At 71.6% G+C, this 115343-nt stretch carries 97 protein-coding genes and 1 riboswitch (2 of these 98 running past the window's edge); of the genes, 57 read left to right on the top strand and 40 right to left on the bottom strand.

Annotated elements, in window-relative coordinates:
• The 3 genes in view from O7631_RS15500 to O7631_RS15490 are tightly spaced (at most 60 nt apart) and all read right to left on the bottom strand, a layout consistent with a single transcriptional unit that may run on beyond the window.
• Positions 1-353, bottom strand: partial view of an iron ABC transporter permease gene (locus O7631_RS15500; RefSeq protein WP_278144862.1) — the 5' portion only. It extends 757 nt beyond the left edge of the window; 353 of the gene's 1110 nt are visible here — the first part of the coding sequence; it begins with the start codon at positions 351-353; its stop codon lies beyond the left edge, outside the window.
• Complete coding sequence (locus O7631_RS15495; RefSeq protein ID WP_278144861.1) at positions 350-1390, bottom strand: iron ABC transporter permease; 1041 nt, start codon at positions 1388-1390, stop codon at positions 350-352. The genes O7631_RS15500 and O7631_RS15495 overlap by 4 nt, the downstream gene beginning before the upstream one ends.
• 60 nt (positions 1391-1450) lie before the next feature.
• Positions 1451-3448: a multicopper oxidase domain-containing protein gene (locus O7631_RS15490; RefSeq protein ID WP_278144860.1), complete on the bottom strand. Its 1998-nt coding sequence runs from the start codon at positions 3446-3448 to the stop codon at positions 1451-1453.
• Between the two features lie 116 nt (positions 3449-3564).
• Between O7631_RS15490 and O7631_RS15485 the strand changes: the two genes are divergently transcribed.
• Positions 3565-3924, top strand: coding sequence for a YciI family protein (locus tag O7631_RS15485; RefSeq protein WP_278144859.1), 360 nt, complete (start codon positions 3565-3567; stop codon positions 3922-3924).
• Positions 3925-3936: 12 nt separating this feature from the next.
• Here O7631_RS15485 and O7631_RS15480 read toward each other — a convergent pair whose 3' ends face one another.
• Positions 3937-4329 (bottom strand): cytidine deaminase, encoded by a 393-nt coding sequence (locus O7631_RS15480; RefSeq protein WP_278144858.1) that lies wholly within the window; start codon positions 4327-4329, stop codon positions 3937-3939.
• 143 nt (positions 4330-4472) lie between these two features.
• On the opposite strand from O7631_RS15480, the gene hrpA reads away from it, so the two are divergent.
• Positions 4473-8543, top strand: coding sequence for an ATP-dependent RNA helicase HrpA (gene hrpA, locus O7631_RS15475; protein ID WP_278144857.1), 4071 nt, complete (start codon positions 4473-4475; stop codon positions 8541-8543).
• A gap of 37 nt (positions 8544-8580) precedes the next feature.
• On the opposite strand, the gene O7631_RS15470 is transcribed toward hrpA, so the two are convergent.
• Positions 8581-9513, bottom strand: a complete 933-nt coding sequence (locus O7631_RS15470; RefSeq protein WP_278144856.1) for a LysR family transcriptional regulator — start codon at positions 9511-9513, stop codon at positions 8581-8583.
• Between the two features lie 83 nt (positions 9514-9596).
• Between O7631_RS15470 and O7631_RS15465 the strand changes: the two genes are divergently transcribed.
• From O7631_RS15465 to O7631_RS15435, 7 genes are all read left to right on the top strand, one after another.
• Entirely contained in the window at positions 9597-10280 is a 684-nt protein-coding gene (locus O7631_RS15465; RefSeq protein ID WP_145784178.1) for a succinate dehydrogenase cytochrome b subunit, read from the top strand.
• A gap of 1 nt (position 10281) precedes the next feature.
• The gene (locus O7631_RS15460; protein ID WP_278144855.1) at positions 10282-12219 is read left to right on the top strand and encodes a fumarate reductase/succinate dehydrogenase flavoprotein subunit; all 1938 of its coding nucleotides are present in this window, start codon (positions 10282-10284) and stop codon (positions 12217-12219) included.
• Positions 12216-12983, top strand: a complete 768-nt coding sequence (locus O7631_RS15455; RefSeq protein WP_145784182.1) for a succinate dehydrogenase/fumarate reductase iron-sulfur subunit — start codon at positions 12216-12218, stop codon at positions 12981-12983. The genes O7631_RS15460 and O7631_RS15455 overlap by 4 nt, the downstream gene beginning before the upstream one ends.
• A 395-nt stretch (positions 12984-13378) precedes the next feature.
• On the top strand, positions 13379-14563 hold the full coding sequence (locus O7631_RS15450) for a zinc-dependent alcohol dehydrogenase (protein ID WP_278144854.1): 1185 nt from the start codon (positions 13379-13381) through the stop codon (positions 14561-14563).
• A 75-nt stretch (positions 14564-14638) separates the two neighbouring features.
• Entirely contained in the window at positions 14639-15568 is a 930-nt protein-coding gene (locus tag O7631_RS15445; protein ID WP_278144853.1) for an SDR family NAD(P)-dependent oxidoreductase, read from the top strand.
• Between the two features lie 113 nt (positions 15569-15681).
• Entirely contained in the window at positions 15682-16686 is a 1005-nt protein-coding gene (locus tag O7631_RS15440) for a serine hydrolase (protein ID WP_278144852.1), read from the top strand.
• A gap of 113 nt (positions 16687-16799) precedes the next feature.
• Positions 16800-17942, top strand: a complete 1143-nt coding sequence (locus tag O7631_RS15435; protein ID WP_278144851.1) for an MBL fold metallo-hydrolase — start codon at positions 16800-16802, stop codon at positions 17940-17942.
• 80 nt (positions 17943-18022) lie between these two features.
• Here O7631_RS15435 and dgt read toward each other — a convergent pair whose 3' ends face one another.
• Positions 18023-19534 carry a dGTP triphosphohydrolase gene (gene dgt, locus O7631_RS15430; RefSeq protein WP_278144850.1) on the bottom strand — a complete coding sequence of 504 codons (1512 nt, stop codon included), beginning with the start codon at positions 19532-19534 and terminating at the stop codon, positions 18023-18025.
• Between the two features lie 148 nt (positions 19535-19682).
• On the opposite strand from dgt, the gene O7631_RS15425 reads away from it, so the two are divergent.
• From O7631_RS15425 to O7631_RS15365, 13 genes are all read left to right on the top strand, one after another.
• The gene (locus O7631_RS15425; RefSeq protein WP_278144849.1) at positions 19683-22136 is read left to right on the top strand and encodes a Tex family protein; all 2454 of its coding nucleotides are present in this window, start codon (positions 19683-19685) and stop codon (positions 22134-22136) included.
• Positions 22137-22393: 257 nt separating this feature from the next.
• The gene (locus tag O7631_RS15420) at positions 22394-23275 is read left to right on the top strand and encodes an aminoglycoside phosphotransferase family protein (RefSeq protein WP_278147944.1); all 882 of its coding nucleotides are present in this window, start codon (positions 22394-22396) and stop codon (positions 23273-23275) included.
• Between the two features lie 23 nt (positions 23276-23298).
• A complete protein-coding gene (locus O7631_RS15415) occupies positions 23299-23733 on the top strand; it encodes a hypothetical protein (protein ID WP_278144848.1) in 435 nt (144 codons plus the stop codon).
• Positions 23734-24097: 364 nt separating this feature from the next.
• A complete protein-coding gene (locus tag O7631_RS15410) occupies positions 24098-24787 on the top strand; it encodes a sugar transferase (protein WP_278144847.1) in 690 nt (229 codons plus the stop codon).
• Positions 24784-25932 carry an aminotransferase class I/II-fold pyridoxal phosphate-dependent enzyme gene (locus O7631_RS15405; protein ID WP_278144846.1) on the top strand — a complete coding sequence of 383 codons (1149 nt, stop codon included), beginning with the start codon at positions 24784-24786 and terminating at the stop codon, positions 25930-25932. The genes O7631_RS15410 and O7631_RS15405 overlap by 4 nt, the downstream gene beginning before the upstream one ends.
• Positions 25929-26573, top strand: coding sequence for an acetyltransferase (locus tag O7631_RS15400; protein WP_278144845.1), 645 nt, complete (start codon positions 25929-25931; stop codon positions 26571-26573). Before O7631_RS15405 ends, O7631_RS15400 begins: the two co-directional genes overlap by 4 nt.
• A 71-nt stretch (positions 26574-26644) precedes the next feature.
• Complete coding sequence (locus O7631_RS15395; RefSeq protein WP_278144844.1) at positions 26645-27868, top strand: glycosyltransferase; 1224 nt, start codon at positions 26645-26647, stop codon at positions 27866-27868.
• Positions 27869-28059: 191 nt separating this feature from the next.
• Positions 28060-30735 (top strand): O-antigen ligase family protein, encoded by a 2676-nt coding sequence (locus O7631_RS15390; protein ID WP_278144843.1) that lies wholly within the window; start codon positions 28060-28062, stop codon positions 30733-30735.
• Between the two features lie 17 nt (positions 30736-30752).
• Positions 30753-32018 (top strand): glycosyltransferase family 4 protein, encoded by a 1266-nt coding sequence (locus O7631_RS15385; protein WP_278144842.1) that lies wholly within the window; start codon positions 30753-30755, stop codon positions 32016-32018.
• Entirely contained in the window at positions 32015-33280 is a 1266-nt protein-coding gene (locus O7631_RS15380; RefSeq protein WP_278144841.1) for a glycosyltransferase family 4 protein, read from the top strand. The genes O7631_RS15385 and O7631_RS15380 overlap by 4 nt, the downstream gene beginning before the upstream one ends.
• Positions 33281-33369: 89 nt before the next feature.
• Positions 33370-35250: a nucleoside-diphosphate sugar epimerase/dehydratase gene (locus O7631_RS15375; RefSeq protein WP_278144840.1), complete on the top strand. Its 1881-nt coding sequence runs from the start codon at positions 33370-33372 to the stop codon at positions 35248-35250.
• 188 nt (positions 35251-35438) lie between these two features.
• The gene (locus tag O7631_RS15370; RefSeq protein WP_278144839.1) at positions 35439-38543 is read left to right on the top strand and encodes a M14 family metallopeptidase; all 3105 of its coding nucleotides are present in this window, start codon (positions 35439-35441) and stop codon (positions 38541-38543) included.
• A gap of 157 nt (positions 38544-38700) precedes the next feature.
• Positions 38701-39633, top strand: a complete 933-nt coding sequence (locus O7631_RS15365) for an NAD(+)/NADH kinase (protein ID WP_278144838.1) — start codon at positions 38701-38703, stop codon at positions 39631-39633.
• Between the two features lie 126 nt (positions 39634-39759).
• Here O7631_RS15365 and pgm read toward each other — a convergent pair whose 3' ends face one another.
• The gene (gene pgm, locus O7631_RS15360; protein ID WP_278144837.1) at positions 39760-41403 is read right to left on the bottom strand and encodes a phosphoglucomutase (alpha-D-glucose-1,6-bisphosphate-dependent); all 1644 of its coding nucleotides are present in this window, start codon (positions 41401-41403) and stop codon (positions 39760-39762) included.
• A 31-nt stretch (positions 41404-41434) separates the two neighbouring features.
• Positions 41435-42667 carry a glucose-1-phosphate adenylyltransferase gene (gene glgC / locus O7631_RS15355; protein ID WP_088990519.1) on the bottom strand — a complete coding sequence of 411 codons (1233 nt, stop codon included), beginning with the start codon at positions 42665-42667 and terminating at the stop codon, positions 41435-41437.
• A 72-nt stretch (positions 42668-42739) separates the two neighbouring features.
• Between glgC and glgA the strand changes: the two genes are divergently transcribed.
• Positions 42740-43948 (top strand): glycogen synthase, encoded by a 1209-nt coding sequence (gene glgA / locus O7631_RS15350; RefSeq protein ID WP_278144836.1) that lies wholly within the window; start codon positions 42740-42742, stop codon positions 43946-43948.
• A 211-nt stretch (positions 43949-44159) separates the two neighbouring features.
• Positions 44160-44444: an antibiotic biosynthesis monooxygenase family protein gene (locus O7631_RS15345; protein WP_278144835.1), complete on the top strand. Its 285-nt coding sequence runs from the start codon at positions 44160-44162 to the stop codon at positions 44442-44444.
• A gap of 42 nt (positions 44445-44486) precedes the next feature.
• Here the strand turns inward: O7631_RS15345 and O7631_RS15340 are convergent, their stop codons facing one another.
• Positions 44487-45452, bottom strand: a complete 966-nt coding sequence (locus tag O7631_RS15340) for an inositol-3-phosphate synthase (protein ID WP_278144834.1) — start codon at positions 45450-45452, stop codon at positions 44487-44489.
• 377 nt (positions 45453-45829) lie between these two features.
• Between O7631_RS15340 and O7631_RS15335 the strand changes: the two genes are divergently transcribed.
• Entirely contained in the window at positions 45830-46924 is a 1095-nt protein-coding gene (locus tag O7631_RS15335) for a DUF222 domain-containing protein (RefSeq protein WP_347403509.1), read from the top strand.
• 42 nt (positions 46925-46966) lie between these two features.
• Here the strand turns inward: O7631_RS15335 and O7631_RS15330 are convergent, their stop codons facing one another.
• Entirely contained in the window at positions 46967-47800 is an 834-nt protein-coding gene (locus tag O7631_RS15330; RefSeq protein WP_278144833.1) for an NmrA family NAD(P)-binding protein, read from the bottom strand.
• Positions 47797-48213 carry a nuclear transport factor 2 family protein gene (locus tag O7631_RS15325; protein ID WP_278144832.1) on the bottom strand — a complete coding sequence of 139 codons (417 nt, stop codon included), beginning with the start codon at positions 48211-48213 and terminating at the stop codon, positions 47797-47799. Before O7631_RS15325 ends, O7631_RS15330 begins: the two co-directional genes overlap by 4 nt.
• A gap of 99 nt (positions 48214-48312) precedes the next feature.
• Here O7631_RS15325 and O7631_RS15320 point away from each other — a divergent pair, with 99 nt between their 5' ends.
• On the top strand, positions 48313-48867 hold the full coding sequence (locus O7631_RS15320) for a TetR/AcrR family transcriptional regulator (protein WP_278144831.1): 555 nt from the start codon (positions 48313-48315) through the stop codon (positions 48865-48867).
• Positions 48868-49075: 208 nt separating this feature from the next.
• On the opposite strand, the gene O7631_RS15315 is transcribed toward O7631_RS15320, so the two are convergent.
• Both O7631_RS15315 and O7631_RS15310 read right to left on the bottom strand, forming a co-directional pair.
• Positions 49076-49531, bottom strand: coding sequence for a type II toxin-antitoxin system VapC family toxin (locus O7631_RS15315; protein WP_278144830.1), 456 nt, complete (start codon positions 49529-49531; stop codon positions 49076-49078).
• Positions 49521-49778 (bottom strand): AbrB/MazE/SpoVT family DNA-binding domain-containing protein, encoded by a 258-nt coding sequence (locus tag O7631_RS15310; RefSeq protein ID WP_278144829.1) that lies wholly within the window; start codon positions 49776-49778, stop codon positions 49521-49523. Before O7631_RS15310 ends, O7631_RS15315 begins: the two co-directional genes overlap by 11 nt.
• Positions 49779-50029: 251 nt before the next feature.
• Here O7631_RS15310 and O7631_RS15305 point away from each other — a divergent pair, with 251 nt between their 5' ends.
• Both O7631_RS15305 and glgB read left to right on the top strand, forming a co-directional pair.
• Positions 50030-52228: an alpha-1,4-glucan--maltose-1-phosphate maltosyltransferase gene (locus tag O7631_RS15305; RefSeq protein ID WP_278144828.1), complete on the top strand. Its 2199-nt coding sequence runs from the start codon at positions 50030-50032 to the stop codon at positions 52226-52228.
• A complete protein-coding gene (gene glgB, locus O7631_RS15300; protein WP_278144827.1) occupies positions 52216-54318 on the top strand; it encodes a 1,4-alpha-glucan branching protein GlgB in 2103 nt (700 codons plus the stop codon). Before O7631_RS15305 ends, glgB begins: the two co-directional genes overlap by 13 nt.
• A gap of 124 nt (positions 54319-54442) precedes the next feature.
• Here the strand turns inward: glgB and O7631_RS15295 are convergent, their stop codons facing one another.
• Positions 54443-55483, bottom strand: coding sequence for a phosphatase domain-containing protein (locus tag O7631_RS15295; RefSeq protein WP_278144826.1), 1041 nt, complete (start codon positions 55481-55483; stop codon positions 54443-54445).
• A 124-nt stretch (positions 55484-55607) separates the two neighbouring features.
• Here O7631_RS15295 and O7631_RS15290 point away from each other — a divergent pair, with 124 nt between their 5' ends.
• From O7631_RS15290 to O7631_RS15275, 4 genes are all read left to right on the top strand, one after another.
• On the top strand, positions 55608-57326 hold the full coding sequence (locus tag O7631_RS15290) for a hypothetical protein (RefSeq protein WP_278144825.1): 1719 nt from the start codon (positions 55608-55610) through the stop codon (positions 57324-57326).
• Positions 57327-57379: 53 nt separating this feature from the next.
• Positions 57380-58177, top strand: coding sequence for a peroxide stress protein YaaA (gene yaaA / locus O7631_RS15285; RefSeq protein WP_278144824.1), 798 nt, complete (start codon positions 57380-57382; stop codon positions 58175-58177).
• 163 nt (positions 58178-58340) lie between these two features.
• Positions 58341-59018: a hypothetical protein gene (locus O7631_RS15280; protein ID WP_278147943.1), complete on the top strand. Its 678-nt coding sequence runs from the start codon at positions 58341-58343 to the stop codon at positions 59016-59018.
• Between the two features lie 74 nt (positions 59019-59092).
• A complete protein-coding gene (locus O7631_RS15275; protein ID WP_278147942.1) occupies positions 59093-60043 on the top strand; it encodes a TAXI family TRAP transporter solute-binding subunit in 951 nt (316 codons plus the stop codon).
• A gap of 10 nt (positions 60044-60053) precedes the next feature.
• Here the strand turns inward: O7631_RS15275 and O7631_RS15270 are convergent, their stop codons facing one another.
• The 3 genes from O7631_RS15270 to O7631_RS15260 form a co-directional block, all read right to left on the bottom strand.
• On the bottom strand, positions 60054-61490 hold the full coding sequence (locus tag O7631_RS15270; protein ID WP_278144823.1) for a HAMP domain-containing sensor histidine kinase: 1437 nt from the start codon (positions 61488-61490) through the stop codon (positions 60054-60056).
• Positions 61491-61499: 9 nt separating this feature from the next.
• On the bottom strand, positions 61500-62156 hold the full coding sequence (locus O7631_RS15265) for a response regulator transcription factor (protein ID WP_088990531.1): 657 nt from the start codon (positions 62154-62156) through the stop codon (positions 61500-61502).
• A gap of 74 nt (positions 62157-62230) precedes the next feature.
• The gene (locus O7631_RS15260) at positions 62231-62542 is read right to left on the bottom strand and encodes a hypothetical protein (RefSeq protein WP_278144822.1); all 312 of its coding nucleotides are present in this window, start codon (positions 62540-62542) and stop codon (positions 62231-62233) included.
• Between the two features lie 112 nt (positions 62543-62654).
• Here O7631_RS15260 and O7631_RS15255 point away from each other — a divergent pair, with 112 nt between their 5' ends.
• Positions 62655-62993 carry a DUF952 domain-containing protein gene (locus O7631_RS15255; protein ID WP_278144821.1) on the top strand — a complete coding sequence of 113 codons (339 nt, stop codon included), beginning with the start codon at positions 62655-62657 and terminating at the stop codon, positions 62991-62993.
• 59 nt (positions 62994-63052) lie between these two features.
• On the opposite strand, the gene O7631_RS15250 is transcribed toward O7631_RS15255, so the two are convergent.
• From O7631_RS15250 to O7631_RS15240, 3 genes are all read right to left on the bottom strand, one after another.
• On the bottom strand, positions 63053-64816 hold the full coding sequence (locus O7631_RS15250; protein ID WP_269680095.1) for a CDP-glycerol glycerophosphotransferase family protein: 1764 nt from the start codon (positions 64814-64816) through the stop codon (positions 63053-63055).
• A gap of 228 nt (positions 64817-65044) precedes the next feature.
• Positions 65045-67156 carry a DUF6077 domain-containing protein gene (locus O7631_RS15245; RefSeq protein WP_278144820.1) on the bottom strand — a complete coding sequence of 704 codons (2112 nt, stop codon included), beginning with the start codon at positions 67154-67156 and terminating at the stop codon, positions 65045-65047.
• 124 nt (positions 67157-67280) lie between these two features.
• Complete coding sequence (locus tag O7631_RS15240) at positions 67281-67919, bottom strand: TetR/AcrR family transcriptional regulator (RefSeq protein ID WP_278144819.1); 639 nt, start codon at positions 67917-67919, stop codon at positions 67281-67283.
• A 178-nt stretch (positions 67920-68097) separates the two neighbouring features.
• On the opposite strand from O7631_RS15240, the gene O7631_RS15235 reads away from it, so the two are divergent.
• The 4 genes from O7631_RS15235 to O7631_RS15220 all read left to right on the top strand — a co-directional run bounded on the left by O7631_RS15235 (position 68098) and on the right by O7631_RS15220 (position 73170).
• On the top strand, positions 68098-68991 hold the full coding sequence (locus tag O7631_RS15235; protein WP_278144818.1) for an ABC transporter permease: 894 nt from the start codon (positions 68098-68100) through the stop codon (positions 68989-68991).
• A 28-nt stretch (positions 68992-69019) separates the two neighbouring features.
• Positions 69020-69796, top strand: a complete 777-nt coding sequence (locus O7631_RS15230) for an ABC transporter ATP-binding protein (protein WP_088991800.1) — start codon at positions 69020-69022, stop codon at positions 69794-69796.
• A 134-nt stretch (positions 69797-69930) separates the two neighbouring features.
• Positions 69931-71448, top strand: a complete 1518-nt coding sequence (locus tag O7631_RS15225) for a bifunctional cytidylyltransferase/SDR family oxidoreductase (RefSeq protein ID WP_278144817.1) — start codon at positions 69931-69933, stop codon at positions 71446-71448.
• 33 nt (positions 71449-71481) lie between these two features.
• Positions 71482-73170, top strand: a complete 1689-nt coding sequence (locus tag O7631_RS15220; protein ID WP_278144816.1) for a CDP-glycerol glycerophosphotransferase family protein — start codon at positions 71482-71484, stop codon at positions 73168-73170.
• 33 nt (positions 73171-73203) lie between these two features.
• Here the strand turns inward: O7631_RS15220 and O7631_RS15215 are convergent, their stop codons facing one another.
• The 6 genes from O7631_RS15215 to O7631_RS15190 all read right to left on the bottom strand — a co-directional run bounded on the left by O7631_RS15215 (position 73204) and on the right by O7631_RS15190 (position 79552).
• The gene (locus O7631_RS15215; protein WP_278144815.1) at positions 73204-74460 is read right to left on the bottom strand and encodes a hypothetical protein; all 1257 of its coding nucleotides are present in this window, start codon (positions 74458-74460) and stop codon (positions 73204-73206) included.
• 108 nt (positions 74461-74568) lie between these two features.
• Entirely contained in the window at positions 74569-75315 is a 747-nt protein-coding gene (locus O7631_RS15210) for an alpha/beta hydrolase (protein ID WP_278144814.1), read from the bottom strand.
• Between the two features lie 134 nt (positions 75316-75449).
• Positions 75450-76298, bottom strand: a complete 849-nt coding sequence (locus tag O7631_RS15205; RefSeq protein WP_278144813.1) for a C39 family peptidase — start codon at positions 76296-76298, stop codon at positions 75450-75452.
• A 233-nt stretch (positions 76299-76531) separates the two neighbouring features.
• Positions 76532-76673, bottom strand: a riboswitch (cyclic di-AMP (ydaO/yuaA leader).
• Between the two features lie 285 nt (positions 76674-76958).
• The gene (locus tag O7631_RS15200; protein ID WP_278144812.1) at positions 76959-77729 is read right to left on the bottom strand and encodes a hypothetical protein; all 771 of its coding nucleotides are present in this window, start codon (positions 77727-77729) and stop codon (positions 76959-76961) included.
• Positions 77730-77860: 131 nt separating this feature from the next.
• Positions 77861-78247: a hypothetical protein gene (locus tag O7631_RS15195; RefSeq protein ID WP_278144811.1), complete on the bottom strand. Its 387-nt coding sequence runs from the start codon at positions 78245-78247 to the stop codon at positions 77861-77863.
• Between the two features lie 93 nt (positions 78248-78340).
• Positions 78341-79552: an acyltransferase gene (locus O7631_RS15190; RefSeq protein ID WP_278144810.1), complete on the bottom strand. Its 1212-nt coding sequence runs from the start codon at positions 79550-79552 to the stop codon at positions 78341-78343.
• Between the two features lie 309 nt (positions 79553-79861).
• Here O7631_RS15190 and O7631_RS15185 point away from each other — a divergent pair, with 309 nt between their 5' ends.
• Positions 79862-81037: a glycosyltransferase gene (locus O7631_RS15185; RefSeq protein WP_278144809.1), complete on the top strand. Its 1176-nt coding sequence runs from the start codon at positions 79862-79864 to the stop codon at positions 81035-81037.
• A 133-nt stretch (positions 81038-81170) separates the two neighbouring features.
• Positions 81171-82223, top strand: coding sequence for a pseudaminic acid synthase (pseI, locus tag O7631_RS15180; RefSeq protein ID WP_278144808.1), 1053 nt, complete (start codon positions 81171-81173; stop codon positions 82221-82223).
• A gap of 471 nt (positions 82224-82694) precedes the next feature.
• Here the strand turns inward: pseI and O7631_RS15175 are convergent, their stop codons facing one another.
• From O7631_RS15175 to O7631_RS15160, 4 genes are read right to left on the bottom strand one after another with little or no spacing between them, the layout of a single operon-like run.
• Positions 82695-83171 (bottom strand): hypothetical protein, encoded by a 477-nt coding sequence (locus O7631_RS15175; protein WP_278144807.1) that lies wholly within the window; start codon positions 83169-83171, stop codon positions 82695-82697.
• On the bottom strand, positions 83155-83901 hold the full coding sequence (locus O7631_RS15170) for an SDR family NAD(P)-dependent oxidoreductase (RefSeq protein ID WP_278144806.1): 747 nt from the start codon (positions 83899-83901) through the stop codon (positions 83155-83157). The genes O7631_RS15175 and O7631_RS15170 overlap by 17 nt, the downstream gene beginning before the upstream one ends.
• Complete coding sequence (locus O7631_RS15165) at positions 83894-85159, bottom strand: AMP-binding protein (RefSeq protein WP_278144805.1); 1266 nt, start codon at positions 85157-85159, stop codon at positions 83894-83896. The genes O7631_RS15170 and O7631_RS15165 overlap by 8 nt, the downstream gene beginning before the upstream one ends.
• Positions 85156-85407 (bottom strand): acyl carrier protein, encoded by a 252-nt coding sequence (locus O7631_RS15160; protein WP_278144804.1) that lies wholly within the window; start codon positions 85405-85407, stop codon positions 85156-85158. The genes O7631_RS15165 and O7631_RS15160 overlap by 4 nt, the downstream gene beginning before the upstream one ends.
• A gap of 100 nt (positions 85408-85507) precedes the next feature.
• Between O7631_RS15160 and O7631_RS15155 the strand changes: the two genes are divergently transcribed.
• On the top strand, positions 85508-86017 hold the full coding sequence (locus tag O7631_RS15155) for a GNAT family N-acetyltransferase (protein ID WP_278144803.1): 510 nt from the start codon (positions 85508-85510) through the stop codon (positions 86015-86017).
• Positions 86018-86120: 103 nt separating this feature from the next.
• Here the strand turns inward: O7631_RS15155 and O7631_RS15150 are convergent, their stop codons facing one another.
• On the bottom strand, positions 86121-87857 hold the full coding sequence (locus O7631_RS15150) for a hypothetical protein (RefSeq protein ID WP_278144802.1): 1737 nt from the start codon (positions 87855-87857) through the stop codon (positions 86121-86123).
• Positions 87858-88221: 364 nt separating this feature from the next.
• On the opposite strand from O7631_RS15150, the gene pseB reads away from it, so the two are divergent.
• The 7 genes from pseB (at position 88222) to O7631_RS15115 (ending at position 95659) form a co-directional block, all read left to right on the top strand.
• Positions 88222-89205: a UDP-N-acetylglucosamine 4,6-dehydratase (inverting) gene (gene pseB, locus O7631_RS15145; RefSeq protein ID WP_145784310.1), complete on the top strand. Its 984-nt coding sequence runs from the start codon at positions 88222-88224 to the stop codon at positions 89203-89205.
• Positions 89202-90359: an aminotransferase class I/II-fold pyridoxal phosphate-dependent enzyme gene (locus tag O7631_RS15140; protein ID WP_278144801.1), complete on the top strand. Its 1158-nt coding sequence runs from the start codon at positions 89202-89204 to the stop codon at positions 90357-90359. The genes pseB and O7631_RS15140 overlap by 4 nt, the downstream gene beginning before the upstream one ends.
• 10 nt (positions 90360-90369) lie before the next feature.
• Positions 90370-91218 carry a hypothetical protein gene (locus tag O7631_RS15135; protein WP_278144800.1) on the top strand — a complete coding sequence of 283 codons (849 nt, stop codon included), beginning with the start codon at positions 90370-90372 and terminating at the stop codon, positions 91216-91218.
• On the top strand, positions 91208-93031 hold the full coding sequence (locus tag O7631_RS15130) for a class I SAM-dependent methyltransferase (protein ID WP_278144799.1): 1824 nt from the start codon (positions 91208-91210) through the stop codon (positions 93029-93031). The genes O7631_RS15135 and O7631_RS15130 overlap by 11 nt, the downstream gene beginning before the upstream one ends.
• A complete protein-coding gene (locus tag O7631_RS15125) occupies positions 93028-93792 on the top strand; it encodes a glycosyltransferase family protein (protein ID WP_278144798.1) in 765 nt (254 codons plus the stop codon). Before O7631_RS15130 ends, O7631_RS15125 begins: the two co-directional genes overlap by 4 nt.
• Positions 93789-94850 carry a spore coat protein gene (locus tag O7631_RS15120; protein WP_278147941.1) on the top strand — a complete coding sequence of 354 codons (1062 nt, stop codon included), beginning with the start codon at positions 93789-93791 and terminating at the stop codon, positions 94848-94850. Before O7631_RS15125 ends, O7631_RS15120 begins: the two co-directional genes overlap by 4 nt.
• Before the next feature lie 173 nt (positions 94851-95023).
• On the top strand, positions 95024-95659 hold the full coding sequence (locus tag O7631_RS15115; protein WP_278144797.1) for an alpha-ketoglutarate-dependent dioxygenase AlkB: 636 nt from the start codon (positions 95024-95026) through the stop codon (positions 95657-95659).
• A 25-nt stretch (positions 95660-95684) separates the two neighbouring features.
• Here O7631_RS15115 and O7631_RS15110 read toward each other — a convergent pair whose 3' ends face one another.
• From O7631_RS15110 to O7631_RS15100, 3 genes are all read right to left on the bottom strand, one after another.
• Complete coding sequence (locus tag O7631_RS15110; protein WP_278144796.1) at positions 95685-96203, bottom strand: TrmH family RNA methyltransferase; 519 nt, start codon at positions 96201-96203, stop codon at positions 95685-95687.
• A 266-nt stretch (positions 96204-96469) separates the two neighbouring features.
• A complete protein-coding gene (locus O7631_RS15105) occupies positions 96470-98953 on the bottom strand; it encodes a DNA topoisomerase IV subunit A (protein WP_278144795.1) in 2484 nt (827 codons plus the stop codon).
• 32 nt (positions 98954-98985) lie between these two features.
• Positions 98986-101043, bottom strand: a complete 2058-nt coding sequence (locus tag O7631_RS15100; protein ID WP_278144794.1) for a DNA topoisomerase IV subunit B — start codon at positions 101041-101043, stop codon at positions 98986-98988.
• Positions 101044-101295: 252 nt separating this feature from the next.
• Here O7631_RS15100 and O7631_RS15095 point away from each other — a divergent pair, with 252 nt between their 5' ends.
• The 3 genes from O7631_RS15095 to O7631_RS15085 all read left to right on the top strand — a co-directional run bounded on the left by O7631_RS15095 (position 101296) and on the right by O7631_RS15085 (position 104408).
• Complete coding sequence (locus tag O7631_RS15095) at positions 101296-102024, top strand: hypothetical protein (RefSeq protein WP_278144793.1); 729 nt, start codon at positions 101296-101298, stop codon at positions 102022-102024.
• A 160-nt stretch (positions 102025-102184) separates the two neighbouring features.
• On the top strand, positions 102185-103441 hold the full coding sequence (locus O7631_RS15090) for a hypothetical protein (protein WP_278144792.1): 1257 nt from the start codon (positions 102185-102187) through the stop codon (positions 103439-103441).
• Positions 103442-103544: 103 nt separating this feature from the next.
• On the top strand, positions 103545-104408 hold the full coding sequence (locus O7631_RS15085) for an alpha/beta fold hydrolase (RefSeq protein ID WP_278144791.1): 864 nt from the start codon (positions 103545-103547) through the stop codon (positions 104406-104408).
• Between the two features lie 42 nt (positions 104409-104450).
• Here O7631_RS15085 and O7631_RS15080 read toward each other — a convergent pair whose 3' ends face one another.
• The gene (locus O7631_RS15080) at positions 104451-104621 is read right to left on the bottom strand and encodes a hypothetical protein (RefSeq protein WP_167524891.1); all 171 of its coding nucleotides are present in this window, start codon (positions 104619-104621) and stop codon (positions 104451-104453) included.
• 196 nt (positions 104622-104817) lie between these two features.
• On the opposite strand from O7631_RS15080, the gene O7631_RS15075 reads away from it, so the two are divergent.
• Positions 104818-105447: a hypothetical protein gene (locus O7631_RS15075; protein WP_036412220.1), complete on the top strand. Its 630-nt coding sequence runs from the start codon at positions 104818-104820 to the stop codon at positions 105445-105447.
• A gap of 73 nt (positions 105448-105520) precedes the next feature.
• Positions 105521-106015, top strand: coding sequence for a hypothetical protein (locus O7631_RS15070; RefSeq protein WP_278144790.1), 495 nt, complete (start codon positions 105521-105523; stop codon positions 106013-106015).
• A gap of 18 nt (positions 106016-106033) precedes the next feature.
• Here the strand turns inward: O7631_RS15070 and O7631_RS15065 are convergent, their stop codons facing one another.
• Complete coding sequence (locus O7631_RS15065; protein ID WP_278144789.1) at positions 106034-106945, bottom strand: DUF72 domain-containing protein; 912 nt, start codon at positions 106943-106945, stop codon at positions 106034-106036.
• Between the two features lie 125 nt (positions 106946-107070).
• Here O7631_RS15065 and O7631_RS15060 point away from each other — a divergent pair, with 125 nt between their 5' ends.
• Positions 107071-107574, top strand: a complete 504-nt coding sequence (locus tag O7631_RS15060; protein ID WP_278144788.1) for a DinB family protein — start codon at positions 107071-107073, stop codon at positions 107572-107574.
• Between the two features lie 19 nt (positions 107575-107593).
• Here O7631_RS15060 and O7631_RS15055 read toward each other — a convergent pair whose 3' ends face one another.
• Both O7631_RS15055 and O7631_RS15050 read right to left on the bottom strand, forming a co-directional pair.
• The gene (locus O7631_RS15055) at positions 107594-109657 is read right to left on the bottom strand and encodes a glycogen debranching N-terminal domain-containing protein (protein WP_278144787.1); all 2064 of its coding nucleotides are present in this window, start codon (positions 109655-109657) and stop codon (positions 107594-107596) included.
• Entirely contained in the window at positions 109654-110061 is a 408-nt protein-coding gene (locus tag O7631_RS15050; protein ID WP_278144786.1) for an SCP2 sterol-binding domain-containing protein, read from the bottom strand. Before O7631_RS15050 ends, O7631_RS15055 begins: the two co-directional genes overlap by 4 nt.
• A 145-nt stretch (positions 110062-110206) precedes the next feature.
• On the opposite strand from O7631_RS15050, the gene O7631_RS15045 reads away from it, so the two are divergent.
• Positions 110207-111253 (top strand): NAD(P)-dependent alcohol dehydrogenase, encoded by a 1047-nt coding sequence (locus O7631_RS15045; protein ID WP_278144785.1) that lies wholly within the window; start codon positions 110207-110209, stop codon positions 111251-111253.
• A gap of 15 nt (positions 111254-111268) precedes the next feature.
• Here the strand turns inward: O7631_RS15045 and O7631_RS15040 are convergent, their stop codons facing one another.
• Positions 111269-111778, bottom strand: coding sequence for a DUF664 domain-containing protein (locus tag O7631_RS15040; RefSeq protein WP_278144784.1), 510 nt, complete (start codon positions 111776-111778; stop codon positions 111269-111271).
• 78 nt (positions 111779-111856) lie between these two features.
• Here O7631_RS15040 and O7631_RS15035 point away from each other — a divergent pair, with 78 nt between their 5' ends.
• Both O7631_RS15035 and O7631_RS15030 read left to right on the top strand, forming a co-directional pair.
• Entirely contained in the window at positions 111857-112372 is a 516-nt protein-coding gene (locus O7631_RS15035; protein ID WP_278144783.1) for a 2'-5' RNA ligase family protein, read from the top strand.
• A 178-nt stretch (positions 112373-112550) separates the two neighbouring features.
• Positions 112551-112742: a hypothetical protein gene (locus tag O7631_RS15030; protein ID WP_145784350.1), complete on the top strand. Its 192-nt coding sequence runs from the start codon at positions 112551-112553 to the stop codon at positions 112740-112742.
• 15 nt (positions 112743-112757) lie between these two features.
• Here the strand turns inward: O7631_RS15030 and corA are convergent, their stop codons facing one another.
• Positions 112758-113888, bottom strand: a complete 1131-nt coding sequence (gene corA / locus O7631_RS15025) for a magnesium/cobalt transporter CorA (RefSeq protein ID WP_278144782.1) — start codon at positions 113886-113888, stop codon at positions 112758-112760.
• A gap of 189 nt (positions 113889-114077) precedes the next feature.
• On the opposite strand from corA, the gene O7631_RS15020 reads away from it, so the two are divergent.
• A protein-coding gene (locus O7631_RS15020) for an amino acid transporter (RefSeq protein ID WP_278144781.1) crosses the window boundary here: on the top strand, positions 114078-115343 show its 5' portion. Its footprint extends 675 nt past the window's final position; only the first 1266 of its 1941 coding nucleotides appear in the window; the start codon lies at positions 114078-114080; its stop codon lies off the right edge, out of view.

Genomic DNA, 115343 nt, shown 5'->3' with positions numbered 1-115343 from the left:
AGCGTGCCGGCCACGCCGAAGGCCGCGCCGGCCGCCGCCGCCAGCGCGACCCGGGGCAGTCGAAGATCAAAGACCACGAGGTCGTACGGCGTGCCGGCCCCGGAGAGGGCACGCAGCACGTCGGCCGGTGCGACGTACGGGGTGCCGAGCGAGAGGCTGAGCACGACGGCCAGCAGGAGGAGCACGGTCAGCACGGCGGCCACCAGCACCGCCCGGCGGCGGATCAGCAGACTGACCGGACCGATCCGCAGCAGCGACCGCCCGGCCAGCCGGGTCTGCCCGACGGCGGGGCCACTCGAAGCGGAGGGGTGCGGCGGACCGACGGTGGCGGACGGGCGCTGGGTGGCGGTCATGCGGTCACCACCCGGGCGCGGCGGACCAGCACGGCCAGCAGCGGCGCGCCGATCAGGGCGGTGACGATGCCGGCCGGTATCTCGCCGGGTGGGGCCACGACCCGGCCGATGATGTCGGCGCCGAGCAGCAGCGCGGGCCCGAGCAAGGCGGAGACGGCGAGGGTCCAGCGGTGGTCGGCGCCGACCAGGGCGCGGGCGAGGTGCGGCACGGCCAACCCGACGAAGGCGACCGGGCCGGCGGCGGCGACCGCGGCCCCGGTCAGCAGCACGGCGGCGATGCCACCGCCGAGGCGGACCAGGCCGATCCGGTGGCCGAGACCTCGCGCGACGTCGTCGCCGAGGGCCAGGGCGTCCAGACCTCGGGCCACCAGGGCGGCCAGCACCAGCCCGGCGAGGACGAAGGGCAGCACCTGGGCGCTGACCGACAGGTCCCGGCCGGAGAGCCCGCCGACCACCCAGAACCGGTACTCCTCGAAGGTGCGGGCGTCGATGCTGAGCAGCGCGTACACCCCGGAGGCGAGACTGGCGTCGAGCGCCGCGCCGACGAGCGCGAGGGTGACCGGGCTGGCGCCCTCGCGGGCCCGCGTGGCGATGGCGAAGACCAGCAGCCCGGCGACGAGTGCCCCGACGATGCCGAACCAGACGTACCCGGCGAGCGTGCCGATGCCGAAGACGGAGATGGCGAGAACCACGCCGAACGAGGCGCCAGCGCTGATGCCGAGGATGCGGGGCTCGGCGAGGGGGTTGCGGGTGAGCGCCTGGAACAGCACGCCGGCGACGGCGAGCGCGAGCCCCACGGCGAGGCCGAGGGCGGTACGCGGCATTCGCAGCTCACGGACGATGGTGCTGGCATCTCCGCCGTCCGGCGCGACGAGGGCGTGCCAGACCTGGTCGATGCCGAGCTGCCGACTGCCGAACGCGAAACTGGCCAGCACGGTGAGCAACAGGACCAGCGCGGCCCCGGCGGTGACGGCCACCCGACGCCCGGTACGAGTGCTGGCCCGACTCCGGGTCGGCCGGCTGGCGAGGGCGGTCACGAATCTCCTGCACGATCGGGCTTAGGTTCGCCTAACCTTAGCCGACCTGGGGAAAGGGACCTAACCGGTAGGCGTCGATGCCGACCCGGGCTGGTCCGGCGCGCTCGCCGCCCCACCGTCACCCGTCGTCGAACCGCCGTCACCGACCGCCGTCGCACCGCCGTCACCGGCCTCCGCGGCACCGCGCGGCAGCACGTTCAGCGGTCGCATCATCTCGTTGTCCTCGTGCTCGAGGAGGTGACAGTGCCAGGCGTACCGGCCGGGCCGGTCGAAGCGCGCCTTGATCCGGGTCACCTCCCACGGGTACGCGAGCACCGTGTCCATCCACCCCCGGTCCCCCGGGTCGGGTCGTACGCTGCCCGAATGCCCACGGCCGAGCAGCTCGAACTGGACCTGGTGCAGGTGGACCGGGTGCACGTGCCGGGTGAAGTTGCGCACCTCCCAGACCTCGGTGTCGCCGAGGGTGGGCTGCTCGGTCGGCGGATCGCTCCAGCGCAGCGGTAGGCCCCGGCCGCGTTCGTCGAGGACGCCGAGCAGCATGATCGTCGACTCGCCGGACCTCCGCTCGTTGAGCGACAGCCGGCGTACGCGCTGGGCGGGGCCGAGCCTCGGGTGCGACGGCAGTCGCAGCTGCTCCGGCGGCACGCTCGGGTCCCCGCCGGTCGCGTCGGTGACCACGAAACGCAACACCTGACCTGTGGTTCGCGGGTCGGCCGGGGCGAAGTCCACCCCGGGTCGGCCGCCGCCGTACATCCCTTCGGGGCCCTCGTTGACGAGGTACAGCTCGGTCCCGGCCGGCACGTCGGTGAAGTCGACGATCGCGTCGATCCGCTGGGCGGGGCCGAGCGGCACGCGTTCGTGCGGCACCGGCTCCGGGAGGAGGCCGCCGTCGCTGCCGATCTGCCAGACCGGCAGCACCGGGCGGGCCGGTCGCGCGGTGGCGTTCGCGGTCACGCTGAGCAGCAGGAAACGGCTGTTGCAGCCGTTGAGCAACCGGAACCGGTACCGCCGCCGCTGCACGGTGAGCGTGGGCCAGGTGCGGCCGTTGACCACCATGGTGGAGCCGGAGAACCCGGGCACCCAGACCGGCCCGTCGGGGTGCGACGAGTAGCCCTCGGGGTAGAAGAGGTCACCGTCGGCGGTGAAGCTGCGGTCCTGGATCATCAGCGGAATGTCGTGGTACGCGGTCGTCGGCGGGTCGTCGCGGTCGGGCGCCGGGCCGGGCAGCACCCCGTCGGGCAGGTCGTCCCCGCCGAGCAGGTAGAACCCGGCCGGCCCGGCGTAGACGTTCTCCCGGGTGAGCCCCAGCGTGTGGTCGTGGTACCAGAGGGTGCAGGGCCGCTGGTCGTTGTCGTACTCGAAGGTCGCCGAGCCCGCGGCCCAGCGCAGGTCGTACCGCTCGGCGAACCGGGACCGGAACTCGGCGTACGCGCCGCCGGTCAGGGCGAAGTCGGCGGGTATGTCGCGGGCCGCCGGCAGGTACCACGCCTCGGAGTGCCCGTCGCTCTCCTGCGCGCTGTGCGCGCCGTGCAGGTGCACCACCTGCGGCACCGGCCCCCGGTACCCCAGCCGACTGCCGTCCGGGCGTCCGTGGCCGTCCCGGTGGTCGATCCCGCCGGCGGGGTTGGCCCAGTGCAGTGTGGGGTCCACCGGCAGCAGGTGTGGCAGGTGGTCGCCCCGGTCGTCGACGAGTTGGTTGACCCAGGTCACCCGGACGGGTCGACCCACCCGCGCCATGATCGTGGGCGCCGGGCAACCGAAGCTGCCGGCGTGCGCGGTGGAGCCGTAACCCCACACTGTGGTACGCGGCCAGGGGCGGGGCAGGATCTGCTGGCGGAACTGTCGTACCGCGATCACGTACTCGTCCCGCTCGGGCCCGGTCGCCACCGCCGGCATGGCCGGTGGGATCCGCAGTGGCGCGACGTACTTCGGGATGTCGCCGGCGTCCAGAGGCGGTATCGCCGCCAGCGCCCGCCCCGATGCCGCCCAGCCCGCCGGAATCAGAGCCGCCGCACCGCCGGCGGCGCCCGCCGCGAGCACCTGTCGCCTGCTGACCATGCCGCGTCCTCCAACGTCCTCTCCCCAGAAAGAGAATGGGTTTCGCAGACCGCCACAGGACGGACAGATAGCGGTTGACACCCAGAAGAGGGACATTCACGTCATAGGGTGGGAGCATGCGATTCGACCAGCACACGGTCGTGCTCCTGGTCCGACCGTCGGATCCGCCGGAGCTGCCGCAGGACGCGATCGATCGGATTAACGACGCACACCTCGCCCACCAGACAGGGCTCGTGGAGCAGGGGTTGGTGCTCGCCGCCGGCCCGTTCCTGCACGGCGACGACGAGCACCTCCGTGGTTTCGTCGTGCTGTCCATCGCGCCGGACGAGGCCCGCGCCCTCTACGCCAACGACCCGGCCGTACGCGCCGGTCTCCTGCTCGCGCAGGTCACCACGTGGCTGCTTCCGGAGGGCAACCTGCGGTTCGAGGGCGTGCCGGTGCCCCGGTCGATGTTGGAGGCGGCCTCCGGCGACTGACGCCGGAAGCGGTCAGTCGGCCGTGCCGTCGCCGGCCGCTGTCACCAGGTCCGCCAGCGGGACCACCCGCGGGTCGTCCACCGGACCGATGATCACCCGCAGTGCCGGGACGTAGTCCCGCAGCACCCGCACACACCTGTCACACGGCGTGGTCACCTCGCGGCCCCGGTCGGCCACCGTGACGATCGTCTCCAGTTCGGTGACGCCCTGCGTGGCGGCCGTGCCGATGACCACCAGCTCGGCGCAGACGTCTCCGGTCGCGTGCTGGACGTTCACCCCGGTGAAGACCCGTCCGTCGGCGTTCCGGGCGGCCGAGGCGACGGTGTGGTGCTGGCTGCGGCACCGCAGCTTGGCGACCGCCGTGGCGGCCTGCACCAACGCACGGTCGGTGTCCCGGATGTCCATTCGGCTCCCCCAGCGCTCGACGTCGGCCGCCAACTCTAGGGCCCGCTCCCGGTTGTCCCGGGACCGGAGGTGACCGTCGGAGAGCCGGCAGCGCGGTAACCCAGGGGCGGTGCGCCGCCGGGCTGCCTATCCTTGGGCACGACATGCAGAATCCAACCGCCTCCGTCGCGACCGACCCGGTCCGCGAGCTGCACCGCCGCCTCACCCCTCTGATGTTCCGCGACCAGCGCCGGCTCCAGCGGCGCCTCGACGGTGCCCGCAAGCTGCGCGACCCGCAGCGCCGGGAAGCGGCCCTCGCTGAGATCACCGCCGAGGTCGCTCGGGCCGAGCAGCGGCTCGCCACCCGGCGAGCGGCGGTGCCCGTGATCACGTACCCCGCGGGGTTGCCGGTCAGTGAGCGCAAGGACGACATCGCCGCAGCGATCCGCGATCACCAGGTGGTGATCGTGGCCGGCGAGACCGGCTCCGGAAAGACCACCCAGCTCCCGAAGATCTGTCTGGAGCTGGGGCGCGGGGTGCACGGCCTGATCGGGCACACCCAGCCCCGGCGGTTGGCCGCCCGGACGGTGGCCGACCGGATCGCCGACGAGCTGGGCACCGAGCTGGGTGACGTGGTCGGCTACAAGGTGCGCTTCACCGACCAGGTCAGCGAACGCAGCCTGGTGAAGCTGATGACCGACGGCATCCTGCTGGCCGAGTTGCAGACCGACCGGATGCTGCGCCAGTACGACACGTTGATCATCGACGAGGCGCACGAGCGCAGCCTCAACATCGACTTCATCCTCGGGTACCTGCGGGAGCTGCTGCCCCGCCGACCCGACCTCAAGGTGATCATCACCTCGGCGACCATCGAGACCGACCGGTTCGCCAGGCACTTCGTCGGACCGCCCACCGCCGACGAGCCCGACGGCGTACCGGCGCCGGTGGTCGAGGTCTCCGGGCGCACCTACCCGGTGGAGGTTCGCTACCGCCCGCTGCTGGAGATCGCCGAGGGCGAGGAGGACGGCGACGGCGACGAGGAGAACGTCCGGGACCAGATCCAGGCGATCGGCGACGCCGTCGAGGAACTGGCCTCCGAGGGGCCCGGCGACATCCTGGTCTTTCTCAGCGGTGAACGCGAGATCCGGGACACCGCCGACGCGCTGGGCAAGTTGGTGCAGAAGAAGCGGTCGCTGCTCGGCACCGAGATCCTGCCGCTGTACGCCCGGCTGTCCTCCGCCGAACAGCACCGCGTCTTCGCCGCGCACAGCTCACGCCGGGTGGTGCTCGCCACCAACGTCGCGGAGACCTCGCTGACGGTTCCCGGCATCAAGTACGTGGTGGACCCGGGCACCGCCCGGATCTCCCGCTACTCCAGCCGGCTGAAGGTGCAGCGGCTGCCCATCGAGCCGGTCTCGCAGGCGTCGGCCAACCAGCGCAAGGGGCGCTGCGGCCGTACGTCGGACGGCATCTGCATCCGCCTCTACGACGAGCAGGACTTCCTGTCCCGCCCCGAGTTCACCGACCCGGAGATCCTGCGGACCAACCTGGCGTCGGTCATCCTCCAGATGACCGCGATCGGGCTGGGCGACCTCGCCGCCTTCCCGTTCATCGACCCGCCGGACAAACGCAACATCACCGACGGTGTCAACCTGCTGCACGAACTCGGCGCGTTGGACCCGACCGAGGCCGACCCGGCGAAGCGGCTCACCGCGCTGGGCCGACGCCTCGCCCAACTCCCGGTCGACCCCCGTCTGGCCCGGATGGTGGTCGAGGGCGAACGCAACGGCTGCGCCACCGAGGTGCTGGTGATCGCCGCCGCGCTGTCCATCCAGGACCCGCGCGAACGGCCGGCGGAGAAGCAGGCCCAGGCCGACCAGGCGCACGCCCGGTTCGCCGACAAGGAGTCCGACTTCGTCGCCTATCTCAACCTGTGGCGCTACCTGCGGGAGCAGCAGCGCGAGCTGTCCTCCAGCGCGTTCCGCCGGATGTGCAAGGCCGAGTACCTGAACTACCTGCGGATCCGCGAGTGGCAGGACATCGTCAGCCAACTGCGGCAGGTGCTGCGTACCCCGGCCGAGAACGACCGGCGCGGTGGGCGGCAGGCACGCGACACCGCAGACGGCGCGGACGCCGGCCGGGGTGCGGGCCGCCGGGGCGGCGCGGACCTGCCGGAGGAGATCGACACCCCGAAGGTGCACCAGTCCCTGCTGCCCGGCCTGCTGTCGCACATCGGCCTCAAGGACGCCCAGAAGCACGAGTACCTGGGCGCGCGGGGCGCGAAGTTCGGGATCTTCCCCGGGTCGGCGTTGTTCAAGAAGCCGCCGCGCTGGGTGATGGCCGCCGAGCTGGTGGAGACCTCCCGGCTGTGGGGGCGCATCGCCGGTCGGGTCGAGCCGGAGTGGGTCGAGCCCCTCGCCCAGCACCTGGTCAAGCGCAGCTACAGCGAGCCGCACTGGGAGAAGAAGCAGGCCGCGGTGATGGCCTACGAGAAGGTCACCCTGTACGGCGTTCCGCTGGTCAGTTCACGGAAGGTCAACTTCGGGCGGATCGACCCGACGTTGAGCCGGGAGCTGTTCATCAGGCACGCCCTCGTCGAGGGCGACTGGCAGACCCACCACCAGTTCTGGGCGGACAACAAGCGGCTGCTCGCCGAGATCGAGGAACTGGAGAGCCGGGCGCGACGCCGCGACATCCTGGTCGACGACGAGACCATCTTCGGCTTCTACGACCAGCGGATCCCGGCCGACGTGTCCTCCGGCCGGCACTTCGACAGCTGGTGGAAGAAGACCCGCCGTGAGCAGCCCGACCTGCTCACCTTCACCCGCGACCTGCTGGTCAACGACGGTCGCCCGGGGGTGGACGAGGACGACTACCCGGACGAGTGGCAGACGCAGGGGGTGAGCCTGCCGCTGACGTACCGCTTCGAGCCGGGCACACCGGACGACGGCGTCACCGTCGACATCCCCCTGCCGCTGCTCAACCAGGTGCCGGCGGAGAGCTTCGACTGGCAGGTGCCGGGGCTGCGCGAGGAGACGGTGATCGCGCTGATCCGAACGCTACCCAAGGCGATCCGCCGCAACTTCGTCCCGGTGCCGGACTACGCCCGCGCCGCCCTCGCCGCGATCACCCCGGGCGAGGAGCCGCTGCTGGACGCCCTCACCCGGCAACTGCGCCGGATGACAGGCGTCACCGTCCCCCGCGACGCCTGGGAGCCGGGCAAGCTCCCCGCGCACCTGCGGGTCACCTTCCGGGTCCTCGGTGACGACGAGAAACCCGTCGCCGAGGGCAAGGACCTGCCGGCCCTGCAACGTCAACTCCGCCAGGAGGTACGCCAGGTGGTGGCGGCCGCCGCGCCGGAGGTGGCCCGTACCGGGCTGCGCGAGTGGAGCATCGGCACCCTGCCACGGACCATCGAGCAGGTCCGTGCCGGCTACGCGGTGACCGCGTACCCGGCGCTCGTCGACGAGGGCGCGACGGTCGGGGTGAAGGTGTTCGACTCCCCCGCCGAGGCGGAGGCGGCGCACTGGGCGGGCACCCGTCGGCTGCTGCGGCTCACCGTGCCGTCCCCGGCGCGGTTCCTTCAGGGCCGGCTGGACAACGCGGCGAAGCTGGCGCTGAGCCGTAACCCGCACGGCGGCGTGCAGGAGCTGATCGAGGACGCGGCCGGGGCGGCCATCGACCGGCTCATCGGCGCGGCGGGCGGCCCGGCGTGGGACGCCGACGGGTTCGCCGCGCTGCGCGAGAAGGTCCGCGCCGACCTGGTCGACACGGTGGTCGAGGTGATGGACCGGGTCCGCAAGGTCCTCGCCGCCGCCTACGCCGTCGAGCAGCGCCTCGGCGCCACCCGCAACCTCGCCGTGGTGGCCGCGCTGGCCGACATCCGCAGCCAGCTCGCCGGGCTCGTGCACGCCGGTTTCATCACCGAGACCGGGTACGCGCGGCTGCCCGACCTGCTGCGCTACCTCAGCGCCATCGAGCGCCGGATGGAGCGGCTGGGCGGCAACCCGCAGCGCGACCGCCAGCAGCAGGAGCGCATCGCGACGGTGCAGAAGGAGTACGCGGACCTGCTCGCCAACCTGCCGCCGGCCCGCCGACAGGAGACCGCCGTCCGGCAGATCCGCTGGATGATCGAGGAGTTGCGGGTGAACGTGTTCGCCCAGGCGCTGGGCACCCCGTACCCCGTCTCGGAGCAGCGGATCTACCGCGCGATGGACGACGCGGAGGGTCGCTGACGAGGCCGGGCCCGCGGCGGCCGGCGGGCCGGTCTCGTCAGGTCAGCGGCTCGACGCCGGGCGGCAGCTCGCCCCGGTCGATCGCGGACTGGATGTAGTCGAGCAGGATCCGCCGGAGTTCCCGGCCCGCGTGGGTGGGCACGACGTCGCGGCGGCGGGCCACCGCGATGGTCCGCCGCACCCCGGGCGGGGCGAGGGGCGTGATCCGCACGCCCGGTCGGCGGGCCAGCACGATGCCCGGCACCAGCGCGATGCCGAGTCCCGCCTCGACGAAGCTGAGCACGGCGTCCATCTCGCCGCCGTCCACAGCGAAACTCGGTTCGAACCCCGCCTCGCGACACGCCTGGATGGTGGCGTCGCGCAGGTCGTAGCCCTCCCGGAACATGACCATCGGCAGGTCGCGCAGGTCGGTGATGCGCAGCTCGCCGGTCGCCGAGGCGGTCGGCACCTCGTCGACCGAGGCCACCACCAGGCTCTCCCGCAGTATCGGGTCGACCCGCAGCCCGGGGTCGGCGCCCTGCGCCGGCATGATGATCAACGCCAGGTCGAGATCGCCGCGGAGCAGGTCGCGCACCAGGTCCTGGGAACCGCCCTCCTCAACCCGCAGGTCGACGGTGGGGTGCGCGTCGCGGAACCGGCGTAGCACCGGCGGGGCGAGCGAGGTGGCCAGACTCGGGGTGGCCCCGAGCCGGACGCGACCGCGACGTAACCCGACCAACTCCTGGACCTCGCGGGTCGCGGTCTCCACGTCGGCGAGGATCCGGGTCGCCAACGGCAACAGCACCTCACCCGCCGCGGTGAGCGCGATGTTGCCCCTTACCCGCTCGAACAGCGGTGCCCCGAGGTCGGCCTCCAGAGCGTGAATTTGCTTACTGAGAGAAGGCTGAGTGATGCCCACGATGTCGGCGGCTTGGGTGAAATGTCGTACTTCGGCCACCGCGACGAAGTACCGAAGCTGATGGAGCTGCATCTACATAGCTTACGGCTATCAACACTACGACTTTGATGCATTGGACGACTGATCAAAGTGCTCCTAGCGTCGGTCTCGTGGTAATGACGAAAACTCGGTCGCCCATCCGCTCCAACGTCGGCCTCAAGGCCGTCATGGCGGTGACGGGCATCCTGCTGGCGCTGTTCCTCATCGCCCACATGCTCGGGAACCTCAAGGTGTTCACGGGGGAGACCTCGTTCGACCACTACGCCCACTGGCTGCGCGACATCGGCAAGCCACTGCTGCCCGGCGTCTGGTTCCTGTGGATCCTGCGCACCGTGCTGGTCGTGGCGGTCGTCGCCCACATCGTCGCCGCCACCGTGCTGGCCCGGCGCGCCCGCGCCGCCCGCCCGGTCAAGTACGCCCACCGCAAGAAGGTCAACGGCAGCTACGCGGCCCGCACGATGCGCTGGGGCGGCGTGATCATCCTGCTGTTCGTGATCTACCACCTGCTGGACCTGACCACCGGCACGCTCAACCCGGTCGGAAACGAGAGCAAGCCGTACGGCAACGTCGTCGCCGACTTCGCGCCGGAACGCTGGTACGTCACGCTCTTCTACACGCTCGCCATCGTCACGGTGGGCTTCCACCTGCGCCACGGCGCGTTCAGCGCGTTCCGCAGCCTCGGCCAGCAGACCCCGCGCGGCGAGCGTCGGGCCCGCGTCGCGGCTCTGGTCTTCGCGGTGCTGCTCTGCGCCGGATACCTGGTGGTCCCGTTCGCCGTACTCACCGGATTGGTGTCCTGACATGGAACTCTTCACCGAGGGCGACCCGATCGCCGACACCAAGGCACCCGCCGGCCCGGTCGAGAAGCGCTGGGAGACCCGGCGCTTCGAGGCCAAGCTGGTCAACCCGGCCAACCGCCGCAAGATGACGGTCATCGTGGTCGGCACCGGCCTCGCCGGCGGCTCGGCCGCGGCGACCCTCGCCGAGCAGGGCTACCACGTCAAGTCCTACTGCTACCAGGACAGCCCGCGCCGGGCGCACTCCATCGCGGCCCAGGGCGGCATCAACGCGGCGAAGAACTACCGCAACGACGGCGACTCCGTGCACCGGCTGTTCTACGACACCGTCAAGGGCGGCGACTTCCGCTCCCGCGAGTCGAACGTGCACCGCCTCGCCGAGGTCTCGGTCAACATCATCGACCAGTGCGTCGCCCAGGGTGTGCCGTTCGCCCGCGAGTACGGCGGCCTGCTGGACACCCGGTCCTTCGGCGGCGCCCAGGTGCAGCGCACCTTCTACGCCCGGGGTCAGACGGGCCAGCAGCTGCTGCTCGGCGCGTACCAGGCCCTCGAACGGCAGATCGGCCTCGGCAACGTGGAGATGAACACCCGGCACGAGATGCTGGAGCTGGTCATCGTCGACGGCAAGGCCCGCGGCATCGTCGTGCGGGACATGGTCACCGGCGAGATCAGCACCGAGATGGCCGACGCCGTCGTGCTCGCCTCCGGCGGCTACGGCAACGTCTTCTACCTCTCCACCAACGCCAAGGGCTGCAACGTCACCGCCACCTGGCGGGCACACCGCAAGGGCGCGTACTTCGCCAACCCCTGCTACACGCAGATCCACCCGACCTGCATCCCGGTCTCCGGCGACCACCAGTCGAAGCTGACCCTGATGAGCGAGTCGCTGCGCAACGACGGCCGGGTCTGGGTGCCGAAGGCCAAGGGCGACGACCGCAACCCTCGCGAGATCCCCGAGGACGAGCGGGACTACTACCTGGAGCGGATCTACCCCTCCTTCGGCAACCTGGTCCCCCGCGACATCGCCTCCCGCGCCGCCAAGAACGTGTGCGACGAGGGCCGGGGCGTCGGCCCGACAAAGCTCGGCGTCTACCTCGACTTCGCCGACGCGATCAACCGGCTCGGCCGCAAGGCCATCGAGGCCAAGTACGGCAACCTCTTCGAGATGTACGAGCGGATCACCGGCGAGGACCCGTACGAGGTGCCGATGCGCATCTACCCCGCCGTGCACTACACGATGGGCGGCCTCTGGGTCGACTACGACCTCCAGTCGAACATCCCCGGCCTGTTCGTGATCGGTGAGGCGAACTTCTCCGACCACGGCGCGAACCGCCTCGGCGCCTCGGCGCTGATGCAGGGCCTCGCCGACGGCTACTTCGTCCTGCCCACCACCATCGCCAACTACCTGGCCTCCGGCGGGCTGGACAAGGTCGACGCCAGCCACCCGGCCGCGATCGAGGCGCGCACCGACGTCGAGGACCGCATCCGGCGACTGCTCGCTGTCAACGGGGACCGGACCGTGGACTCGTTCCACCGCGAACTGGGCCAGATCATGTGGGAACACTGCGGCATGGAGCGCTCCGAGGCCGGGCTGCGCAAGGCGATCGGCGAGATCCGCGACCTGCGCGAGGCGTTCTGGCAGCGGGTCAAGGTGTCCGGCACCGGCGAGGAACTCAACCAGTCGCTGGAGAAGGCCGGCCGCGTCGCCGACTTCTTCGAACTGGCCGAGCTGATGTGCATCGACGCCCTGCACCGCGAGGAGTCCTGCGGCGGCCACTTCCGGGCCGAGCACCAGACCCCCGACGGTGAGGCGCAGCGCGACGACGACCGGTTCGCGTACGTGGCGGCCTGGGAGTTCACCGCCGACGGCGAACCCTCGGTGCTGCACAAGGAAGACCTGACCTTCGAATACGTCCACCCCACGCAGCGGAGCTACAAGTGAACCTGACCCTGCGCATCTGGCGCCAGAAGGGCCCTGAGGACAAGGGTCGGATGGTGACCTACCCGGTCGACGACGTGTCCCCGGACATGTCGTTCCTGGAGATGCTCGACGTGCTCAACGAGCGGCTGATCCTCGCCGGCGAGGACCCGGTGGCGTTCGACCACGACTGCCGCGAGGGCATCTGCGGCATGTGCGGCCTGATGATCAACGGTGACGCGCACGGGCCGCAGCGCGGCACCACGGCGTGCCAGCTGCACATGCGGCAGTTCAAGGACGGCGAGACGATCGACATCGAGCCGTGGCGGGCCAGCGCCTTCCCGGTCGTCAAGGACCTGGTCGTCAACCGCAGCGCCTTCGACAAGATCATCGCGGCGGGCGGTTACGTCACCGCGCCCACCGGCAGCGCGCCCGAGGCCCACTCCACCCCGGTGGCCAAGGCCAACGCCGACGCCGCCTTCGAGTCGGCCGCCTGCATCGGCTGCGGCGCCTGCGTCGCGGCCTGCCCGAACGGCTCCGGCATGCTCTTCACCGCCGCCAAGCTCACCCAGCTCTCGCTGCTGCCGCAGGGCCAGCCGGAGCGCTACACCCGGGTGATCGGCATGGTCGACGCGCACGACGAGGCCGGCTTCGGCGGCTGCACCAACGCGGGAGAGTGCACCCCGGCCTGCCCGAAGGGCATCCCGCTCAACACCATCGGCCGGCTCAACCGCGACTACCTCACGGCCACCGCCAAGGGCGGAGCCGACAACACCCCCGGCTCCTGAGCCGCACGTCCCGCCAGACCGCCGTACCCCGAGCCCGGGGTGCGGCGGTCTGCTGTTCGGCCCTCCCGGGGGTGCGGTGGTGGGGCTGGGGCGACCGTCCCCGGCTCCGGGCGGTCAGGCTTGATCCCTCCGCCGGGGACGGTCGCCCCAGCCCCTGACCTCGGTCACGGCTCGCCCGCAGGTTTGGGTCCCCTCGGGGTACGCCGCATCTTCCGATCCGCGCCGCGCTTCATGGTCCACTCGGATTTCAGGAAGTCGGCCTGTCAATGCGCTCGGACAGCGCGACTTCAAGGAACGCGAGTCGATCACGACGATGCCGTCCCTCGCAGTCCGGTTCAAGCGCTCGACGCCGGGTAGCAGTCCTTTGAGACGGCGTTGAAGAGGGGACGAGGGACATGAAGGCACTGACCTGGCAGGGCAAGCGGGACGTACGGGTCGAGGAGGTGCCGGACCCTCGGATCGAGGCACCGACCGACGCGATCGTGAAGATCACCTCGACCGCGATCTGCGGCTCCGACCTGCACCTGTACGAGGTTCTCGGGCCGTACCTGAAGCCTGGTGACGTGCTGGGCCACGAGCCGATGGGCATCGTCGAGGAGGTCGGGTCGGAGGTGACCGGGCTCAAGCCGGGCGACCGGGTGGTGGTGCCGTTCAACATCGCCTGCGGCAGTTGCTGGATGTGTTCGCGTCAGCTCTACGCCCAGTGCGAGACCACCCAGGTGACCAGCGAGGGCAAGGGCGCGTCCCTGTTCGGCTACACGTCGCTCTACGGTTCGGTGCCGGGCGGGCAGGCCGAGTACCTGCGTGTCCCGCAGGCCCACTTCGGGCCGATCAAGATCCCGGAGACCGGCGCCGACGAGCGCTACCTCTACCTGTCCGACATCCTGCCGACCGCCTGGCAGGCGGTGAAGTACGCGGACACCCCACCCGGCGGCACCCTGGCCGTCTTCGGTCTGGGCCCGGTGGGGCAGTTCTGCGCACGGATCGGTCGCCATCTGGGTGCCGGTCGGGTGATCGGGTTGGACCTGGTGCCGGAGCGGTTGGAGTTGGCCCGCCGGCACGGCATCGAGGTGCTGGACGTGCGCGAATTGTCCGACGTGCCGGGCGCGCTGATCGACCTGGTGGACGGGCGGGGCCCGGACGCGGTGATCGACGCGGTCGGGATGGAGGCGCACGGTTCGCCGGGCGGCAAGCTGGCCCACGCGGCAGTCGGTCTGCTGCCGGACAAGCTGGCCGCGACGCTCACCGACAAGGCCGGTATGGACCGGTTGTCCGTCCTGCACGCGGCGGTCAAGGGGGTTCGCCGCGGTGGCACCGTGTCGGTCTCCGGCGTGTACGGCGGCGAGGCGGACCCGATGCCGCTGATGGAGATGTTCGACCGGGGCATCCAACTGCGGATGGGGCAGTGCCACGTGCGCCGGTGGACCGACGAGATCCTGCCGCTGCTCTCCGGCGACGACGACCCACTGGGCGTCGAGGACCTGCGTACCCACCGGCTGCCGCTGACCGAGGCCCCGCAGGCGTACGAGATGTTCCAGAAGAAGGAGGACGGCTGCATCAAGGTCGTGCTGGCACCGTGAGTGCGAGGAGTGAGCCGGGTTTGCGAGCCCCGCAGTCACGAACGCGGCTGGCACCGTGAGTGCGAGGAGTGAGCCGTGAGCCGGGTCGTGGCGGTCGTCGGCGCGACCAGCGGGATCGGTCGGGCGACGGCCCGGGCGTTCGCCGAGCGCGGCGACCGTCTCGTCCTGGCCGCCCGCGCCGCGACGACCCTGGGCGAGGTACGCGCTGAGTGCGCCGACGTGGATGTGCTGACCGTGCCGACCGACGTCACCGAGCCGGGCGCGTTGGACGCGCTCCTGGACGCGGCACTGGAACGGTTCGGTCGCGTCGACGTGTGGGTGCACACGGCCGCGGTGATGGCGTACGGGCGTTTCGACGAGCTGCCCGGGCGGGTGTTCGACCAGGTGGTCCGGACCGACCTGCTCGGCACCGCCGAGTCGGTGCGGGTGGCGCTGCGGCACTTCCGGGCGGTCGGGGCCGGCACCGTCGTCGTCACCGGTTCGGTGCTCGGGCACATCACCGCCCCGTACATGAGCGCGTACGTGGCGAGCAAGTGGGGGTTGCAGGGTCTGCTCCGGACGGTGCAGCAGGAGTTGCGGGACAGCCCGCGGATCCGGTTGTCAGTGGTCAACCCGGGCAGCGTGGACACTCCCGTGTATCAGCAGGCGGCCAACTACCTGGGTCGGATCGGGCGACCTCCACCACCGGTGGCGAGCCCGCAGCGGGTGGCCCGGGCCATCGTGCACTGTGTGGACCGCCCCCGCCGAGAGGTCTCCGTGGGCCGCCTCAACGTGCTGTTGCGAGCCGGTTTCACCGTACTGCCGGGGGTCTACGACGTTCTGGTCGGGCCGTTGATGCGGGCGGCGGGCCTGAGTGGACGGCCGGTCGCCGCGCACGACGGCTCGGTCTTCACGCCGAACCCGGCCGGCGAGGCGGTCCGCGGCGGTCATCTGCCTGACCTGCGGCAGCTCGCCCGACACGTGCCCGGTCCGGTCGGCGCCGTGCTGCGCCGACGGTTCGGCTGACCTGTTCGAGACTGTTCGGGACTGCGTTCGGGGGCATCGTGCATCGATCAACTCGCCTAGGGTGGTGGGCCAGCAAGCGCTCCGGCGCACCACGATCGGGGAGACGATTCACCATGCGACTGAACCGCAGAGCGGCACTCGGACTGGGCACTGTGGCCACCGCCGGAACAGTGTTGGGCGCCGCCGGCACGGCCAGCGCCGCCGAGAGCACCGAGGCCTCCCCGACCACTCCCGCCCGTGCCGCCCGCCGGGTGGCCGCCGTCTTCGCCAAGCACAGCGTCGAGGCCGGCGGCAACTGGCAGGCGTACGTCAGCGTGGCCGACCCGGCCGGTTCGCCGGTGGTAGCGGTCGAGGCCGACGCGGACCGGCGGATCGAGGCGTACAGCGTCAACAAGATCGCCGTCGCCACGGCGGTGTTGGACAAGGTCGACCGGGGGCTGCTCACCCTGGACCAGCAGGTCGAGGTGTCCGCGGCGATCGTCGTGCCGGGCGGTGACGGCATCTTCAGCCTGGACGGCGCGTACCCCAGCCTGGTCACCATCGGGCACGTGCTGGCGAACCTGCTGACCGTCTCGGACGACACGGCGGTACGGCTGTGCGGTCTGGTCGCCCCGGCCGCCGAGATCAACTCCATCCTGGTCGCCAAGGGCTTCCCGAACACCCAGGTCCAGCCGGTCGCCAACCCGAACCGGTTCTTCCTCGGCACCAGCACCCCCCGGGAGACGCACGATCTGCTGCGCGCCCTGGTCGCCGGCACGCTGCTCTCCCCCGCCTCCACCACGTACCTGTTGGGGCTGCTGCGGTCCCCGGTGGCGTTCACCGACGGCATCCGGCGCACCATGTCGTCGGACGACCGGGCGCGGATCGCCACCAAGGCCGGCTGGTTCGCCGACGCGCGGCACGAGGCCGGGGTGATCTTCGACCGTTCCGGGGCGGCGGTGCTCACGTACGCGCTCTTCGCCGACGGGCAGGCCAACCCGGAGGACTTCGGCGCCACCCACCCGGCCGTGCAGGCCCGGGCCGTCATGGGCCCGAAGTTCCTGGCCGCCGTGGACCGGCTCGCGGGCGTCGGCAGGACGTTCCGGATCACCGCCCCGCGCCCCAGCAACGGCGGCTGACCGCGATTCCGGGTCGGTCGCCGCGGGCGGTGACCGACCCGGCCTGGCGACCGCCGAGGCACGGGCCGGTCCGGGTGACTACCGTGTAGGGCGGACACGTCGGAGGGACGGCAATGGCACGAGCGCAGAGCACTGACGTCGAACGGTCACTCGGCCGGCGGATGCGGGGCGTGGCCGGGCTGGCCGCGCTCGCCGGCCTGGCCTGGGTCGCCCGGGACGTGCCGGCGGCCCTCGGCGGCCGGCTCAGCGGGGCCCGCGCCGAACGGGCGGCCCGCTCGCCCCAGTTCCGCGACGGCACCTTCCACAACCTGGCCGGCACCCGCACGATGGTCGCCGAGCCGGGCCGCAACCTGGTCCGCGAGCTGATCTTCGGTAAGCAGAAGCGGCACCCGACCACACCGGTGCCGCTGCTGCGGCCCGGCACGACGGACGCCGCCGACACCGCCGACGAACTGAACATCGTCTGGTACGGGCACGCCTCGACGCTGATCGAGATCGAGGGCCGGCGGGTGCTGCTCGACCCGGTGTGGAGCGACAGGTGCTCCCCCTCCGGGCTGGTGGGTCCTCGCCGGTTGCACGAGCCACCGGTGGGCATCGACGAGCTGCCGCCGCTGGACGCCATCCTGATCTCGCACGACCACTACGACCACCTCGACATGGCCACCGTGCGGGCGCTGCTCGCCGGGCAGTCCGCGCCGTTCCTGGTCCCGCTCGGGGTGGGTGCGCACCTGGACCGCTGGGGCGTACCGGCCGAGCGGATCATCGAGCTGGACTGGTCCGAGTCGCACCGGGTCGCCGGGCTGGAGATCACCGCGACCGCCGCCCAGCACTTCTCCGGCCGGGGGCTGCGCCGCGACGGGACGCTCTGGAGCTCCTGGGTGGTGGCCGGGGCCCGCCGCAAGGTCTTCTACACCGGTGACTCGGGTTACTTCGACGGGTACGCGGCGATCGGCGCCGAACACGGGCCGTTCGACGTGACGCTGATGCAGATCGGCGCGTACGACCGGGCTTGGCCGACCATCCACATGTTCCCCGAGGAGGCGGTCGACGCCCACGTCGACCTGCGCGGCGGGCTGTTCGTCCCGGTGCACTGGGCGACGTTCAACCTGGCCCTGCACGACTGGTCCGAGCCGGTCGACCGGCTGTGGGCGGAGGCGAAGGCCCGCGACGTACGGCTCGCCGTGCCCCGCCCCGGCGAGCGGGTGGTGGTCGACGAGCCGCCCGCCGTCGACGGCTGGTGGCAGGCCATCGCCTGACGGTCCCGGCCCGCCGGCTGGCCTGCGCCGTCCAGCCTGCTCCGGGTCCGGTGAGAGGAGGCCGGCCCGAGCCCGTCGGGTCAGAGCACGAAGGCGTCGGTCCAGAGGGCGCCGGAGCGGCCGGAGAGCGCGTCCAGCATGGCCACCGCCTGCCCGTCGGTGAGCTGCGCGACGAAGTCCACGATGGCGCGCCCGCGGGCGCGGCCGATCCGGTCCGGGATGCGTGGGTGCAGCTCGGCCTCGGCCAACTCGACCAGGTCGTGCAGCCGGCGGGGCAGCCGCGACTCCTCCTCCGGGTCGAGCAGCCACTCCCACAGCGCCTCGACCAGGGTGCCCAGCAGCCGGGCCTGGCCGCGCTGGTGCAGGGCGAGGTCCGGACGGGCCAGCACGAAACGGTGGTGGACGAACTTGAGCACCTGCACCTCGTGCCACTGCGCGCAGCCCAGCAGCACGTACCCGGAACGCACCGACGGTTGGTCGGTGACGGTGATGGCCTCGACGAAGCGGGTGGACCAGCGGGCGGAGAACCGCGCCACGTACTGCTCGGCCTCGATCGAGCCGTCGAACGGCATCGCCAGCAGCCCGTCGACCAACTCCTCGCGCACGTGCTCGACGGCGGCGGCGAACGCGTCGTCGTCGGCGATCCAGGCGTCCTTACGGTGCAGTTGCCGCCGCAACCGCTCGATCGCCGCCCCGGGTCGCCGCGCCGACGTGGCCAGCGCCGCGTCGGTGATCGCCCGGAAGTGCCCACTCTCGCGCTGCCACGCCATCAGCTCGGCGGAGACCGAACCCTGTTGGAGCACACCGACCCGGTAGAAGTCCTCCACGTCGTGGATGGCGTACGCGATGTCGTCGGCGGTGTCCATCACCGACGCCTCCACGGTCTGCTGCCAGTCCGGGATGCGGCCGGCGAACGGCTCCCGGGCCTGGCGCAGGTCGTCGAGTTCCGTCCGGTACGCGCCGAACTTCGACGAGCCGCTCTCCGGGTCGTCCGGTGGCGGGGTGGCCCCGCGCGGCGGCGGGTCCATCGTGCGGGGGTGCGGGTCGGGGTGGTCCAGCCGGGTCCACGGGTACTTCAGCATCGCCGCGCGGACCGCGGCGGTCAGGTCCAGCCCGGTGGTGGCCGCGCCGCGGATCTCGGTGCTGGTGACGATCCGGTACGACTGGGCGTTGCCCTCGAAACCGTCGGCCAGGCCGAGGCGCTGGCGGGCCAGCCGGTCCAGCACCCGCTCCCCCAGGTGTCCGAACGGCGGGTGACCGAGGTCATGGGCGAGCGCCGCGGCCTCCACCACGTCGGGGTCGAGGCCACCGAGCTTGTCCAGCAGGTCACACCACCGGTCGTCGGCCGTCAGCCGCTCGGCGATCGCCCGGGCCACCTGGGCGACCTTGAGACTGTGGGTGAGCCGGTTGTGCACCAGCAGCCCGGAGCCGACCGGGCTGATCACCTGGGTGACCCCGCCGAGGCGCGCGAAGAACGGTGAGCCGACGATCCGGTCCCGGTCGGCGCGGAACGGGTTGGCCGTCAGGTCGCCGAGGGCTCGGGCGCTGCCGCCGAAGAGCCGCCGGGCGCGCGGCTCCGCAGGTGTTTCCATGATCGCCACGCTAGCGCAGGCCGGGAGGGACCGTCGCCGGGTCACCCGGCCGGGCGCGGCGGACCAGCCCCGGCCGGGCGCGGCGACAGCGACCGGGGCCGCCCGGCAGAATGCAACCGGTACCCACTCCCGAAGGCGGATCGAGATCGTGACCCAGTCTGTTCATCAGCGGATCGCCGACGAGCTCGGCGTGGCCGAGCGTCAGGTGCGGGCGGCCGTGGAGCTGCTCGACGGCGGCGCCACAGTGCCGTTCATCGCCCGCTACCGCAAGGAGGCCACCGGCCTGCTCGACGACACCCAGCTGCGCACCCTGGAGGAGCGGTTGCGCTACCTGCGCGAGCTGGACGAGCGGCGGGCCGCGGTGCTGGAGTCGATCCGCACCCAGGGCAAACTCGACGAGGCGCTGGAAGCGCAGATCATGGCCGCCGACTCGAAGTCCCGGCTGGAGGACATCTACCTGCCGTACAAGCCCAAGCGGCGGACCCGGGCGCAGATCGCCCGCGAGGCCGGGTTGGCCCCGCTGGCCGAGTCGCTGCTGGCCGACCCCACCCAGGACCCGCGGGCCACCGCCGCCGGGTTCGTCGACGAGGACAAGGGTGTCGCGGACGCCGCCGCCGCGCTGGAGGGCGCGCGGGCGATCCTCATCGAGACCTTCGCCGAGGACGCCGACCTGATCGGCACGCTGCGCGAGCAGATGTGGTCGCGGGGCCGCCTCGTTTCCCGGGTACGCGACGGTCAGGAGACGGCCGGCGCGAAGTTCGCCGACTACTTCGACTTCTCCGAGCCGTACCCGAAGCTGCCCTCACACCGGATCCTGGCCATGTTCCGGGGCGAGAAGGAGGGCGTGCTCGACCTGACCATGGATCCGGAGGAGGCCGGCGACGCGGACGCCGTACCGACCGGACCCAGCCGGTACGAGGCGGCCATCGCCGGACGGTTCGGGGTGTCCGACGCCGGTCGCCCGGCGGACCGCTGGCTGACCGACACCGTGCGGTGGGCGTGGCGCACCCGCATCCTCATCCACCTCGGCGCGGACCTGCGGTTGCGGTTGTGGCAGGCAGCCGAGGAGGAGGCGGTACGGGTCTTCGCGACGAACCTGCGTGACCTGCTGCTGGCAGCACCGGCCGGCACCCGGCCCACCATGGGTCTGGACCCGGGCCTGCGGACCGGCGTGAAGGTGGCCGTGGTGGACGCCACCGGCAAGGTGCTCGCCACCGACACCATCTACCCGCACGAGCCCCGTCGGCAGTGGGACGCGTCGATCGAGACCCTGGCGCGGCTGGCCGGGGCACACGGGGTGGAGCTGGTGGCGATCGGCAACGGCACCGCCTCGCGGGAGACCGACAAGCTGGCCGGCGACCTGATCAAGAAGTATCCGCAGCTCAACCTGACCAAGGTGATGGTCTCCGAGGCGGGCGCGTCGGTCTACTCCGCGTCCGCGTACGCCTCGCAGGAGCTGCCCGGGATGGACGTGTCGCTGCGCGGCGCGGTCTCCATCGCCCGGCGGCTCCAGGACCCGCTCGCCGAACTGGTCAAGATCGACCCGCGGTCGATCGGGGTGGGGCAGTACCAGCACGACCTGTCCGAGGTGAAGCTGTCCCGCTCGCTGGACGCGGTGGTGGAGGACTGCGTCAACGCCGTCGGGGTGGACGTCAACACCGCGTCCGCGCCGCTGTTGACCCGGGTCTCCGGGATCGGGGCCGGGTTGGCCGAGAACATCGTGCTGCACCGGGACGCCAACGGGCCGTTCCGGTCGCGTACCGAGCTGAAGAAGGTGGCGCGCCTCGGGCCGAAGGCGTTCGAGCAGTGCGCGGGCTTCCTGCGCATCCCCGACGGCGACGACCCGCTGGATTCGTCGAGCGTGCACCCGGAGGCGTACCCGGTGGTGCGCCGGATCCTCGCCAGCACCGGTCAGGACCTGCGCGCGGTGATCGGCAGGAGCGGCATCCTGCGCGGGTTGCGGGCCACCGACTTCGTCGACGAGCGGTTCGGTCTGCCCACCGTCACCGACATCCTGGCCGAGCTGGAGAAGCCGGGCCGCGACCCTCGGCCGGAGTTCCGCACCGCCACCTTCGTCGAGGGCGTGGAGAAGATCAGCGACCTGACGCCCGGGATGGTGCTCGAAGGCGTGGTCACCAACGTGGCCGCGTTCGGCGCGTTCGTCGACGTCGGGGTGCACCAGGACGGCCTGGTGCACGTCTCGGCCATGTCCCGGACGTTCGTGAAGGACCCCCGCGAGGTGGTGAAGTCCGGTGACGTGGTCAAGGTCCGGGTGCTCGACGTGGACGTACCCCGCAAGCGCATCTCGCTGACCCTGCGCCTGGAGGACGAGCCCGCCGTCGCCGGTGGTGGTGGCCGGACGAGCCAGGAGGGACGCGGCGGTGAGGGTGGCCGCGGCGGCCAGCGCGGGCCGGGTGGCCAGGGCGGTCGCGGCGGTCAGAGCTCGCAGGCTGGCCAGGGCGGTCGCGGCGGTCAGGGCGGTCGCGGCGGTCAGAGTGGTCGCGGGTCGCAGGGTGGCCGCGGCGGCCAGCAGCGGCAGGGCGGATCGGCCCCGGCCAACGACGCGATGGCGGAGGCCCTGCGCCGCGCCGGACTGGCCTGACCAGACCAACGGTGACGCCGCCCGGGACGCCTCCTTCACGGCAGGCATCCCGGGCGACGCGTCTCGCGAGTAGATCTTGGACAGTTTCCGTTCCGCGCGAACGGAAACTGTCCAAGATTGACAAGCGGTGGTCGTCTTTCGTGTGGACGGACGGCCGATCGGGCCGGCAGCTGGTCGTGGCTGCGGCCAGTCGGTGAGGGCTGCGTGAAACCCGCTCGCGTGGCGATGGGGCCTCGGGCAATGATCTCCTGGTGAGGATGCATGCCGACCAGGTCGACGTCACCGCCGACGTCGTCGCCGCGTTGGTGGCCACGCAGTTCCCCCACTGGCGGGCACTGCCGATCCACCCGCTCGCCTCGACCGGCACGGTGAACGCCCTGTTCCGCCTCGGCTCGGAGGTCGTGCTGCGGTTCCCCCTACGGCCCGGCGCCGATCCGGCACTGCGCGCCGAGCTTGAACGTGAGCAGGAGCACGCCCGGATGCTCGCCGCGCACCTGCCGGTCGCCGTGCCCGAACCGCTCGGCCTCGGCGAGCCGGGCGAGGGGTACCCCGGGCCGTGGACGGCGTACCGCTGGATCGCCGGCGAGCCGATCCACCCCGGCCGGGTCGACGACCTGGACGGCTTCGCCCGTGACCTGGCCGGCGTCGTGACCGCGCTGCGGGCAGTCGACACCGGCGGTCGGGTCTGGTCCGGGTCGGGTCGGGGTGGCCCACTGCTCGCGCAGGACGCCGGGGTGCGGACGGCCCTCTCCGTCAGCGGCGCGCTGACCGACACCGCTCGGCTGACCGAGGTGTGGGACCGCTGCCGCGACGTCCCGCGCCACGACGCCGACGCATGGATCCACGCTGACCTGATGCCGGGCAACCTGCTGGTCCGGGACGGTCGACTGGCTGCCGTCATCGACCTGGAGACGGTCACGGTCGGCGACCCGGCGGTGGACCTGATGCCGGCGTGGAACCTGTTCGACGCCGGGTCACGGGAGACATACCGGCGGGCGCTGGGCGTGGACGACGCGACCTGGGAGCGCGGGCGCGGCTGGGCGCTGGGGCAGGCGATCAACGCGCTTCCGTACTACGTCCGGACGAACCCGGTGATGGCCGCGATCGCCCGGCGCACACTGCGGGCCGTCCTCGAGTAGGCCCGTCGCGTACCGTCGACGTCGTGAGTGAGCCGGACGGCCGGACGTGGCGGGACCAGCAGCGGCAGGCGGTGCGCGCGCACGCCGACGCGGACGCGCGGCGGCGGGCCGCCGAGCAGTCCGATGCGGCGAAGCTGGTGGCCTGGTTCGTGGCCGAGGCGACCCGGCGTGGGCTGCCCCCCACCCGCCTCGTCGCCCGCGGCTACGACGGCCGTGGGCGCTACCGGACCAGGCTGACCGGGTGGTACGTCGACCGGGCCGAGACCCGGGCGGTGGACGTGGACGGCCGGTTCCACCTGTTGAACGTGCCGGGCGGTCTGCGGGCCCGCCTGTTCGGCGTCGAGCCGCAGCCCAGCCCGGCGCCGCTGGTCGTCGGTGCCGGTGGCCGCGACGGTGAATCGATCCCGTTGCGGACGCTGCTCAGCCGCCTGTTGGACGATCCGGCCACCGGCGAGTAACTCCCACCACCCGCACGCCGGGCAGGCAGCCCCCGCCAGGTTGAACGATCACCAGTAGCGGCTGAGGCGCCCTTTCACCTGGCGTCACTACTCTGCGCATCCGCATCGTCACCATGGGCCAACCGGTCACTTCTTCCCCGCCCGACCGGCCGACGCATGGCTGCCGCTCGGGCGGTTAGCCGCCGACCTGCACAACACCGTCGGATTGGCCGTGTCCGACTACGGGGTTTCGGGGTTGATCGGGGGAATGCGGACCCGGTGTCGCTATTCACCATCGACACACCGTCTATCCCTGATATGACAAATACGTACGTTTTGTGTAGGTCACGTGGGAGGTCACAACGTGCCAGTGCCTGGTGGTCTCGTGGATGCTGATCTGTCCCTGCGCCGGCGCAGTCCGGAGCGGAGCAAGCGAATCATCGACGTGGTCGTGGCGGCGGTCGTTCTGATCCTGGCCACGCCACTGTTGATCATGGTGGCGGCCCTGGTCGCGGTTGGTCTCGGTCGGCCGGTGCTGTTCCGCCAGTGCCGCGCCGGACTGCACGGACAGCCCTTCGAAATGGTCAAGTTCCGCACCATGCGGCCGCCCAACCTGAAGCTCGGCCTGCTCGGCGACAGCGACCGGCTCACCCCACTCGGGCGTTGGTTGCGCGCCACCAGCCTGGACGAGTTGCCGACGCTCTGGAACGTCCTGCGTGGCGACATGAGTCTGGTCGGCCCACGACCGCTCCTTCCCGAATACCTCAGCCGCTACTCCCCCCACCAGGCCCGCCGGCACGAGATACGTCCTGGTGTCACCGGCCTGGCCCAGATCCGCGGGCGCAACAGCCTCAGCTGGGAGGAGAAGCTGGACTTCGACGTGCGGTACGTGGACAGCCACAACCTCCGTGGCGACCTGACGATCGTCGCCGCGACCGTGCGGACGGTACTGCGCCGCGAGGGAATCTCCGCGGCCGGATCCGTCACGGCGCCCGAGTTCCTGGGGACGCCAGGCTGGTCGTCGCCACACAGCGACTCCCGCCCGGTCACCACACGCTCGGGCGGTGCCCGATGAGTCAGACGGTGTACCTGTCGCCGCCGGACGTCGGGCCGCTGGAGGAGTCGTACCTGGTGGCCGCCCTGCGCTCCGGTTGGGTAGCCCCGGTGGGCCCCGACCTCCAGGCATTCGAACGCGACGTCGCCGAACGGGTCGGCACGGGCGGAGCCGTCGCCGTCAATTCCGGCACCGCCGCCCTGCACCTGGCACTACTCGGCGTCGGGGTGGGCCCCGGCGACGCGGTCATCGTGCCCACCCTGACCTTCATCGCCACCGCCAACGCGGTCCGCTACATCGGGGCGCGGCCGATCTTCGTCGACTGTGAACCCCGAACCGGCAATGTCGACGTCGGCCTGGTCGACGAGTTGGTGCGACGCTTGCGGTCCCGGGGTGAGCGGGTCGGCGCGGTCGTGCCGGTGGACATGTTCGGAAGCTGCGCCGACTACAGCCGACTGGTGCCGGTCTGCGCCGACGCCGAGATCCCGCTGGTCGAGGATGCCGCGGAGGCGCTCGGCGCTCGGCATCAAGGGCGTCCAGCCGGGTCCTTCGGACAGGTCGGGGCACTCTCCTTCAACGGCAACAAGATCATGACCACGTCCGGCGGTGGGATGCTCGTCTCCGACGACGCGGCCCTGCTGGCCCGGGCTCGCCACCTCGCCACCCAGGCGCGGGAACCGACGCCGCACTACGAGCACCGCGAGACCGGCTACAACTATCGGCTGAGCAACCTCCTGGCCGCGCTCGGCCGGGCCCAGCTCGTCCGGCTGGACGGGATGATCGCCCGACGCCGCCACCTACGCGACCAGTACGCCAAGGTGTTCGCGCCGGTGCCCGGGGTCGAACTGGTCGGCCTCGACGACACCGACTCGAACTGCTGGCTCACCGTCATCACCGTCGACGAGGAGCAGTGCGGCTGGCAGGCCGCCGACCTGGCCGCGCACCTGGCCACCCGGGGCATCGAGACGCGCCCGGTCTGGAACCCGATGCACCGTCAACCCGTCTTCGTCGGCGCCGACAGTCTGCTCACCGGCGCCGCCGACCGACTCTTCACCCACGGCCTCACCCTGCCCAGTGGCAGCGCGCTCACCGAGCGACAGGTCGGGCTGGTGTTCGAGGCGATCGACGAGTTCCTCGGTGGGCGCCGAGCGGGGCGACCGGCATGACGATTCCACTGGTGATCGTCGGTTGCGGCGGTCACGGCCGCGAGGTGCTGAGCATCGCCCGAGCGATGAACTCCGCCTCGGGCGAACCCCGCTGGCTCCTGCTCGGCTTCGTCGACGACCGACCCAGCGAGGTGAACCTCAAACGGGTGCAGCAACTCGACGTGCCCTACCTCGGTGGGCTGCCGTGGCTGCGCGAAGCCCCGGCGGACACCCATCACGTCATCGGTATCGGGGACCCCCGGATACGACGTGCGGTGGCCCAGCGCGTCGACGCCTACGGCACGCCGGCGACCAGCCTCGTCCACCCGGCGGCGACGATCGGGCCGGACACGCGACACGGCCCGGGCTTCGTGGCGTTCGCGGGAGCCCGCGTCACCACCAACGTGACCATCGGCCGGCACGTCCATCTCAACCAGAACGTCACAGTCGGCCACGACAGCACACTCGCCGACTTCGTCGCGGTGAACCCACTAGCGGCCGTGTCGGGCGACTGCCAACTCGGCGAGGCGGTGCTCATCGGCACCACCGCCGCCGTGCTGCAAGGACTGCGGGTCGGTCGGGACGCCACGGTCGGCGCGGGTGCGTGTGTCACCCGGGACGTGCCCGCCGCTGCCGTCGTCAAGGGCGTACCAGCGCGCTGAGCAGCAGTGACCGACCCAGACGGGATCGATACCGACGCCGTGGCCACGTGGTCCGGCACGAGGAGCGGGACGTGAGCACAAACCGTCGCGGTGCCAGCGAACGGCCACTGCGCGTACTTCAGGTGACCAGTACGGCCGTCGGCGGCGACTGGTTCCACGACCAGGTGACCGGCCTGGCGCGGCGGGGCCACGAGGTGTGCGCGGTCGTACCGGGCGAGGGCCCACTCACCGCCCGCCTACGGGCAGCCGGAGTACGCACCGAGGTCGTGCCGATGTCCGGCTGGCGCCCCCGGCAACTCCCCCGTGTCGCGGCGGCCCAACTGCGACTCGTACGCCTGATCCGACGTTTCCGCCCCGACGTGGTGCACGGACACCTGGTGAAGGCGAACATCGCCTGCCGGTTGGCCAGCCTGGCCGCTCCACGGCCGCTGCTGGTCAACCAGATCGCCGGCGTCGTCCACCTGCGCAGCCCTCTGTTCAATCGCATCGACCGCGCGACTCTGCCCCGGGTGGATGTCCTGATCGGGTCGTGCCACGCGTTCGCCGACCGGTACCGACAGTTGGGGGCCAGGACGGCGACGGTCAGTCACTACGGGTGCGACGTCCACCGGCTCGACCCGACGGCCAGCGGGCAGCCGTTCCGCGCCGAGTTCGGACTGGCTGCCGACACCCCTACCGTCGGGATGCTCGCGCACATGTACCGCAGCCGGTTGCAGGCGTTCCAGGACATCGGTTTCAAGGGCCACGAGGTCTTCATCGACGCGGCCCCCCGCCTGCTGGACCGGGTACCGACAGCCCACCTCTTCGTCGTGGGCGACGAGTTCACCGGTGACGTCGGCTACCGCCGCCAGTTGGAGGAACGCGCCGCCCGGTTGGGTGTGGCCGAACGGGTGCACTTCACCGGCCGCCGGACCGACGTGCAGGACGTCCTGGCCGGTCTGGACGTGGCGGTCACGCCGTCGCTCGAGGAATCCGCGTCGTACGCCACCGTCGAGGCGCTGTTGATGGAGCGAGGCGTGGTGGCCAGCGACGTCGGCGGGCTGCCCGACACCGTGCAACACGGCGAGACCGGCCTGTTGGTGCCCCCGGCGGACCCGGGCGCGCTGGCCGACGCGGTCGTCGAGCTGCTGGAGGCTCCCCAGCAGCGGGCTGCGATGGGTCGACTCGGACGTGACCGCTGCCTGCACCTGTTCGACATCGAGCGAACGGTCGCCGACGTCGAGGCGATCTACCGGGCGGCGCTCGACGGCCGTCCACTGCCGCAGTCCGGGCGCCTGTCGGAAGTAGCCCGGTGACGGCCGCGACGCCGCCCCTCGGATCGGGTGCCGGCCCGGGTACGGATGCCGGACCCGCCGCAGCCGGTGGCCCTGACCTGGCCGGACCCGGTAAGCCCGGCACCGCCCCGGGCGGGCCGACGCGTGTCTCGGAAAGCACGGTGTCGGCCGCCGCCGCCGGGTCCGTCGGAACCAGAGTGGTCCTTCTGGCCGTGAGTCTGGCGACCGGTGTGCTGGCCGCCCGGGTGCTCGGCCCGCACGACCGGGGCGTGGTGGCGGTCGTCCTCGCCTGCGCCTCGATCTTCGGAGCGCTCCTCACCGTGGGGATGGAGACGGCCAACCTCCGGTACGCGGGCGGCTCGGTCGCCGCCCACCGTCGGACGGTGTGGTGGAGCCTGCGCCACGTCGGCACCGTGGGAGTTGGCGTGGCAGCCGCCTGGGGGGCACTGGCGGTGGTGGTCGGACCGGCCGTCCGGATAGGCCTCGACCCGATCACCTTCGCCCTCGCGCTGGCCCTCGGTCCAGTGGTGTTGCTCTCCTCGCTGCTCGGCACGGCCGAGATCGGTCGTAGTCGCGCATCGGTCTACAACCTGACCGTCATCGGAGGACTGCTCGTCTACGGTGTGCTGCTCGTCGTCCTGACGGCGACCGGGCGGGCGGACACCAACACGGTCATCGGGGCGTACCTCCTGGGTCAGGCGTGCGCGGCGGCGGCGCTGCTGGTCCGGGCGCTGCCGTTGAGCCGCGAGCCCGGCCCGCCCGAGGACAGGGCGGCGTACCGGTCGTTCGCACGCCGGGTCTACGCACCGAACCTGGCCCAGTTCGCGATGGTCCGCAGCCAGGTTCCCGCCATCCACCTCGTCGCTGGCGCCGGCGCCGTCGGCGTCTACTCGGTGGCGGTGCCGTTCGCCGAGATGCTCCTGGTGCTCCCGGTGGCGCTCAGCCTCATCCTGGTGCCGGCGGTCGCGCACGGCGGCGCCGACTGGCACACGGTCCGCCGGATGTCCGTCCGGACGCTGCTCATCACCGCCGTCGGGGCGGGGCTGCTGGCCGCGGTGGCGCCCTTGGTCTTCCCGCTGCTCTTCGGCCCACAGTTCGCCGAGGCCGTGCCGGTGCTGTGGGCGATGCTGCCCGGTCTCATCGTGCTCGCGGTCGCCCGCACCGCGCAGAGCTACCTGACGGCGGTCGACCGCCCGGGCCCGCCCACCCTGGCGGCTGTCAGCGCCGCTGTCGCCGGGCTGCTCGCCATGGCCGTCCTCATTCCGCGGTTCGGCACGCTCGGAGCGGGCCTCGCCGTGTCGGCCGGATACGTCCTCTATGGCCTGGTCGTCGGCTGGGCCTTCCTCGGTTACCGGCCTGTACAGGGTCGGAGAAACGGTCCGACGAACATGACAATCACACACGGGGGCCGACACACGAGGTCACCAAGACGGGACCGCGAGTCCGTGCTGCCGGCGTGGGGTAGGGCGGCCGGCGTACTCGTCGCCGGCGCGACCGCCGGCGTGGTGGCGGTGCAGGACACCACGCTCCTGCTCAGACTGGCCGCTCTCGCCGTGGTGGTGCTCGTCATCACGCTGCCCGGGTTCGGTCTCTACTGCATCGCGCTGGCGGTTCCCGCGTCGCAGTTGCCCCTCGCGCTGGCACCGGACACCACGCCGTTGCTCGCGCTGATCCTGTGCACCCTGGTCGGGACGCTGCTGCGGGGCCGTCCGGCCCGTCGCGGCATGCCGGCCGTCCTCATCGTCGCTGCCCTGACCTGCCTGCTCGCTCTCGGTGTGGCCATCGGTGGCCAGCCCAACCAGGCGTTCCGCTCGGTCGCCGCCATCGCCGTACCGCTGGCGTGCCTACCGCTGATCGACAGTGCCCGAGCTCGATCGCGGAGCGTCCTGCTCGTCTTCGCTGTCGCGGCCACCGCCGTCGGCCTGGTCCACGCCGGTCTCGCTCTGGTCGGGACGCCGATGCTCGCCGAGGAGAACCCGGCCCTCGCCGAATCCCTCAGCGGCCTGAACCACAACGCGTGGGGGCCGATGCTGCTGCTTGCCCTCGCCGTACTGCTGTCCAGGCTGCGGCCGGGAGTGTCGGGCCCGGCCCGCCTCCTCACCGTCGCGGGGGTCGTCGCCGTGACCATCAGCGTGGTCCTGTCGTACAGCCGCTCGACGTACATCGGTGGAGCGCTGCTCCTGCTCTGCTTCGTGATCCAGCGGCGCCGCACTGTGGCCCTGGCCCTCACCGGCATGGTGATCGTCCTCACGGTCGGTCTGACCGGCGTGCAGTTGGTGCCGGAGAAGGTGGCCGAACGGATCGCCTACACCACAGTCGACGGACGGCTGGACAGTTCCAGCAGCGTGCGCCTGGACCTGTGGCTCAGCGCCCTGCGGATGGCGGGCGACTACCCGGTGACGGGCGTGGGGTTCCAGAACTTCCGAGCCCACCTGCCGGAGTACTTCCAGTCCGAAATCACCGTTGCGGCCGTCGACGTCCAGATCGACAGCCTCAACCACGCCCACAACACGTACCTGACGGTGCTGACCCAGACCGGCCTCGTCGGCGTCCTCCTGGTGGGCGGACTCCTGTTCATCGTGATCCGTCGGCTCCGCCGACGCCTGCGCGCCGGCGACTCCACAGCGGAGGCGGCGGTTCTCGGCATGGCCGCGATCGGAGGTTGCAGCCTGTTCGGCGAGCCGCTGCTCACCCTTCCAGTGCTCATCCCGTTCGTGCTGCTGCTGGCCGTGGCCACCGCCCGGCAGCCGGTCGAGGCGGAAGCCGCCTCCGGTGTGCGTCGCGTCGGGCCGAGGCACTCGGTCAGGAACAGGCGCGTCCCGACTCCCGGCCCGATCGGCTACCGCGCAGGCCGTAGCCGCTCCACCGCCGACCGGGTCCTGATATGACCACGAAGGAGACGAAGGTGACCGCGCGTTCCGACCTGTCGGGGGTCGACAGCGCCGACCGGCCGCACCGGCAACGGGCCGCCCCGGACGGCACTTCCCCCACGACGCTCCCATCCGTGATGCTGCTCTGCGGCGCGAGTTCACTGCACGCCCGCAAGTGGGCGGTCGCGCTTGCCGAACGCGGCCACCGGGTCGTCGCCGCCAGTTGGATCGGCGCGGAGCCCATCGACGGCGTCGACCTGCGCGTCGCTCCCGGGACCGGTCGGACCAGGTACGGGCCGTGGGGTGCGGTGTGGCAGCTCGTCGCGGCCGGCTGGTGGCTGCGCCGACAGGTACGCGAGGCGCGCCCCGATGTGTTGCACGTGCACTCGGTAGGGATGGCGGGTCTGCTGTCGCTGCTGGCACCGCGTCGGCCCGCCCGGGTCGTCACGCCCTGGGGCGTCGACCTGCAGTCCGCGCGTCGGTCCAGGGTCCGGCGCTGGGTCGCCCGCGCCGCCCTACGCCGCTGCGACCTCGTTCTCCCCACCGCAGGGTCGGTCCGTACGGAGATCGTCGAGAGTTACCGCATACCGGCGGCCCGTACCCGCACCGTCTCGTGGGGTGTCGACGACAGGCTGTTCGCGCTGCGGGACGCCGTGACGCCGTCGTCGGTCCGGCGGGAGTTCGGCATCCCGGACGACGCGACAGTGCTCTTCGCCGCCCGGACGACCGGTCCCGTCTACCGCACGCCCGAGGTACTGCGGGCGTTCGCCGAGGTGGCCATGACTCGTCTCGATCTCCACCTCGTCGTCCTGACCGGCCACCGTCCCGCCGAGGCGGCGGCCGCCCAGGCGCAGCGACGGTGCGTCACGGAAGCCAAGGAACTCGCCGAGCGTCTGCCCGGACGGGTCACGGTCCTGGACCGGTCGCTGAGCCCGGAGGACACCTTCCGACTGATGCGGGCGAGTGAGGTGAGCATCTCGGTTCCCCGCTTCGACCAGCGCAGCTGCACCGTCCTGGAGGCGGCGCACGCCGGTTGCCGGCTCCTGCTCGCCGACCTGCCGCCGTACCGCGAGCTGGTCGAAGAAGGCTTGGTGGCCGACATCGTCAGTGGCCCGTTGGAGGCGGCGTTGGCAGAGCAGTTCCTGGTCGCCCGCCCGCTGGAGCCGCCGCTGCGGGAGCGGAACCGGCGCTTCATCGAGACGTCGGAGTCCTGGTCCCGTCAGGTCTCCGTGGTGCAGGAGTGCTATCAGCGGTTGACCACGGAACGGGTCGGACAGCGTCGGGGCGGGGTGTCCCGGTGAAGATCGTCTACCTGCACCAGTACTTCCGTACCCCGGCCATGTCCGGAGGCACCCGTTCCTACGAGTTCGCCCGGCGCCTGGTCCGTGACGGCCACGACGTGCAGGTGGTGACCAGTGACACCGAGCCCGTATCCGGCACCCGGCAGACCTGGCGAACCACAGTGGAGGCGGGCGCGGTCGTGCACTGGGCGGCTGTCCCCTACCGCAACGCGATGTCCGTCCGGGATCGACTCTCGGCCTTCGGCCAGTTCGCCCGCTTGGCTGCCACCCGGGCGGCCTCGCTGGAGCAGGACGTCGTCTTCGCGACCAGCACTCCGCTGACCATCGCGCTACCCGCCGTCTACTCGGCCCGACGTCGGCGCGCGCCGATGGTGCTGGAGGTGCGCGATCTCTGGCCGGAGGTGCCGATCGCGCTGGGCGCTCTGCGGTCGCCGCTGACCCGCCGCGCGGCCACGGCGCTGGAGGGGTGGGCGTACCGGAACGCCGCGCACATCGTGGCGCTGTCACCGGGCATGGCGGCGGGCGTTCGAGCGCGGCATCCCGGGGCGGCGGTGACTGTCGTTCCCAACGGCTGCGACCGCGAGTTGTTCGCCGACGCGGACTCGTCCGGTCAGGCGCTACGGGCTCGCACGCCGTGGTTGGGCGACCGGCCGCTGATCCTGTACGCGGGAACGCTCGGTTTCGTCAACGACGTGGGCTACCTGGTCCGCATGGCAGCGACGCTGCGTCGCGCCCATCCGGACGTGCGGGTGGCGATCGTGGGTCAGGGCGCGGAGACGGCACGGGTGCGGGCGCTGGCGGAATCGTCCGATGTCCTGGGCCGGAACCTGTTCATGTTCGACCAGATGCCGAAGGCCGAGGTGGCAGCGTTCTTCGGTGCGTGCGACCTCGCCGTCTCGACGGTGCGCGACGAGCCGGCGTTGCACGCCAACTCGGCGAACAAGGTGTTCGACGGGTGGGCCGCCGGTCGACCGGTCGCTGTCAATCACGAGGGATGGATCGCCGACATCCTGCGGCGCAGCGGTGCCGGCCTCGTGCTGCCCGCGGGAGATCCTGCCGCCGCGGCGGTGCTCGCTGGCGCGTTCGTCACCGACCCGACCCGGACCGCCGCGGCGCGGACCGCCGCCCGGGTGCTCGCGGCCACCGAGTTCGACCGTGACCTGCTCTTCGACTCGTTCGAGTCGGTGCTGCGCGGTGCGGTAGTGCCGCGGCAGACGCCGGGGTCGTCAATTGGACGAACTTCGCAAAGTGTCACTAACTAGTCATAAAGCGATTAGTTTTGGTAGGACGCCAATAAAGCCATCTGGGCGTAATGACCCCAGGTAAGCCGCTATGCAGCAGGAGTTTCCACATGGATCTTTCGGGGACAAGCCCCAGCGAGTCCGCACACCTTGGCCGGTCGCGTAGCAGCCTCCGCCTGACCGGCGGCCTCCTCGCAGCGGACACCCTCGCCTGGATCGCGGGTTTCGCCGTCGCCGCGTGGGTGCGCTTCGAGTTTTCGCTCACCGGCCTTGCCCTGGCCCGCGCGATCGGCATGGGCGTGCTGGCCGCGGCCCTGCACGTCGCGGTGTCCGCCGTTCGCCGCAACCACGCCGGTCGACACCCCCTGGGCAGCGTCGAGGAAACGCAGGGGCTCGCCAACACCGCCCTGGCCACAGGTGTGCTCGTGCTGATCGCGCTCGTGCCGATGGCGTCGCGGCCGGTACCCGCGAGCACGCCACTCGTCGGCGCGGCGATCGCGCTGCTCCTCATGCTCGGCACCCGACTCACGTACCGCAACCGCAGCGACCGTACGCTGCGCCCGGATGCCGGCCGCGCCGAACCGGTCCTGCTCTTCGGCGCGGGATCGGCCGGGCAGGGTCTCCTGCGGGCGATGCTCAGTGATCCGGCCGGCCAGTTCCTACCGGTAGGAATGCTCGACGACGACCCGCAGAAACGGCACCTGTCCCTTGCCGGGGTGCGCGTGCTCGGCTCCCGCTACGACGTCGGCACCGTCGTGCGACGCACGGGCGCCAAGATGGTGATCTTCTCGGCCGCGAACGCGGACTCCGAGTTGATCAACGAGGTCCGCGAGAGCACCCTGAAGACGGGGGCGACGTTCAAGATCCTCCCTTCGGTGCGGGAACTGGTCGACCATCGGATCACTGTCAACGACGTCCGGGACCCGGACATGGCCGACCTGCTCGGCCGCCGCCAGGTGGTCGGTGACCTCAGCGACGCGGAGTCGCAGCTGCGTGGGCGTCGGATCCTGGTGACCGGCGCAGGTGGGTCGATCGGCTCCGAGCTGTGCCGTCAGATCATGCGCGCCGATCCGGGCGAGTTGATGATGCTCGACCGGGACGAGTCGGCCCTGCACGCGCTCCAGCTGTCGATGTCGGGTCGGGCGATGCTCGACAGCCCCGAGCTGATCCTCGCCGACCTGCGGGACGAGGAGCGGATCCGACGGGTGATGGCGGAGCGTCGACCCGACATCGTCTTCCACGCCGCCGCCCTGAAGCATCTGACGCTGCTGCAACGTCACCCGGGCGAAGCGGTCAAGACGAATGTGTGGGGTACGCAGGCGGTACTCAACGCGTGCCGCGACGTGACGAGATTCGTGAACATCTCCACAGACAAGGCCGCCGACCCGATCAGCGTGCTCGGCTACTCGAAGCGGATCACCGAACGGCTGACCGCGAACGCCGGCGCGACCCACGGCGGCACGTTCCTCAGCGTCCGGTTCGGCAACGTCCTGTCCAGCCGAGGCTCGGTGGTCACAGCGTTCCGGGCCCAGATCGAGGCCGGGCTGCCCATCACTGTCACCCACCCCGACGTGACCCGTTACCTGATGACCGTCCAGGAGGCGGTACACCTGGTGCTCCAGGCCGCCGGCATCGGCCGCGACGGTGAGGCGCTCGTGCTCGACATGGGTGAGCCGGTACGGATCGACGACATCGCCCGCCAGTTGGCGACCCAGGCACCCGGGCCGGTGCAGATCGTGTACACCGGGCTCCGGCCGGGCGAGAAGCTCCACGAAGACCTCATCGGAGCCGGCGAGCAGGACCTTCGCCCACTGCACCCGCTCATCTCGCACGTGGCGGTGCCCCCACTCGACCCCATCGAGATCACCACGCTGGACCCGTTCGACGACCCGGAGAAGATCATCGATCGCCTCGCCTGGCTGTGCGGTCAACCGACCGGCGTCGTCGCGCAGGCCGCCAAAGCGATCACGTCCGCGCCCACGCAGCGCTGACCCACCGGCCGCACCCCGCAGGTGACGTCCAGGGGAGACCCGGCGCACCTGCGGGGCGCGCGCCCGCGACTGTGACGGTTGGCACCGGCATCGACACGGGCAGCAACGACACACCCATCGACCGATTGACAGAGATCAGTCCACACCGAGAGGCTCGCGCCTACAGGTCCTTCACCCAAGGAGGCGCGATGAGACCGAGACGACTGACGATCGCCAGCGTGGTCACCCTGCTCGGCGCACTGGCGTTGACCCCGCCGGCAAGCGCGAAGCCACCGTCCGAACCAGTCGCCCGCGACGGCCTGGAGGTCTACGTCGGCACGGTCGACGCGAAACAGCGGGACCAGCTACGCGCGGCGGGGGTCGACCTCGGCCACGACGCGAAGACGGACTCGACCGGCAAGACGACAGTCGAGACGGTGCTCAGCCGCCGGCAGGCGAAGCGGCTGACCGACCAGGGCGTCCCGCTGTCGGTGAAGAAGGTGCGCGGCAAGGACGCGTCGCAGGCGCTGCGGGAGCAGGCGGCGGCGGGCTGGACGGCGTTCCGGCCCTACGGGGAACCGGGCGGTCTGCGCGACGAGTTGAACGCCACCGCGGCCCGCTATCCGAAGCTGACCAAGGTGGAGACGATCGGTCGCACCCAGCAGGGCCAGCCGATCGTCGCCGTGAAGGTCACCAAGAACGCGCGGACCGTCGCGGACGGGAAGCGACCCGCCGTGCTCTACGCCGGCGCGCAGCACGCCCGCGAGTGGATCACGCCGGAGATGACCCGCCGGTTGATGCACCACGTGCTGGACAGCTACGGCACCGACCAGGAGATCACCAAACTCCTGGACACGACCGAGCTGTGGTTCCTGCCGGTGGCCAACCCGGACGGTTACGACTTCACCTTCACCTCGGGCAACCGACTGTGGCGCAAGAACCTGCGGGACAACAACGGCGACGGACAGATCACCTCCGGCGACGGCGTGGACCTCAACCGCAACTTCAGCTACAAGTGGGGGTACGACAACGAAGGTTCGTCACCGGAGCCGAACAGCGAGACCTACCGGGGCCCGGGCCCCAACTCGGAGCCGGAGACGAAGGCCCTGGACCAGCTCTTCAAGCGGGTCGGGTTCGAGTTCTTCGTCAACTACCACTCGGCGGCCGAGCTGCTGCTCTACGGCATCGGCTGGCAGGTGAGCACTCCCAGCCCCGACGACGAGATCTACAAGGCGATGGCCGGGGACGACGCGCACCCGGCGGTGCCCGGTTACGACCCGGACATCTCCGCCGAGCTGTACACCACCAACGGTGACACCGACAGCCACGCCACCGTCCGGTACGGCACGCTGGGCTTCACCCCGGAGATGTCGACCTGTGAGGCCGCCTCGGCGGTGGACCCGGACGACGAGTGGCGTCCGGAGGACTGCGTCAGTGGCTTCATCTTCCCCGACGACGAGACGTTGATCGCCGGCGAGGTGAGCAAGAACCTGCCGTTCGCGTTGGCCGTGGCCAAGTCGGCGGCGGACCCGGACGAGCCGGTGTCGGTGGTCGGCCGGAGCACCCCGGACTTCGTGGTGGACGCCTTCGACACCTCGTACGGGCGCACCCAGCAGGTCGCCGCCATCACCCGGCGGGCGCTGAAGAACGTGAAGATGCACTACACGGTCAACGGCGGGCGACCGAAGACCGTCGCGGTCCGCGAGTGGCGCGGCGGCGAGCGGTACGGCGGCACGCACGACGACTACTACGCGGAGCTACGCGGGACGGTCGGCGGCACGAAACCGGGAGACCGGGTGGAGGTCTGGTTCACCGGCAACAAACCCCGGTCCGGGGTGGTCGCAAGCGAACACTTCACCTACCGGGTGCACAGCGACATCGGCGGTGACGTGCTGGTCCTCGCCGCTGAGGACGTCACCGGTCTCAGCCCGGCGCAGACCGGCACCTCCGCGAAGTACGCCGACGAGATCGCGGCGTCGTTGAGCGCCGCCGGGCGCAGCAGCGACGTGTACGACTTCGACGTGATGGGCCGCAGGGCGCCGCACCCGCTCGGGGTGCTGTCGCACTACAAGGCCGTGGTGTGGGAGACCGGCGACGACGTGATCATGCGCTCCCCCGGCCAGGTTGCCGGCACCGCTGCCAAGGCGGCGCTGGACACCGAACTGGCCGTCCGGGACTACCTGAACGAGGGTGGAAAGCTCCTGGTCAGCGGCCAGTACGCGTTGTTCGCCCAGGGCGCCAACGGTTCGTACGTCTACCACCCGGACGCGCCGCCGGAGTGCACCAACGCCGACGACCTCACCTGCCTGCCGCTGCTGAACGACTTCCAGCAGTACTGGTTGGGGGCGCACACCTACGTCAGCGACGGCGGCACCGCGCCGGAGGGAGAGCCGTTCCCGGTCGCCGGCCGCGACGGCGCGTTCACCGGCTTCGACGGGCAGCTCAACGCGGCCGGTTCGGCGGAGAACCAGGGGCACACCGCGTCGTTCCTGACCACGTCGAGCTTCCTGCCGCCGGACGAGTTCCCGCAGTTCGCCAGCTCCGCGCCGGTGGGCTGGACCCGACCCGGTGGCGCGCCGTTCGACCCGCGTACGGGTGAGTGGTACCTGCACAGCGGGCAGGCCGACGAGTCGTACAAGCGGCTCACCCGCACGGTGGACCTCAGCGCGGCGACCAGCGGAGAGCTGCGCTTCTTCACCTCGTACGAGATCGAGCAGAACTGGGACTTCCTCTTCGTCGAGGCGCACGAGGTGGGCAGCGACGACTGGACGACCCTGCCGGACGTCAACGGCAAGACCAGCACTGTCACCGGGGACAGCTGCGCCTCGGGTTGGGACGAGCTGCACCCGTTCCTCGCCCACTACCAGGGCGCTGGCTGCTCCCCCACCGGTAGCACCGGAAGCTGGAACGCGGCGACCGGGACGTCGAGCGGCTGGAAGGAGTTCGTGGTCGACCTGACCGCGTACGCCGGCAAGCAGGTCGAGGTGTCGATCACGTACGCCTCGGACTGGGCCACTCAGGGCCTCGGCGTCTTCCTGGACGACGCCCGGGTGGTGGTCGACGGGTCGACGGTGGCGGAGACCTCGTTCGAGTCCGCCGACCTGGACGGCTGGACGGTGGCCGGTCCGCCGGCCGGGTCCGGTGGCAACGCCAACGACTGGTCGCGCAGCCAGCAGGCGTTCGAGGAGGGCTCGGTGGTGGTCACCGGGGACACGGTGTACCTGGGCTTCGGGTTGGAGGGCCTCTCCCCGGCGGCCCGCGATGACCTGGTCGCCCGCTCGTTGACCCACCTCACCGGTCAACCCCGCCCCTGACGGCGGCGAGGTGCGCCGGCGGTCCACGGGCCGCCGGCGCACCTTCGGCGCAGGCCGGGTGGGCCGCCGGCGCACCTTCGGCGCAGGCCGGGTGGGCCGCCGGCGCACCTTCGGCGTACGGCGGGTGCGCCCCGCACCGATGTGATGAGCTGTACGGGTGTCGGGGCTGGGACTTGTGCTGCACCCCACCCGGGATGTCACCGAGGTGGTCGAAATCATCGGACGGTGGGCGACCCGCCACCACAAGACGCTGTTCGTGCGCGAGGAGGACCAGCACCGCGTCCCGTCCAGCGTCGAACCGGTGCCGGGGGAAGAGGTCGCCGTCCGCGCCGACGCGTTGATCAGCATCGGCGGTGACGGCACCATGCTGGGTGCGCTGCGATCCGCCATCCGCGACCCGAAGCCGGTGCTCGGCGTACACCTGGGTCGTCTGGGGTTTCTGGTCGAGATCGAACCGCCGGAGTTGCCCGACGCGCTGAGCCGGCTGCTGTCGAGGGACTTCACCGTCGAGTCGCACGCGTGCCTCGCCTGCGACGTGTGCGGTGACGACGTCGTGGCGTTCAACGACATCGCGTTGGTCCGCCAACCGGGCGCCGGTTTCGTCAGCGTCACGCTCGCCATCGACGGCCAGCAGTACGGCTACTACCGCAGCGACGCCGTGGTGGTCAGCACCCCGATCGGCTCGACGGCGTACAGCTACGCGGCCGGTGGTCCACTGATCTCCCCGGCGGCGGACTCGGTGGTCATCACGCCGGCGGCGCCGATGGCCGGCATCTCCCGGGCGGTCGTGCTCTCGCCGGACGAGAAGATCCGGTTGGAGTTGCAGCCCAACTCGTCTCCGGTCGTCGTGGAGATGGACGGGTTGGTGTTCCGGGACGCGGCCACCGAGGGAGCGGTGGACATTTCGTACCGCCGCGACGCCGGTCTGGTGGTCCGCTTCGACCCGTTGCGCTACCAGGAGCGTAACCAGTTGAAGATGACGCTGCTCGACCTGCCGTTCCTCCCCGAGCAGCTCCGCGAACTGCTGCCCGAAGAGCTACGCCGGCGCAGCCAGGAGCTCCCGCCACCCGCCGACCCCCCACCCTGCTGAAACCCGGCCCCGCCCAGGAGCTGTTGATCAAGAGGTTTGCGTCATGCCGACCGGCGTGTCGTGACGCAAACCTCTTGATCACCGTGAGCGGGGCCCGGGGGCGCACGCAGGGTGGGCCGGAGGGGGTCAGGCCTGGGTTAGGGCCTGGTCTACCAGGTTTTTTGCTTCTTCCTGGATCTTCTTCAGGTGATCGGGGCCCTGGAAGGACTCGGCGTAGATCTTGTAGACGTCCTCGGTGCCGGAGGGCCTCGCGGCGAACCAGCCGGACTCGGTGCTGACCTTCAGGCCGCCGATCGGGGCGTTGTTGCCGGGTGCGGTGGTCAGGGTCGCGGTGATCGGCTCACCGGCCAACTCGGTGGCGGTGACCTGGTCCGGGTTGAGCTTCGCGAGCACGGCCTTCTGCTCCCGGGTGGCCGGGGCGTCGATCCGCGCGTACGAGGGAGCGCCGAAGCGCTCGGCCAACTCCGCCCAGTGTTCGCTCGGGCTGCGCCCGGTGGTGGCCAGGATCTCGGAAGCGAGCAGGCAGAGCAGGATGCCGTCCTTGTCGGTGGTCCAGGTGGAACCGTCGCGGCGCAGGAACGACGCCCCGGCGCTCTCCTCGCCGCCGAATCCGACGGCCCCGTCGAGCAGGCCGGGCACGAACCACTTGAAGCCGACCGGCACCTCCAGCAGCGGTCGGCCCAGGTCGGCGGCGACCCGGTCGATCATCGACGAGGAGACCAGCGTCTTGCCCACGGCGGCGGCCGGACCCCATTCGGAACGGGTACGGAACAGGTGGCCGATCGCCACCGCCAGGTAGTGGTTGGGGTTCATCAGGCCGGCGTCGGGGGTGACGATGCCGTGCCGGTCGGCGTCGGCGTCGTTGCCGGTGGAGATCTGGAAGTCGGCGCGGGCGGCGATCAGCGACGCCATCGCGTTCGGCGAGGAGCAGTCCATCCGAATCTTGCCGTCGCCGTCCAGGGTCATGAACCGCCAGGTCGGGTCGACCGTCGGGTTGACAACTGTCAGGTCCAGCCGGTGCCGCTCGGCGATCTCACCCCAGTACGCCACGCTCGCCCCACCCAGCGGGTCAGCGCCGATGCGCACACCGGCGTCGCGGATCGCGTCGATGTCGATCGCCGCCGGCAGGTCGTCGACGTAGTGCGCGAGGAAGTCGTACTCCCCGGTGGTGTCCGCGGCCCGGGCCCGCGCGTAGGTGACCCGGCGGACCTCCTTGAGCCCGGCGGCGAGGATCGCGTTGGCCCGGTCCTGGATCCACCGGGTGACGTCGGTGTCGGCCGGACCGCCGTTGGTGGGGTTGTACTTGAAGCCGCCGTCGTCGGGCGGGTTGTGCGACGGGGTGATGACGATGCCGTCGGCGAGACCGCTGGTCCGACCCCGGTTGTGCGTGAGGATCGCGTGCGACAACGCCGGCGTGGGGGTGTAGCCGTCGCGGCTGTCCACCAGCACGGTGACCCCGTTGGCGGCGAGCACCTCCAACGCGTCCACGGCGGCCGGCGCGGAGAGCGCGTGGGTGTCCCGGGCGAGGAACAGCGGCCCATCCAGGCCCTGCTCGCGGCGGTAGTCGCAGAGCGCCTGGGTGACCGCCAGGATGTGGTCGGAGTTGAACGCGTTACGCAGGCTCGAGCCGCGGTGGCCGGAGGTGCCGAAGGAGACCTGCTGCGCCGGGTCCGCGGGATCCGGGTGCTCGGCGTAGTAGGCGGTCACCAGGCGCGGCACGTCGACCAGGTCGGCGGGCTCGGCGGGCTGGCCGGCACGGGGGTGGGTCACTGCGGGATCCTCCTCGGTGTGTGCGGGTCGGTCACGGCTCGACCTTCTGGCCCTTGCCGATCACCACGATGCCGTTGTCGGAGACGGTGTAGCGCTGCCGGTCCTTCTCCAGGTCGACGCCGATCTCGACGCCCTCCGGGACGAAGACGTTCTTGTCCAGGATGGCCCGCCGGACCACCGCGTGCCGGCCGATCTCCACACCCTCCATCAGCACCGAGCCCTCGACGTGCGCCCACGAGTGCACCCGCACCTTCGGCGACACGATGGAGTTCTCCACCAGCGAACCGGAGATCACCACGCCCGGGGAGACCATCGAGCCGACCGCGCGGCCGACCCGCTCACCCCACTGGTGGACGAACTTCGCCGGCGGCCACGGCAGCTGCTCGGTGTAGATCGGCCAGTCGAAGTTGTACATGTTGAAGACGGGGTGCACGTTGATCAGATCCATGTGCGCGTCGTAGAACGAGTCGAGCGTCCCCACGTCACGCCAGTAGCCACGGTCGCGGTCGGTGCTGCCCGGAACCTCGTTGTCGCGGAAGTCGTAGACGTTCGCCTCGCCCCGCTCGACGAGCATCGGGATGATGCTGCCGCCCATGTCGTGCTTGCTGGTCTTGTCCTCCGCGTCGCGCTCGACCGCCTCGCAGAGCGCGCGGGTGGTGAAGACGTAGTTGCCCATCGAGGCGTAGATCTCGTCCGGCGCGTCGGGCAGACCCACCGCGTCGGTCGGCTTCTCGCGGAACGCCCGGATGCGCTTGCCGTCCTCGCCGACCTCGATGACGCCGAACTGGTCGGCCATCGACAGCGGCTGGCGGATGCCGGCGACGGTCACCGCGGCGCCGGAGGCGATGTGGTCCTCCACCATCTGCCGGGGGTCCATCCGGTAGATGTGGTCGGCGCCGAAGACGATCACGTAGTCGGGCTGCTCGTCGTTGATGAGGTTGAAGCTCTGGTAGATGGCGTCGGCCGAGCCGGCGAACCACCACGGGCCGCGACGCTGCTGCGCGGGCACCGGGGTGACGTAGTTGCCGAGCAGCGTGGACATCCGCCAGGTCTTGGTGATGTGCCGGTCGAGGGAGTGGGACTTGTACTGGGTCAACACGACGATCTTGAGATAGCCGGCGTTGGCCAGGTTGGAGAGGACGAAGTCGACCATGCGGTACATCCCGCCGAACGGGACGGCCGGCTTGGCCCGGTCCGTGGTGAGTGGCATCAGGCGCTTGCCCTCCCCACCCGCCAGGACGATCGCGAGCACCTTGGCAGCCATGCCACGACGCTATCCACCCGCGTCGCACTTCACCACTCGTACGGGGACTCTTCTGCACTAGGGTGCGGGGTCATGACGGAACCCACCCCGCTGCGCGTCGATCTGCTCACCCGCGAGTACCCGCCGGAGGTCTACGGCGGAGCGGGCGTGCACGTCGAGTACCTGGCCCGGGAGTTGCGCCGCCTCACCGACGTCCGCGTGCACTGCTTCGGCCAGCCGCGCACCGAGCCGGGCGTCACCGCGTACCCCGAACCGCAGGGCCTGACCGGCGCCAACGCCGCGCTCCGGACGATGGGTGTGGACCTGGAGATGGCCGCCGGCACCGCGGGCAGCGCCGTGGTGCACAGCCACACCTGGTACGCGAACCTGGCCGGCCACACCGCGAAACTGCTGCACGGGGTGCCGCACGTGGTGACCGCGCACAGCCTGGAACCGCTGCGGCCGTGGAAGGCAGAGCAGCTCGGCGGCGGCTACGCGCTCTCGTCCTGGATCGAGCGGACCGCGATGGAGGCCGCCGACGCGGTGATCGCCGTGAGTGGGGGGATGCGGACGGACGTGTTGACCGCCTACCCGCAGATCGACCCGTCGAAGGTCCGGGTGGTCTACAACGGCATCGACACCGTGCAGTACGCCCCGGACCACGACACCGACGTGCTCGACCGCCTCGGCATCGACCCGTCCCGTCCCAGCGTGGTGTATGTGGGAAGGATCACCCGGCAGAAGGGGCTGCCGTACCTGCTGCGGGCCGCCCGGGAGCTGCCCGCGGACACGCAGCTAGTGCTGCTCGCCGGCGCGCCGGACACGGCGGAGATCGCCGCCGAGGTCGAGGAGCTGGTGGCCGAGTTGCGGGCCAACCGGTCCGGAGTGGTCTGGGTGGCCGAGATGCTGCCCAAGCCCGAGGTGATCCAGGTGCTCACCCACGCGACGGTCTTCGTCTGCCCGTCGGTCTACGAGCCGATGGGCATCGTCAACCTGGAGGCGATGGCCTGCGAGACGGCAGTGGTGGCGACCGCCACCGGCGGCATCCCCGAGGTCGTGGCCGGCGACGAGACGGGCCTGCTGGTGCCCATCGAGCAGGCCACCGACGGGTCCGGAACCCCGTTGCGGCCGGAGACGTTCGTGGCGGACCTGGCGGCGGCGATCAACACCCTGCTCGCCGACCCGACACGTACCGAGCGGTTCGGCCTGGCCGGCCGCCGGCGCGCGGTGGAGCACTTCTCCTGGGACTCCATCGCCCGCCAGACGCTGGAGGTCTACCGCTCGGTCGGCGCGACGGGCTGAGCCCCTGGGCCTAGGGCCCAGAGCTCGACGCAGGCGCGTTGATCCACTCGCCTTTCAGCAAAGCGGGGCATCGAAGGCAGATTGATACCGCAGTTTCACGAAACGCGCGTGGATCAAGGCGCGGCGCCCGCGTCGGCGGTGAGCCTGCGCCACGGGAGACAACTGTGACATCGTCGACGACGATCACTTCGACAAGCCGCGAGGAGACGAGTTGCTCATCATCGCCGGAACGCTGCACGTCGATCCCACCGACCGCGACCGGTACCTGAGTGAAGTCGCGGAGGTGACCCGTCTGGCCCGCGCCGCGCCGGGCTGCCTGGACTTCAACCAGTCCGCCGACCAGCTCGATCCCACCCGGATCAACGTGTACGAGCGGTGGGAATCCGATGATCATCTGAACCGGTTCCGCGACGGTGACGGCCCGGCCCTGGAGCTACCACCGCTGCGGGACGCGAGCGTCCGCACGTACCGGGTTGCCGGGGTCGAGGAGGCGTAGCACCGTCCTCGACCCGCCAGCTACAGACGGCGGCTCCCGGTGTCAGATCGCCGTACCGGGCGGCGACTTGAGCAACGACGTCGCCTCGGCCAGAAAGCCGCCCCGGCCGCTCCGTAACGCGCTCGCCGCCAGCCGGACCAGGTCGATGTTGACGCCGGCGGCGCCGCTGGGATCGTGCACCCTGAGTTTCACGTCGAGGGTCACCGCCGTCCCCGCCCATCCCTGTGCCTCGATGTTGAGATGCGCGATCTTTTGCGACTTCAGCTGCGACAGGTAGCCGAGCGGGGCCAACTGCACCGAGCCGTCGGCCTGCACCGAGCCGTCGGCCGCCGACAGCGCGTTGAGCTTCGACTGCTTCTTGGTATCGGGGTTCTCCACCAGGTTGCGGAAGTCCTCGGTGCCCCCGAGGTTGACCTGGTAGGAGCTGACCAGTGTGAGGCCGCGCTCCTCGATGAGCCGCAGGAGCGCGTTGTGCAGCACCGAGGTGCCGAACTGGCTGGCCAGGTCGTCGCCGAGCAACGGCAGCCCGGCTGCCTCAAACCTGTCGATCCAGCGTGAATCGCGGGCGACCGGGTCGGAGGTCGTATTGATGAAGGCGACGCCCGCCGTGTGGGCAGCCTCGGCGTACGCCTGGGCGATCTCCGGTCGGCCACTCGGTGCCGAGTAGAGCAACACCTCCGCCCCTGCCAGCGCCGCCGCCACCCGCTGCACCTCGCTCGCATCGAGGAGGCCCTTCCTGACCGGCACGCCCGCTCGGGGCAGCTCGCAGTTCAGCCGAGGGAAGTTGTTGGGCGCCAAGAAGATCGCCTCGGTCAGGTCCCGACCGATTTTCTCCTCGGAGGTGGCGAAGGCCGCCACGATGTCGACGTCCCCCACCCCGAGCCCGTCGATCACCGGTCTGCGGATCCCGACCAGGCTGCCGCTTTGGCGGTAGAGGGCGAGCCCCTGCACCAGTGCCGACGTGTTGTTGCCGACACCGACAACCGCGACCTTCACCCGTTCGATCATGGGCGGAGGCTACGTCACCTCCGGCATGCTGGGCCGCCCCGACAGGACCGCCGACAGCACCGGCCCTGATCAACTCGCGTTGCCGAAAACCGGGCCGTCTGCGGACAGCGTCAACCAGGCGGCCCGGCCAGGTCGCCGGCGAGCGCGACGCCGACGGGCCACCACACCGGCAAGGCTGCCACCGGCGCCCGAAATTGTCGTACACCTGTTCTAGTCTTTGGTGGTGATCGATGCGTTGGAGCAGGCGGAGGCCGTGGTCGCGGCCTGCTTCGAGATGCCCGCCTGGGCGACCAGCGAGCGCGATCTCGTGGCGGCGTTGGATGCGACGCATCGCCTGGAGCAGCGGCTGGCGGCAGTCAAGCTGAGCGTCGTACAGGATGGACGGTCGAGGGACCGCGACGGCGCAGGGCTCGTCCTCGACGGCGGTGTGGCTACGCGACCGGCTGCGGCTCGGGGTCGGTGCCGCCCGGCGACTGGTCGAGATGGCCGCGATGCTCGATACCGCCCCGGCCGGGATCCGGGACGCGCTGTCGGGCGGAAGGGTCGACCTGGAACAGGCACGGGTCGTCGCCGAAACGGTCGCGACCGTCCGGACCGCCGCCGGCGCGGAGGCCGCCGACAAGGCTGTCGGTGTCCTTGTCGACTGGGCGGCGCAGTTCGACGCCGCCCAGTTGCGCAAGCTCGGCACCCGCATCCTCGACCACGTCGCCCCCGAGATCGCCGACGCCGCCGCCGAGGCGGCGCTGCGGGCACAGGAAGCACGAGCAGCCCGCGACCGGCACGTCACCATCAGCGAGCAGCCCAACGGCCGGCTGCGCCTCGCCGGAATCCTCGACACCGAAGCCGCCGCCGCGCTACGCGCCGCAATCGACCCGCTCACCACCCCCAGTGGGCCCGACAACACCCGCACCCCTGGTCAACGCCGCCACGCAGCCGTGGCTGACGTGTGCCGGCTCGCCCTGCGCACCGGTGAGCTACCCGAGAACGGTGGCGACCTGGCCCAAGTTGTCCTCACCACCAGCTACGACGGGTTGGCGCGGCAGGTGGGCACGGGCACCCTGGACAGCGGCCTACAGCTCAGCGCCGAGGCCGTGCGTCGGCTCGCCTGCGACGCGCGCATCCTGCCCGCCGTGCTGGACGGCAACGGCCAGGTCCTCGACGTCGGCCGGCAACGCCGCCTCATCACCGGGTCGCTACGCCGCGCCCTCGTGCTGCGCGACCGGGGCTGCGCGTTCCCCGGCTGTGACCGCCCGCCGCGCTGGTGCGACGGCCACCACATCCGGCACTGGGCCGATGGCGGCGACACCAGCCTCGACAATGCCGTGCTGCTCTGCGGTCACCACCACCGTCACCTCCACCACGGCGACTGGGCCGTCCGGCTCGGCGGTGACGGCCACCCCGAGTTCGTGCCGCCGGCCTGGCTCGATCCCGAGCAACTCCCCCGCCGCAACACGTACCACCGACGGAGATAGCCAACGAGGCGTTGGATGTCGCCAGTGCCGACGGAGCGTCAGTCAGGCACTAGCGCTGTCGCCGCGTAGGCGATCCCGGCAAAAGTCCCGGAAGGATCGCGGCGGGCGACCTGTCACGTCCGCGACGGTCGACGTCGTCCGGTCCTCCGCGCCTGCCCCGATCTCCGTGTCCAGGCTCGCGAGGAAGTGGGCGAAGTCCGGCGGTACGCCGTTCGCGCTGTGGCGTGCGGCCAGCTCTGCCGCGTCGACCGCACGGTGCTTGACCGACCGACCACTGACCTCGCTGAGGACGGCGGCGATCTCGTCGTAGCTCAGCGCCTCTGGTCCGGTGATGACGTGGTCGATGTTGTGCGACGTCGGGTCCGTGAGAGCCCGCACCGCGACCTCGGCGATATCGGCAGGGTCGACGAAGCCGACCCTCCCCGCGCCGGTGGCGCTGACGATCTCGCCATGATCGCGAGCGCTCACGGCGTGCGGCTGCTCACTGACGAAGTTCTCCATGAACCAGGACGGCCGCAGAACCGCCCATTCCGGGAACAGCTCACCCAGCCGTGCGTGCACCAGGCCCAGTCCGTGTTCGGCGGGCCCGATGGCCGAGGAGCTGAGCAGAACCACCCGGCGGACACCGGCGCTGCGTGCCCGGTCGAGAAACGGCAGCATGATCGGTGCCGGGTCGACCTCGCCGACCGGAGGGATGGCGTAGATCGCGCGCACACCCCCCAGAGCCTCCGGGTGGGTGGCCGGGTCGTACCAGTCGAATCGGAACCCTCCCGGGGAGGGGCGTCGGCTGGCGATCCGGGTGGGGTGACCACGCTCGGCGAGTGTGGCGGCGACGATGCGGCCGGTGGTTCCGGTGCCACCGATGACCAGGATCATGAGCGCACCAGGCCGCCACCGAGCAGTTCCTGTGCGGCGATCGGATCCCAGTAGTCGCGATAGCGCAGCAGCCGCCCGTCGCGGATGGTCAGCACGGCGATGTACTGCAGCTCGTACGGCCGACCCGTGGCGACGACGTGACCGGAGGCGACGAACTCCACGACGATGACCTCTGGATCCCTGGTCTCGTGCACGGTGCGATCACGGATCTCGCGTACGTCGAGCAGGGCTGGATAGTCGATCAGGTAGTCGTGAAGCTCGGTGCGCCCAACTACTCGGCGCGGCTGGCCCGGCGGCGCGAACGGGAGCTCGAGCACCGCGTCCTCGGCGAACAGCGCGATGAAACCAGCCATGTCCTTGGCGAGCAGCAGCTCCATGCCACGGTGGAACACCCCGGCGGGATCGTTCGACATGATCGTCCTTTCGTCGTCCGGGACGGTCGCGATAGCATTCGGACCGCCGGTCCGTTTCAACTATACGGACCGCCAGTCCGTTTGGCGAGAGGGGGCCTGGTGCGGGCCGATGCGCTACGCAACAGGGAGTCGGTGCTGGCCGCCGCCGGACGTCTGTTCGACGCCGCAGCCGACCCCGATCAGGTGTCGATGGACAACATCGCCACCGCGGCCGGCGTCGGCAAGGGCACCTTGTTCCGGCGCTTCGGCGACCGCATCGGGCTCATCCGCGCCCTCTACGAGCAACGGGGGCTGCGCTTGCGGGAGTCGCTTGCCGTGTCACCCGACCGGCCGCCAGCGGAGCAGGCCGTCGAACTACTGCGGGCCATGCTGCGCTTCAAGCTCGACAACCGGGTGCTCACGCTGGCGCTGGAGAGCGCCGGGGGCGGCAGTCCGTACCGCAATGAGGCGTACGACCACTGGCACGCCCTGCTCGCCGGCCTCGTGGCCGAAGCACGCGGCCCGCAGGCGGCGGATTACCTGGCCCACGCCCTGCTCGCCGCCGTCCGCAGCGACCTGGTCGAGCTCCTGCGCGACTGGCCCGAAGCCAGGTGGCACGCGGGACTGGACGCACTTGTCGGCTCCGTACTCGGCGACGACGGTGAGACTGTGTGACGGCGGTCAGGCGACGCCGAGGGTGGTGGTGGGCTGAATGATGCCGGCTGGCGCGCCTGACGCCGCCCGACTGAAGCCGATCGGGCCCCTCGTCCGACCTTGATCCACTCGGATTTCAGGAAACCGCCGCAATAGGCTCGCGTCCATGCCGCGCTTTCAATGAACACATGTCGATCTTGACCGCAGCCGGGCAGTGGCCCGGCGGCGATCATTCGCCTGGCGTGATCAGCGTCAGGCTCGGGAAGTACGTGCGGTATCGCGACCCGTCACGGGTCAGCAGGCTGTATCGGCACACGGCCGCGTGCGCGCCGATGTAGAAGTCGGCTACCGGTGAGCGTTTCGTGCCGCCCAGCTTGCGGTACCGCGCATAAGCCTTGCCGGCGAGGAAGCCCGCGAGGTATGGAAGCTCCTCGCGAAGGAAGTCCCCAGCCGGCAATGCCTCGTCCAATTCCTCGATGCGGGAGAAACGGACCGACACCTCGGCGTACACGATGGGGTTGATCACCAGGTTGCCTGCGTCACGGGCTTCGGCGAGGGCGGCCCCGGACCACTCCGCCCACTTGGGGTCATCGGTCAGGATGTCCAGCAGCACATTGGTGTCGACCAGGGTCGTCGTCGCGTCGGATGGACGCGACGGCACTGCGCGGAGCCGGTCACTCGCCACGCAGCAACTCCATCAGCTCCTCGGTGGACATGTGCTCGGTCTCCTTGGCGCTTCCCCGACCCCGCATGTGGCGGACGAGACGCTCCCCACGGGTGTCGGCACCGTGCACGCGCACGATGCGGAGGGTCCCACCGTCCTCGACCACATCGACCTCGTCGCCCTCGTGCAGGTTGTATCGCGCCCGAAGAGCTGCCGGGATGGTCACCTGGCCCTTGCTGTTCAACCGCATGCTCTGGACCTCCGTCACGTAATACCAACGATACGTGACACGTTTCGGTGCGGGACCTCCGTGCCGGCCCGCCACCATCCGCGAACGCGGCCGTGATCCGCCCGTTCCCCGTGAAGATCCGCACAACGTCACCGAAACTGCTGCCTCAAAGCTCGCTGAGGCAGCAGTTTCACCGAAAGTGCGCGGATCTTGGCGCGCATCCCCAGAGGGCGGGGCGGACCGGCGGGCTTGGCCGCGCGCGAACGGATCTCGCGCAGTAGGTTGGCGGGGTGACTGGACGGTTCCCGATCGAAGACGTCTCCCCCGTCGTCTCGTGCGGGCGGTACCCGGCCAAGGCGGTGGTCGACGAGCCGGTTCCGGTGTCGGCACGCGCCTACCGGGAGGGGCACGACGCGCTGGGCTGCAACGTGGTGTGGGCCGGCCCCGACGGCACCACCCTGCCGTTCACCCGGATGCGCCCCGGTGAACCCGGCCAGGATCGCTGGCACGCCGTCATCACACCGGACGCCGTCGGCGCGTGGACGTTCTCCGTCGAGGCGTTCCAGGACCCGTACCTCACCTGGCAGAACGCGGTGACCAAGAAGATCGCCGCCGGGCAGGGGCCGGAGGACCTGGCCAACGACCTGGCCGAGGGCGCGCGAGTGCTCGCCGCCGCCCGGGACCTCGTACCGGCCGCCGACCGGCCCCGGGTCGCCGACGCGCTCGCCGCGCTCGCCGAGACGGACCTGCCGCTGCCGCAGCGGGTCGACCCGGCGCTCGCACTGGCCGACCTGCTCTGGCAGCACCCGGTGCGGGAGTTGGTGACCGCCGGTGAGACGTACTCGATCTGGGTCGACCGCAAGCGGGCGCTCTTCTCCGCCTGGTACGAGTTCTTCCCCCGTTCCGAGGGGGCCGTGGGCGGCCGGTCCGGCACGTTCGCGACCGCCACCGACCGGCTGCCGGGGGTGGCCGCGATGGGCTTCGACGTGCTCTACCTGCCGCCGATCCACCCGATCGGCCGGGTCAACCGCAAGGGCCGCAACAACGCGCTCACCGCCGGGCCGACCGACGTGGGCTCACCGTGGGCGATCGGCGCCGCCGAGGGCGGCCACGACACCATCCACCCCGACCTGGGTACGCCGGCAGACTTTCGGGCCTTCGTCCAGGCGGCTGCGGCGCAGGGCCTCGAGGTCGCGATGGACCTGGCGTTGCAGTGCGCGCCGGACCACCCCTGGGTGACGGAGCACCCGGAGTGGTTCACCACCCGGGCCGACGGCAGCATCGCGTACGCGGAGAACCCGCCGAAGAAGTACCAGGACATCTACCCGGTCAACTTCGACAACGACCCGGAGGGCATCCGGGCCGAGGTGTTGCGGGTGGTGCTGCACTGGGTCGGCGAGGGCATCCGGATCTTCCGGGTGGACAACCCGCACACCAAGCCGTTCGACTTCTGGCACTGGCTGATTGCCGAGGTCAAGAAGGTCGACAAGGATGTGCTGTTCCTGGCCGAGGCGTTCACCCGCCCGGCGATCATGCACGGCCTCGGCAAGATCGGCTTCACGCAGTCGTACACCTATTTCACCTGGCGCACGACGGCCGCGCAGATGCGGGAGTACTGCGAGGAGCTGGTCGAGTCGGCCGACCACATGCGGCCGAACTTCTGGCCGAACACGCCGGACATCCTGCACGAGTCGTTGCAGCACGGCGGCCCGCCGATGTTCAAGATCCGGGCGGTGCTGGCCGCGCTGCTCTCCCCCTCCTGGGGAATGTACGCCGGTTTCGAGCTGTTCGAGCACGTGGCCCGCCCGGGTGCCGAGGAGTACCTGGACAACGAGAAGTACGAGCTGCGTCCCCGGGACTGGGCCGCCGCCGAGGCGCAGGGCCGCTCGCTGGCCCCGTTCCTGACCACCCTCAACCGGGTACGCCGGGACAACCCGGCGCTGCACCAGCTTCGCAACCTGCGGTTCCACGAGATCGACAACCCGGCGTTGCTGTGCTGGTCGAAGCACGACCCGGCGACCGGCAACACTGTCATCGTGGTCTGCTCGTTCGACTCACGCGAGGTGCAGTGGGGCAACACGACGCTGGACATGCCGGCGCTGGGCTTCGACTGGCACGAGCGGTTCACGGTGCACGACGAGCTGACCGGCACCAGCTACGACTGGGGTCAACGCAACGCGGTACGGCTCGACCCGTACCTGCAACCGGCGCACGTGTTGACAGTGCGCCGCCCCACCCCGCCGGCCACGCCGGAACCGGCGGGCGCCGAACCGGCGGACCTCACCGTCGCCGACGTGCCCGACGACCTCTCCGGCGGCACCGCACCGACGACCCCGGTGCCGACGACCCCGGCACGCCGGTCCGGCCCCGTTCCGACCCCTCCGCGCGGGTCCGGCCCCGTTCCGACCCCTCCGCGCCGGTCGACCGCCCGCCGGTCCGCCCCCGCACCGACCGATGCCGCACCGAAGGACGCCCGATGGACCAGCTGATCTCCGGCGCGACACACGACCCGCACGCGGTGCTCGGCGCGCACCCCGCCGACTCCTCGACGACGATCCGCACGCTGCGCCGGGGCGCCGGCGACGTGGTGCTGCTCGTCGGCGACGAGCGGTACCCGATGAAGCGGGTGCACGACGTGGGCGTCTTCGAGGCCACCGTCGACGGCACGGTGCTCGACTACCGGGTGGAGGTCGACGGCACCGCGTACGACGACCCGTACCGCTATCCGCCGACCCTCGGCGACCTGGACCTGCACCTGATCGGCGAGGGCCGGCACGAGCGGCTGTGGGACGCGCTGGGCGCCCGGGTCTTCGACGAGGGCGTCGCGTTCAGCGTGTGGGCGCCCAACGCCCGCGGAGTACGGGTGATCGGCGACTTCACCGGCTGGGCGCCCGACGACGGCTGGCCGATGCGCTCGCTCGGCTCCACCGGCGTGTGGGAACTGTTCGTGCCCAACGCCCGCGTCGGGGCCCGCTACAAGTACCGGATCCTCGGCGCCGACGGCCAGTGGCGGGACAAGGCCGACCCCCTGGCCGCGTACGCCGAGGTGCCCCCGGCCACCGCCTCGGTGGTACACCACTCGACGTACCGGTGGAACGACGCGGACTGGCTGGCCCGCCGGGCCGAACGGCAGCCTCACCAGGAACCGATGAGCGTCTACGAGGTGCACCTCGGCTCGTGGCGACCCGGGCTGAGTTACCGCGAGCTGGCCGAACAGCTCACCGAGTACGTCACCGGGCTGGGCTTCACGCACGTCGAGTTCCTGCCGGTAATGGAGCACCCGTTCGGCGGTTCCTGGGGTTACCAGGTCACCGGTTACTTCGCGCCGACGTCCCGGTTCGGCGACCCGGACGACTTCCGCTACCTCGTCGACCGGCTGCACGCCGCCGGCGTCGGCGTGATCCTCGACTGGGTGCCCGCGCACTTCCCCAAGGACGAGTGGGCCCTGGCCCGCTTCGACGGCACCCCGCTCTACGAACACCCCGACCCGCGCCGTGGCGAACACCCCGACTGGGGTACGTACGTCTTCGACTTCGGCCGCAGCGAGGTGCGCAACTTCCTGGTCGCCAACGCGCTCTACTGGTGCGACCAGTTCCACGTCGACGGGCTGCGGGTGGACGCCGTCGCCTCGATGCTCTACCTGGACTACTCCCGCAACCACGGCGAGTGGGCGCCCAACCAGTACGGCGGTCGGGAGAACCTGGAAGCCATCGCGCTCATGCAGGAGGTGAACGCGACCGTCTACAAGCACCACGCCGGTGTCGTCATGATCGCCGAGGAGTCCACGGCCTGGCCTGGTGTCACCCGCTCCACCGCCGACGGCGGGCTGGGCTTCGGGTTCAAGTGGAACATGGGCTGGATGCACGACACCCTGCTCTACACCTCGAAGGACCCGATCTACCGCCAGCACCACCACCATCAGCTCACCTTCTCCCTGGCGTACGCCTGGAGCGAGAACTACGTGCTGCCGATCAGCCACGACGAGGTCGTGCACGGCAAGGGATCTTTGGCCGGCAAGATGCCCGGCGACACCTGGCAGCGGCTGGCGAACGTCCGCGCGCTGCTGGCGTACATGTGGGCGCACCCGGGCAAGCAGTTGCTCTTCATGGGCTCCGAGCTGGCCGACGACCGGGAGTGGAGCGAGGAACGCGGCCTCGACTGGTACCTGCTCCACGACCCGGCCCGCGCCGGTGTGCAGCGGCTCGTCGGCGACCTCAACCGGGTCTACCGGGACACCCCGGCGCTCTGGGCGCAGGACACCGACCCGGCCGGGTTCCGGTGGATCGCCGGCGACGACGTCGCCAACAACACCGTGTCGTTCGTCCGGATCGCCCCGGACGGTTCGACGCTGGTCTGCGTGGCGAACTTCTCCGCCCAGCCCCTGCACGACTACCGGATCGGGTTGCCGGCCGGCGGGACGTGGACCGAGGTGCTGAACACCGACGCGCACCACTACGGCGGGTCGGGGGTGGGCAACCTGGGCGAGGTACGGGCCGAGGACGTGCCGTGGCACGGGATGGTGGCGTCGGCGGCTCTCCAGGTGCCGCCGCTGGGTGCCGTCTGGCTCCGCCAGGGCTGACCCCTGCCGCCGACACCGGCCGACGACGCACTCACCTTGATCAAGTGATGAGAAGTAGGTGCCAGGGTCGTTTCTGACCTACTTCTCATCACTTGATCAGTGCGGCACCCCGCAGGAATCCGCGTCAGACCAGGCCGGCGTCGCGCAGCAGTTGCCAGAGGCCGGCGCCGTCCGGGGCGGACAGCCACTTCTGCCCCACCGGCCCCGACGACGGGCGTCCGGCCGGGGCGGGCAGGGTGCCGGCCAGCACCGACTGCGTCGGGGAGAGGCGGCGGATCGCCACCCCGGCGACGTTCTCGGGGTGGGCGGCGGCGAACTCCCGGTAGATCTCCTGGTCGTGCTGGCCGTCGTCGCCGACGAGCAGCCAACGCACGTCGGGGAACTCCTTGGCCAGCCGGGCCAGGGTGGACCGCTTGTGTTCCATGCCGCTGCGGAACCAGCGGTCGGCGGTCGGGCCCCAGTCGGTGAGCAGCAGCGGCCCGGCCGGGTAGAGGTGTCGGGACAGGAAGCGGGTCAGGGTGGGTGCCACGTTCCATGCGCCGGTGGAGAGGTAGAAGACCGGCGCGCCCGGGTGCGCGGTGACCAGCCGCTCGTAGAGCACCGCCATGCCGGGCACGGCGGCTCGGGCGTGTTCGTCGAGCACGAACGTGTTCCAGGCGGCGAGCAGCGGCCGAGGCAGCGCGGTGACCATCACCGTGTCGTCGATGTCGGAGAGGATGCCGAACTTGACCTCCGGGTCGAGGATGCGCACCGGCGCGTCGACGGGTTCGGCGTCCGGGACGCTGAGGCGGACGGTGCCCCAACCGGGCGGCAGGTCGGCCTCGACGAGTGTGTCGACGAAGCCGCTGCGGTCGGCCTGGGTCTCGTGCCGCACCCCACCCGCCTCGATGGTCACCGTGACGTGCTTGTTGGGCAGCGTGGTGAAGCTGCGCCAACCACGGACCTTCTCCAGCCGACCCCGCTGGCGGGTGTCCGGACGCCCCAACAGCACCCGGCACATCACCCGCACCCAACCCGGAGCGCCGTAGCCGGTGTACGCCACGATGTTGACCCGCCAGCCGGTGCGCCGCAGACGACGCTGCACGAGCTGGTGAACGGCGTCCTCGATCCGCGCAGCCCGGTGCAGGGTCGGAACGGCCAGCTGGCCGGCGGGAGTGGGTGGCACGCGCCAACCCTGCCACACGCCGACAGCCACGGCCACGCGAGTGGCCTCCGACTGCGCCGATCCACCTCGGCGGCCCGGTGGAACGTGAAACACTCCGGTCGGGACGACGACGGGGGCGTTGGTCGTGTCGCAACCAGAGCAGCACCGTGGGCGATGGCGTCCACGACTCGACCGGCCGGCGCTCGTCGCGCTGCTGTTCGGGGTGGCCGGTGTGGTCTACCGACTGGTCCTGACAGTGTTCACGGTGCCGGTGTCGAACAGCGACGAGGCCACGTTCGGCCTTGCCGCGCTGCACATCGGGCAGGGCCGGGAACGCCCGGTCTTCCTCTACGGCCAGCACTACATGGGGATGGTCGAGTCGTACCTGGCGGCGCCCCTGGTGGCGGTGGCCGGGCCGAGCTGGCCGGTGCTGCGGTTGCCGATGCTCGCGCTGTACGCGCTGTTCCTCTATCTGATCCACCGGTTGACCCGCCGGATCTGCGCACCCTGGTTCGCCACCTTCGTCGTGGGGCTGCTCGTGCTCGGAGGCGAGCGGGTGGTGCGCGACCAGCTCACCGTGGTCGGCGGTCGACCCGAGGTGAAACCGGCGGTGCTGTTGATTCTGCTGATCACGGTGGGGTTGGCCGCCGGCACGATCCACCGCCGACGACTCGCCGTCGCCGCGTTCGGCCTGCTCGTCGGGCTGGCCCTCTGGTCAGACTGGCTGATCCTGCCGTACCTGGCGGTGGCCGGGCTGGCCCTGGTCTGGGCGGTGCGGCGGGAACTGCTCGGCTGGTCCGGTCTGCTGCTGGTGGCCGGGGTCGCCGTCGGCGTGGCACCGATGATCGTCGACAACCTGCGGGCCGGGCCGGGTGACGACTCGCTGTCGGTGTTCCGGGAGATCAGCACCAAGGCCGGGCCGCTGCCGCCATGGTCCGACCGGATCCGGGGCGGTCTGCTGGAGGGGGTGCCGCTGGCGCACGGGCTCTGCCCGGTGGACGGCTGCGGTCGGTGGCAGCAGTGGTTCGGGGTGCTGTATCCGGTGCTGCTGCTGGCCGGCGCGGTGTTCGCCGCGCTCGCGTACCGGCGGGCGGCCCGGCCGCGCGGGGAGCAGACCAGCCGGGCGGCCCGGCCGCGCGGGGAGCAGACCAGCCGGGCGGCCCGGCCGCGCGGGGAGCAGACCGGCCGGGCGGCTGCGGGGCCGCGCGGGGCGCGGGTCGGGCCGGTCGTGCAGCTCGCGCTGGTCGTCGGTGCCGCGTTGACTCTCCTGTCGTACGTGCGCAGCCCGCTCGCCGCGACCAGCCCGCTGGACAACGCCCGGTACCTGTCGGTGCTGCAACTGTCGCTGCCGGCGGTGCTCTGGCCGCTCTGGGTGGTGGCGGTCGCCTGTTGGCGGGGCACTGTCGGCGCGCTCGGACGGCTCGCCGGGGCGTTGTCCACCGCCGTGCTGGCCGCCCTGACCGCGACCGCGCTGCTGATCACGGTGCTCTTCGCGGCGACCGGCACCGCGGCGTCCCGGACCGAGGAGCGCCAGGCCCGGGAGTTGGCCGCCGCGCTGCGGGCCAACGGCCCCCACCAGGTGTACGGGGACTACTGGACCTGCAACCGGTTGATCTTCAACACGAACGAGACGGTGGTCTGCGGGGTGCTCGACGGCGACCTGTCCCCCGGGCAGAACCGCTACCTGCCGTATTGGCGGCAGGTCGGGCGGGCCGAACGGCCGGGTTACGTGACGGAGGTCGACTCGCCGATGGACCGGAGGCTGCGCCGGCTGCTGGCCGACCGGGCCGATGCCGCACCGGTACGCGAGGTCGGTGGGTATCGCGTGTACCACCCCGACACCCCGGTGCGCCCCTGGCGGTAGTGGCGGGTCGTACGCTGGCCGGGCCGCCGCCGTTGCACCGCCCGAGGAGACCCATGCTCATCCTGCTGCCGCCCTCCGAGGGGAAGGCCGACGCCGGCACCGGACGGCGCTGGTCCCCGGACCGGGTGTCGCTGCCCGAGCTGAACCCGGCCCGGGAGCGGGTGCTCGACGCGCTGGTGGCGCTCTGCGCCGGGCCGGACGTGGGGGCCGCGCGGGCGGCGCTCGGGCTCAGCGAGGGTCAGCTCGGCGAGCTGCGCCGCAACGCCCGACTGCGGGAGGCAGCCACCGCGCCCGCCGAGCGGCTCTACACCGGGGTGCTCTACGAGGCGTTGGACCTGGCCTCGCTGCCGGCCACGGCGCAGCGGGCGGCCCGCCGGTCGATCATGATCAGCTCCGGGTTGTGGGGCGTGGTCCGGCTGGCCGACCGGATCCCCCCGTACCGCTGCCCGATCGGCGCTCGCCTGCCGGACGTGGGGGCGTTGTCGGCGTACTGGCGCACGGAGCTGGCGCCGGTGTTGGACGCCGCCGCCGGCAACGGCCCGGTGCTGGATCTGCGCTCCGGCGCGTACGCGGCCACCTGGACGCCGCGCGGGAAGCTGGCCGAGCGGACCGTCACCGTGCGGGTGCTGCACGAGCGGGAGGTCGACGGCGTGCCGGTCCGCTCGGTGGTCAGCCACTTCAACAAGGCGACCAAAGGGCGTCTGGTCCGGGACCTCCTCGTCGCCGGCGCTCGACCGCGCACCGCCGCCGAACTGGTCGCCGCGTTGCGGGAGTTGAAACACACGGTCGTGGAGCAGACCCCCGCGCCCGGGCGGGCACGGCAGGTGGATCTGGTGGTCACCGACCTCTGACGGGTCGGCAGCCGCAAGATTTGCTCAAGGCTGGGCCGGAGCAGTTCCGTTACGGGGGCGCAGGGGCCACGGTAGGGACACCCAGACTCCGACGAGGGAGCCTCCGTTGACCTCCGAACCCGCAGTGCTCGACCGGCCCCGCCCTCCGACGTTGCCGTCTCCGATGGACTGGCTGACCCTGGGCGACGCGTTCGAGGCCGCCTGCCTGCTGCGCTGCACGCCGCCCCCGGCCACCGCCCGGTCGAGCACGGCACTCCCGGCGTACGCGTCGGGGGTGGAGTTCAACCGGGAGGACGCGGCACAACGGATGCGGCAACTGCTCGCCCGGCTGGACATCCCGGTCACCCACGAGGTCACCGTCGGAGGTCTGCGCCGCCGCTACGAGCTGCATCGGCTGTGGGTGCCCCGGGAACACCGGGGCGCGTACACCCGGGTGGTGGACGCGGGTTGGTGGCAGGGGCGGCGTGAGCTGCTCGGCGGGCCGCTGCCCGGGGCCTCGCCGGCACGCCGGCGGTTGGCGACCCGGCTCTCGGCGGCGGCCTGGCGCTCGGCGCTGCTGGCCGCCGGGCGGCACGTCCGCCGGCACATCCTCGGCGTGCGGCTCACCGACCGGGAGTTGGCCGCGGTGCTGATCCGGAGCGCGGCGGTACTGGACGTGCCGGCCCGGCTCCGCCCCGGCACCGGCTGTTTCCTGGTCAGCGTGAACGACGGCCCGGACCGGGCGCGGATCCTGAGCAGCGCGGCCCTGGAGCCGGCGCGCGGGCCAGCGACGACGCCCGTCACGCCGCCGCCGACGAACCGAGCCGTGGCCGCGGCGACGGCAGGGCGTCCGCCCTACTGATCCCGCCCGGAGCAGCAGCGGAGGGCTTGCGCCCACGGGCCCGACGGCGCACAGTGCACCGCGTGAGTCGTACCTTGTCCAGCCGGCCCGGCCGCCACCGCGCGGGACCGGCCGCCCTGTTGACGGTGCTGCTGGTCGCGAACCTGGCCGTCTCCAGCTGCCGGGACGCCCCGACCGCGCCGACGACGATCCGGATCGCCACCGGCAGCCCCACCGCCGTCTACTACGCGTTCGGGCAGTCGCTGGCGGCCATCCTCAACCGGGACCTGCCCGACGTGCGGGCCAGCGTGGTGATCACCGCCGCGTCGGCGGAGAACGTCCAACTGGTCGGTTCAGGTGCGGCCGAGCTGGGCTTCACCCAGGCCGACGTGCTGCCCACCACCACGGCGGAGAACCCGACGGTCGAGGCCATCGCCCGGGTGTACGACGACCAGTTGCACCTGGTCACCACGGGTGGCGGCCCGGTCCGCACGGTCGCCGACCTGCGGGGCCGCCGCGTCTCCGTCGGCGCACCCGGCTCGGGCACCGAGATCACCGCGACCCGGCTGCTGGAGGTGGCCCGCCTCGGCGGCGACGAGATCCGTCGGGAACGACTCGGTCTGGACGACTCGGTGGCGGCGTTGCGGTCCGGGCGGATCGACGCGTTCTTCTTCTCCGGCGGGTTGCCGGTGCGGGGCATCGAGGAGTTGGCCTGGCGCAGCGCCACCCGGATCGTGGACCTCAGCGAGTGGACCGAGCCGCTGCGCGACCGCTACGGCCAGGTCTACGTCTCCCGGGACATCCCCCGCTCGGTGTACGGGGTGGACGCGGTGACCACCGTCGCCGACCCGAACTACCTCATCGTCCGGGCCGACCTGCCGGAGCAGTTGGTCCGGGAGGTGACGAAGTTGTTGATGGAGCGCCGTGCCGAACTGGCCGCCGCGCATCCGGCGGCGGGACGGATGAGCCCCCGCTCGGCGATCGTCACCGCGCCCCTGCCGCTGCACCCCGGGGCCGCCGACTGGTACCGGGCGGCCAAGCCCTGACGAGCCGCCGTCAGCGCGCCGGGGCGGGCCGCAGGTCGGCGGCCGGTTCCTCGTCCACGGGCTCCGCCGCCGGGTCGGGCTCCGCCGCCGGGAACCACAGGGCGGCGACCAGCCCGCGTGACTCCCCCGGGCGCATGGTGAGCCGCCCGTCGGAGGCGTCCACCAGCACGGCGGCGATGGTGAGGCCCAGCCCCGCGCCGTCCACGTTCTGCGCGTCCGGCGCTCGCCAGAACCGCTCGGTCGCCTGGCGGAGCTGACTCTCGGTCATGCCCGGGCCGGAGTCCCGCACCTCCAGGGACACCCCGTCGTCGCGGCGGTCGACGGTCACCGTCACCGCCCCGCCGGCCCCGCTGAACTTCACCGCGTTGTCGATCAACGCGTCCAGCGCCTGGTCGACGGCGGTCGGCACGGTCTGCGCGTACACCGGGGCGTCGCTCGTGGCCAACCGCAGCGCTACCGAACGGTGCCGGGCCAGCGGCGCCCACGCGGACACCCGGGACGCGGCCACCGCGGCGGCGTCCACCGTGACCCGCTCGTTCTCCTCCCGTTCGGCCCGGGCGAGGGTGAGCAGCGCGTCGAGCACCAACGCCAGCCGGTCGGTCTCCTCAAGGGCCAGCTGGTGCTCGGACCGGCCGTCCGGGTCGGTGAGGCTGGGGCCCAACTCCTCCACCCGCAGCCGCAGCGCGGTGAGCGGGTTGCGCAGTTGGTGGCTGGCGTGCGCGACGAAGGCGCGCTGACGGTCCATCACGTCGGACACCACGTCGGCCATGTGGTTGAAACTGGTCGCGAGGCGGCGTAGCTCCGGAGGGCCCAGGCGGTGCTGCACCCGGGCGCCCCGGTCGCCCCTGGCGATCTCGTGGGTGACGGCGTCCAGTTCGGTGACCGGGCGCAGCACCCAACCGGCCAGCCCGAACGCGGTGAGCACGCAGGCCAGCACGGCGAGCAGACCGGCCAGGGCGAGCAGCAGCCACCACACGGCGACAGCTCGGCGGATCGGGCCGGACGGCGACGCGATCACCACCGCGCCGAGCACCTCACCGCCGTCGTTGATCGGCGCGGCCACCACCACCGGGTCGGTCGTCCAGGGCCAGACCGACTCGGGCGCGCTGGTCTGCTGCCCGGACAGCGCGATGTCCAGGACCATCGCCGTCCCCGGGCTGGGCTGCCACCTCGGCGACGAGACCGGGGTGCTGCGGTCCCGGTCGACGACCGCCACACCGATCGCGTACAGGTTGTCGTAGCTGTTCAGCTCCGACTCGATCGGGCCCGGCCCACCGTCGCGCAAGGCCGGGCCGGCCAGCGACGCGAACCGGGTGGCGTCGGCGAGCCGGTCGGCACGCACCCGTTCGGTCTCCCGGCTGGCCATGGTGGCGGCCAGCGGTGTCTCCAACGCGATGAGGACGAGGACCATCAGCAGCAGGTAGCTGATCACCAGTCGGCGGCGCACGTCAGCCCCTCACGCGTCCCGCAGCCGGTAGCCGACGCCGCGGACGGTCTCCACCAGGCGGGCGTCACCGAGCTTGCCGCGCAGCGACCCGACGTGCACCTCGACAGTGTGCCGATCGGCCCAGGTGGTGCCCCACGCGTCGAGCAGGATGCGATCGCGCGGCACCGCCACCCCGGGCTGGCGGGCCAGCGAGAGCAGGACGTCGAACTCCTTGCGGGTCAGGGTGACGGCGCGGCCGTCCACGGTCACCGTCCGGGCGGCCACGTCGATGCGTACCGACCCGGCCTCGATGAGGTGTCGCTCCGGAGCGGCGTTGGCGGCCCGGCGCAGCACCGCCTCGATCCGGGCCTGCAACTCGACCATCGAGAACGGCTTGACGACGTAGTCGTCCGCGCCGAGGCGCAGACCGAGCACCCGGTCCCGTTCCTCACCCCGCGCGGTCACCGCGATGATGCCGAGCTGGCTGCTGCGGCGGCGCAGCTCCCGGCACAGGTCCGTGCCGTCGCCGTCGGGCAGGGTCAGATCGAGCAACACCAGGTCACACGGGGCCGCGGAGAGCGCGGCCGCGACGGTGGCCGCGTGCTCCACCTCGTATCCACGGCGGGTCAGGGCGGAGGAGAGCGCACCGGCGACCCGGCGGTCGTCCTCCACCAGCAGGATCCGCACCCGTGCCTCCGTCCGTCGCAACCGTTCTGCGAATGGTGGCAGAACGGGGCGCGAAGCGGGAGGCCGCCTACCCGCTACAGGCCGAAGACGTCGTCGGCGGTGGCGTCCCGGACGCCGTCGGTGAAGCCACGGAAGCCCGGGTCCTCGTGGCTGGCCGGCACGCTCGTCACGGTGACGCCGCTGGCCTGGGTGACCGCGTCGACCAGGGGCGGATAGTCGATCTCGGCATCCTCGAAGGCGTCGTCGTCCGCCTCGGCCAGGTTGATCACGTGCTGGACGTCGTCGGACGGAGTGTCCGGGTCCTCGGCCCACTCGCCGCCGGCCCGGTAGCACTCGTCGTACAGCGCGCGCTGGCTGTCGGTCCAGTCGTCGTCGTAGCTCTGCATCGCCCATCCCCTCCGCGGCCTTGACCTGAGCATGCCCGGCCGGGGGCGACGGGCGCGGCGGTACCGGGGAAACCGGCTCGGCGCGCCCACGGCAACGCCGTAGGCTACCGAGATGATCTACAAACTGCTGTCCAGCACCGAGTGGGACGACGCCCTCGCCGCCGGCGCCTTCACCGGCTCCGCCCTGGACCGGCAGGACGGTTTCATCCACCTCTCCGGCGGTGACCAGGTCGTCGAGACGGCACGGCGACACTTCGCCGGCATGACCGGGCTGACGCTGCTGAGCGTGGCGGAGGACCGGCTGGGCGACGCGTTGCGGTGGGAGCCGTCGCGCGGGGGGCAACTCTTCCCGCACGTGTACGGTCCACTGCCGGTCGCCGCGGTGGTGGCGGCGCAGGCGTTGCCCGCGGACACCCCGGTCGCCGAGGCGGTCGCCGCCCTCCTGGGCTGACACGGTCGCGCCCGACCCGACAGGTATCGGGCCGGGCGCGCGACGCCGTCCGTGCGGACTCAGCGGCAGAGCCGGCTGATCTCCTCCTGGAACCGGTCCATCGGGTTCGCCTCGGCGGGGCCGAGCAGGTAGGTCTTCAGCTCCCGGCGAGCCTCGGTCATCGGGTCGTCACCGGCCCGCGTCACCGACACGATCTTCTCCAGCTCGCCGCAGTCCTTCGAGAGCAGGTACGCGGCCCGGGCCGTCGGGTAGTCCCGGCGGAAATCGTCCTCGGACAGACCCGCCGGATTGGCCACCACGTACGGGCGCTGGCTCTGCACGAAGTCGGAGACCACGCTGGACACGTCGCTGATCAGCAGGTCGGTCTGGTTGAAGCAGTCGAACAACGCCGGCGTACGACCGGTCACCACCAGGTGCGCGGTGCCGTCCAAGGAGGACGCGTCCGCGTCGCCGCCGGCGGCGCGGATGGCCGCGACGATCCGCTCGTGTGCGGCCCTGGCCTTGTTGGACCGCGACCCGGTGAGCGGGTGCGGCTTGTAGACCAGTCGCAGCCGAGGGTTCGTGGCCAGCAGCCCCTTGACGATCCGCTCACCCATCAGCACCAGCGAGGTGTGGTACGGGTCGTCGTCGAGCCAGCCCTCCCAGGTGGGGGCGTAGAGCACGGTGAACGGCCGGTCCACCGACTCGGCGCCGAAGGTGTGCACCCCGGCGAGCTGCGGCCGGCCGATCTCGACGATGTCCGAGTCGAGCACGCCCACGCCGGCCCGGGCGTACCGCTCGCGACCGGCCAGCCCGGCGACCCAGACCTCGTCGTACACCTTGCTGTAGGGGTTGACGCTGGCCTGCTTGTCGCTGTCACCGTGCCCGACGAAGACGTGCTTCGTGGTGGGCTCGCGAAGCATGTGGATGTTCGCGCCGACGTTCGCGGCGTACAGCGCCGCGCGGATGCCGCGCAGGTCGAGGTTCATGAAGTCGACACCGGCCGGTACGCAGATCACCGGCAGCCGGGTGTCGGCCAGTTCCAGGAACGCGTCGCGGCTGCGCATCAGGACCACCGCGCGCTGTTGGAGCGCCTCGGCCGGGGCGAGCCACATGTTGGCCTGGTAGACGTCCTTGGCCGGGCCTGCGAAGTAGAGCGCCACCTCGGGTCGGTAGGTGTCCATCCACCGCTGGACGGCGGGCAGCACCAGGCCCTGCCCGGTGCCCTGGCCCCGGCCTCGCAACCAGGTCAGAGCGGTGATGGCACCCACCACACCGGTTGCCACGACCGCCACCGCGGCGGCGACGAAGAACGGCGTCGGGTCGTGCCGTACGGCCGCGACGACGGCTGCCGGAACGAGCAGCAGGTTGAGCAGGGGCATCCGGTCACCGGTGACCGCCGCCACCCAGGCCGGCAGTTGGTGCGGGGAGCGCAGCTCACCCAGGTCGATGTTACGCACCATCGCGGAGAGGGGGTTACGACGCTCGATCATGACGGAGAGCGCGCCGGCGAAGACGGACACGACCCACACCGCTGCCGGCAGCGCCAGCAGCAGGGTCAGCTCCCCGCCGCTGAGTCGCACCTCGGCGGCGACGAGCAGAACGGCCGCGAGGTCCCGGGTGAGCTGCCGGTACGACCAGTGCAGGCCCACCTTTTCCAGCAGCAGGTGCGACGACGGCGACCAGCGGGCGACGGCGAACTCGCCGATGACGGCGGCGAGCCCGGCGACGGCGAAGAGACTGATCCAGCCGAACACACCACCGACGAGCATGACGAGGTAGGCCAGCACCAGCAGGGCACTGTGGGCGGCCACTCCGAGGCGTCCTGTCAACGTGCCGAACAAGAGAGTTTGCTCCCTACGAGATTTCGTTGCGGGCTGTGCCCGTGAATGGATCGACGCCACTCCCCCGTCGCGCGGCGGGCCGACCGCAGCCGCCCTGCGCGTGACTGCGACCTTAACGCGAGGGGACGCCCGAGCGTCACTCGGGTATCCGGCACCATTTCGGGCAAAGCTCCGCGCCTGGGTGCGCCCGACCCCATCCCTGGATTGGGCTGCTCGACAGGGATCCGCTCAGGCGACCCGCCGGAAGCAGATCGTCGCCCCGGGCGCCTTGCGCGCGGCGAACTCCTGGTAGCCGAGCTGCGGCGCGGTGTCGCGCGCGTACTGGTTGCCCTTGTAGACGCAGATGGTGCCCACGTCGAGGCGGTCCAGCGCGGGCGCCAGCTCGGCCGGCGCCGGGGCGCTGACACCGTCGGCGAAGCCGGCGAGCAGCAACCGGTCCTTGGCGAACTGCGAGTCGAGGTCGTACTCGACTAGGTAGAAGTCGCGGGGCAGGACGACCCGGACCTCGCTGGTGACGATCGGCGTGGTGCGCATGATCACCTTCGGGGCCAGCAGCATGCCCTCCGGGCGGTCCAACCCCTTGATCCAGAACGCGATCTTCTGACGCTGCTGCGGAAGCTTCCAGGTGGGCCGCTCGTGCACCTCGACCCAGCTCTTCGGCGACCACATCGGAGTCGCGAACAGGGCGAACGCGGCAACCAGCAGCACCGCGACCCCGCCGGCCGCCGCGCGCCGCAGCGCCGGTGTCGGCGCCGGCACGCGCACGGTGCAGAGCAGACCGATCAGCGTCGGCAGGGCGAGCAGCCACGGCACGCGCCAGAGCACCACCGAGATGCCGCTCAACGCGCTCAACAGCTCCAGCACTCCGGGTACGAACATCACACTCAGCGCCAGGGTGGAGCCGGCGATGAGCAGCGCCGGGGTGCGCCGACGGGCGAGCAGTGACCCGTACCACAGCGCCAGACCGCTGATCACCCCGACCACGCCGAACAACAGCGTCCGCCGGTAGGTGGAGGCCGCGTTGAAGAAGGCGTCGTCCGCGCCCTCCGCGGCCATCCCGCCGAGCAGCAGCCGCGAGACCACCAGCGAGCCGATGGGGTACGCGAGAGCGGCGACCGCGGCGACGACGGCGGCCTTCCACCGCCCGACCAGGAGCATGGCGAAGCCGGCGGCGCCCACCAGCATCGGCAGGATGATCGCTGCGGTGTTGGTGAGGCCGATCGCGGTGATCGAGAGCGCCACGATGAGCACCAGGCTGCGCCGCGACCGGTTGTCGAACCACTCGGTCAGGTAGAGCCACATCAGCGGGATGACCGCCGAGACGAACATGCCCTTGCCCTCATGGAGGCGAGGAAGGTGGAACGTGCCCAGCGCGGCGTCGCCGCCGGCGACGAGGTACAGGTAGGCGATGGCCACTGTGAAGGCGAGCACCGGGCGACGCGGGGCCCACCGGTGCGTCAGCCGCCAGAGGGCGAGCGCGGCGAGCACCGCCATGATCGGCAGCAGTACGTACCAGAGGGCCGAGCTGGCGTGGATGCCGACGACGTTGGCGAACGCACCGTCGAAGACCTCGATCGAGGGGATCGGCGGCTGCGAGCCCATGGCCGGCAGCACGTTCTCGGAGAACAGGAAGTCGTTGAGCGGGACCAGGTCGCGCTCGGCGATCCAGACCGACTTGCCGACGTAGTACACGTCGTCCGGCGTGTTACGGGCCATGAACAACGAGGAGATTCCGACCAGCACCGAGATGACCAGCGCGTACGTCGACTGCCCCACGGTGGGCACCGGCACGACCGGCGTGGGGACCGGACCGCTGAGCCAGGCCCGACGGACGAGCAGGATCCCGCCGACCGCGGCGAGCAGACCGGCGATCGCCGGAATCCACCACGTGAGGCGGACCCCCGTCCCGGCCACACCGGCGGAGACGGCCGCGACGGCGGCGGCGACCAGCACCCCGATCAGCAGGCGGCGGTCGACGGCGGGCCGCTCCACGGCCGGCTCGTCCTCCTCGCCGGCAGCGGTGGTGGAGGGTGCCGTGGCGGCGGCCGAACGGCGGCGGCGACGCACGAGGGCCACCACCGCGAGCAGTACGCAGGCGACCAGCCAGATCCGGAAGGTCACCGACGGGCGCAGGTCGCCCAGGAAGGCCGCGTGGTAGAGCACCGTGAAGAGTGCGAACGCCATCACCGCCCCGTCGGTGAGCAGCGCCGGGGCGTCGGCCACCAGCGCGCGTACCCGGGACGAAAGAGCGCGACGGTCGGCGGGCCGGGGTCCCTGCTCGGCCCCGGGCGTCGGATCCGAGTCGGCGGGCGCTACGGCGATGCTGTCGACGGTGGCCACGGGCGTCCTTAGTCGTCGGGCGGATCAGGGTTTCGGCGTGGTGACAGCCGGGTGTCAAGGGGGCAGCGTAGCGGAATCGGACAGGCAGACCGGTGCTGCGGGCGACCGAGTGTCGGACGCCTGGTCAACCCGGGATCGGGGCCGGCCGGGGTCGGGGCAGGACGCTGTCGGCGCCGAGCCCGGCGGCAACTGATTCGACCAGGTTGTCGAGGTAGCTGTCGGTGAGCGGCAGGCGGGCGATGGCGAGCCGCCAGTAGAGCGGGCCGACGATCAGGTCGACCGCCGCGTCCGGGTCGGTGTCGGCGGGCAACTCGCCGCGCTGCACCGCGCGGGTGACCAGGCGACCGCCGATCTCCTGTTGACGCGCGTGCAGCACCCGACGCAGGGTCTCGTCGATGCTCGGGTTGCGGGCGGCCTCGGCCAGCAGGTCCGGGATGATCTGCGACGCCAGCGGGTGCCGCAGCGCGTGCGCCACCGCCTGGAACAGCAGGGCGAGGTCGCCGCGCAGGGTGCCGGTGTCCAGCGCCGGCAGTTTGCCGTGTGCCGCCGCGGCGACGATCTCCAACACCAGATCGAGCTTCGAGCTCCACCGCCGGTAGATCGCCGTCTTGCTGACGCCGGCCCTCCGGGCCACCGCCTCGATGGAGAGCCGGCCGTAGCCGACGGCGGCGAGCTCCTGCATCAGCGCACGCCGGATCGCCGCGGTGATCTCGTCGCGCAGCACCGCCGCTCCGGCCGGGGCCCGCCTCTTCTCGGTCGTCATCCAGGGCTCTTATCGCAGGTCACGGGGACCAGCGTAACGCAACGACGATACGGTTGCGTCCCGACGTGTTTCGGACTACTGTCCACGCAGCGACGAGGCGGCGCCCCGCGCACATCTCCCACTAGGATCCCATCGTCGCGAGCCACCCCGTCTGCACAGAGATCGGAGCGCCATTTCCATGGCCACCACCGCGCTGGTCGACCCCGACACGGGCCTGACCCAGGCGCAGCTGGCCGCTCGACACGGGCTACGGGTCGCCGGTGAGCGCCCCAGCGTCGTCGAGTACAGCCGCCGACTATGGGCGTACCGCCACTTCATCGCCGCGTACGCCAACGCCAAGCTGGTCGCCTCGTACAGCAACGCCAAGCTGGGTCAGCTCTGGCAGGTGCTCACCCCGCTCACCAACGCGGCGGTCTACTACCTGATCTTCGGGGTGGTGCTGGCACAGAACGACATGCCGAACTACATCGCCTACCTGACCACCGGGCTGTTCATCTTCAACTTCACCCAGAGCGCGGTCCTGACCGGCACCCAGGCGATCAGCAGCAACCTGGGGCTGATCCGGGCGCTGCACTTCCCCCGGGCGAGTCTGCCGCTGTCCACCACGCTGACGCAGTTCCAGCAACTGCTGGCCTCGATGGTGGTGTTGATCGGCATCGTGCTGGCCACCGGCGAGCCGATCACGCTGGAGTGGTTGCTGCTGATACCGGCCCTGTTCCTGCAGGCGATCTTCAACGCCGGCGTGGTGCTGCTGGTGGCCCGGATGGGTTCCAAGGCGAGCGACCTCAAGCAGGTCATGCCGTTCGTCCTGCGCACCTGGATGTACGGCTCCGGCGTCCTCTACAGCGTCAGCCTGTTCGAGCGGCTGCCGGCCTGGGCGACGACGCTGGTGCAGTACAACCCGCTGCTGGTCTACATCGAGCTGGCGCGGTACACGCTGCTCGAGGAGGCGCCGCTGCTCAACGAGTCGCTGACCCAGCTGTGGCTGGTCGGGGCCGGGTGGGCCCTGGTCGCCGGGATCGGCGGTTTCATCTACTTCTGGCGCGGCGAACAGGAGTACGGCCGTGGCTGAGCACACGCCCATCGAGGCGACCGCGACGATGACGCCGACGCAGGAGCGCATCCCGACCGTCGTCGTCGACGACGCGCACATCATCTACCGGGTGCACCAGGGCGCCGGCGGCGGCACCACACCGGTCGCCGCGCTGCGTCGACTGGTCAAGCGCACCTCCGCGCCGAACATCCGGGAGGTGCACGCGGTCAAGGGCATCTCCTTCACCGCGTACCGGGGTGAGGCGATCGGGCTGATCGGCACCAACGGCTCCGGCAAGTCCACCATCCTGCGGGCCATCGCCGGGCTGCTGCCGGTCAACCGGGGCGCGATCTACACCCAGGGGCAGCCGTCGCTGCTGGGCGTGAACGCCGCCCTGCTCAACGACCTCTCCGGCGAGCGGAACGTCACCCTCGGCTGCCTGGCCATGGGCATGCATCCCGACGACGTCGCCCGGCAGGCCGCGGGCATCATCGAGTTCTCCGGCATCAACGAGCGGGGTGACTTCGCCAGCCTGCCGATGCGGACGTACTCCTCCGGCATGGCGGCCCGGCTACGGTTCTCCATCGCCGCCGCCAAGAAGCACGACGTGCTGCTCATCGACGAGGCGCTCGCCACCGGCGACAAGGGTTTCCGCAAGCGCAGCGAACAGCGGGTGCGGGAGTTGCGCGAGGGCGCGGGCACGGTGTTCCTGGTCAGCCACCAGCTCTCCTCCGTACGGGACACCTGCGAGCGGACGATCTGGCTGGAATCGGGCGTCCTGCGGATGGACGGTCCCACCGACGAGGTCGTCCGGGCCTACGAGGCGTACGCCAACAGCAAGTAGCGCCTCGGCATCGACACGACGCCACGGACCGCGTCGCCCGCGTTGGGGCGGCGCGGTCCGCGCGTTAAGGTTCATCCCGTCGCCGCTCGGGCGGAACTTTCCGTTAACGCATCCCTGAGAGTGAGGATCCGGCAATGACGCAGGACCAGACCACTGGCCCGGACGCCGCAGCGGAGACCCCGACGCCATGGCGGCCCTCGCGGACGGTGGCCGTGGTTCTGGCCGGCGGCACCGGGACCCGGCTGGGCCTCGGCATCCCGAAGCAGCTGCTGAAGATCGCCGGCAAGCCGATCATCGAGCACACCCTGGCGGTCTTCGAGGCGGCGCCCGAGATCGACGAGATCATCGTGCTGATGGCGTCCGGTCACGTCGACGACGCCCAGCAGATCGTCGACAAGGCCGGCCTGCGCAAGGTCACCAAGGTGATCGAGGGTGGCGACACCCGCAACGCCACCACCCGGATCGCCCTGGACGCGGTCGGCCCGGAGGACTGCAACATCCTCTTCCACGACGCGGTACGCCCGCTGCTCAGCGGCCGGATCGTGCGGGAGTGCGTCAACGCCCTCTGGACCTACGACGCCGTGGACGTGGCCATCCCCTCCGCGGACACGATCATCCAGGTGGACGACAACGACTGCATCACCGACATCCCGGTGCGGTCCCGGCTGCGCCGGGGGCAGACCCCACAGGCGTTCCGCTCCCCCACCATCCGTGAGGCGTACCGGATCGCCGAGGGCGACCCGAACTTCGCCGCCACCGACGACTGCGGTGTGGTGCTGCGCTACCTGCCCGGCACCCCGATCAAGGTGATCGACGGTTCGGACGAGAACATCAAGGTCACCCACCCGGTCGACGTGCACCTGGCCGACAAGCTCTTCCAGCTCGCCGCGGCGCAGGCGCCCCGGCTGACCGACCACCGCAGCTACAGCGAGGAGCTGACCGGCCGCACCATCGTGGTGTTCGGCGGCAGCTACGGCATCGGCCACGAGTTGACCGAGCTGGCCCGTCGCTTCGGCGCCCAGGTCTTCCCGTTCAGCCGTTCCAGCACCGGCACCCACGTGGAGCGGGCCGAGGACGTCGAGGCCGCGCTGACGACCGCGTTCGAGGCCACCGGTCGGATCGACCACGTGGTGGTCACCGCCGGGATCCTGGAGCGGGGCGAACTCGCCGAGATGGACGAGGAGACCATGGACCGGGTGCTCCAGGTCAACTTCGTCGGCCCGGTGACGATCGCCCGCCAGGCGCTGCCCTACCTGCAGCAGACCAAGGGTCAGTTGCTGCTGTACACCTCCAGCTCCTACACCCGGGGCCGGGCCCGCTACGCGCTCTACTCGGCTACCAAGGCCGCCCTGGTCAACCTCACCCAGGCGCTCGCCGACGAGTGGGCCGACGTCGGCGTACGCGTCAACTGCATCAACCCGGAGCGGACCGCCACCCCGATGCGGACACGGGCCTTCGGCGAGGAGCCGGAGCACACGCTGCTCGCCGCGGAGGCCGTCGCCCAGTCGTCCCTGGACGTGCTGATCTCCGACCTGACCGGCCAGGTGATCGACGTGCGCCGGGCGCCCGGTGACGGGGTGACGCCGAGCGTGCCGACGCAGGGTGGGCCGGGTCAGGTCGAGACGTCGGCCGACGTGGCGTCGGTCAACTGACGCCCGCGGCTGCGGAACCACGAACGGAGCGACATGCGCGGCGACCTGGTCCGTAAGCTGGCTGCCCGCTGCCTGAGCACCGGGTTGGCCGTCCTGGCCTTCGTCGTGCTGGCGCTCACCGACGCCACCGGTTGGGGCCTGACGTTGCCTGTCGCGGCCGTGGTCGCGTCGGCCGTGGAGCAGCGGGTCCGGCCCGGCGCCGACCTCGTCGCCGAGACGACGCTGATCGCCGCCGCGGTCCTGGTGGGTTACTGGCGTCGGCTGGACGACGGTGTCGACCTGGCGTTGGTCGCCACCGCACTGGTCCTGCTGGGGCTGGTGCTGCTGGTGGGGCCTCTGCGAACCGCCGGCAACCTGGAGATGCGGACGGCGAACCTACCGGTGCGCACCTGGACGCCGGTGGTCGCCGACCAGCTCGGCACCGCGCTGCTCGGGCTGCTCGCCGTGGTGGCCCTCGCCGCCGCGCTGGCCCTGCCGGCCGTGGTGCCACTGGCCGCCAGCCTGCTGGTCGGTGCGGGCGTCGGGGCTGTCGCACTGGACCTGGCCCGGCGGCGGTTCCGGCCGGGCGCCGGCGGTGGCGCGGTGGGCCGTGCGCTGCGTCGGCACCAGCCGGAGTTCGTGCTCTACTTCTCCGCCCCGCCCGGCTCCGAGTACCAGGTCACCATGTGGTTGCCGTACCTGGAACGGATCGGCCGCCCGTTCCTGGTCATGCTGCGCGAGCCGGAGTTCCTGGCACCGATCGCCGCGGCCACCGACGCTCCGGTGGTCTACTGCCCGACCCTGCGGACCATGGACGAGGCACTGGTGCCGAGCCTGCGGGCCGCGTTCTACGTCAACCACGGGGCGAAGAACAGCCACTGCATCCGCTTCACCCAGCTCACCCACGTGCAGTTGCACCACGGCGACAGCGACAAGGCACCGAGCGCCAACCCGGTGTCCGGGATCTTCGACCGGATCTTCGTGGCCGGGCCGGCCGCGATCGACAGGTACGCCCGCGCGGGGGTGCAGATTCCCGCCGACAAGTTCGTGGTGGTCGGCCGCCCGCAGGTCGAGTCGATCCAGGTACGCCAGGAACCGGCGCGGGGTCTGGCCCATCCCACAGTGCTCTACACCCCCACCTGGACCGGGCACCACGCCGACGCCGACTACTGCTCGCTGCCGGTGGCCGAGCAGCTGCTGCGGCGGCTGCTGGAGCGCGGCGCGACGGTGATCCTGCGGGCCCACCCGTACACGACGCAGAACCCGGCGTCGGCGCGGCAGTTGGGCCGGCTGACCGAGCTGCTGACGGCCGATCGGGCCCGCACCGGCCGGCAGCACGTGTTCGGGTCGGCGGCCCGGGAGCTGAGCCTGACCGAGTGCGTCAACTCCTCCGACGCGTTGGTCTCCGACGTGTCCGGGGTGATCTCGGACTACCTCTACTCCGGCAAGCCGTACGCGGTCACCGACATGGGTGGCGAGGGCGACCGGTTCGTGGAGCGCTTCCCGCTGGCCGGCTCGGGGTACGTGCTGCGCCGCGACCTGTCCAACATGGACGGTGTGCTGACCGACCTGTTGGACACCGACCCGTTGGCCGAGGCGCGGTGGGCCACCCGCCGCCGCTACCTGGGCGACTTCCCCGCCGAGTCGTACGCCGACGCCTTCCTGAACGCCGCCCGCCGCGAGCTGACGTCGGCACCGGACACCGCGGCCGAGCGGTCGCCGCAGCTCTCCCCTCTCGCCTGACCCGGCCCGTCGGGCTGTGCCGGACACTGACAGCTAGCTGAGCCCGAGCCGGTACCCTGCCCTGACCTCGACCCGGACGACCCCGCGAGTGTCGGCCGGCGCAATCCATTCGGCGGTCGTGAGGCCGTCGGCCGACCCGGGGACCGAGCGCACCCAGGGGTGAAGATCCGTCGACGCGACGACGACCTTCACGATCTCCTCGGCGGTCAGCAACGTGGCCCCAAGGTGAGCGACGATCCGCAGCCGTCCGTCGGCCAGGGTCTCGGTGCTGGTGGAATCGATGTCATCGTCTTCGATTCGACAGAGGCCCCGGACCACGGCCCTGGCGTCCGCAACCGGGTTGGTGACGTCGACCACCAGCAGGACACGTACGGCGTCTCGCAAGGCCTCCTCGATCGTGCGGCTCAACTCGGCCTCGTCCGGACCGTCCTCGTCCCGCCCTCGCAGCACCATCTCCCGGGTCTCCACCGGCCGGTCGACCGGTCCCGGGTCGAACGGGTCGATCCCGGTCCGCACGTACAGCGCCTCGACCGCCGGCGCGTCGCCGAGCGGCCGGGTGGTCTCCATCGCCGCCACCATCCACGTTCCCAACGGTGACCTGCGTAGGTGCCCCGTCGGCAACCTGAACTCGGCGGCCACGGCGGCGACACCGGTCCCGAAGGGATCCTGCGGTGACACGTCGACCAGAGGCAGCACCAGGAGCAGGGCCAGACTCCAGACGCCGCCGTCGGTCGCCGACTGCCGCAGGTCGACGGACCACACGTCCGGCCGCCCGAGCAGAGCAAGGCAGCGGACCAGAGCCCTGTCGAGGTCGGGGGCGGTCAGCCGGGCGTGCACCCGGGCCACCACGTCGTCGTCGGACGCCGCAGCCGGCAGTCGTCTGACCCGTCGCCGGACAGGAACGACGGCCTCGTCGGTGGGCAGCCACTTCGGCGGGTCCCACCACTCGCCTTCGGTGTCATCGGCCGCGCAGATAGACACACAGATCGGCGTCACGCCGGCGGTCGTCCGCTCACGACCAGCGGCGAAACCCATCGGGTGACCGGCCGCCGATTCGTCCACCTCGAGATCGCCACGGCTCCACCGGAAGCGCGTCAGCAGTGGCGCGGCCAGGTGACGTACCGCTTCAGCGCCCGAAACGGACGGGACGGACGGCATCAGCGTCAGGTCGACGTCCACCCCGTCGCGGGGCCCGTCGGCTTCGGTGCGGGACGCCACCAGACCCACCGCGCCGAGCGACGCGAGCAGGGACCGGCACCGACGCGCGGCATCGTCGAGTCGAGCGTCCACGACATTCAGGCTCACGGTGACCACAAGGGACGGATCAATAGCAGGCATCCGGCCGAATGTAGGTGTCGAAGGTGCGACCGCACGACCGATATTTCCGGTCGGGACCGCTCAGCGGTACGGGTCGAGCAGCGCCAGTACGGCCGCCGGGTCCTCCACGTGCGCGTTGTGGCCGAGACCGGGCAACGTGGCGACCGGGACCCCGTACTCCTTGAGCTGTTCGTCGCTGACCATCGGGTCGTGTTCCCCGCGCGCCAGCACGACCGGCGCGTCGGTCGCCGCCAGCAGCGCGGCCAGGTCGGGCTCGCCGACGGCGAACGCGGTCGGGTCCATGGCGAGGCGCCACCGGCCGTCGACCTGACGCAGGCCGGCGTCCACCACCGGATGGTCCGGCGGGACCAGGCCGGCCAGGCCGGACACCCGAAGGTAGCGGCGCGCCGCCTCGGCGCGGGTGGCGAACCAGCTGACCGGGCGGGCGGCGAGGTCGGCGGCGCGGGCCAGCTCGTCGGGTGACCAGACGGCCTTGATGCCCAGCCCGACCACGGCGTCCACGGGCGTCCCGGCGGCGCGGGCGGCCAGCGCGAGGCCGACCACCCCACCCAGCGAGTGCCCGAGCACGACGAGCCGGTCACCGGGCGCCAGGCCGCGCGCTATCCGGTCGGCGAACCCCGCAAAGGTGTACGACGGCAGCGGTGCCGCCCAGCCGTGGCCGGCGAGATCCGGCGCCAGCCACCGCCCCGCCCAGCGCTGCTCGAGCAGCGGCGCCCACGGCAACCAGACGTCCCCGGTCGTGCCCATTCCGTGCAGGAGCAGCAGGACCCGCCCACGACCGGCTTGACCACCCGATTCATCCACCACGGCCGCAGTCTCCCACGGTTCACGGCCCGGTACGAGAGTCGACGCCTCCGCAGGACACCGACGGCACCGACGAGAACGCCGCGGGCGTCGGCCCCTCGTGGGGGACGACGCCCGCGGCGGTCAGCGTGCCTGGGTCAGGCGGAGTAGCCCCGGCTGGCGATCCAGTTGGCCAGGTCGATGGTGGTGATCCAGTACGACGGGTCGGCCGCGTTGGCCGAGTCGGCGATCCGGACGGTACGGCCGTTGTCCTTGTAACCCACGACGGCGATGTAGTGACCGCCGCCGTAGGAGTGGTAACCGCCGTTGGTGTCGACGGCGTCGCCGACGACGTTCGCGACCACGCCACGGCCGTCGGTGATGGCCTTGACGACGTCGGCCTGGAGCCGGTCCATCTGGGCCGGGCTGGGGGCGCCGGCGAACATCCGGGTCCGGTACGGGGAGCCCTTCACCTCGGCGTTGAGGACCCGCGTGGTGTCCTCGGCGGAGTTGGTGCCCATCTCGGTGGTGCCCAGCTCAGCGCCGAGTTCCTCCTGGGTGCGGTCGATACCGGCGGCGCTGAGGGCGTTCCGGGTGGCCGCCGGGCCGCAGTTGTAGTACGTGTTCTGCGCCTCGTAGTCGTAGTCCAGCACCTTGGTCGCGGGCGGCTTCGGCGGCGTCGGCTTACGGGTGAGGTCGGGGTTGGCCTTGGCCTTGGCCGCCGGCGACGCGGCGGTGGTGGCCGGAGCGGCGGTGCTCGGCGCGGCGCTGGCCGACGGGGACGCCTCACGCACCTCGCCGCGGGAGGCGGCGACGTCGCTGCGCATCTCGGCGACAGTGGTCGCGGTGCGCTGGCCGGCGGGTGCGTCGTCGGCGGTGGTGAGCAGGGCGCCAGTGGTGGTGGCGATCGCGAGGGCCGCGGCCGAGGCGGCAACGATCTGGTACGGACGCTCGGTGGCGAAACGGCGGAGCTGACGCTGCAGGGTGTGCTTCACGGGGTCCTCCACGGATCGGGGGGAGAGCGGCACACCGGCGACCGGACCGGTATCCGGGCAGGCGCCAGCGCGCGGACCGTGGTCCGCGGATGGTGAACCGCTCAGGGGAACGCCCGGCGTGGCCGGGCGGTTAGGCGATGACCCGGGGGGTCAGCTCACCGTCACTGGACGAATGAGCGGGGGCACCGCTGCGCCGTGGAGGCGAGGGAACAACCGAGGGGTGGAAAGGTGCTGCACGAGGATGGAACTCCTTCCGACACCGCCTACCGGGTTAGCTGACGGATTCGGGCGGGAAGATCGCCCTACCGCGGGCTCTGGCTCGCGGATTCACCCCGGACTTACTGGTGGGTCCCCGGTTCGTTCATCACGATTGAGCGGGTCGGCGCGGCGTCGCCTCTTGCGATCGGTTACCGCACCGGACGGGACGACAGTACTGGCCCGTCCGCACCCCTGCCAAGCCAGCCCCACCTGCGTAAACCTGAAATGGAGCGGCAATTTCTGCGCGTATTGCCGATGACGTGACTCGATGGGACAAGCGGTTACGGTGACGCCTACGGGCGACAACCGGACAGGCCGCCGAGAACGCGGCCAGATTCACCGGAAGATTCGCGCCGATCGTGCCGGACGCCCGAATTCCGGTCGGCGTGACCCGGCTCACGTCACGGATCGGGCTCAACTCGCCCGCGCCGGCCGCCATCGCGCCACGACAGCGGGGCGGAACGCACCGGTCACCGTTCGCCGCGCGGGTAGCGGGTTCGGTCGCAGCCGGGCCGCCGCCGCGCAGCTCTCCGTCGCGAGTGCCCGCGCTGAGTCGGCAGCCAGTTCCGCGTCCCGCCAGGCAGCCCGCTCCCGGGATGCGGCGGCCTGGTAGTCGGCCAGCCGGGTGTCCCGGATCGTCCGGCTGAGCAGCACCTCCTGCTCGACCGGGTGCCGCCGGGGATCCCAGCCGCGCCGGTGCGCGAACACGTCGCCGAGCTGCGCCATGCTCAGGTCACCCCGCCAGTACGCCGTCATCGCGGCCCGGTGCAGGTAGCGCTCGCGGGCGGCGTACTCGGCCGGGGTGTGGGGGGTCTGCGGGGTGGGCAGCGCCCCAGCGCCCGCGAAGCGACGGGCGGCGGTGTCCGCCTCGTCGTACGCGGCCCAGGCCCGTTCCATCTCCTCCTGAGCGGTCAGCCAGTCAGCACGTCGCCGCTGCGCGGTCCGGGCCGCCCCGGTCGCGGCGACAGCCACCTCCTCGGCGTACCGGCGCGTGTCGGCGGCCTCGGCGGCGGCCACCTCACGAGCGGTGAGGGCGGCAGTGCGCGGGGCGTCCGGGGGTGTCTCCCGCTCGGGGCGGGCCACCAGCAGGGCGAGTACGCCCAGGGCCAGCAGGAACAGGGTGGACCAGATGGCGGCGGCCTGCGGCACCTCGGTCACGAACTGGTAGAAGACAGCGGTCTCCATGGTCGGCACCTCGGGAGAGAGCGATGCGATGGGAGCCCCACCGCCACCGGGCCAGGGCAGAGCACGGGCCGGCGGGGCGCGGAGCTGGTGGGTCGACAGGCGCGGCGGGGCGGGACGCTCGTCCCGGTGACTCAGCGCCCGGGTGGTGCCCGGGGTGCCCGGCTGCTCGGGCTGTGGACCAGGGGCAGCCGGTCGGACTCGGCCGCGCGCACCGGCCGCGGGCCGGTCGGTGCGGTGGTCTGGTCGCCGGGCGCAGCCGGTTGCGGGTCGACGGACCCCGCTGGGGAGGACTCCTCGACGGGCTCCCCGGTCGCCGCCTGCGCCTCGTGCACCGCCCCCTGTGCGCAGGTGGACGGGCAGGTCGCCGGGAGTGATCCGAGGCCGAACGGGGTTGGCACGGCGGCCGAGGCCGGGCCCGCGCCGAGCGCCAGGGCCGCGACGACGGCGAGGCTGGTCAGCACCCGCGTCGCCCAGCGCGCCACCCACCACAGCGGACAGGTGAACGCGACCGGAAGCACGACCTCACGCTACCGTCGTGCCGACCTCGACGCACCGACCACGGGCGTGTCGTCGCACGCCGCGCCGAACCCCACTGAGCAGGGTGGACGGTGTCAGCGCGAGTCGACGTACCGTGATGAGTCGTTGGTCTGCCCGCTTTTCCCGGCGGCGTCGGCCGGCGGGCCGTCGGCGGCGGGACCGGCCCCGCGTTGCCGCGGAACGGACGCCGGACGGGCCGGGCGGCGCGGTGCGAGTCGACGCATCATCGGCGTCTCCACGAAGCGGTGCAGCAGCCCGGCGAGGACCAGGTTCACGGCCAGGAAGCCGAGCACCACCGCCGGTCCGCGCCAGCCCGTGAACCCGGCCCCCCAGTCACCGCTCCACCGCAGCACACTCGTCATCACCAGGACGTGGACCAGGTAGAAGGCGAACGAGACCTCCCCGAGCCAGACCAGCGGCCGGGACCGCCACGGGGAGCGCTTGTCCCGCACGTCGGCGTCCGCGGCGGCGGTGATCACCAGGAGGTACGCGACGGCGAGCAGCGTGGTCCACAACTCCGCGCGGATCCACTGCGCGGCCGCCACCCAGGTGCCCACGAAAACCAGGCTGGCGACGGTGAGCCCCGGGCCGCGCCAGAGACCCCGCCGCATCAGCTCGGCCGCCACGGCGCCCAACCAGAACTCCAGCGACCGTACGGGCGGGAAGATCTGGGTGAACCACCACCGGCTCACCTCCGGCACCAACTGCTGGGCCGGCCAGAGCGCGAGGATCAGCAGCGGCAGCGCGACGATCAGCACCCAGAGCAGCTTCGGGTTGGCCCGGCGTAGCAGCGGCAGCGCCAGGGGCAGGCACAGGTAGAAGAAGAACTCGCAGGAGAGCGACCAGCTCACCGTGTTGACGCTGTAGAACCAACCCATCCGCGGGTCCCACGCCTGCAACAGCAGCAGGTTCTCCAGCGCGACCGCCGGCAGGACCGGGTCGGCGAACCACCAGGCGACCAGCAGGGCCGCACCCCACAACACCACGTGGTTCGGGTAGATCTTGGCAACCCGCCGCCGCCAGAAGGTACGCCGGGAGTCGCCAACGCGGGCCGACCAGACCAGCACGAAACCGCTGAGGATGAAGAAGAACTGCACCCCGGACAGGCCGAGCGTGAACAGCGCGTCGACCACCGCCTTGTAGTCCGGTTCGGCGATGATCCGCATGGTGCCGGCGTGGAAGCCGAAGACCAGCAACGCGGCGATCCAGCGCAGCCCGGTCAGCGAGGGCAGCCGGGCGGGCGTGCCGGCGGGCCGGGCGGTCGACACCGCAGCGGCGCTGGTCATGCCGGGATCCGGAAGATCCGCAGGGTCACCAGCACGTCCGTATCCTCCTCGGCGCGGCGTCGGACGACGCGACGGCGACGCCCGCGACGGCCCGGCAGGGCCGCACCGAGGCACCCTACCGGGTCACTCCCGGGTGAACCGGACGTGTCCCACCCGCCCACGGCGGTACGGGCACGCCACGGTCGCCGGATCGGTGGGCTGCGGGCCGGCCGCCGTTAACCTGCCGCTCGGGGGGAGTTCAGGGACTCCACCATCGGCGGTCACGTCAGGTTCCGGGTTCGGCCACCCTGACCGTCAAAGGTGGCGGGCGTGGTCAATGAGCCGACGCACGCACCGCTGCTGAGCATCGTCGTGCCCGTGTACGGCGTCGAGGCATACCTGTACCAGTGCCTGGAGTCGATCCGGGCCGACATCCCCGCGGGTGAAGCGGACGCGGTCGAGATGGTCGCCGTCGACGACGCCTCCCCGGACGGTTGCGGCGACATGCTCCGCTCCTACGCCGCCGGCCGCGACGGTGTCCGCGTCGTGCACCTGAGCAGCAACGTTGGCCTGGGCCTGGCCCGCAACGCCGGGCTCGACGTGGCCACCGGCCGGTACGTCTGGTTCGTCGACAGCGACGACTGGTTGCCGCCGGGCACGATCCCCGCGGTGCTGGACCGGCTGCGCCAGCACGAGCCCGACGTGCTGATGCTGGATCACCTGCGGGTGCACGAGGACGGCCGCCGCGAGGTCGACGCGAGCAGTCACCTGCTGCGCGGCATCCCCGGCGTGACACGCCTCGACGACCAGCCGCACCTGCTGCAGGTGCAGCACACCGCCTGGAACAAAGTGGTCCGGCGGGACTTCCTGGACCAGTTGGAGCTGCGCTTCTTCCCCGGCTGGTACGAGGACATCCCGTTCAGCCACCCCCTGCTCATCGGCGCCGAGAAGATCTCCGTGCTGGACCGGGTGTGCTACCTGTACCGGCAGGGTCGGCACGGCGCGATCACCTCCACCCGCAGCGGCCGGCACTTCGACGCGTTCGCCCAGTACGAGCGGCTGCTGGACTGGGTCGCCCGCAAGCACCCGGACGAGCGGTTGCAGGCCGAACTGTTCCAGCTGATGATCAACCACTATCTGGTGGTGGTGGGCAACGACGGGCGCCTGCACCCACACCTGCGGCGGGACTTCTTCCACCGGGCCGCCGAGCACTACCGTCGGTACCTGCCCGCCGGTGGCTATCCACTGCCGCCCGGCGTGACTGGGCTCAAGCACCGCCTCGTCGGGCGCGGCGACTGGCTGGCGTACTCGGCTCTGCGCCAGGCGCACCGGGTCGCCGGTCGCCTGCGTCGCACCGGCCCGGCGGGCGGCGTCGGCACCGGTTCCGGCTCGGTCAACGCCGACGACGACCCGGGGCGAGGCGCGGGCGCCGCGACGACAGGTGACGGCGAGGTCGCCACGACCGCCCAGCGGCACGACGCGCTGGCCGGGAGCCGCCGGCCGTGAACGCCGCCACCGCACCACACGCCGGGAGCCGGGTCGGCTCCCGGCGCCCTGGTTTTCCAGGTCGTCCACCCGCCGGGCGGACGACGACAGCACCACCGCACCACGGTGCGGGCGTACCTGAGCAGAGGTCGGAATGACGGCGACAATAAAGATCGGACCGCACGCGGTCGGTGCCGGGGAACGACCGTTCGTGGTCGCCGAGATGTCCGGCAACCACAACGGGGATCTGAACCGTGCGCTGGCCATCGTCGACGCGGTGGCGCAGAGCGGGGCGCACGCGCTGAAGCTCCAGACGTACCGGCCGGACACCATCACGATCGACGTCGACACCCCGGCGTTCCGGATCTCCAGTGGGCACGAGTTGTGGGGCGGGGAGAACCTGTACCGCCTCTACGAGCGGGCGCACACCCCGTACGAGTGGCACGCCCCGATCTTCGAGCGGGCCCGCGAGCGCGGGCTCACCGTGTTCTCGTCGCCGTTCGACGCGACTGCCGTGGAGCTGCTGGAGTCGCTGGACGCGCCCGCGTACAAGATCGCTTCTTCGGAGTTGGTCGACCTGCCGCTGATCCGACTCGTGGCGAGCACGGGCAAGCCGATGGTGATCTCCACAGGCATGGCGACGGTCGCCGAGATCGACGCCGCGGTGCGGACCGCCCGGGACGGTGGCGCGGCGGGCATCGTCCTGCTGGCCTGCACCGCTTCCTACCCGGCGCCGCCGGCCGACAGCAACCTGCGCCGCATTCCGGTGCTGGCCGGCGCGTTCGACGTGCCGGTCGGGCTGTCCGACCACACGCCCGGCATCGGGGTGGCGGTCGCCTCGGTGGCGCTCGGCGCCTGCTTCATCGAGAAGCACGTCACGCTGGACCGGGCCGACGGCGGCGTGGACTCGGACTTCTCCCTGAACCCGGCGGAGCTGACGGCCCTGGTGGCCGAGTCCGGTCGCGCGTACGCGGCCATGGGTGGCACCGCGATCGGCCCGACCCCGGCCGAGCGGGAGGGGCTGCGGTTCCGCCGCTCGCTGTTCGTGGTCGAGGACGTGCGGGCCGGCGACCCGCTGACCATCCACAATGTCAGGTCGATCCGACCGGCCGGCGGGCTGGCTCCGGTGGAGATCGACCGCGTCCTGGGTCGCACCTTCACCACCGACGTTTCGCGCGGCACCCCGCTGAGCTGGGGCCTGATCTGACCGTCGACGCGGCGGGCTGGGCTGTCGACGCGGGCTGGGCTGAGCAGCGCGCACAGCCCAGCCCCGGTGCGGCGGAGGCGAGCGCGCGCGGTCCGGTCTGGTGGGACTGGGCTGGCTGCCTGTAGAGCTGCCCCGAATATGGGGCGGGCAACACGGCTCCCACCAGCAATCACCCGGATGAAGCTGCGTCGCCCCAGGGCTACGACGAGCCGCGAAGGCCGACAACGCCCGAGACACGACAACGCACAAGGCCCGACAACGCACAAGGCCCGACAACACCCAAGGCCCGACAACACCCGAGACACGACAACACCCAAGGCCCGACAACACACAAGGCCCGACAACGCACGAGGCCCGCGCGCCTGCCCCACCTGTGGGGCAGCTCTACAGGCTGCGCCGGTACCAACGGCAGGCCGGCCGTCACACGCGGCGGCACGTCGCCACGCAGCGGTCGCGCCGGCGAATCGCCACCTAGCGGTCCAGGCGGCTCGAGCCAGCTGCGGAGGCGGGCAGGGGCACGGCACCGGGTGCGGGGGCGAAGCCTACGGTTACCACCAGGTCGGCCACCCGCAGGGTGTGCCAGACCGCCGACCCGCCGGCCGGCGTACCCAGGCCGTGGAGACGCCACCAGGCCGCGACCGGGACGTCGGCCAGCTTGCAGCAGCACTCGGTACGGGTCCACCGCGCCCAGAAGTCCTGCACCCCGAACCGGCGTCCCAGCGCGGGAGGCACTGGCGCGTCCGCTCGCTCCGCGTCGATCGCCACCCGCCACCCGGGCGTCGGCGGGCCGTACCAACCGACACAACGGCCGTCGTCGAGGTGGCTGCGCGTCACCGCGGCGGCCAGGGCGACCGGCGACCCGATGCGCAGGTGCCGCTCGGCGGCGACCAGCAACCCAGGCACCGGGCGGGGCCGGACCCGCCGGTCCAGGTCAGATGGCGGCGGCACCGTCCACCACGATGACCTGGCCGTTGATGTTCGTGTGCTCGCGCAGCAGCATCCGTACCACCGGGGTGACCTCCTCCGGCTCGGTCAGGTGACCGGTCGGCGTGCGGCGCACGATCTGGTCGAGCTGGGTCGGGCCGAGCACCGCGGACATCTCCGAGGCGAAGAAGCCGGGGGCGACGGAGTTCACCAGCATCCGGCCGCCCAGCTCCCGCGCCAGCGAGCGGGTGGCGGCGTCCATGCCGCCCTTGGTGGCCGAGTACGCGACCAGGCCCGGGAAACCGCGCTGCCCGCAGATCGAGGTGATGTTGACGATCCGCCCGCGTAGTCCCTTGGCGAGCATCCGGCGGATCACCAGCCGGGTCAGTTGCAGCGGGGCGGTCAGGTTGGTCTCGATGATCCGGGCGATGTCGCCGGTGGCGGTGTGCGCGTGCAGCGAGTCCTGCCCCATCGCGGCGTTGTTGACGACGCCGTCGATCGGGCCGAGCCGCTCCTCCGCCGCACGGACGAAGCTCTGCGCGGCGCGCAGGTCGGTGACGTCCACCGAGCCGACGTGCACCCGCTCCGGGTGCTCGGCGGCGAGCTTCTCCAGCTCCGGGGTGACGGTACGGGCGAACGCGGCCACCCGTACGCCGGCGTCGAGCAGGTCGGTGACGATGGCCAGGCCGAGCCCGCGCGAGCCGCCGGAGACGAGGACCACGGAGCTGGGTGGTACGAGCTGGGTGTCAAACATCGCTCTTCAGGGTCTCCTTGACGGGAATCTCGGTCAGTACGCGGATCCGGCGCGGCACCGCGTACTCGGGAAGCCGGTCGGCGCACCAGCGGACCAGCTCGGCCTCGGCGGTGTCCGGGTGCCCGGTGGGGGCGAGGACCACCTCGGCGACCACCATCCGGCCGAGCACCGGCGCCCGGCGGCCGGTGACGCGTGCCCAGGCCACCGCCGGATGCTCGGCCAGCACACCGCGGACCACGCCGGCGGAGACCTTGCTGCCGCCGACGTTGATCTCGTCGGAGTCCCGGCGGCCGGTGATCAGCACCCGGTCGTCGCGCACCTGCACGCGGTCTCCGGTGCGGACCGGGCCGGCGAGCCCCGCCCCGTGGAACGGGGAGGTGACCACCAACTCGTCGTCCACCACCGAGAGCGTCGGGCGGCCCGGGGTCTGCCGGTCCAGCCAGTCGACCGGGAAGCCGGCCTGCCCGTCGTGCACCACGATGGACGCCCCCACCTCGGAGGACGCGTAGATCCAGGAGATCCGGGCGGCGGGGAAGACGTCCCGGAGCTGGTCCAGGATGGCCTGGTCCACCGGCTCGCCACCGAGGGTGATCTGTCGCAACGGCACCCGGGCCAACGCGGCGGCGTCGCGGTAGAGGGTGCGACGCCAGAAGGTGGGGGTGCCGGAGGCGGCGTCGACGCCGTGCGCGGCGGCGACGGTGGGCCAGTCGTCCAGCTCGTCGGGCTCGACCACCACCAGGTGCTGGCCGGGCTGGGTCAACGACAGCGTGACGACCTGCCACCAGGCGTACGTGCCGGGGGCGTACGGGCAGAGCCACGTCCGATCGGGCTGGTCGGCCCGCACTGTGGTCAACGTGTCGAGGGTGTGCCCGACCCGCTTGGGACGCCCGGTCGAACCCGAGGTCAGCAGCCAGAGCCGGCCGGGTTCGGCGGCTCGCGGCCGGGCCGGGACACTCGGCTGCGCGCCGTCGTCGTCGAGGACGCTGACGGTGAAGCCGGCGTCGAGCAGCTCGGCACGCATCGCCGCGTCGACCCGACTCGCGGTGCTGAGCAGCAGCTCGGTGCCGTGCACGGCGTGCTGCCGGGCGGCGGCGAGCGCGTGCACCGCGGAGTGGGCGAGCACCGCGCCGGGGTCGGGGAGGACCGGCAGCGGCAGCGTGCGCCAGGTCAGCGTGGCGCCGCCGACGACGAGCCGGTTGTCGACGCCCGCCGGCTCCGGGCCCGCCGGTGGCCGGTGGCCCGCCGTCGCGACGGTCACTGGTGCTGCAGCTCGACGAGGAAGTCGAGAACGTCCCCGACGGTGGCGATGCGGCGCAGGCCGGGTGCGTCGAAGTTGAGCTCCTCCCCCGTCTCGTCCTCTACCCGCAGGGCCAGCTCGGAGAAGTCCAGCGACCGGAACCCGATCTCGCGCAACTGTGCCGCGTCGTCCGCGGGCAGTTGCTTGTCCTGGTTTTCGAGCACCTGAGCCATGAGGTCGCGAATCTGCGCGCGACTCAATTCGTTCATGCGCCGGAGTCTACAACCCAACGAATGCGTATCCGATGTGCCGGTAGGCCCGGGTAGGGTGCCGAGAACTGGCGTGAACAGATAAGAAAGCGAGACGCACGTGCTGCGCGAAGCGACAGCGGACGACGTTCACCTGATGTTGTCCTGGCGTAATCAGGAAACCAACCGTCAGGTCAGCAAAACCAGCCACGAGATCACCGCCGAGGAGCACGGCCGGTGGTGGTCGGCGGTCCGGGACGACCCGTCCCGGCGGGTTCTGGTGTACGTCCGAGACGACCGCCCCTGCGGGGTGGTCACCTTCTTCGACCTGCGGTTGGAGGGCCCTCGGACGGGAGCGTGGGGCTTCTATCTGGACGCCGAAGGGCTGGACGGGCGGGGCGAGACGCTGCCCGCCTGGCTGGGGGTCATGCGGGAGGCCGTGGAGTACGCCTTCGACGGGCTGCACCTGGACCGTCTCGACGGCGAGGTGCTCGGCCACAATACCGTCGTACGACAGATGAACCGACGTTTCCGATTCGTCGAGGGCACCCCCCGGCAGGAGTTGTCCGACGGCCGGGAAATCACCGTGATCCCGATTTCCCTGGCCCGGGCCGACCGCCGCCAACGCTGATTGCCGCACAAATTTCCAGGGCTGACGGAATTCATTAACCGGCCATGCTCCCGGTGGACATCCGCCGTTCACGAACGGTGATGTCCACCGGGTGCGGGGGGGGTCAGGCGCGCCGCCAGGCCGCCCAGTGCTGCGTCGGGTTGCCGCCGAGCCGGACGAAGCCGTACGACGTGCCGTCCCAGTCGTCGGCCTGGCCGGGCGCCCAGCGGGCGAACACCACCTGCGCCGCGGCCGGCGGCTGCCCCAGGCCGAACCAGCGAACATCGGTCCAGGTGACCTGGTGGCTGAGGTTGAACCGCAGGACGTAGTGCACGCCGGTCGAGGCCCACACCCGCTCGCCGGGGCGTACCCCGACATCGGCCACCGAGGGCGTCGGCGCGGTGCTCGCGACGGCGGGCCGCACGATGCGCTGGTCGATCACCTGCATGGTCACCAGGTTGGCCACGACGAGCACGCCGAGCATCGGCATCCGCAGCCGGGGAACCAGGACGGTGGCGACCAGCAGCAGACAGCCGGCGATGCCGACCAGCGACCCGACCACCGGTCGCATCTCCCGCCACCCACCGGTCAACGCCACCAGGTCCGGTGCGCTGAAACCGCCGTAGCGCAGGTGGTGGCCGCGGCTGGCCACGTACGCGAGCCGGACGGCGATCAGGGCGCCGCCGCCGACCAGGAGGGCCACCGCGACCGCCGCCCGACGCAGAACCACCCGGCGGCCGGCGGTGAGGAGGACCCCGAGCCCCACCAGCAGCCAGAACGGCGCCAGCATCTGCACGTAGCGACCGTAGATCGCGTCCAGCGGCTTACCGGTGATGCCGGCCAGGATCACCGACGCTCCGCCGGCGACCCCGACGGTCACCACCAGCGCCACGCCCATCGTCCAGCGGGTCGCGTCGCCGTGCCGTGGCCGCCACAGCTCCCGTACGGCGGAGGCCCAGGCCACTCCCGCCATTCCGAATGTGATCACCACGAGGTACCAGAGTTGGGTGGCGACGGCGGCACTGACCCGGACCACGCCCTGCGCGGAGGCGACCGCCTCGACCGTGCCACCGCCGGGGGTACTGCCCAGCAGGTAGACCTTGTCGCCGAGATAGCGGATGGCCGCCGCGTTGACCAGCGCCATGGCGAGCACCGGCAGCAGCGCCGCGAGCACCGCGGGCGGGCTGATCCGACGGCGGACCAACAGCAGCAGGACCAACCCGACGTGCACCGCCACGATCGCCAGGCCCCGGGAGTGCAACAGGTGGAACCCGCCGGCCAGCAGACCGACGGTGGCGGCGGCGAGTAGCCCGGGCCGTTCGATCCAGCGGTGCACGGCGAGCAGCCAGGCGACCACCAGCGGTGCCATCACCGTGTCGATCATGGCGACGCTGGCGTAGAAGGCGGTGGCCGGCAGGGTCGCGGCAGCGACAGCTGCGAGCAGCGCGTACGACCGGGGCAGCCGGAGCAGGCGGCGACCGAGCAGGTACGCCAGCGGCAGCAGCGTCGAGTTGACCATCGCGTTGATCAGCTGGACGATGCGGTAGCTGTCGGAGAAGTCCCGGTCCCCGAGGAACGCCGGCGAGATCAGCATCGGGTAGCCGACCCGACGCAGCAGGTCGTTCTCACTGCTGAAGCCGCCCGGGCCGCCGGCCAGAGCACGGGCGGTGTTGAGGTAGCTGTCCTCGTCGGTGTGCGCGATCGGCAGCACGACGTGCCGGGACAACCACATCCGCCAGGCGACGCTGAGCACCCAACCGACGACCAGCACCAGCGGCACCACCCAGCGGCGAGCGGGTGCGGTGTCCGGTGTCGCCGCCACCACCTCCGGCCGTTCGATCACGTCGCTACCGGATGCCATCAACGCCTCCAGAACTGCCAGCCGGATCGGGCCCGCACGGACTCTGCGGGCAGGTGGGCCCGCGTCGGTGACGCTCGGGATGAACCGCCCGCACCAGGCGGTGCGGATGTCGGGTGAACGCGGGAAGCGGCTGCGAAGGGGGCTGCCGAGTCTCCCGCGCGGCCACTGTAACGGCCGGAACCGGACTGGTCAGGCCGGTCGCGGGCCGGACGGAAGTGTTCGCCTGCGCGGTGCCCGGCATTCACGGGAGCAGGGGTCGTGGTTCACCGGCGAGCGCCGAGGAGTTAACCCGCCGTCGTTAGCGTCGCACCCCGGTCGGCCGGCCGAGGGCCGCTCGTTCATCCACGAACACGGGAGCACCAAATTGAGTGAGTTGAATGGATCGTCCATTCTGATCACCGGGGGAACGGGTTCCTTCGGCAGGACCTTCCTCCAGCACATCCTCACCGAGGCCGACCCCGCCCGCGTGGTGGTGTTCTCCCGCGACGAACTCAAGCAGTACGAGCTGCGTCAGCAACTGGGCGACGACCCGCGGCTGCGCTGGTTCATCGGCGACATCCGGGACCGGCACCGCCTCACCCGGGCCATGCACGGTGTCGACCACGTGGTGCACGCCGCCGCCCTGAAGCAGGTGGACACCGCGGAGTACAACCCGTCGGAATACATCGCCACCAACATCACCGGCTCGCAGCACGTGGTCGACGCCGCGATCGAGGCCGGCGTACGGAAGGTCATCGCGCTCTCCACCGACAAGGCCTCCAGCCCGATCAACCTGTACGGCGCGACGAAGCTGGTCGGCGACAAGCTGTTCGTCTCGGCCAACCACTACGCCGCCCAGCACCCCACCCGGTTCGCCGTGGTGCGCTACGGCAACGTGGTGGGCAGCCGCGGCTCGGTCGTCCCGCTGTTCCGCCGCCTCGCCGCCGAGGGCAAGAGCCTGCCGATCACCGACAAGCGGATGACCCGCTTCTGGATCACCCTGGACCAGGCCGTCCAGTTCGTCATGGACTCGTTCGACCAGATGCAGGGCGGCGAACTGTTCGTGCCGCGCATCCCGAGCATGCGCATCCTCGACCTGGTCGAGGCCGTGGCCCCGGACGCCACAACCCACGAGGTCGGCATCCGCCCGGGCGAGAAGCTGCACGAGGAGATGATCGCGCCCGACGACAGCAGGCGGACGCTGCGCGCCGACGGACGGTTCATCGTCCAGCCGACCATCGCCACCTGGGGTTACCAGCCGCCGGTCGACTGCGACCCGGTCCCGGACGGCTTCGCCTACCAGTCGGACACCAACGACGAGTGGCTCACCGTCGAGCAACTGCGCGACATGCTCGGCATCACCGCATGACGGGGATGCTCCCGTACGGCCGGCAGTCGGTCACCGAGGAGGACATCGCCGCCGTCTCCGACGTGCTGCGCGGCGACTGGCTCACCACCGGCCCGCAGGTGGACGCCTTCGAGGCCGACCTCGCCCGGTGGACCGGCGGAGTGGACGTCACCACCGTCTCCAACGGCACGGCGGCGCTGCACGTGGCGTACGCGGCCGCCGGGGTGGGACCGGGTGACGAGGTGGTCGTCTCGCCGATGACGTTCGTGGCGACGGCCAGCAGCGCCGCCGCCCTCGGCGCGACGATCGTGTTCGCCGACGTGGAGGACGAGACCTTCTGCCTCGACCCGGCAGCGGCAGCCGACGCCGTCACCTCGCGTACCCGGGTCGTCGCCGCCGTCGACTACGCCGGCCACCCCGCCGACTACGATGCGCTGCGGACGTCGATGGTGGGCTCCGACGCGTTGTTGCTCGCCGACGCGGCGCACTCGATCGGCGGCACGTACCACGGGCGACCGGTCGGCTCACTCGCCGACCTCACCACCTTCTCGTTCTTTCCCACGAAGAACCTGACCACCGCCGAGGGCGGCGCCGTCGCGGCGCTCGACCCGGCCGTGCTGAAGCGGGCCCGCCGTTTCCGCACCATCGGCCTGGTCCGCGACCGCGCCGAGTTCCGCTATCCCGACGAGGGCGGCTGGCACCAGGAGGTGCACGAGTTCGGGTTGAACTACCGCCTGCCCGACGTGCTGTGCGCCCTGGGTCGCAGTCAACTGCGCCGCCTTGGCGAGTTCAAGGCGCGCCGGGCCGCGCTGGTCGCCCGCTACGACGAGGCACTGGCCGACCTGGACGGTGTGCTACCGCCGAACCGGAAGTCGTGGGCCGACCCGGTCTGGCACCTCTACCCGATCCGCGTGCTCGACGGGCGTCGCCGCGAGGTGTACGACCGGATGCGGGCCGCCGGCATCGGCGTCCAGGTCAACTACGTCCCGGTGCACTGGCACCCGGTCTTCGCCGACCTGGGCTACCGACGCGGGTCCTGCCCGGTGGCCGAGTCGTTCTACTCGCAGCAGCTGTCGTTGCCGCTCTACCCGGGGCTCAGCGACGCCGACCAGGATCGCGTCATCGACGCGCTGACCGCGGCCCTGCGGGCCGGCTCGGTGCGTACCGCCGCCTGATGGGAACCTGATGCACCACGCCAACCACTTCTACGGTCACGCGCACGTGCTGGCCCGCTACGCCGGCCTCGGCGACCGGCACCCACCGCGGATCAACGGGTACGTGCAGCACGGCTGGAACATCGGTGACGGCCTGGCACCCGGCCACCCGTACGCCGACCGCACCCCCAGCCTGCTCTGGTCGGAGCAGACCCGCCGACGGGCCTGGTCGGTGGGTCGCCGCAACGTGGTCGTCATCGGGGCGCCGTTCGCATACCTGCTGGCCATGCGCCCGGAGGACCCGTCGGCCGAGGATCGGGAGGGCACCATCTGGTACCCGTTCCACGGCTGGGAGGGTCAGCACGTCAAGGGCGACCACCGTAAGTTGATCGCCCTCATCCAGGCCACCGAGCCGGGCCCGGTCACCGTCTGCCTCTACTGGCACGAGTACCGGATGCGCAACGTCCGCCGCCTCTACGAGCGGGCCGGGTTCCGGGTGATCTGCCACGGCTACCGGGGGCACTGGTGGAAGGACACCGACCCGGAGTTCCTCGACAAGCAACTGACCGAGCTGCGTCGGCACCGGCGGGTAGCATCCAACCGGCTGACCAGCGCGATCTTCTACGGCATCGCCGCGGGTTGCGAGCCGGCGGTCTACGGCGACCCGATGATCCTGTCCAACGAGGACCCGACCTTCGGCGGCACCGCCCGCATCCGCCGCCAGTGGCCGGAGCTGCACGGCACCGCTGTCGATCTGCCCACGGCCGTCCCCATCGCGCGCGCCGAGCTCGGCATCGACCACCGCTGCACGCCGGCCGAGCTGCGCGAGTTGCTCGGCTGGGCGAACCTCCAGGAGGAAGAGGACGACCGTGACGACTGAGACGGCACCCGCCGGCCGCATCACCCTGCCGGGCGGCGAGATGCTGGCCTGGTCCGACCTGCCGCAGCAGCGGTTGGCCGAGGGTGGCCCCCTCGCCGCCCTCGCCGCCCGGCTCGTACCTCCCGGCGCCCGGGTCCTGCTGGCCGGGCCGCACGATCCGGCCCTGCTCGACCAGTTGGGCCGTGCCGAGGTGACCTGCCTGCTACGCAGCCACCCCGACGCGGTGGCGCTGGCCCCCCGGGCCGCCCACGTGGTGGTGGGTGGTCCGGCCGGGCTGCCCGACGACGAGACGTACGACGTGGTGATCGCCGCCGCCGGCCTGGACCCGGTGGAGTCGGTGGAGGGCACCCGGCTCGGCTGGAACGGTGTGCTGGCGCGACTGGTCGCCGCCCTGCGGCCCGGTGGCGCACTGCTCCTGCGCCTGGACAACCCGCTCGGTCTACACCGGCTCGTCTCCACCACCCCCTGGTACGCCGCCCGGGACGACTCCGCCTGGGTGATCGGCGGCGTGCTGGACCGCGGCCACCCGGCCAACCGCGACCAGCTCCGCGAACGGCTCACCGAGGCGGGGCTGCGACCGACGGCGTGCTGGGCCGCGTACCCCGATGCCGGAAGCCCGACCGCCCTGCTCGACGCCGACCACCTCGACCGGGACGCCGGATCCGGCCTCTTCGACGCCGTGCTGCACGGAGCCTGTGCGGGCGGCTCCACGAGGGACACAGTGCTCCAGGACCCGGCGCGACTGGCGGTGGACGCGCTGCACGCCGGACGCGCCGCCGACCTCGCACCGGGTTGGCTGGTGCTCGCCCACCGACCCACCCACACCGGGGACCATCCGCCGGCCGCCGACGTCGACCTGCCGGTGGCGTTGATGCAGACCGGCCGTCCGGGGATCGGCGTGTCGGAAGTGCTGCACGGCCCGTCGGGTTGGCGCTGGGGGCTCGCCCCGACCACCGGCACGCGGGTGACGGCCGCCGCGCCGTTCGCCAGCCGCGAGGCCGCGTACCGGGACGCGGACGCGTTGTCCGGGCCGGTGCCCTCCGGCCGGCTGCTGCGTACCCTGCTCCTCGACGCGACCCTGCGCCGCGACCTGGCGACAGTGCGCACGCTGCTGCACGGGTACGCGGGCTGGCTCGCCGACCAGGCCGACGGCGACGGCCGGATCGCCGGGGCGGCGGCGCTGGCCGGGACCGACAACGTGGTGGTCGACGGCGACCGGTACGCGGTGCTCGACCCCAGCTGGCGGGCCACCGGCGCGTTGCCGGCCGACGTGGTGCTGGCGCGCGGCCTGTGGCGTTTCGCCGCGGCCCTGCTCACCGGCGGGTACGCCCACCCGTGGCCGTCCACCCTCGACGTCCCGGGTCTGACGGTGGTGCTCGGCGGCCTCGCCGGGCGCGACCTCGACCGCGCGACCGTCACCGAGGCGGTGGAGACCGAGGCCGCCATCGCTGCCGCCCTGCACGGGTTGGACCTCGACGGCAGGATCAACCTCGCCACCGACCTGCGGACCGTAGCACCGACCGATCCGCCCATCGGCTCGCGCAGCTACCAGCAGCTCCGCGAGGCGTGGCTGCGCCAGCGTGAGGAGATCACCCGGCTGGCCGCGTTGACCGCGTGGACCGAGGAGCTGCTCACCTCGCGGGAACGGGCACTGCGCCGAGCCGAAACGACGATCGGTCTGCTCAGCGGCTCGATCAGCTACCGGGTCGGCCGGCTCGCCATCACCCCGGCACGGTTGGCCAAGCGGGGGGCCCGCGCCGCGAAACGGCGGGCCACCGCCGTGCTCGCGCCGAAGCAGGAGGAGCAGCAGTGACCGGGACGGCGGCGGACCACAACGACGCGGCGCCCCGGATCACCGGCATCGTGCAGGCGCGAATGGGATCCTCCCGACTGCCCGGTAAGGTGCTCCGCCCGCTCGCCGGGCGTTCCGTGCTGGGCCGGGTGGTCCGGGCCGCCGCCGACAGCGGGGTCCTGACCGACCTGGTGGTCGCGACCAGCACGGACACCGTCGACGACGACGTGGTGGCCGAGTGCGAACGGCTGGGCGTGCCGTGCCACCGAGGGCCGGTCGACGACGTGCTGGACCGCTTCCTGGGTGCGCTCGCGGCGCACCCCGGGGACGCGGTCATGCGGTTCACCGCCGACTGCCCGCTGCTCGACCCGGAGATCATCACCCTGGTCGCGTCGGTGTACCGGGCGGTCCCCGGGCTCGACTACGCCAGCACGTCGATCGCCCGTACCCTGCCCCGAGGCTTGGACGTCGAGATCATCCGGGCGGAGACGCTGCGTACCGTCGGCCGGCTCGCCACCGACCACCACCGGGTGCACGTGACGTCGTACGCGTACACCCATCCGGAGCTGTTCCGGGTGCTCGGCGTGACGCTCACCCCGGACCGCTCCGGGCTGCGGCTGACCCTCGACACCGAGCAGGACTGGGCACTGGTCAGCGCCATCGTCGACCACTTCGGCGACATCAGCGTGCCGCTGTCGAAGCTCACCGACTGGCTCGACGGGCAACCTGACCTGCGCGCGCTCAACGCCGACGTACGGCAGAAGCGGTTGGAGGAGTCCTGAGCACGCTACGGGTCGGGTTGCGCTGCGACGCCGGACCACGACGAGGCGTCGGCCACCTCGTCCGCTGCCTGGCGCTCGCCGAGGAGTTCCTGGCCCGAGGCGCCCACGTCGCCGTGTTCGGCACCGTCGAACGGCTCGGCTGGGCCACCGCCGACCTCGCCGCGCGGGGCATCCCCCTGCACCCGGGCCCGGACACACCGGACGGGCTGGTCGAGGCAGCCCGCCGACACGAGCTGGACGTGATGGTCCTCGACTCCTACGAGCTGGACCCCGCCGGGGCGCGAGCCCTCCGCGACGCCGGCGTGTTCACCCTCGCCGTGATCGACGGGGACAGCCGAGGTCAGGTCGCCGACCTCTACCTGGACCAGAACTTCGGAGCGCAGCTACCGGAGCTGCCCGGACGGCTGCTCGCCGGCAGCGATTACGCCCTGCTGCGCGACTCCGTGATCACCGCCCGACCACCGGTCCCCCCGTCCCCCACGGCGGTCAGCCGCCCCCGGGTGCTGGCCTTCTTCGGCGGGACGGACGCCGTCGGCGCGGCACCGGTGCTGACCCGGGTGCTGGTGGCCACCGGCCATCCGATGGACCTCACGGTCATCGTCGGCCGACCGGAGATCGAGGCCGAGGTGGAGGACGTCACCCCCGGCCGCGGGCAGGTCGTCCGACCGGTTCCGCCCACCACCTCGCTGCCGACCCTGATCACCCAGGCCGACCTGGTGGTCAGCGCCGCCGGCACGTCCACCTGGGAACTCTGCTGCCTCGGCGCACCCGCCGCCCTGGTCTGCGTGGTCGACAACCAACGCGAGTCGTACGCCCGCGTGGTGCGGCACGGTCTGGCCGCCGATCTCGGCGAGCTGCCGGAGCTGACCGCCGCCGGAGTCGCCGGACGGGCCGCCCGTGCGGCCGCCGCGCGGACCCTGCACGGGTTGCTCAGCTCACCGCAGCGGCGCGCGACCCTCGCCGGCCAGGCGTGGTCGACAGTCGACGGGCAGGGCCGGGCGCGGGTCGTGGACGCGGTGTTCGACGCCGTCCGCCCACCCGCCGCCGCCACACCGTGATCGACGCCCTCCATCCACCCGCCGCCGCCACGCCGTGATCGACTCCGGGTCGGCGATGTGGGGGTGTCCGGGCAGCGGGATGGCGCCACCTCGCCGAAGTGGAGTCGATCATCCCGCCAGGGAAGCGGACCGCCACTAGCACTGGTGTACGAAAGTGCTGCTAGGGTGGCCGTATGACGCAGGCCGCCTATCAGCCGTCGATGCTCGACCTGACCGACGCCGGGCCGACAGTGGGGCCGTTGCCCGGCCAGATCCGTCGACACCAGCTCAGCCGGGGCGCCTGGGTCGACCACCTCCCCGGCTGGGTGCGCGGCTCCGACACGGTCCTCGACACCCTGCTGACCGAGGTGCCCTGGCGGGCCGAACGCCGCACCATGTTCGACAACGAGGTCGACGTCCCCCGCCTGCTCTGCTGGTACGACGGCGACGCTCGACTGCCGCACCCGGTGCTCACCGAGGCCCGGGCCGCGCTGACCAGACACTACGCGCCCGAACTGGGCGAGCCCTTCGTCACCGCCGGCATGTGCCTCTACCGCTCCGGTCGGGACAGCGTGGCCTGGCACGGCGACACCATCGGCCGCTCCGCGCACACCGACACCGTCGTCGCGATCGTCTCGTTCGGCGCGCCCCGGCCCCTGCTGCTCCGCCCGCGCGGCGGTGGCGACAGCCTGCGTTTCCCGGTGGGCCACGGCGACCTGATCGTGATGGGCGGCTCGTGCCAACGCACCTGGGAACACGCCATCCCGAAGACCACCCGCCCGGTCGGCCCCCGGGTCAGCGTCCAGTTCCGCCCCCACAACGTCGCCTGACTAACCTCTCGTTCGACATGCGCCCTCAGAGCATGCCGGCGAGTTTGTAGAGGACCAGCGAGCCGGCGACGGCGACGTTCAGGCTCTGGCCATGCCCGATCATGGGAATCTCCACGGCCGCGTCCAACTGGTCGAGGGCCTCGGGCGGGATGCCGCTCGACTCATGCCCGAGCACCACCACGGTGCGCCCCCGCGCGGCGGGCAGGTCACCGAGTCGGACGGCCTCGTCGGCCAACTCCACCCCGAGGATCCGGGCGCCACCGGCCCGTTCGGCGGCCAACCACCGCAGCGGACTGCCGACCCGGTGGACGCAGCCCGGCCGACGCAGGGTGTTGCCGCGAGCCAGTGCCTCGTCCACCCACCGGAACGGCGGCACGGCCAGGCAGGCGCCGACCGCGTCGCAGGTGCGCAGGAGGGTGCCCAGATTCGCACCGTGCAGCGGCCAGAGCGGGGCGGCGATCAGGTGCCCCCAGCAGCGATGGTGGCGGGGTCGGCGGGCGGCGCGCACCTCGCGCGGCGGCCGAACCCGGATGGCGGCGCTCACGCCGCGTCGGCGACTCCGCCGGACACAAGAGAGTTCATGTGAGAGGTGCTTGGCGGCGCACCCGGGCCATCGTCGACAACAGAACCCTCATCCTAACGCGCGGCCCCCTCCGCATGATCGTGCCCGATCAAGGATCGAGCACGATGATGCCTCCCCGAACGCCAAGATCCGCACAAGTTCAGGGAAAGTGCTGCCTGCGCCACGTCGGAGACAGCAACATCCCCGAAGTTGCGCGGATCTTGCGGCGGGGCGCGCCCCCCGGGCGGTCAGTCGCGTTCGATCAGGTGGCCTACCACCGTCGGACCGAGCATCACCGCGAAGCCGGAGCCGTCGCGGCGAGGGTCGGCCGCCGGCAGTTCGACCGGCTCACCAGTGCCGGTCGCGCCGACCGGGCGCGGACCCACCCAGGCAACCGCCACGTCCGTCTCACCCTTGAGGAAGCGGTGCGCGCGCACGCCGCCGGTCGCCCGGCCCTTCGCCGGGTACGCCTTGAACGGCGTCACCTTGACCGTCGCCCCGGTGGAGGTGACGACCATCGGCTCGCCATGCCCCGGGTCGTCGGTACGCACCGCCCCGAAGAAGACCACCCGTGCCCCGGTCGGCAGGTTGATGCCGGCCATCCCACCGCCCTTGAGGCCCTGCGGACGGACCAGCCCGGCGGAGAAGCGCAGCAGTGCCGCGTCCGAGGTGACGAAGGTCAGCGTCTCGTTGCCGTCGGTCAGCCAGGTCGCCCCAACCACCTCGTCGCCCTCGCGAAGACCGATCACCTCGAACTCGTCGGACCGCACCGGCCACTCCGGAGCGCAGATCTTCACCACGCCCAACCGGGTGCCCAGGGCCAGCCCCGGTGAGCCCTCCGCCTGCCCGCCCAGCGGGGCCAGGCCGACGACGGTCTCCCCCGCCTCCAGCGGCACCAACTCCGCCGCGGACATGCCTCCCCGCAGCGACACGGTGCCGGCCTGCTCGGGCAACACCGGCAGCGGCAGGACGTCGACCTTGAAGGCCCGACCCGCGCTGGTCAGCAGCAGCACCCGACCACGGGCGGTGGAGTGCACGATCGCGCGTACCGTGTCGTGCTTGACCCGGCCGTTGCGGCGACGCCCCTCGGCGCTCTCCTCCGACTCGGCCGCCGTCCGGGCGACCAGGCCGGTCGCGGACAGGATGACCTGGCAGGGGTCGTCGGCGACCTCCAGCGGGCCGGCCGGTGCGGACGCGGCCAGCACCTCCTTCAGGTCACCGTCGACAAGTGTCGTACGCCGTTCGGTGCCGAACTGCTTGACCACCGCCGCCAGCTCGTCGGAGACCACCTTCCGGAGCACCCGCTCGTCGTCGAGGATCTTGCTCAGCTCGGCGATCTCGGCGCGCAGCCGCTCCTGCTCGGTCTCCAACTCGATCCGATCGAACTTGGTCAACCGGCGCAGCGGAGTGTCCAGGATGTAGGTGGCTTGGATGTCGGAGAGACCGAACCGGCTCATCAGCCCGTCCTTCGCGGCCTGCGCGTCGTCGCTGCCCCGGATCAGCCGGACCACCTCGTCGATGTCGAGCAGCGCGATCAGCAGACCGTCGACCAGGTGCAGTCGCTCCTGACGCTTCCGCCGGCGGTACGTGGTGCGGCGGGTGACCACCTCGTACCGGTGGGCCAGGAAGACCTCCAGCAGCGCCTTCAGCCCCAGCGTGCGCGGCTGCCCGTCGACCAGGACCAGGTTGTTGACGCCGAACGACTGCTCCAACGGGGTCAGCCGATAGAGGTCGGCGAGCAGCGCCTGCGGGTTGACGCCCACCTTGCACTCCACCACGAGGCGGGTGCCGCTCTCCCGGTCGGTGAGGTCCTTGACGTCGGCGATGCCGGTCAGCCGCTTGGTCTTCGTGACCTCGTTGGTGATCGCCGCGATGACCTTCTCCGCGCCGACACCGTAGGGCAGCTCGACCACCGTGATCGCCTGGCGTCCCCGGCTGCCTTCGATCGGGCCGATCTCCACCTTGCCGCGCATCCGCACCACGCCGCGCCCGGTCTCGTACGCCCGGCGCACCTCGTCGAGGCCGAGCAGCACGCCGCCGGTGGGCAGGTCGGGGCCGGGGACGAACTCCATGAGTTTGTCCAGGGTGGCGTCCGGGTGGTTGATCAGCCAACGGGCGGCCTGGACGACCTCGGCGAGGTTGTGCGGGATCATGTTGGTGGCCATGCCGACGGCGATCCCGGACGCGCCGTTGACCAGCAGGTTGGGGAAGGCCGCCGGCAGCACCGTCGGCTGGGTCAGCGAGCCGTCGTAGTTGGGCTCGACGTCGACGGTGTCCTCGCCCAGCTCACCGACGAGCAGCATGGCCTCGCGGGACATCCGGGCCTCGGTGTAACGGGAGGCCGCCGGGCCGTCGTCGGGGGAACCGAAGTTGCCGTGACCGTCGATGAGCGGCACGTTGAGGGAGAAGTCCTGAGCGAGGCGGACCATCGCGTCGTAGATCGCCGTGTCGCCGTGCGGATGGTACTTACCCATTGTATCCCCGACAATTCGGGCAGACTTCACGTGCCCTCGGTCGGGGCGATAGCCCTGCTCGTACATCGACCAGAGGATGCGCCGGTGCACGGGCTTGAGGCCGTCGCGGGCGTCGGGCAGGGCGCGGGAGTGGATGACCGAGAACGCGTACTCCAGGTAGGAGTCGGAGACCTCGGTGACCAGCGGATTGTCGAAGACCCGGGCACCGGCCTGGTCGAACGAGGAGAGGTCGACCTTGTTTTCCTTGCGGCGTGCCATGACTCAGCTCTCCCCTAGAACGCAACAGGTGATCATGCGTCGATCGCTTCCCGGTCGACCCGGTCGGCGGAGTCGATCAGCCAGTTGCGGCGCGGCTCGACCTTCTCGCCCATCAGCAGTTCGAGGATCCGCTCGGCGGCGTCGACGTCGTCGAGGGTGATCCGGCGGACGGCGCGGGTGGCCGGGTTCATCGTGGTGTCCCACAACTCGTCGGCGTCCATCTCACCGAGACCCTTGAAGCGCGGGATGGGGGTGACGATCTGCTTGCCGGCCTTCTCCAGCTTGCGGACCGTCGTCTCCATCTCGACCTGGGTGTAGGTGTAGACGGTCTGCGGGTTGCGCCCCTTGGTGGTGATCTTGTGCAGGGGCGGCATCGCGGCATAGAGCCGACCAGCCTCGATCAGCGGGCGCATGTAGCGGGCGAAGAGCGTGATCAGCAGCGTACGGATGTGGGCACCGTCCACGTCCGCGTCCGCCATGATCAGCACCCGGCCGTAGCGGAGCGCGGAGAGGTCGAACGTGCGCCCCGAGCCGGCTCCGAGGACCTGCACGATGGCGGCGCACTCGGCATTGTCCAGTACCTGCTGGAGGTTGGCCTTCTGCACGTTGAGGATCTTGCCCCGGATCGGCAGCAGGGCCTGGTATTCCGACGAGCGCGCCATGCGGCTCGTCCCGAGGGCGCTGTCACCCTCCACGATGAACAGCTCACTGCGGTCGATGCCCGTCGCGCGGCAGTCGACCAGCTTCGGCGGCATGGACGCGCCCTCCAGGGCGGTCTTGCGCCGGGCGGCGTCCTTCTGTTGCTTCTGCGTGAGCCGGACCCGGGCCGCGTCGACGATCTTCTGCAGGACGGTGCGCGCCTCGGCCTTGGTGCGCCGGTCCTCCAGCCAGGCCTTGACGTGGGCGTCCACCAGACTCTGGATGACCTTGGTGATGCCGGTGGTGGACAGCTCGTCCTTGGTCTGGGAGGTGAACTGTGGCTCCGGGATGCGCACGTGCACCACCGCGGTCATCCCCTCCAGGACGTCGTCCAGGGTGGGCGGCTCCTCCTTGGCCTTGAGCAGGCCGCGGGTGTTGCGGACCGCGTCGGCGAGGGAACGGACGAGGGCCCGCTCGAAGCCCTTGCGGTGGGTGCCGCCGTGCGCGTTGCGAATGGTGTTGGTGAAGCATTCGACGGTGCGCTCGTAGCCGGTGCCCCAGCGGAACGCCACCTCGACCTCGGCGCGGCGCTGCACGTTGGACTGCATGACGCCGTTGGCGTCGGCGGCGTTCTCCCGGTAGGTGCCCTCGCCGTTGACCAGCAGTGTGCCGGAGACCGGCCGGTCGCCGGCCGGGGCGAGGAACTCCACCATGTCACTGAGCCCGTTGGGGTAGTGGAACCGCTCCTCGGCGGGCGTCTCGCCGGTCAGATCGCGCAGCAGGTACGTCACGCCGGGCACCAGGAACGCGGTGTTGCGCAGCTTCATGCGGACCGCGTCGACGTCGAGCGCGGCGCCGGTCTCGAAGTAGCGGGCGTCGTGCCACCAGCGGATCGAGGTGCCGGTGCGCTGCCCGCGCTTCACGGCGCCGACGACCTGGAGCCCGGGCCCGGCGGTGAAGGGCGCTTCGGGGCCGTCGCCGTCGAAGATCCCCGGCACACCGTGCCGGAACGACATCGTGTGGATCTTGCCGCCGCGGCGGACCGTCACGTCGAACCGGCGCGACAGCGCGTTGACCGCCGAGGCGCCCACACCGTGCAGACCACCGGAGGTCTTGTAGCCGGAGCCGCCGAACTTGCCGCCGGCGTGCAGCCGGGTGAGCACCAGCTCGACGCCGGAGATCCCGGACTTGGCGTGCACGTCGGTGGGGATGCCCCGGCCGTCGTCGTCGACCTGCACGGAGCCGTCGGCGTGCAGGATCACCTCGACGGTGCTGGCGTGACCGGCGACACCCTCGTCGGTGGAGTTGTCGAGGATCTCGTTGACGAGGTGACCCACGCCACGGCTGTCGGTGGAGCCGATGTACATGCCGGGCCGCTTGCGGACGGCGTCCAGCCCCTCAAGGTGGGTGAGGTCATCGGCCCCGTACAGGGTGTCAGGCTCTGCGGTCAACTGGTCGTACTCCCCGGTCTCGGCGGTGTGCAGCCGGTCACCGGCGACATCAGCCGGCGTGGCGCGCCGCAGCGAGCCTAGCCCGAGGCTAGGACAACTGTCGGAGGCCCCGCGCGACCCGCCGCGCGTCGGTGCGCGGACGTGAGCCAGGAAACAGCCTCCGGGTGATCATGGGACCACGCAGAGAGACAGTCGCCGGTACGCTCACGACGATCGCGGCCGATCGAGCGCACGAGTCAGGAGGCGGTCGGGGTGGACGAGACGACACGTGCGGCTCTGCGGCGCTCCCTCGGCACGCGTGCCCGGCGCTGGCTGCTCGCCGGCACGGTGCTCGCGGGCCTGCTGGCCGCCGTGGCGCTGGTCGCGGCGGCGGATCCCGCCGACCGGACGTTCGTCGCGCTCTCCGAGACCGTGCAGAGCCTGATGTCCGTGGTGACGCCGCTCTTCGGCATCCTGCTCGTCCGCGACCTGCGCCGGGGGCGGGCCGACCTCGGCAACCGACCGGGGTCGCCGGCCCAGCCCGGCCCGGTCCGGGTGCTGCCCGGTGTGCTCGCGGTGGGGTTGCCGGCCGTCGTCATCGCCGTCGCCGGCGTGCTGATCTGCGCCGCGACGCTGGCCCTCACCCCGGCCGACGTCGCCGACGAGCCGTGGCGGCACGCCGGGACGGTCGCGGTGGGCAGCGTGCTGGTGCAGATCGTCGCCGGTCTGGTCGGCACCGGGCTGGGCCTGCTGCTGCGGTCGACGGTGGTCGCGTTCCTCGCCACGATCGTGCTGCCGCTGGGTCTGTTCGCCCTGCTGAGCGGCGTGCCGGCCGCGCAGCCGTGGCTGACCCCGTTCGGCAGCGTGCGCAATCTGCTCTCCGGGGACATGAGCCTGCTGCGGTGGGCGCAGTGGTTGTGCGTACTGCTGCTGTGGGGTGTCGCTCTGAACGTCGCCGGCGCGGCGGCGTTGAAGCGTCGCAGCGGCACGGCCGGCAGCTAGTTCGGCTTCCGAACGCGGGTCCGTCTCGGGGAGGCGGGCTCGCGTTCTCGTGCGTGTCTTTCATCGAACGAATCTGTTACGGGCCATTGACGCCCGTTGCACGAGGGTGATGTGATCTCGCTCTCAGAGAATCTTTCATCTTTCGATGGATGGGGGCCCCATGCCCAGGTTCCGACGTACCGCGCTCGCCGCGGGACTGACGATCGCCATGGCAGCGCTGTCGACAGCTGTCGCGCTGCCCGCACCGGCGTCCGCCGCGCTGCCCACCGCCGCGGTGGCACTCGGGGACAGCTTCATCAGCGGCGAGGGCGCCGGGGCGTACACCCCGGTGGTCGACGCCAACGGGGTCACGCAGGGCTTCCCCGGTTGGACGGCGGCGAACAACAACGCGTTCTTCTGCCACCGCTCGGCGAACGCCTCGCTCAACCAGGCCAACCTGCCGGGCATCCAGAACCGGTTCAACCTGGCCTGCTCCGGCGGCCAGCCACACGACATCGCCAACGCGTCGCAGGCGCGCACCAACGGTCGTACCGTCGCCGCGCAGCTCGACCAGCTCCGCGCCGTCGCGCAGACCCAGGACATCGACCTGGTGCTGATCGGCCTGGGCTCCAACAACAGCTCGTTCACGTTCGGCAGCGTCGCGGAGAAGTGCGCCAACCGCTTCATCGCCGACGCGTGGACCGGCTGGTGGGAGTTCTGGGCGTACCTGAACGGCCCGGTGGAGCAGAAGCCGTGCAGCGACGCCGACCTGGCCACCGCCGCGCAGCTCAGCGCCGCGACCGCGGAGACCACCGCCGCGGTACGCCAGATCCTGACCACCCTGGACCAGGTGGACGCGGACGGCCAGCACCGGGTGGTGTTCCAGGACTACACGAACCCGCTGCCGCTGGACCTGAACCCGCAGTTCCACGAGGAGGACAGCCGTGACGACACCCGGGACAAGTTCCGTGACCTGGGTGCCGAGCGGTACGCGGCCGGCTGCCCGATCCACCGGGCCAGCCTCGCCCCCGGTCACCGCTTCTCGCAGGGCCTGGGCACCATCGTGAAGTCCACCCGGGACACTCTGGCCGCCGAGTTCCCGGGCGACGACCTGGTGTACCTGAACGTGCAGCAGGCCTTCAACGGCGCCCGGCTGTGTGAGCAGACCAGCAGCCCGTCGGGCGCGCTGGCGACTCCGATCCGGCTCCAGGACGGCGCGACCGGCACCTTCGTCACCAGCCTCGCCGGCAAGGACAAGATCGCGATCCAGCGGATCGCCAACACCTGCGTGAGTTACTTCCAGACCTGCCAGGAGTCGTGGCACCCGAACGCCACCGGGCACCAGGTGCTCGGCCAGTGCCTGAGCGGCGCCGCCACCACCGGCGCACGGTCGGTGGCCTGCGTACGGTCCAGCAACGGGACGATCTCCGTCTCCTGAGCCGGCTCACCATCGGCGAGGGCTCCGTCGCCAGGCGGGGCCCTCCGCCGCGTCCGACCGCCGAGGGCTACCCGCCGGTAACGTCGGGTCGTAAGCTGGGCCGATGAACGGGGACCCGGAGTACGCGCAGGAGTTCGTCGACGTCGACGGTGGTCGACTGGGTGTGCAGGTCTATCCGGATCCGCCCGGTACGAGGGATGCGCCGGTGGTCGTGATCTGGCCCGCGATGGGGGTCCGCGCCCGCTACTACCGGCCCTTCGCCGCCCAACTGCGCGCCGCCGGGCTGACCGTGGTCGTCGCCGACCTGCGCGGCACCGGCACGAGCACCCCCGCGCCGAGCCGGGCCGACCGGTACGGCTACGCGGAGTTGGCCGCTGACGTCGACGCCGTCCTGGCGGCGCTCAAGCCACGACTGGACGGACGCCGGCGGCTGCTGGTCGGGCACTCCCTCGGCGGGCAGGCCGCGCTGCTGCATCTGGCCCTGCACGGTGGCGACGAGGTGGACGGGCTGGCGTTGATCGCTGTCGGCATCCCGTACTGGCGGAGCTACCCGGGCCCCCGGGGCCTCGGCGTGCTGCCGTACACCCAGGGGATCGCCGCCACCGCGGCGCTGCTGGGGGTCTGGCCGGGGTGGGGATTCGGCGGCCGGCAGGCACGCGGCGTCATCCGCGACTGGGCCCACACCGCGCGGACCGGCCGATTCCCGCGCCTCGACGGCACGGACACCGAGGCGGCGGTACGCGCGGTGCGAACTCCGGTGCTCGCCGTCAGCGTGGACGACGACCAGTTCACCCCGCACGAGACCATGGACTATCTCTGCGCGAAGCTCACCGGCGCTCCGGTGACCCGGGAACGCTACACAGTGGAGCAGGCCGGCGCGCCACTGGACCACTTCACCTGGGTCCGGGCCGGTGCGTCGCTGGCGCGGCGGATCGCCGAGTTCGTCGGCGACCTGCCGCCCCGCTGAGACGTGCCGGCCGGTCGCCGTGCGACGACCCGGCCGGGCGGCTCACTCGTCCTGGTCCAGTGGCACCAGTTCGTCGTCGCGCTCCACCTGGATCGCGGCGTGGTCCTTTCGTGGCGCGACCTCCGCCGTGTTCCGGTGCGGGTCGTTGTCGGGGTGCATGAGCACGGCGTCTGTTTTGGGGGTCTTCTCCCGGCTCTCGTCCGGCTGCGACATCGCGTTCCCCTCTCGTCGGCGTCGCTTGCGGAGGTACCCGCCATCGCGGGAAGGACTCCTGCCGGGGCGAGGCGACCCGCCGACGCCCGCAACGTCCCCCACCTGCCGGTACGACGTGGATCGGCCCGCCCGGGGCGGGGTTAGCCACCCGAGCGGCGGGTAAGCCGCACCGCCCGACACGGCGGAAGGGGATCACATGTCCGAACGGCACACCGCACTGCGTTCGATGCACGATCTGGGCCTGGCGGCCTGGTTCGGCGGCTCCCTCATGGGTGCCTTCGGCGTCAACGGAGCGGCGGCGAAGATCAGCGACTCGACTCAGCGACTCCCGGTCGCGTCGGCGGGTTGGTCCAAGTGGACCCCGGTCAACGCGGCGGCGATCGGCGCCCACCTGGCCGGTGCGGTCGGCGAACTGGTGACCGAGAGCCCACGGATGGCGGCTCAGTCCGGTGTAGGCCGGGCCAGCGCCATCAAGACCGCGTTGACGATCGGCGCGCTGGCGGTGACCGGCTACAGCCGACTGGTCGGCATGCGGTTGGAGAAGGCCGGTGGCCCGTCGGTGAGCGGCGCGACCGAGCCGAACCACCAGACGCCGGCGAGCGTGGCCTCCTCGCAGCGACAGATGAAGCTGCTCCAGTGGGCCATTCCGGCGTTGACCGGGACCCTGGTGGTGGTCACCGCCTACATGGGCGAGCAGCAGAAGCCGGGGCAGGTGTTCCGGGGGATGCTCGGCCGGGCCGGTGGGATGAAGGGCGCCTCGAAGAGCATGATCAAGATGGCCGGGATGAGCAACGGCAAGCGGCCGATGGCGATGGCCGGACGCTGAACGTCGGGCCGGTGGGCGTCCCGCCGCCAGCTCGACGGCGGGACACTCTCCGGCCCTACGCGGGCTCGTCGGCGTGACCGACGATCGCCCGCGCGGACGCGCACGACGGCACAGCGTCCCGCCGGTCCGCCGCTACCGGCGGACGCGTAGGGACGGCACATCGTCCGCCGACGGCGGCGGACCGACGAGCGGGGTGGCCATGGCGGCGGACAGCGGACGCGGCGACAACGACCGGCTGGAGCCGGAGGCGGTGAAGCCGTGGGGCACCGGCGACGGTTTCGACGCCGACGCACCCTGGGGCACCGACGAGGACTCGCCGATGGACGAGGGCAGCGAGGAGACCGCGGTGCCCGGGGGACGGCGCGGGGAACGACGCGCGGGCGCACCGGCAGGCCGACGCGACAGGGCCGGACGGCACGGCTTCGGCTCGGTGGAACCAACCCGTACACCGATGGCCGGACCGGGCGCACCACCCGACCCGGCGCCCAGCGGACGGACCTTCCCCGACGACGCCGACATCGGCGACTCGACACAGGACGCGTTGCGCACCCGGGGCCGGCGCTCCTGAGCCGAGCGTCGGAGGCCGTCAGCCGGTGGCCGACGTGGCCCGCTCCCGGTCGTCGATCATCGTCTCGGTCAGCAGTTGCGCCAGCCGGGTGGCGTCGCGCTGTGCCTGGCCGGCGCAGCAGTTGTTGAACAGCACGTGCAGGTCGTCCGCGTCGGCGGCCAACTCGGCCAGCAGCCCGGCCCAGTGCGCGAGCTCGTCGTCGGCGTACGCGTACCGGAACTTCTCCTGCTTGTCGCCACCGCCCCAGGCCTCGCTGTGGCCGTGGAACCGGACGATCGCCGGCTGCGCCGTGGTGGTCAGGATCGGCGGCACCGACGACGGGTGCCCCTGCGGCATGTCCACGCAGACCAGGGACAGGTCGTGTTCGCGCAGCAGGTCCAGAGTGTCCGGTGTCGCCGGGCCGTCGAACCAGGACCGGTGCCGCAGCTCCACGCCGACCCGCCACGGCCGGCAGCGCTGCGCCAGCTCCACGATCCGACGCTCGGCGGCGGCGCTGCGCACCAGCCACGGCGGAAACTGCAACATCACCGCGCCGAGCTTGCCGGCCGCCGCGATCGGGTCGAGGGCCGCGCGGAAACGGGCCCACAGCTCGTCGTACGCCTGTGGCGGCAGGTCACGTCGGCGGATCCGGCTCGGGCCGGCGGCCGGGCGTAGGTCCCGGGGCAGCGCCGCGACCGGCGTCGGGTGGCCGGTGAAGAGGCTGAAGGCCTTGACGTCGAACGTGAAGTCGTCCGGGGTGGCGTCGACCCAACCGTGCGTGGTCTCGGGCACCGGAACCGCGTAGTAGGACGTGTCCACCTCGACCAGTGGAAAACGGCTGGCGTAGAAGCCCAGGCGGCGGGCCGGCGTGCTGGCCGAGCGCGGGTACCACCCGGAGCGCAGCAACGACTGGTCCGCCCAGGACGACGTGCCCACCTGAATGACACCCATGTCGTTCAGTGGACAGCCACTGACGTGGATCGGCAACCGCTGGGCGGGTGTCGGGGCCGGGAAGTGTCGGTGCCTCGTCCTACGGTGACACCGAAGTCGACCGCACAGCGACGAGGGATGGCGCCATGACCAGCACCGAGCAGCTCACCGGTGAGCGAGCCGACCTGCTACAGACGTTGCGCAAGCATCGGGGTTTCCTCCTGCACACCGTCAATGGGCTCACCGACGAGCAGGCGGCGGCCCGCCCCACCGCCAGCGAGCTCTGCCTCGGTGGCCTCGTCAAGCACGTGACCAACGTCGAGCACCGCTGGATGCTCTTCGCGGTGGGCGGCGCGGAGGAGATGGAGCGCGCCGAGATCGACTGGGTCGGTCAGTTCCGGATGGCGCCGGGCGAGACCCTGGCCGAGCTGGTCGAGCGCTTCCAGGAGGTGGCTGACCACACCGACGAGCTGCTCACCACCCTCGACCTGGACGCGGCGCACCCACTGCCGCAGGCGCCCTGGTTCGAGCCGGGTGCGAGTTGGACGGTTCGGCGGGTGTTGCTGCACCTGATCGCCGAGACCTCCCAGCACGCGGGGCACGCCGACATCCTGCGGGAGTCGATCGACGGCGCCCGGACGATGGGCTGACAGGCGGTCACCCGGGCGCTCAGCGCAGGCGGGCACCGGACCGGTGCGCCGTGGTCCGGTCCCTGGCGTAGGCGTCGGAGCGACCCCAACGGCCCGGGACGTCGAGCAGCTCCAGCCGACCGAAGCCCTCCGGCACGGCAGGGTTGACCAGCAGGTTGTCACCTGTGGGTCGCAACCCCAGCATGGTGCCCAGCAGCATCAGCAGCGCCCCTGACGACCACGCCTGCGGACGACCGGCGGCCGGCAACTGGACGGGATACTTCGTCAGAGAACGATCGTGGCCGGCGATCATCTCCGGCACGGCCCCACCGAGGGTGTGCGCCATGTCGAAGATCCCGGCCGTGATCGTGGCCGCCTGGGCGTCGAACCGGTAGCGGCGCAATCCGGCGGCGATCAGGGCGTTGTCCGCCGGCCACACCGCGCCCAGGTGTGACCCCATGGGGTTGTACGGACGCTGCCCGGTGGCGAAGGTCCGCACGCCCCAACCGCCGAACAACCGCGACCCGACCAGGTGTTCGGCGACGGCCTCGGCATGGTGGTCCGCGACGATCCCGCTCCACAACAGGTGCCCCATGTTGGACGACAGCGCGTCGACCGGCTCGCCGTACGGGTCGAGCGCCAATGCGTAGTACTCCTGGTGTGGCAGCCAGAAGTCCCGGTTGAAGCGCTCCTTGAGCGCTGCGGCCTCCCGTTCCAGCCGGTCGGCGTACGCGGGGTCGCCCCAGAAGTGCCGCGCCAACCGAGCGCCACGCCTCTTCGCGTCGTACGCGTAGCCCTGCAACTCGCAGGTGGCGCGGGGAAGGGCCGGTTGGTGGCCGTGCGCATCGGTGATCGCGTCCGGCGTGTCCTTCCAACACTGGTTGACCGCGCCGTTGCGCTCGTTGCGGCGCTGGTAGCGCACGTAGCCGTCGCCGGTCAGGTCGCCGTACTCGTCGATCCAGTCCAGCGCCATGCGGGCCGGTTGGCGCAGCTCGTGCACCAGGGCCGCATCACCGGACCAGCGCTCGTACTCGTCGAGCAGGATCACGAAGAGCGGGGTGGTGTCCGCCGCGCCGTAGTACAACGCGTTCGCCCGGTCACCGAACGCGCCGGACTCGCCGTAGCGGAGGTGGGCCAGGATCTTGCCCGGCTCCTCGTCCAGGTCGTCGTCGAGTTGAGCACCCTGGAGGAACGCCAGCATCCGCAGCGTCGCGGGGGTCAGCTCGGGGGTGAACGCCATCGTCTGCAGGCAGGTGATGATGCTGTGCCGTCCGCACAACCACATCGTCCACGGGAGACCGGCGATCGGCACCCGCTCGGGGGACGACCACGGTTTGTACCGCAGTGCCGCCAGGTCGGCCAAGGCACCGGAGTACATCTCCTCCAACCCGTCGCGTTCGGCGACCAGCGTCGGGGCCTGCTCCATCCAGTTCGCCAGGTCCTCGCGCATCCCGCCCTGCACGGCCCGCTGGTGCGACTCCAGGGAGGCGCGTACGTCCTGGCCGCCCTCGCCGCCCATGTTCATGGCGATGTGCAGGTCGGTCTCCCACTTGCCGTCCGGGGCGACCCGGATCCGGAACGTCATTCCCTCCTCGTCCACCTCGACCGGGACAGTGCTCTGCACTGTGGTCTGGCGGACGAACCGTTGCCGCTGGTAGCGCAGCACGAGCTGGCGGTTGGCCGAGTCCGGGGTGACCTCGACGACCCGCCGCCGGAGGTGGCCGATCTCGGCGATGTCGGTGAAGTCGCTGCCCATCTCCACTCGCACGGTGAACTCGGCCGGCTCTGCCGAGTGGTTGAGCACCGTGATCTTCTCGTGCATGCAGTCGTGGATCGAGCGGTGCCGGATGATCGACACGTCGGCGTCGACGTAGTGGCTCGCCGCGCCCGGGACCAGGAAGAACCGGGTCTCGAAGTACGTCATGTCGTCGCGGGACAGCGCGTTGATCCGTTCGCCGTCGATCGTGAGCACCCAGTGGGACAGAAAACGCGTGTCGTACGCGAACAGGCCGACGGGCGTGCGCGCGTCGGCCTCGATGTCGCCCTGGGCGTCGCTGTTGGCGAACACGTTGCCGGCGATGACGTGCAGCAGTTCCTGCTTCACGATCGACCCTCCCGAGCGGCCGTCGCGGGCCGAGCGGCCAGAGCGGCCCGACCCAGTTCCCGAGGGTGGCGGGCGCCGGCCGGCCCCGCGAAGATTCGCCGCAGCACCAGCAGCAGGCGCATGTCCCCCTGCATCGTCAGCTCGTTGCGCAGCATCGCCGCGCCGGGATGCAGCTCACCGTTGACCATGCTGTCGAACACCCGGCGGTCGGCGCGGACCACCAGGTCGGCGTCGTCGTCCGAGCGGGTCACCTGGACGTGCTGGTCGGAGAGGCGCAGGTACCAGTGGTCGGTGCAGCCGTCGCCGCGCACGTCCAGCCGCAGCGTTCCCGCTGTGGTCTCCGGCAGGTCGGGGCGCCGACCGTCGTCCAGCTGTTGCAGGTACTGCTCCGCCGTCGCGTCCATCGGGTCCCCTCCCCCACGGTTCTCCGCAGGATCGCCCGCGCGCGGGTGAGGACGGTTCACCCGAAACGGGTGAGGCGCACCGCCGGCCAGTTTGGGCCGCTGCGAAGGGGGCAGCCACCGACTCTGTCGAGCGAGGGAGCACCGGATGCGCGCGCTGCGGTTGCAGGACTGGAGGTCGACGCCGGAGTTGGTCGAGGTCCCCGACCCGACTCCTGGGCCGGGTCAGGTGGTGGTCCGGATCGGCGGTGCCGGCGCCTGCCATTCCGACCTGCACCTGATGGACGAGTTCGAGCCCGGCACCATGCCCTGGAATCCACCATTCACCCTCGGCCACGAGAACGCCGGCTGGGTGCACGCCCTCGGCGACGGGGTGACCGGGCTGTCCGTCGGGCAACCGGTGGCCGTCTTCGGCGCGTGGGGCTGCGGCACCTGCGCCCGGTGCCGGGTCGGTGTCGACACGTACTGCGAAAACCCGTCCGGCGCGCCGGTGCCGAGCGGTGGCGGCGGGCTCGGACTGGACGGGGGCATGGCCGAGTTCGAACTGGTCCCGGACGCGCGGCACGTCGTACCCCTGCCGGATGGGCTGGATCCGGCTGACGCCGCGCCGCTGACCGATGCCGGGCTCACCCCGTACCACGCGATTCGCCGCTCCTGGCCGAAGTTGCCGCCCGGCAGCACGGCCGTGGTGATCGGAGTCGGCGGGCTGGGGCACGTGGGCGTACAGATCCTGAAGGCCACCACCGCCGCCCGCGTGCTCGCGGTGGACAACCGCCCCGAGGCGTTACGGCTGGCCGAGGAGTGTGGCGCCGATCGAACGATCACCTCCGGTCCGAGCGCCGCCGAGGAGATCCGGCAGGCCACCGGCGGTCGGGGCGCCGACGTGGTGCTGGACTTCGTCGGCACCGACGCCACCCTCGCCCTGGGCGTGGCGACCGCCCGCACGGTGGGCGACCTGACCATTGTGGGTCTCGGCGGGGGCACCCTGGCGGTGTCCTTCTTCTCCGTGCCTTACGAGGTGAGCATCGCGACCACCTACTGGGGTAGCCGCCCGGAACTGGTCGAGGTGCTCGATCTGGGCGCCCGTGGGCTGATCCGGCCGACGACCACCCACTTCGCGCTGGAGGACGCGCTCGACGCGTACCGGCAGATGCGCGACGGCACGCTGGAGGGCCGGGCCGTGATCGTGCCGTGAGCCGGCCGGGAGCGGTCAGCCGGTTTCGAGCAGTCCGCGCAGGTAGGCGGCCTGACCCACGTGTTGCAGATCGTCCTCGGCGACGCTGACCAGCCGGACGCCGAGGGTGACCGGCGGGTCCCACGCCTCGTCGACGACGCGGTCCAGGTCCGCCGGGCGCAGGCCGGCCAGGAACTTTCCGGTACGCGACGCGACGGCACCGTAGTAGTCGATCAACGCCTGCGCGCTCTCCGGCCGCACCGCCGCGACCTGCGCCGGCGAGTGCCCGTAGCCGGTGTCGTCGGGATCGGCGGTGAGGCCGAACCGGCCCGCCCAGTCGCCACGCACCCAGATCTGCTCGGCGTCGAGCACCTCGGCGACGTGATGGTCCTGCACGCGGGTGAGGTGCCAGACCAGCCAGCCGATCGAGTTGTGGCCGGGTGCCGGCTCGTGGCGTAGCTGCTCCGGGCTCAGGCCGTCCACCGCCGCACGGACGAGGTCGGGTAGTCGGTCGTACGTCTCGGTCAGCAGATCACTCACGTCCATCGGGTACGCCTCCTGTTCGATCTGCGGTCTGGTACCGCCGAGCGCTGTCGCCCAAACCTCGGCCGCTACGGTGATCAAATGGTCGCGGCGGTGGAGTTGTACCTGGATCCGGATGCCACCCGCCGGATCCGCGTGCTGTGGGACGCGCTGGAGACCGAGGGCGTGCAGAGCATGCGCTCGCTGCTGGAGCAACGTCACCGTCCGCACGTCTCACTGGCGGTGGCGCCCCGGTTCGACCCGGAACAGGTCGCCGAGGCCCTGCACGGGACGGTCGTGGCGGCTCCCCTGCGGCTCGAGTTCCAGCACGCCGGCCAGTTCGTCGGTCGGGTGCTCTGGCTCGGTCCGACGCCCACCCCGGAGCTCCTGGCCCACCACCGCACGGTCCACGACCGGCTCGCCGCCGCCGGCATCCCGTTGGCCGAGCACTACCAGCCGGGCCGGTGGGTGCCGCACTGCACGCTCTCCATGCGGGTGCCGAACGCGCTGATGGCCGCCGCGGTGCGCCGCTGCCTGGAGGTGCTGCCGCTGACCGCGACAGTGGTCGGGGCGGCCCTCACCGACCACGCGCGGGGCATCGCCCACCCGCTGCCCTGACCGTCGACGAAAATGTCCGGTTTGGCGGGCGACAGTCGGGAAACCGAAAAGAAGCGGTGGTTATGCGGCCTGACGTGGGATGGTTCGACGTAGATGCCGTCCCGCCGAGCGCGTTCCGCCCGGCCGGCGGCGCGGGGTCACGCCGCGCTGCCCACGGCGGCTTCGACGAGGAGGGGCAGTGCCTATGCAGGCTCAGCGCAGGCCACCGCGAGCGGAGCGGAGCCAGAGCCGGGACGACCGGACCGCCGGCGGTATGACCGGGGCGGCCACGCCCCTGACGATCTGGGCGGCCGCCGTCCTGCTCGGCCGGATCAGTGCCGGCGACGACGACGTCGAGGACGAACGGCACATCCTGCGCGGCATCGAGTGATCCTCGGCGGGCGGCTCACAGCCAGCCGCGCCGCTTGAAGATCAGATACAGGGTGCCGCAGACCAGCAGCATCAACAGCAGCGCGAAGAGGTAGCCGAAGCGCCAGTGCAACTCCGGCATGTGGACGAAGTTCATGCCGTACACGGTGCCGATGAGCGTGGGAGCGAACAGGATCGCCGCCCAGGACGAGACCTTCTTCAGCTCCTCGTTCTGCGCGTAGCTGGCCGCCGTGAGGCTCCGCATCTCCTCGTTCTGCTGCTGCGAGACGAGTGTGGCGTTGACGGTGAGGATGTTCTGCAACAGGTGCCGGAACCCGTCCACCCGTTCCACCACCTGGGTCAGGTGGTCGGTGACGTCCCGCAGGTAGCGGCGTAGCTCCTCGTCCGTGTCGGCACTGCCCGCGCCGTCGGCCAGCGCGTCGAGCACCGCGAGCAGGGGGCGCGCGGCGCGCTGGAACTGGATCACCTCGCGGCTGAGGCCGTAGATGCGCCGGCTCGCGTTCGGGTCACCACCGAACACCTGGGTCTCGATCTCGTCGATGTCGTTCTCCAGCCCGGCCACGACCGGCGCGTACCCGTCGACGACCTGGTCGAGGATCGCGTACAGGACCGCCTCGGGGCCCTGGGCGAGCATCTGCGCCTCGACCTCCATGCGCCGCCGCACCGCGGCCAGGTCCGGCGCCTCACCGTGCCGGACGGTGACCACGAAACCCGGCCCGATGAACAGGTGCAGCTCGGAGAACTCGACCTCTTCCCGGAGGTCGTCGTAGCGGGCGGCGCGCAGCACCACGAACAGGGTCTCCCCGTAGCGTTCCAGCTTGGGTCGCTGGTGGGCGTTGATCGCGTCCTCGACCGCCAGGTCGTGCAGGCGGAACTCCCGCGCCAGCGAGGTGATCTGCTCGATGTCGGGCCGGTACAACCCGATCCAGGCCATCGCGCCGTCCTGCTCCTGCAGGCAGCGGTACGTCTCGGCGAGGCCGGACGGGGAAGCGAACCGGTGCCCATGGAGGTAGACGGCGCTGTCCACCACCCCACCGGTGGGCGGGGTGGGCGACTCCGTGGGCGGTGGCACGCCGACTCTGGTCTCGTACTCGTCGAGTTGGCGACCGAAGCCCCCACCCGGGCGGAAGCGACGGCCACCGACCATGCCCTGTCCCCTCCCCGGTGACGCCCGGTCCGGCACGACTCCCGCCACCCCGGGGGCCGCTGCTTCCCCCCTGTCCCGCGCCCGAAACCCGGTGTGACGCGGGGTGGGTTCCCCGCACCGGCGGACGGGCACCCCACCGCGGACGGATACTCACGGTTACCAGGGGCGGGACTGACGGGGGACGCGCCGGTGGAGGTCGACAAGCGCGCGGGCCGGCTGCGGGAGTGGCTGCTGCGTGCCGGCGCCGAGGAGCCCGTGCAGCACCAGGGGCCGCACGGACGCCCGCCGGAGCACCGGCACCACCCCTGGTGGAAGGTGATGTGCCTGACCGGTGTCGACTACTTCTCGACGCTGGGCTACCAGCCGGGCATCGCGGCGCTCGCCGCCGGGGCGCTCTCCCCGGTGGCGACCCTGGTGCTGGTGCTGGTGACCCTGCTGGGCGCGCTGCCGGTCTACCGACGGGTGGCGGCGGAGAGCCCGCACGGCGAGGGCTCCATCGCGATGCTGGTACGCCTGCTGAGCTACTGGCCGGGCAAGTTGCTGGTGCTGGTGCTGCTCGGATTCGCGGCCACCGACTTCATCATCACCATCACTCTCTCGGCCGCCGACGCCACCGCGCACATCGACGAGAACCCGTTCTGGCCGAGCGCGCTCAAGGGATACGAGGTGCCGCTCACGCTGCTGCTGGTGGCGCTGCTGGGCGCGGTGTTCCTCAAGGGATTCACCGAGGCCATCGGGATAGCCGTCGTCCTGGTCGCGCTCTACCTGACGCTGAACGCTGTGGTGATGGCCGACGCGCTGTGGCGGGTGGTGACGCACCCCCACGCGGTCGAGGACTGGACCACCGCGCTGACCACCGGTCACGGCGATCCGTGGATGGTGGTCGCCCTGTCGCTGTTGGTCTTTCCGAAGTTGGCGCTGGGTCTGTCCGGCTTCGAGACCGGCGTGGCCGTGATGCCGAGCGTGCGCGGCGACCCGCAGGACTCCGAGGCGCGACCGCTGGGCCGCATCAGGGGCGCTCGCCGGCTGCTCACCACCGCCGCCGTGATCATGAGCGTCTTCCTGATCACCAGCAGCGTGACGACCACGATCCTGATCCCGCCGGAGGCTTTCCAGCCCGGCGGGCCGGCGAACGGCCGGGCGTTGGCCTACCTGGCCCACGCGCATCTCGGGGAGGTGTTCGGCACCGTCTACGACCTGTCCACCATCGGGATCCTCTGGTTCGCGGGGGCGTCGGCGATGGCCGGGCTGCTCAACCTCGTACCCCGCTATCTGCCCCGCTACGGCATGGCTCCGACCTGGGCGCGGGCGGTCCGGCCACTGGTGCTGGTCTTCACGGCGGTGGCGTTCCTGATCACGGTCGTCTTCAAGGCCAGCGTCGACGCGCAGGGCGGCGCGTACGCCACCGGGGTCCTGGTGTTGATCACCTCGGCGGCGACGGCGGTGACCCTCGCG

Origin of the sequence: Micromonospora sp. WMMD967 (assembly GCF_029626165.1) — a bacterium.
Classification (GTDB): Bacteria; Actinomycetota; Actinomycetes; order Mycobacteriales; family Micromonosporaceae; genus Micromonospora; species Micromonospora taraxaci.
This window is presented reverse-complemented; position numbering and strand designations above follow the sequence as displayed.

Coding starts and splice junctions, on each gene's coding strand:
- O7631_RS15325 (WP_278144832.1), bottom strand. CDS start 48,213: ATGTCGAACGATCCCGCCGGGGTGTTCCACCGTGGCATGGAGCTGCTG.
- O7631_RS15075 (WP_036412220.1), top strand. CDS start 104,818: ATGTCCGAACGGCACACCGCACTGCGTTCGATGCACGATCTGGGCCTG.
- O7631_RS15140 (WP_278144801.1), top strand. CDS start 89,202: ATGACGGGGATGCTCCCGTACGGCCGGCAGTCGGTCACCGAGGAGGAC.
- O7631_RS15035 (WP_278144783.1), top strand. CDS start 111,857: ATGGTCGCGGCGGTGGAGTTGTACCTGGATCCGGATGCCACCCGCCGG.
- glgC (WP_088990519.1), bottom strand. CDS start 42,667: ATGGCTGCCAAGGTGCTCGCGATCGTCCTGGCGGGTGGGGAGGGCAAG.
- O7631_RS15405 (WP_278144846.1), top strand. CDS start 24,784: ATGAGTCAGACGGTGTACCTGTCGCCGCCGGACGTCGGGCCGCTGGAG.
- O7631_RS15050 (WP_278144786.1), bottom strand. CDS start 110,061: ATGGACGCGACGGCGGAGCAGTACCTGCAACAGCTGGACGACGGTCGG.
- corA (WP_278144782.1), bottom strand. CDS start 113,888: ATGGTCGGTGGCCGTCGCTTCCGCCCGGGTGGGGGCTTCGGTCGCCAA.
- O7631_RS15080 (WP_167524891.1), bottom strand. CDS start 104,621: ATGTCGCAGCCGGACGAGAGCCGGGAGAAGACCCCCAAAACAGACGCC.
- O7631_RS15040 (WP_278144784.1), bottom strand. CDS start 111,778: ATGGACGTGAGTGATCTGCTGACCGAGACGTACGACCGACTACCCGAC.
- O7631_RS15045 (WP_278144785.1), top strand. CDS start 110,207: ATGCGCGCGCTGCGGTTGCAGGACTGGAGGTCGACGCCGGAGTTGGTC.
- O7631_RS15450 (WP_278144854.1), top strand. CDS start 13,379: ATGAAGGCACTGACCTGGCAGGGCAAGCGGGACGTACGGGTCGAGGAG.
- O7631_RS15105 (WP_278144795.1), bottom strand. CDS start 98,953: ATGGCACGCCGCAAGGAAAACAAGGTCGACCTCTCCTCGTTCGACCAG.
- O7631_RS15160 (WP_278144804.1), bottom strand. CDS start 85,407: ATGAACGAATTGAGTCGCGCGCAGATTCGCGACCTCATGGCTCAGGTG.
- O7631_RS15190 (WP_278144810.1), bottom strand. CDS start 79,552: ATGACCAGCGCCGCTGCGGTGTCGACCGCCCGGCCCGCCGGCACGCCC.
- O7631_RS15085 (WP_278144791.1), top strand. CDS start 103,545: ATGAACGGGGACCCGGAGTACGCGCAGGAGTTCGTCGACGTCGACGGT.
- O7631_RS15235 (WP_278144818.1), top strand. CDS start 68,098: ATGGCCACCACCGCGCTGGTCGACCCCGACACGGGCCTGACCCAGGCG.
- O7631_RS15230 (WP_088991800.1), top strand. CDS start 69,020: ATGACGCCGACGCAGGAGCGCATCCCGACCGTCGTCGTCGACGACGCG.
- hrpA (WP_278144857.1), top strand. CDS start 4,473: ATGCAGAATCCAACCGCCTCCGTCGCGACCGACCCGGTCCGCGAGCTG.
- O7631_RS15460 (WP_278144855.1), top strand. CDS start 10,282: ATGGAACTCTTCACCGAGGGCGACCCGATCGCCGACACCAAGGCACCC.
- O7631_RS15485 (WP_278144859.1), top strand. CDS start 3,565: ATGCGATTCGACCAGCACACGGTCGTGCTCCTGGTCCGACCGTCGGAT.
- pseI (WP_278144808.1), top strand. CDS start 81,171: ATGACGGCGACAATAAAGATCGGACCGCACGCGGTCGGTGCCGGGGAA.
- glgB (WP_278144827.1), top strand. CDS start 52,216: ATGGACCAGCTGATCTCCGGCGCGACACACGACCCGCACGCGGTGCTC.
- dgt (WP_278144850.1), bottom strand. CDS start 19,534: ATGGAAACACCTGCGGAGCCGCGCGCCCGGCGGCTCTTCGGCGGCAGC.
- O7631_RS15200 (WP_278144812.1), bottom strand. CDS start 77,729: ATGGAGACCGCTGTCTTCTACCAGTTCGTGACCGAGGTGCCGCAGGCC.
- yaaA (WP_278144824.1), top strand. CDS start 57,380: ATGCTCATCCTGCTGCCGCCCTCCGAGGGGAAGGCCGACGCCGGCACC.
- O7631_RS15260 (WP_278144822.1), bottom strand. CDS start 62,542: ATGCAGAGCTACGACGACGACTGGACCGACAGCCAGCGCGCGCTGTAC.
- O7631_RS15375 (WP_278144840.1), top strand. CDS start 33,370: ATGGATCTTTCGGGGACAAGCCCCAGCGAGTCCGCACACCTTGGCCGG.
- O7631_RS15400 (WP_278144845.1), top strand. CDS start 25,929: ATGACGATTCCACTGGTGATCGTCGGTTGCGGCGGTCACGGCCGCGAG.
- O7631_RS15435 (WP_278144851.1), top strand. CDS start 16,800: ATGGCACGAGCGCAGAGCACTGACGTCGAACGGTCACTCGGCCGGCGG.
- O7631_RS15340 (WP_278144834.1), bottom strand. CDS start 45,452: ATGATCGAACGGGTGAAGGTCGCGGTTGTCGGTGTCGGCAACAACACG.
- O7631_RS15150 (WP_278144802.1), bottom strand. CDS start 87,857: ATGGCATCCGGTAGCGACGTGATCGAACGGCCGGAGGTGGTGGCGGCG.
- O7631_RS15090 (WP_278144792.1), top strand. CDS start 102,185: ATGCCCAGGTTCCGACGTACCGCGCTCGCCGCGGGACTGACGATCGCC.
- O7631_RS15370 (WP_278144839.1), top strand. CDS start 35,439: ATGAGACCGAGACGACTGACGATCGCCAGCGTGGTCACCCTGCTCGGC.
- O7631_RS15170 (WP_278144806.1), bottom strand. CDS start 83,901: ATGTTTGACACCCAGCTCGTACCACCCAGCTCCGTGGTCCTCGTCTCC.
- O7631_RS15480 (WP_278144858.1), bottom strand. CDS start 4,329: ATGGACATCCGGGACACCGACCGTGCGTTGGTGCAGGCCGCCACGGCG.
- O7631_RS15470 (WP_278144856.1), bottom strand. CDS start 9,513: ATGCAGCTCCATCAGCTTCGGTACTTCGTCGCGGTGGCCGAAGTACGA.
- O7631_RS15335 (WP_347403509.1), top strand. CDS start 45,830: ATGGACGGTCGAGGGACCGCGACGGCGCAGGGCTCGTCCTCGACGGCG.
- O7631_RS15465 (WP_145784178.1), top strand. CDS start 9,597: ATGACGAAAACTCGGTCGCCCATCCGCTCCAACGTCGGCCTCAAGGCC.
- O7631_RS15440 (WP_278144852.1), top strand. CDS start 15,682: ATGCGACTGAACCGCAGAGCGGCACTCGGACTGGGCACTGTGGCCACC.
- O7631_RS15280 (WP_278147943.1), top strand. CDS start 58,341: ATGGACTGGCTGACCCTGGGCGACGCGTTCGAGGCCGCCTGCCTGCTG.
- O7631_RS15255 (WP_278144821.1), top strand. CDS start 62,655: ATGATCTACAAACTGCTGTCCAGCACCGAGTGGGACGACGCCCTCGCC.
- glgA (WP_278144836.1), top strand. CDS start 42,740: ATGACGGAACCCACCCCGCTGCGCGTCGATCTGCTCACCCGCGAGTAC.
- O7631_RS15220 (WP_278144816.1), top strand. CDS start 71,482: ATGCGCGGCGACCTGGTCCGTAAGCTGGCTGCCCGCTGCCTGAGCACC.
- O7631_RS15060 (WP_278144788.1), top strand. CDS start 107,071: ATGACCAGCACCGAGCAGCTCACCGGTGAGCGAGCCGACCTGCTACAG.
- O7631_RS15330 (WP_278144833.1), bottom strand. CDS start 47,800: ATGATCCTGGTCATCGGTGGCACCGGAACCACCGGCCGCATCGTCGCC.
- O7631_RS15135 (WP_278144800.1), top strand. CDS start 90,370: ATGCACCACGCCAACCACTTCTACGGTCACGCGCACGTGCTGGCCCGC.
- O7631_RS15420 (WP_278147944.1), top strand. CDS start 22,394: ATGCATGCCGACCAGGTCGACGTCACCGCCGACGTCGTCGCCGCGTTG.
- O7631_RS15490 (WP_278144860.1), bottom strand. CDS start 3,448: ATGGTCAGCAGGCGACAGGTGCTCGCGGCGGGCGCCGCCGGCGGTGCG.
- O7631_RS15115 (WP_278144797.1), top strand. CDS start 95,024: ATGACGCAGGCCGCCTATCAGCCGTCGATGCTCGACCTGACCGACGCC.
- O7631_RS15225 (WP_278144817.1), top strand. CDS start 69,931: ATGACGCAGGACCAGACCACTGGCCCGGACGCCGCAGCGGAGACCCCG.
- O7631_RS15240 (WP_278144819.1), bottom strand. CDS start 67,919: ATGACGACCGAGAAGAGGCGGGCCCCGGCCGGAGCGGCGGTGCTGCGC.
- O7631_RS15065 (WP_278144789.1), bottom strand. CDS start 106,945: ATGGGTGTCATTCAGGTGGGCACGTCGTCCTGGGCGGACCAGTCGTTG.